Origin of the sequence: Hymenobacter sp. B1770 (genome assembly GCF_049896385.1) — a bacterium.
In the GTDB taxonomy this organism is placed as follows: Bacteria; Bacteroidota; Bacteroidia; order Cytophagales; family Hymenobacteraceae; genus Hymenobacter.
In genome coordinates this window covers 403,079-517,263 of record NZ_JAFCUF010000002.1, presented here as the reverse complement: position 1 = coordinate 517,263, position 114,185 = coordinate 403,079, and the positions used below count along the sequence as shown (strand labels likewise).

The 114,185-nt window shown below is 58.5% G+C and carries 98 protein-coding genes (1 of these 98 cut by a window edge); 44 read left to right on the top strand and 54 right to left on the bottom strand.

All coding sequences use genetic code 11. From position 1 onward, the window contains the following. Positions 1-115: 115 nt before the first annotated feature. From lepA to ACP7AJ_RS06115, 5 genes are all read left to right on the top strand, one after another. Positions 116-1,903, top strand: coding sequence for a translation elongation factor 4 (lepA, locus tag ACP7AJ_RS06135; RefSeq protein ID WP_426059311.1), 1,788 nt, complete (start codon positions 116-118; stop codon positions 1,901-1,903). Between the two features lie 139 nt (positions 1,904-2,042). Beyond that, a complete protein-coding gene (locus tag ACP7AJ_RS06130; RefSeq protein WP_426059310.1) occupies positions 2,043-2,948 on the top strand; it encodes a bifunctional 5,10-methylenetetrahydrofolate dehydrogenase/5,10-methenyltetrahydrofolate cyclohydrolase in 906 nt (301 codons plus the stop codon). Between the two features lie 207 nt (positions 2,949-3,155). Then, on the top strand, positions 3,156-3,737 hold the full coding sequence (locus ACP7AJ_RS06125; protein ID WP_426059458.1) for a 7-carboxy-7-deazaguanine synthase QueE: 582 nt from the start codon (positions 3,156-3,158) through the stop codon (positions 3,735-3,737). 8 nt (positions 3,738-3,745) lie between these two features. Further along, a complete protein-coding gene (locus ACP7AJ_RS06120) occupies positions 3,746-5,722 on the top strand; it encodes an OmpA family protein (protein ID WP_426059309.1) in 1,977 nt (658 codons plus the stop codon). A gap of 743 nt (positions 5,723-6,465) precedes the next feature. Beyond that, positions 6,466-6,843 carry a hypothetical protein gene (locus tag ACP7AJ_RS06115; RefSeq protein WP_426059308.1) on the top strand — a complete coding sequence of 126 codons (378 nt, stop codon included), beginning with the start codon at positions 6,466-6,468 and terminating at the stop codon, positions 6,841-6,843. 135 nt (positions 6,844-6,978) lie between these two features. Here ACP7AJ_RS06115 and ACP7AJ_RS06110 read toward each other — a convergent pair whose 3' ends face one another. The 5 genes from ACP7AJ_RS06110 to ACP7AJ_RS06090 form a co-directional block, all read right to left on the bottom strand. Then, positions 6,979-8,271 carry a citrate synthase gene (locus ACP7AJ_RS06110; RefSeq protein ID WP_426059307.1) on the bottom strand — a complete coding sequence of 431 codons (1,293 nt, stop codon included), beginning with the start codon at positions 8,269-8,271 and terminating at the stop codon, positions 6,979-6,981. Positions 8,272-8,477: 206 nt separating this feature from the next. Continuing rightward, positions 8,478-9,902, bottom strand: coding sequence for a tRNA uridine-5-carboxymethylaminomethyl(34) synthesis GTPase MnmE (gene mnmE, locus ACP7AJ_RS06105; RefSeq protein ID WP_426059306.1), 1,425 nt, complete (start codon positions 9,900-9,902; stop codon positions 8,478-8,480). 57 nt (positions 9,903-9,959) lie between these two features. After that, positions 9,960-10,622, bottom strand: coding sequence for a metal-dependent transcriptional regulator (locus ACP7AJ_RS06100; RefSeq protein ID WP_426059305.1), 663 nt, complete (start codon positions 10,620-10,622; stop codon positions 9,960-9,962). 111 nt (positions 10,623-10,733) lie between these two features. Next, positions 10,734-11,744 (bottom strand): 3-oxoacyl-ACP synthase III family protein, encoded by a 1,011-nt coding sequence (locus ACP7AJ_RS06095; protein WP_426059304.1) that lies wholly within the window; start codon positions 11,742-11,744, stop codon positions 10,734-10,736. A 110-nt stretch (positions 11,745-11,854) separates the two neighbouring features. Beyond that, positions 11,855-13,036, bottom strand: a complete 1,182-nt coding sequence (locus ACP7AJ_RS06090) for a glycosyltransferase (RefSeq protein ID WP_426059303.1) — start codon at positions 13,034-13,036, stop codon at positions 11,855-11,857. Positions 13,037-13,117: 81 nt separating this feature from the next. Between ACP7AJ_RS06090 and ACP7AJ_RS06085 the strand changes: the two genes are divergently transcribed. Continuing rightward, positions 13,118-13,939, top strand: a complete 822-nt coding sequence (locus ACP7AJ_RS06085; RefSeq protein ID WP_426059302.1) for a 2,3,4,5-tetrahydropyridine-2,6-dicarboxylate N-succinyltransferase — start codon at positions 13,118-13,120, stop codon at positions 13,937-13,939. Positions 13,940-14,100: 161 nt separating this feature from the next. Here ACP7AJ_RS06085 and msrA read toward each other — a convergent pair whose 3' ends face one another. Both msrA and ACP7AJ_RS06075 read right to left on the bottom strand, forming a co-directional pair. Then, a complete protein-coding gene (msrA, locus tag ACP7AJ_RS06080; RefSeq protein WP_426059301.1) occupies positions 14,101-14,637 on the bottom strand; it encodes a peptide-methionine (S)-S-oxide reductase MsrA in 537 nt (178 codons plus the stop codon). 139 nt (positions 14,638-14,776) lie between these two features. Next, positions 14,777-15,664: a 3-hydroxybutyryl-CoA dehydrogenase gene (locus tag ACP7AJ_RS06075; RefSeq protein ID WP_426059300.1), complete on the bottom strand. Its 888-nt coding sequence runs from the start codon at positions 15,662-15,664 to the stop codon at positions 14,777-14,779. Positions 15,665-15,862: 198 nt separating this feature from the next. On the opposite strand from ACP7AJ_RS06075, the gene ACP7AJ_RS06070 reads away from it, so the two are divergent. Beyond that, the gene (locus ACP7AJ_RS06070) at positions 15,863-16,021 is read left to right on the top strand and encodes a lmo0937 family membrane protein (protein ID WP_125921607.1); all 159 of its coding nucleotides are present in this window, start codon (positions 15,863-15,865) and stop codon (positions 16,019-16,021) included. Positions 16,022-16,099: 78 nt separating this feature from the next. Here the strand turns inward: ACP7AJ_RS06070 and ACP7AJ_RS06065 are convergent, their stop codons facing one another. Together ACP7AJ_RS06065 and ACP7AJ_RS06060 are read right to left on the bottom strand one after the other, a co-directional pair. Further along, positions 16,100-16,906: a hypothetical protein gene (locus ACP7AJ_RS06065; protein ID WP_426059299.1), complete on the bottom strand. Its 807-nt coding sequence runs from the start codon at positions 16,904-16,906 to the stop codon at positions 16,100-16,102. A gap of 104 nt (positions 16,907-17,010) precedes the next feature. After that, positions 17,011-18,633 carry an ABC-F family ATP-binding cassette domain-containing protein gene (locus ACP7AJ_RS06060; RefSeq protein WP_426059298.1) on the bottom strand — a complete coding sequence of 541 codons (1,623 nt, stop codon included), beginning with the start codon at positions 18,631-18,633 and terminating at the stop codon, positions 17,011-17,013. 280 nt (positions 18,634-18,913) lie between these two features. Here ACP7AJ_RS06060 and ACP7AJ_RS06055 point away from each other — a divergent pair, with 280 nt between their 5' ends. Further along, positions 18,914-19,393 carry a DUF4199 domain-containing protein gene (locus ACP7AJ_RS06055; RefSeq protein WP_426059297.1) on the top strand — a complete coding sequence of 160 codons (480 nt, stop codon included), beginning with the start codon at positions 18,914-18,916 and terminating at the stop codon, positions 19,391-19,393. A gap of 219 nt (positions 19,394-19,612) precedes the next feature. After that, the gene (locus tag ACP7AJ_RS06050) at positions 19,613-19,993 is read left to right on the top strand and encodes a hypothetical protein (protein ID WP_426059296.1); all 381 of its coding nucleotides are present in this window, start codon (positions 19,613-19,615) and stop codon (positions 19,991-19,993) included. Between the two features lie 58 nt (positions 19,994-20,051). Here ACP7AJ_RS06050 and ACP7AJ_RS06045 read toward each other — a convergent pair whose 3' ends face one another. Beyond that, positions 20,052-20,471: a hypothetical protein gene (locus tag ACP7AJ_RS06045; RefSeq protein WP_426059295.1), complete on the bottom strand. Its 420-nt coding sequence runs from the start codon at positions 20,469-20,471 to the stop codon at positions 20,052-20,054. A 119-nt stretch (positions 20,472-20,590) separates the two neighbouring features. On the opposite strand from ACP7AJ_RS06045, the gene ACP7AJ_RS06040 reads away from it, so the two are divergent. Both ACP7AJ_RS06040 and ACP7AJ_RS06035 read left to right on the top strand, forming a co-directional pair. Next, the gene (locus ACP7AJ_RS06040; RefSeq protein ID WP_426059294.1) at positions 20,591-21,376 is read left to right on the top strand and encodes a murein L,D-transpeptidase catalytic domain family protein; all 786 of its coding nucleotides are present in this window, start codon (positions 20,591-20,593) and stop codon (positions 21,374-21,376) included. 120 nt (positions 21,377-21,496) lie between these two features. After that, positions 21,497-22,309 carry a M48 family metalloprotease gene (locus ACP7AJ_RS06035; RefSeq protein WP_426059293.1) on the top strand — a complete coding sequence of 271 codons (813 nt, stop codon included), beginning with the start codon at positions 21,497-21,499 and terminating at the stop codon, positions 22,307-22,309. Positions 22,310-22,495: 186 nt separating this feature from the next. On the opposite strand, the gene ACP7AJ_RS06030 is transcribed toward ACP7AJ_RS06035, so the two are convergent. Further along, positions 22,496-23,131, bottom strand: a complete 636-nt coding sequence (locus tag ACP7AJ_RS06030; protein ID WP_426059292.1) for an LON peptidase substrate-binding domain-containing protein — start codon at positions 23,129-23,131, stop codon at positions 22,496-22,498. Positions 23,132-23,299: 168 nt separating this feature from the next. Here ACP7AJ_RS06030 and mtgA point away from each other — a divergent pair, with 168 nt between their 5' ends. Beyond that, a complete protein-coding gene (mtgA, locus tag ACP7AJ_RS06025; protein WP_426059291.1) occupies positions 23,300-24,064 on the top strand; it encodes a monofunctional biosynthetic peptidoglycan transglycosylase in 765 nt (254 codons plus the stop codon). Positions 24,065-24,066: 2 nt separating this feature from the next. Next, a complete protein-coding gene (locus ACP7AJ_RS06020; RefSeq protein WP_426059290.1) occupies positions 24,067-24,552 on the top strand; it encodes a YybH family protein in 486 nt (161 codons plus the stop codon). Positions 24,553-24,574: 22 nt separating this feature from the next. Here ACP7AJ_RS06020 and ACP7AJ_RS06015 read toward each other — a convergent pair whose 3' ends face one another. Further along, a complete protein-coding gene (locus ACP7AJ_RS06015) occupies positions 24,575-25,735 on the bottom strand; it encodes an App1 family protein (protein ID WP_426059289.1) in 1,161 nt (386 codons plus the stop codon). Positions 25,736-25,840: 105 nt separating this feature from the next. On the opposite strand from ACP7AJ_RS06015, the gene ACP7AJ_RS06010 reads away from it, so the two are divergent. Next, positions 25,841-26,953, top strand: a complete 1,113-nt coding sequence (locus ACP7AJ_RS06010) for a DNA topoisomerase IB (RefSeq protein ID WP_426059288.1) — start codon at positions 25,841-25,843, stop codon at positions 26,951-26,953. Positions 26,954-27,022: 69 nt separating this feature from the next. Here the strand turns inward: ACP7AJ_RS06010 and ACP7AJ_RS06005 are convergent, their stop codons facing one another. Beyond that, complete coding sequence (locus tag ACP7AJ_RS06005) at positions 27,023-28,582, bottom strand: hypothetical protein (protein WP_426059287.1); 1,560 nt, start codon at positions 28,580-28,582, stop codon at positions 27,023-27,025. Between the two features lie 77 nt (positions 28,583-28,659). Further along, complete coding sequence (locus tag ACP7AJ_RS06000; protein WP_426059286.1) at positions 28,660-30,213, bottom strand: hypothetical protein; 1,554 nt, start codon at positions 30,211-30,213, stop codon at positions 28,660-28,662. A gap of 344 nt (positions 30,214-30,557) precedes the next feature. On the opposite strand from ACP7AJ_RS06000, the gene ACP7AJ_RS05995 reads away from it, so the two are divergent. Beyond that, the gene (locus ACP7AJ_RS05995) at positions 30,558-32,057 is read left to right on the top strand and encodes a hypothetical protein (protein ID WP_426059285.1); all 1,500 of its coding nucleotides are present in this window, start codon (positions 30,558-30,560) and stop codon (positions 32,055-32,057) included. Here ACP7AJ_RS05995 and ACP7AJ_RS05990 read toward each other — a convergent pair. Both ACP7AJ_RS05990 and ACP7AJ_RS05985 read right to left on the bottom strand, forming a co-directional pair. Then, positions 32,054-32,773: a spheroidene monooxygenase gene (locus ACP7AJ_RS05990; protein WP_426059284.1), complete on the bottom strand. Its 720-nt coding sequence runs from the start codon at positions 32,771-32,773 to the stop codon at positions 32,054-32,056. The two genes, ACP7AJ_RS05995 and ACP7AJ_RS05990, sit on opposite strands and share 4 nt — an antisense overlap. A gap of 105 nt (positions 32,774-32,878) precedes the next feature. Further along, on the bottom strand, positions 32,879-33,388 hold the full coding sequence (locus ACP7AJ_RS05985; protein ID WP_426059283.1) for a pyridoxamine 5'-phosphate oxidase family protein: 510 nt from the start codon (positions 33,386-33,388) through the stop codon (positions 32,879-32,881). Positions 33,389-33,501: 113 nt separating this feature from the next. Here ACP7AJ_RS05985 and ACP7AJ_RS05980 point away from each other — a divergent pair, with 113 nt between their 5' ends. After that, complete coding sequence (locus ACP7AJ_RS05980) at positions 33,502-34,104, top strand: ACP phosphodiesterase (RefSeq protein WP_426059282.1); 603 nt, start codon at positions 33,502-33,504, stop codon at positions 34,102-34,104. Positions 34,105-34,293: 189 nt separating this feature from the next. Here the strand turns inward: ACP7AJ_RS05980 and ACP7AJ_RS05975 are convergent, their stop codons facing one another. The 4 genes from ACP7AJ_RS05975 to ACP7AJ_RS05960 form a co-directional block, all read right to left on the bottom strand. Continuing rightward, the gene (locus ACP7AJ_RS05975) at positions 34,294-34,809 is read right to left on the bottom strand and encodes an FKBP-type peptidyl-prolyl cis-trans isomerase (protein WP_426059281.1); all 516 of its coding nucleotides are present in this window, start codon (positions 34,807-34,809) and stop codon (positions 34,294-34,296) included. A 203-nt stretch (positions 34,810-35,012) separates the two neighbouring features. Beyond that, complete coding sequence (locus ACP7AJ_RS05970) at positions 35,013-37,001, bottom strand: AAA domain-containing protein (RefSeq protein WP_426059280.1); 1,989 nt, start codon at positions 36,999-37,001, stop codon at positions 35,013-35,015. An 83-nt stretch (positions 37,002-37,084) separates the two neighbouring features. Next, on the bottom strand, positions 37,085-37,444 hold the full coding sequence (locus ACP7AJ_RS05965) for an Imm51 family immunity protein (protein WP_426059279.1): 360 nt from the start codon (positions 37,442-37,444) through the stop codon (positions 37,085-37,087). Positions 37,445-37,459: 15 nt separating this feature from the next. Continuing rightward, positions 37,460-38,014, bottom strand: a complete 555-nt coding sequence (locus ACP7AJ_RS05960; RefSeq protein ID WP_426059278.1) for a hypothetical protein — start codon at positions 38,012-38,014, stop codon at positions 37,460-37,462. A gap of 181 nt (positions 38,015-38,195) precedes the next feature. Between ACP7AJ_RS05960 and ACP7AJ_RS05955 the strand changes: the two genes are divergently transcribed. Then, entirely contained in the window at positions 38,196-38,585 is a 390-nt protein-coding gene (locus ACP7AJ_RS05955) for a hypothetical protein (RefSeq protein WP_426059277.1), read from the top strand. Positions 38,586-38,645: 60 nt separating this feature from the next. Continuing rightward, complete coding sequence (locus tag ACP7AJ_RS05950; RefSeq protein WP_426059276.1) at positions 38,646-42,248, top strand: DEAD/DEAH box helicase; 3,603 nt, start codon at positions 38,646-38,648, stop codon at positions 42,246-42,248. Between the two features lie 174 nt (positions 42,249-42,422). Here the strand turns inward: ACP7AJ_RS05950 and ACP7AJ_RS05945 are convergent, their stop codons facing one another. The 6 genes from ACP7AJ_RS05945 to ACP7AJ_RS05920 form a co-directional block, all read right to left on the bottom strand. Continuing rightward, positions 42,423-43,340, bottom strand: coding sequence for an FKBP-type peptidyl-prolyl cis-trans isomerase (locus tag ACP7AJ_RS05945; RefSeq protein WP_426059275.1), 918 nt, complete (start codon positions 43,338-43,340; stop codon positions 42,423-42,425). A 373-nt stretch (positions 43,341-43,713) separates the two neighbouring features. Continuing rightward, positions 43,714-44,190, bottom strand: a complete 477-nt coding sequence (locus ACP7AJ_RS05940; RefSeq protein WP_426059274.1) for an FKBP-type peptidyl-prolyl cis-trans isomerase — start codon at positions 44,188-44,190, stop codon at positions 43,714-43,716. A 158-nt stretch (positions 44,191-44,348) separates the two neighbouring features. Continuing rightward, a complete protein-coding gene (locus tag ACP7AJ_RS05935; protein ID WP_426059273.1) occupies positions 44,349-45,305 on the bottom strand; it encodes an isoaspartyl peptidase/L-asparaginase family protein in 957 nt (318 codons plus the stop codon). 54 nt (positions 45,306-45,359) lie between these two features. Continuing rightward, on the bottom strand, positions 45,360-46,535 hold the full coding sequence (locus ACP7AJ_RS05930; protein ID WP_426059272.1) for a serine hydrolase domain-containing protein: 1,176 nt from the start codon (positions 46,533-46,535) through the stop codon (positions 45,360-45,362). Positions 46,536-46,655: 120 nt separating this feature from the next. Beyond that, complete coding sequence (locus tag ACP7AJ_RS05925; RefSeq protein ID WP_426059271.1) at positions 46,656-48,077, bottom strand: Glu/Leu/Phe/Val family dehydrogenase; 1,422 nt, start codon at positions 48,075-48,077, stop codon at positions 46,656-46,658. A 164-nt stretch (positions 48,078-48,241) separates the two neighbouring features. After that, positions 48,242-50,551: an efflux RND transporter permease subunit gene (locus ACP7AJ_RS05920; protein ID WP_426059270.1), complete on the bottom strand. Its 2,310-nt coding sequence runs from the start codon at positions 50,549-50,551 to the stop codon at positions 48,242-48,244. A gap of 180 nt (positions 50,552-50,731) precedes the next feature. Here ACP7AJ_RS05920 and ACP7AJ_RS05915 point away from each other — a divergent pair, with 180 nt between their 5' ends. The 3 genes from ACP7AJ_RS05915 to ACP7AJ_RS05905 all read left to right on the top strand — a co-directional run bounded on the left by ACP7AJ_RS05915 (position 50,732) and on the right by ACP7AJ_RS05905 (position 55,840). Continuing rightward, positions 50,732-50,941, top strand: coding sequence for a hypothetical protein (locus ACP7AJ_RS05915; RefSeq protein WP_426059269.1), 210 nt, complete (start codon positions 50,732-50,734; stop codon positions 50,939-50,941). Between the two features lie 677 nt (positions 50,942-51,618). Next, positions 51,619-54,762, top strand: a complete 3,144-nt coding sequence (locus ACP7AJ_RS05910) for a T9SS-dependent M36 family metallopeptidase (protein ID WP_426059268.1) — start codon at positions 51,619-51,621, stop codon at positions 54,760-54,762. A 283-nt stretch (positions 54,763-55,045) separates the two neighbouring features. Further along, the gene (locus tag ACP7AJ_RS05905; RefSeq protein ID WP_426059267.1) at positions 55,046-55,840 is read left to right on the top strand and encodes a thymidylate synthase; all 795 of its coding nucleotides are present in this window, start codon (positions 55,046-55,048) and stop codon (positions 55,838-55,840) included. 157 nt (positions 55,841-55,997) lie between these two features. Here the strand turns inward: ACP7AJ_RS05905 and ACP7AJ_RS05900 are convergent, their stop codons facing one another. The 3 genes from ACP7AJ_RS05900 to ACP7AJ_RS05890 all read right to left on the bottom strand — a co-directional run bounded on the left by ACP7AJ_RS05900 (position 55,998) and on the right by ACP7AJ_RS05890 (position 59,487). Then, on the bottom strand, positions 55,998-56,765 hold the full coding sequence (locus ACP7AJ_RS05900) for an SDR family oxidoreductase (RefSeq protein ID WP_426059266.1): 768 nt from the start codon (positions 56,763-56,765) through the stop codon (positions 55,998-56,000). A 409-nt stretch (positions 56,766-57,174) separates the two neighbouring features. Continuing rightward, the gene (locus ACP7AJ_RS05895) at positions 57,175-57,963 is read right to left on the bottom strand and encodes an MBL fold metallo-hydrolase (protein ID WP_426059265.1); all 789 of its coding nucleotides are present in this window, start codon (positions 57,961-57,963) and stop codon (positions 57,175-57,177) included. Between the two features lie 300 nt (positions 57,964-58,263). Continuing rightward, positions 58,264-59,487 (bottom strand): acetylxylan esterase, encoded by a 1,224-nt coding sequence (locus ACP7AJ_RS05890; RefSeq protein WP_426059264.1) that lies wholly within the window; start codon positions 59,485-59,487, stop codon positions 58,264-58,266. Positions 59,488-60,078: 591 nt separating this feature from the next. Here ACP7AJ_RS05890 and ACP7AJ_RS05885 point away from each other — a divergent pair. The 3 genes from ACP7AJ_RS05885 to ACP7AJ_RS05875 all read left to right on the top strand — a co-directional run bounded on the left by ACP7AJ_RS05885 (position 60,079) and on the right by ACP7AJ_RS05875 (position 63,213). Further along, positions 60,079-60,948, top strand: coding sequence for a chlorophyllase/cutinase-like alpha/beta fold protein (locus ACP7AJ_RS05885; RefSeq protein ID WP_426059263.1), 870 nt, complete (start codon positions 60,079-60,081; stop codon positions 60,946-60,948). Positions 60,949-61,052: 104 nt separating this feature from the next. Further along, positions 61,053-61,817: an alpha/beta hydrolase fold domain-containing protein gene (locus tag ACP7AJ_RS05880; protein ID WP_426059262.1), complete on the top strand. Its 765-nt coding sequence runs from the start codon at positions 61,053-61,055 to the stop codon at positions 61,815-61,817. Between the two features lie 76 nt (positions 61,818-61,893). Then, positions 61,894-63,213 carry a serine hydrolase domain-containing protein gene (locus ACP7AJ_RS05875; protein ID WP_426059261.1) on the top strand — a complete coding sequence of 440 codons (1,320 nt, stop codon included), beginning with the start codon at positions 61,894-61,896 and terminating at the stop codon, positions 63,211-63,213. Between the two features lie 486 nt (positions 63,214-63,699). Here the strand turns inward: ACP7AJ_RS05875 and ACP7AJ_RS05870 are convergent, their stop codons facing one another. The 4 genes from ACP7AJ_RS05870 to ACP7AJ_RS05855 all read right to left on the bottom strand — a co-directional run bounded on the left by ACP7AJ_RS05870 (position 63,700) and on the right by ACP7AJ_RS05855 (position 65,751). After that, entirely contained in the window at positions 63,700-64,014 is a 315-nt protein-coding gene (locus ACP7AJ_RS05870; protein ID WP_426059457.1) for an anthrone oxygenase family protein, read from the bottom strand. A 15-nt stretch (positions 64,015-64,029) separates the two neighbouring features. Further along, complete coding sequence (locus ACP7AJ_RS05865; protein WP_426059260.1) at positions 64,030-64,191, bottom strand: hypothetical protein; 162 nt, start codon at positions 64,189-64,191, stop codon at positions 64,030-64,032. A gap of 46 nt (positions 64,192-64,237) precedes the next feature. Then, complete coding sequence (locus ACP7AJ_RS05860; protein ID WP_426059259.1) at positions 64,238-64,867, bottom strand: NAD(P)-dependent oxidoreductase; 630 nt, start codon at positions 64,865-64,867, stop codon at positions 64,238-64,240. A gap of 65 nt (positions 64,868-64,932) precedes the next feature. After that, on the bottom strand, positions 64,933-65,751 hold the full coding sequence (locus ACP7AJ_RS05855) for a DUF6597 domain-containing transcriptional factor (RefSeq protein WP_426059258.1): 819 nt from the start codon (positions 65,749-65,751) through the stop codon (positions 64,933-64,935). 1,452 nt (positions 65,752-67,203) lie between these two features. Here ACP7AJ_RS05855 and ACP7AJ_RS05850 point away from each other — a divergent pair. Together ACP7AJ_RS05850 and ACP7AJ_RS05845 are read left to right on the top strand one after the other, a co-directional pair. Beyond that, positions 67,204-68,361 (top strand): glycoside hydrolase family 88 protein, encoded by a 1,158-nt coding sequence (locus ACP7AJ_RS05850; protein WP_426059257.1) that lies wholly within the window; start codon positions 67,204-67,206, stop codon positions 68,359-68,361. A 182-nt stretch (positions 68,362-68,543) separates the two neighbouring features. Next, the gene (locus ACP7AJ_RS05845) at positions 68,544-70,049 is read left to right on the top strand and encodes a BNR repeat-containing protein (RefSeq protein WP_426059256.1); all 1,506 of its coding nucleotides are present in this window, start codon (positions 68,544-68,546) and stop codon (positions 70,047-70,049) included. Positions 70,050-70,340: 291 nt separating this feature from the next. On the opposite strand, the gene ACP7AJ_RS05840 is transcribed toward ACP7AJ_RS05845, so the two are convergent. The 3 genes from ACP7AJ_RS05840 to ACP7AJ_RS05830 all read right to left on the bottom strand — a co-directional run bounded on the left by ACP7AJ_RS05840 (position 70,341) and on the right by ACP7AJ_RS05830 (position 72,839). Next, positions 70,341-71,159, bottom strand: coding sequence for an aminotransferase class IV (locus tag ACP7AJ_RS05840; protein WP_426059255.1), 819 nt, complete (start codon positions 71,157-71,159; stop codon positions 70,341-70,343). 52 nt (positions 71,160-71,211) lie between these two features. After that, positions 71,212-72,339 carry a DNA-processing protein DprA gene (dprA, locus tag ACP7AJ_RS05835; RefSeq protein ID WP_426059254.1) on the bottom strand — a complete coding sequence of 376 codons (1,128 nt, stop codon included), beginning with the start codon at positions 72,337-72,339 and terminating at the stop codon, positions 71,212-71,214. A gap of 134 nt (positions 72,340-72,473) precedes the next feature. After that, the gene (locus tag ACP7AJ_RS05830; RefSeq protein ID WP_196283244.1) at positions 72,474-72,839 is read right to left on the bottom strand and encodes a MerR family transcriptional regulator; all 366 of its coding nucleotides are present in this window, start codon (positions 72,837-72,839) and stop codon (positions 72,474-72,476) included. Between the two features lie 82 nt (positions 72,840-72,921). Between ACP7AJ_RS05830 and alaS the strand changes: the two genes are divergently transcribed. The 5 genes from alaS (at position 72,922) to ACP7AJ_RS05805 (ending at position 80,544) form a co-directional block, all read left to right on the top strand. After that, a complete protein-coding gene (gene alaS, locus ACP7AJ_RS05825) occupies positions 72,922-75,603 on the top strand; it encodes an alanine--tRNA ligase (RefSeq protein WP_426059253.1) in 2,682 nt (893 codons plus the stop codon). Positions 75,604-75,733: 130 nt separating this feature from the next. Next, the gene (locus ACP7AJ_RS05820; protein ID WP_426059252.1) at positions 75,734-76,513 is read left to right on the top strand and encodes a TonB family protein; all 780 of its coding nucleotides are present in this window, start codon (positions 75,734-75,736) and stop codon (positions 76,511-76,513) included. Between the two features lie 272 nt (positions 76,514-76,785). Next, a complete protein-coding gene (locus ACP7AJ_RS05815; protein ID WP_426059251.1) occupies positions 76,786-77,637 on the top strand; it encodes a TonB family protein in 852 nt (283 codons plus the stop codon). Positions 77,638-77,801: 164 nt separating this feature from the next. Then, positions 77,802-79,259, top strand: coding sequence for an Asp-tRNA(Asn)/Glu-tRNA(Gln) amidotransferase subunit GatB (gene gatB / locus ACP7AJ_RS05810; RefSeq protein WP_426059250.1), 1,458 nt, complete (start codon positions 77,802-77,804; stop codon positions 79,257-79,259). Positions 79,260-79,428: 169 nt separating this feature from the next. Further along, a complete protein-coding gene (locus tag ACP7AJ_RS05805) occupies positions 79,429-80,544 on the top strand; it encodes a redoxin domain-containing protein (protein WP_426059249.1) in 1,116 nt (371 codons plus the stop codon). A gap of 173 nt (positions 80,545-80,717) precedes the next feature. On the opposite strand, the gene ACP7AJ_RS05800 is transcribed toward ACP7AJ_RS05805, so the two are convergent. The 4 genes from ACP7AJ_RS05800 to ACP7AJ_RS05785 all read right to left on the bottom strand — a co-directional run bounded on the left by ACP7AJ_RS05800 (position 80,718) and on the right by ACP7AJ_RS05785 (position 85,384). After that, complete coding sequence (locus ACP7AJ_RS05800) at positions 80,718-81,470, bottom strand: hypothetical protein (RefSeq protein WP_426059248.1); 753 nt, start codon at positions 81,468-81,470, stop codon at positions 80,718-80,720. Between the two features lie 74 nt (positions 81,471-81,544). After that, positions 81,545-82,060 carry an acyl-CoA thioesterase gene (locus tag ACP7AJ_RS05795; RefSeq protein WP_426059247.1) on the bottom strand — a complete coding sequence of 172 codons (516 nt, stop codon included), beginning with the start codon at positions 82,058-82,060 and terminating at the stop codon, positions 81,545-81,547. Positions 82,061-82,231: 171 nt separating this feature from the next. Then, on the bottom strand, positions 82,232-84,445 hold the full coding sequence (locus ACP7AJ_RS05790) for a M43 family zinc metalloprotease (RefSeq protein ID WP_426059246.1): 2,214 nt from the start codon (positions 84,443-84,445) through the stop codon (positions 82,232-82,234). 279 nt (positions 84,446-84,724) lie between these two features. Then, positions 84,725-85,384 (bottom strand): protein-L-isoaspartate(D-aspartate) O-methyltransferase, encoded by a 660-nt coding sequence (locus ACP7AJ_RS05785; protein WP_426059245.1) that lies wholly within the window; start codon positions 85,382-85,384, stop codon positions 84,725-84,727. A gap of 267 nt (positions 85,385-85,651) precedes the next feature. Here ACP7AJ_RS05785 and ACP7AJ_RS05780 point away from each other — a divergent pair, with 267 nt between their 5' ends. Further along, complete coding sequence (locus tag ACP7AJ_RS05780) at positions 85,652-87,073, top strand: sugar transferase (RefSeq protein ID WP_426059244.1); 1,422 nt, start codon at positions 85,652-85,654, stop codon at positions 87,071-87,073. 222 nt (positions 87,074-87,295) lie between these two features. On the opposite strand, the gene ACP7AJ_RS05775 is transcribed toward ACP7AJ_RS05780, so the two are convergent. After that, positions 87,296-87,715 carry a hypothetical protein gene (locus tag ACP7AJ_RS05775; protein WP_426059243.1) on the bottom strand — a complete coding sequence of 140 codons (420 nt, stop codon included), beginning with the start codon at positions 87,713-87,715 and terminating at the stop codon, positions 87,296-87,298. A 720-nt stretch (positions 87,716-88,435) separates the two neighbouring features. On the opposite strand from ACP7AJ_RS05775, the gene mnmA reads away from it, so the two are divergent. The 6 genes from mnmA to ACP7AJ_RS05745 all read left to right on the top strand — a co-directional run bounded on the left by mnmA (position 88,436) and on the right by ACP7AJ_RS05745 (position 93,749). Beyond that, a complete protein-coding gene (mnmA, locus tag ACP7AJ_RS05770) occupies positions 88,436-89,593 on the top strand; it encodes a tRNA 2-thiouridine(34) synthase MnmA (protein WP_426059242.1) in 1,158 nt (385 codons plus the stop codon). Between the two features lie 30 nt (positions 89,594-89,623). Next, positions 89,624-90,445 carry a hypothetical protein gene (locus ACP7AJ_RS05765; protein ID WP_426059241.1) on the top strand — a complete coding sequence of 274 codons (822 nt, stop codon included), beginning with the start codon at positions 89,624-89,626 and terminating at the stop codon, positions 90,443-90,445. A gap of 175 nt (positions 90,446-90,620) precedes the next feature. Beyond that, positions 90,621-92,315: a S8 family serine peptidase gene (locus ACP7AJ_RS05760; protein ID WP_426059240.1), complete on the top strand. Its 1,695-nt coding sequence runs from the start codon at positions 90,621-90,623 to the stop codon at positions 92,313-92,315. A gap of 134 nt (positions 92,316-92,449) precedes the next feature. Continuing rightward, the gene (locus ACP7AJ_RS05755) at positions 92,450-92,773 is read left to right on the top strand and encodes a hypothetical protein (protein WP_426059239.1); all 324 of its coding nucleotides are present in this window, start codon (positions 92,450-92,452) and stop codon (positions 92,771-92,773) included. 120 nt (positions 92,774-92,893) lie between these two features. Next, on the top strand, positions 92,894-93,484 hold the full coding sequence (locus ACP7AJ_RS05750; protein WP_426059238.1) for a riboflavin synthase: 591 nt from the start codon (positions 92,894-92,896) through the stop codon (positions 93,482-93,484). A gap of 64 nt (positions 93,485-93,548) precedes the next feature. Then, entirely contained in the window at positions 93,549-93,749 is a 201-nt protein-coding gene (locus tag ACP7AJ_RS05745; RefSeq protein WP_426059237.1) for a hypothetical protein, read from the top strand. A gap of 78 nt (positions 93,750-93,827) precedes the next feature. On the opposite strand, the gene ACP7AJ_RS05740 is transcribed toward ACP7AJ_RS05745, so the two are convergent. The 3 genes from ACP7AJ_RS05740 to hemF are packed head-to-tail and all read right to left on the bottom strand — an operon-like array spanning position 93,828 to position 95,925. Next, the gene (locus ACP7AJ_RS05740; RefSeq protein ID WP_426059236.1) at positions 93,828-94,409 is read right to left on the bottom strand and encodes a flavodoxin family protein; all 582 of its coding nucleotides are present in this window, start codon (positions 94,407-94,409) and stop codon (positions 93,828-93,830) included. Positions 94,410-94,421: 12 nt separating this feature from the next. Then, positions 94,422-95,000, bottom strand: a complete 579-nt coding sequence (locus ACP7AJ_RS05735; protein WP_426059235.1) for a phosphatase PAP2 family protein — start codon at positions 94,998-95,000, stop codon at positions 94,422-94,424. Next, positions 94,993-95,925, bottom strand: coding sequence for an oxygen-dependent coproporphyrinogen oxidase (gene hemF, locus ACP7AJ_RS05730; protein ID WP_426059234.1), 933 nt, complete (start codon positions 95,923-95,925; stop codon positions 94,993-94,995). The genes ACP7AJ_RS05735 and hemF overlap by 8 nt, the downstream gene beginning before the upstream one ends. 134 nt (positions 95,926-96,059) lie before the next feature. Here hemF and ACP7AJ_RS05725 point away from each other — a divergent pair, with 134 nt between their 5' ends. Then, complete coding sequence (locus ACP7AJ_RS05725; RefSeq protein WP_426059233.1) at positions 96,060-98,264, top strand: alpha-ketoacid dehydrogenase subunit alpha/beta; 2,205 nt, start codon at positions 96,060-96,062, stop codon at positions 98,262-98,264. A gap of 78 nt (positions 98,265-98,342) precedes the next feature. On the opposite strand, the gene ACP7AJ_RS05720 is transcribed toward ACP7AJ_RS05725, so the two are convergent. Next, the gene (locus tag ACP7AJ_RS05720) at positions 98,343-100,967 is read right to left on the bottom strand and encodes a BamA/TamA family outer membrane protein (protein ID WP_426059232.1); all 2,625 of its coding nucleotides are present in this window, start codon (positions 100,965-100,967) and stop codon (positions 98,343-98,345) included. A 53-nt stretch (positions 100,968-101,020) separates the two neighbouring features. On the opposite strand from ACP7AJ_RS05720, the gene ACP7AJ_RS05715 reads away from it, so the two are divergent. Continuing rightward, a complete protein-coding gene (locus ACP7AJ_RS05715; protein WP_426059231.1) occupies positions 101,021-101,779 on the top strand; it encodes an RNA methyltransferase in 759 nt (252 codons plus the stop codon). A 181-nt stretch (positions 101,780-101,960) separates the two neighbouring features. On the opposite strand, the gene ACP7AJ_RS05710 is transcribed toward ACP7AJ_RS05715, so the two are convergent. From ACP7AJ_RS05710 to ACP7AJ_RS05700, 3 genes are read right to left on the bottom strand one after another with little or no spacing between them, the layout of a single operon-like run. Next, a complete protein-coding gene (locus tag ACP7AJ_RS05710) occupies positions 101,961-103,112 on the bottom strand; it encodes an outer membrane beta-barrel protein (RefSeq protein ID WP_426059230.1) in 1,152 nt (383 codons plus the stop codon). A gap of 19 nt (positions 103,113-103,131) precedes the next feature. Beyond that, positions 103,132-104,226: a hypothetical protein gene (locus ACP7AJ_RS05705; protein ID WP_426059229.1), complete on the bottom strand. Its 1,095-nt coding sequence runs from the start codon at positions 104,224-104,226 to the stop codon at positions 103,132-103,134. A 4-nt stretch (positions 104,227-104,230) separates the two neighbouring features. Next, positions 104,231-104,791, bottom strand: a complete 561-nt coding sequence (locus ACP7AJ_RS05700; RefSeq protein WP_234794956.1) for an RNA polymerase sigma factor — start codon at positions 104,789-104,791, stop codon at positions 104,231-104,233. Positions 104,792-104,983: 192 nt separating this feature from the next. On the opposite strand from ACP7AJ_RS05700, the gene ACP7AJ_RS05695 reads away from it, so the two are divergent. Further along, positions 104,984-105,895, top strand: coding sequence for a bestrophin family protein (locus tag ACP7AJ_RS05695; protein ID WP_426059228.1), 912 nt, complete (start codon positions 104,984-104,986; stop codon positions 105,893-105,895). Here ACP7AJ_RS05695 and ACP7AJ_RS05690 read toward each other — a convergent pair. Together ACP7AJ_RS05690 and ACP7AJ_RS05685 are read right to left on the bottom strand one after the other, a co-directional pair. Next, positions 105,827-106,993, bottom strand: a complete 1,167-nt coding sequence (locus ACP7AJ_RS05690; RefSeq protein ID WP_426059227.1) for an HAD-IC family P-type ATPase — start codon at positions 106,991-106,993, stop codon at positions 105,827-105,829. The genes ACP7AJ_RS05695 and ACP7AJ_RS05690 overlap by 69 nt on opposite strands. 69 nt (positions 106,994-107,062) lie before the next feature. Beyond that, positions 107,063-107,347: a cation transporter gene (locus tag ACP7AJ_RS05685; protein ID WP_426059226.1), complete on the bottom strand. Its 285-nt coding sequence runs from the start codon at positions 107,345-107,347 to the stop codon at positions 107,063-107,065. 393 nt (positions 107,348-107,740) lie between these two features. On the opposite strand from ACP7AJ_RS05685, the gene ACP7AJ_RS05680 reads away from it, so the two are divergent. Then, the gene (locus ACP7AJ_RS05680; protein ID WP_426059225.1) at positions 107,741-108,730 is read left to right on the top strand and encodes an ABC transporter ATP-binding protein; all 990 of its coding nucleotides are present in this window, start codon (positions 107,741-107,743) and stop codon (positions 108,728-108,730) included. Between the two features lie 236 nt (positions 108,731-108,966). Then, the gene (locus tag ACP7AJ_RS05675) at positions 108,967-109,467 is read left to right on the top strand and encodes a hypothetical protein (RefSeq protein WP_426059224.1); all 501 of its coding nucleotides are present in this window, start codon (positions 108,967-108,969) and stop codon (positions 109,465-109,467) included. 238 nt (positions 109,468-109,705) lie between these two features. On the opposite strand, the gene ACP7AJ_RS05670 is transcribed toward ACP7AJ_RS05675, so the two are convergent. Further along, positions 109,706-110,065, bottom strand: coding sequence for a CoA-binding protein (locus ACP7AJ_RS05670; protein ID WP_426059223.1), 360 nt, complete (start codon positions 110,063-110,065; stop codon positions 109,706-109,708). 235 nt (positions 110,066-110,300) lie between these two features. Then, the gene (locus ACP7AJ_RS05665) at positions 110,301-111,875 is read right to left on the bottom strand and encodes an NAD(P)/FAD-dependent oxidoreductase (protein ID WP_426059222.1); all 1,575 of its coding nucleotides are present in this window, start codon (positions 111,873-111,875) and stop codon (positions 110,301-110,303) included. 240 nt (positions 111,876-112,115) lie between these two features. Between ACP7AJ_RS05665 and ACP7AJ_RS05660 the strand changes: the two genes are divergently transcribed. Then, a complete protein-coding gene (locus ACP7AJ_RS05660; RefSeq protein WP_426059221.1) occupies positions 112,116-113,441 on the top strand; it encodes an MFS transporter in 1,326 nt (441 codons plus the stop codon). Between the two features lie 185 nt (positions 113,442-113,626). Here the strand turns inward: ACP7AJ_RS05660 and ACP7AJ_RS05655 are convergent, their stop codons facing one another. Together ACP7AJ_RS05655 and ACP7AJ_RS05650 are read right to left on the bottom strand one after the other, a co-directional pair. Beyond that, the gene (locus tag ACP7AJ_RS05655) at positions 113,627-113,908 is read right to left on the bottom strand and encodes a hypothetical protein (RefSeq protein ID WP_426059220.1); all 282 of its coding nucleotides are present in this window, start codon (positions 113,906-113,908) and stop codon (positions 113,627-113,629) included. Between the two features lie 101 nt (positions 113,909-114,009). Then, on the bottom strand, positions 114,010-114,185 hold the end of the coding sequence (locus ACP7AJ_RS05650; RefSeq protein WP_426059219.1) for a tryptophan 2,3-dioxygenase family protein. The gene runs 817 nt beyond the window's last position; the window shows 176 of its 993 coding nt (coding positions 818-993); the start codon falls outside the window, past its right edge — the gene reads right to left on this strand; the stop codon is at positions 114,010-114,012.

Below are 114,185 nucleotides of genomic sequence, written 5' to 3'. Positions count from 1 at the left end.
AAAACTAAGCACCTTATTCTTATAAAACCAGTTGAGCCATAAGGCAGCCAAATGCTGCCCGGCTGGCTTTTGCGCCCTGCAGTTCGTACCTTCGCGGACTGAAAAACTGCCCTCTGTGAAGAATATTCGTAACTTTTGCATCATTGCCCACATCGACCACGGTAAGAGCACCTTGGCCGACCGTCTGTTGGAGTTTACCAGCACCGTGGCCAAGCGCGACATGCAGGCCCAGCTGCTCGACAACATGGACTTGGAGCGCGAGCGCGGCATCACCATTAAGAGCCATGCCATTCAGATGCAGTATCCCTACAAAGGGGAGATATACACGCTCAATCTGATTGACACGCCCGGCCACGTCGACTTCAGCTACGAAGTAAGCCGCAGCATCGCGGCCTGCGAAGGCGCCCTGCTCATCGTGGACGCTTCACAGGGCATCGAAGCCCAAACGATTTCCAACCTCTACCTCGCCATCGGGGCCGACCTGGAAATTATTCCGGTCCTGAACAAAATCGACCTCCCACACGCCATGCCGGAGGAGGTGACCGACGAAATCGTGGACCTGATAGGCTGCAAGCCCGATGATATTCTGCACGCCTCGGGTAAAACCGGCATCGGAATCGAAGCCATACTCAACGCCATCTGCGACCGGATTCCGGCTCCTAAAGGCGACCCGGAAGCTCCGCTTCAGGCCCTGATTTTTGACTCCGTCTTCAATTCCTACCGCGGTATTGAAGTCCTGTTCCGCATCAAGAACGGTACCATGCGCAAAGGCGACAAGGTAAAGTTCATGGCGACGGGCAAGGAGTACGGCGCCGACGAAATCGGTATCCTTGGCCTCAACCAGGAGCCCCGTACCGAAATGCAAGCCGGCAATGTAGGCTACCTAATCTCGGGCATCAAGGAAGCGCGCGAGGTGAAAGTAGGCGACACCATCACCCACGTGAGCCGCCCCACACCGGAAGCCATTCAGGGCTTTGCCGATGTGAAACCGATGGTATTTGCCGGCATTTACCCCGTCGAGACCACTGAATACGAAGAGCTGCGCTCCAGCATGGAAAAGCTGCAGCTCAACGACGCCTCCTTGGTGTGGGAGCCCGAAACGTCGGTAGCCCTGGGCTTCGGCTTCCGTTGCGGTTTTCTAGGCATGCTGCACATGGAAATCGTGCAGGAGCGCCTGGAGCGTGAGTTCAACATGACGGTTATCACGACGGTGCCCAGCGTGCAGTTCCACGCCATTGGCACCAAGGACCAGATGCTGACCATTAACGCGCCATCTGAGATGCCCGAGCCGAACCTCATCAAACTGATTGAGGAGCCGTTTATCAAAGCACAGATTATTACGGCTTCGGAGTACGTGGGCCCTATTATTACGCTGTGCATGGACAAGCGCGGCATCATTAAAGGCCAATCCTACCTCACTTCGGAGCGGGTAGAAATGACCTTTGAGTTGCCGCTGTCCGAGATTGTATTTGACTTTTTCGATAAGCTCAAAACCATCAGCCGCGGCTACGCTTCGCTGGACTACGAACTAATTGGCTTCCGCGAGGCCGACATGGTGAAGCTGGACGTGATGCTGAATGGTGAGAAGGTGGATGCCCTCTCTGCCATCGTGCACCGTTCCAAGAGCTACGAGTGGGGCAAGCGCCTCTGCGAAAAGCTGCGCGAGCTGCTGCCCCGGCAGATGTTCGATATTGCCATTCAGGCCTCGATTGGTCAGAAAATTATTGCCCGCGAAACGGTTAAGGCACTGCGCAAAAACGTAATTGCCAAGTGCTACGGCGGCGACATCAGCCGAAAGCGCAAGCTGCTTGAAAAGCAGAAAGAAGGCAAGAAACGGATGCGTTCCGTGGGCTCAGTCGAAATCCCGCAAGAAGCCTTCCTGGCAGTTTTGAAAATCGATTAAATAAAAGACGCGGCTCCTCAAGGGCCGCGTTTTTTTTGTCTAATATGTCATCCAAGCCCCACCTCTTGGCCGTCGCAGCGTAGCCTTTACAAAGCCCTGTGCTGACTTAAAAATAAAGCAGTCAACATTAATTACTCCTATGAGCCCAACCACCACCCCTAACCTCATCGACGGTAAGCAAACCGCCGAAGACATCAAAGCCGAAATTGCCATTTCCGTAGCCGAAATCAAGGCAGCCGGTGAAAAGTTGCCGCACCTGGCGGCCATCCTTGTCGGGCACGACGGTGGCTCCGAAACCTATGTGCGCAACAAAGTGCTGGCTTGTGAGCGGGTGGGGTTCAATTCCACATTATTGCGTTACGAAGACGACATTACCGAAGCCGATCTGCTGGCCAAGGTTGATGAGCTCAACCGTGACCCGGATATAGACGGCTTCATTGTGCAGCTGCCCCTGCCAGCGCACATCAACCCGGAGAAGGTCATTGAAGCCATTCGGCCGGAGAAGGACGTCGATGGCTTCCACCCCATGAACATCGGGCGGATGGTGGCCGGCCTGCCGGCATTGCTGCCTGCTACGCCCTCGGGCATTGTCGAGCTGCTGAGCCGCCAAGGCATCAAGACCAGCGGCAAGCACTGCGTAGTCATCGGGCGTTCTAATATTGTTGGTACTCCTGTTAGTATATTATTAGCGAAGAACTTAGATACGGCTAATTGTACTGTTACTTTATGTCATTCGCGCACTCAGAACCTGGCCGAAATCTGCCGGACAGCCGACATTGTAGTAGCTGCCATTGGGCGCCCTGAGTTTGTGACTGCTGATATGGTTAGGCCCGGTGCCGTAGTCATTGACGTAGGTACCACCCGCGTAGCTGATGCCACCAAGAAGAGCGGCTATACGCTCAAAGGCGATGTGAACTTTGCTGAGGTAGCCCCACTTGCCTCCGCGATTACGCCCGTGCCCGGCGGTGTGGGGCCCATGACCATTGCCATGCTTTTGCTCAATACCCTACGCGCTGCGAAGGGTGAAATATACCCTAAAGCATAAGGTTGATTTTATAAATATTTGGTTAACCTATACCAAAGCCGTACTTTTAAAGTTCGGCATAGGGAACGGTGTGTTCCTGTCCCAACGTTCAGAAAGCCTAGCTTTCGGACGCATTACGTTATGATTCCAGTGACTTTACTTTCTTCAGAATTAGTTGTACCAAACGGTGCCGTCTTGGCCCCAGCTACCGGCACTATGCTCCCCGTGATGGAGCAGTTCTATACCATTCAGGGCGAAGGGTACAACACCGGCCGCGCGGCTTACTTTATCCGGTTGGGCGGCTGCGATGTAGGCTGCGTGTGGTGCGACGTAAAGGAGTCGTGGGATGCGGATGCACACCCTCGGCAGTCCATTAAGCAGCTAGTAGACGCCGTGCTTGCTTATCCTGGCCGCGACGTGGTTATTACCGGGGGCGAGCCCCTCATGCACAATTGCGGCCCGCTCACTGCGGCCCTGCAAGCCGCAGGCTGCCGCACCTGGCTCGAAACGTCGGGCGCGCATCCCCTGTCGGGGACCTGGGACTGGATTTGTCTGTCTCCCAAAAAATTCAAGGCTCCCTTGCCCGAAGTGCTGGCTGCTGCCCACGAGTTGAAGGTGGTGGTGTTTAATGGCCACGATTTTGCATGGGCAGAGGAGCATGCGGCGCAGGTTCCGGCCACTACGCGGCTGTATCTGCAGCCGGAATGGAGCCGGGCTGCGCGCATGACGCCCGAGTTGGTGGAGTACGTGAAGCAGCACCCGCGCTGGCAGGTGTCGCTGCAGACTCACAAATATCTTGACATCCCGTAGCTTATCCTATGCGTGGTATTTCAGTGTTGGGGGCCCTGCGCCTCGGAACGATGTTTCTGTTGTGGCTGGCCACGGCGGGCCCGGCTTGGTGCCAGCTTCCCGTGAAGGTTCAGACACCTACCAACACCAAAGCCCGCAACCTGCTCGAAAAAGCACAGCAGCAAACCAAAGACCGGGACTTTATCAAGGCCATTGAAACGCTGAACCAGCTCACGGAGAAGTTTCCCTCGTTTGGGGAGGCTTTCCTGATGAAAGGCTCGTTGCTTAAGGCTATTGGCAACAATCGCGGCGCCCTGGCTGCCTACCGCGACGGCTTGAGTAAGGTGCCCGCCGACGCTTCTCACGCCTCAGAATATCAGCTGCTTGGTGACTTGGCCCTGAGCTATGGTGAATACCAAACGGCACTGGATGCTTACAAGCAGCTCATGAAGGTGGCGCCCAGAGCGCAGAAAAACCTAGCCAAATCGGAGCGACAGCTGCGCACCTGTGAGTTTGCCCTGGAGGCCATCAAAAACCCCGTGGGCGAGGCGCCGGTGCCCTTGCCGTCGCCATTGAACAGCTTTAAATTTCAGTATTTTCCGGCCCTAACCGCTGACAACCGCTTCCTGTTGTTTACCGGGCGGCCAGCGGCCAGTAGCGGCGAAGACCTGTTTGTGAGTCGCCAGAACAAGGACGGCTCCTTCGGAGCGCCCGTACCCATTTCGCCGGCCATCAACACTAGCTACAACGAGGGCGCGGGCACCATTTCCGGCGATGGCAAAACCCTGGTGTTTGCTTCCTGCGACCGCCCCAAAGCCATTGGCAACTGCGACCTGTACATCTCGCGCCGCACCGGCAACAATTGGAGCGCCCCCGTAAACCTGGGCACCAACGTCAACTCCACGGAGTGGGACTCGCAGCCTTCGCTTTCGGCCGATGGCCGCACCTTGTACTTCACCTCCACCCGCCGCGGTGGCCAAGGCCAGGAAGACATTTACATTACTACGCTACAGCCCGATGGGAGCTGGAGCGCCGCCCAGAACCTGGGCACACCCGTGAACACCGCGGGCAAAGACATGGCACCATTCATTCATGCCAGCGGTACCACGCTGTACTATGTTACCGACGGCCTGGTGGGCATGGGGGGGCTAGACGTGTTTCGGTGCGAGCGAACTCCGGCTGGCAAATGGAGTGCCCCCAGCAATCTAGGGTATCCGCTTAATACCTTCGAAAACGAAGCATCGCTGTTCATTACTTCTGATAATCTGAAGGGTTTTTGCTCCCGTAGCCGGGTCACGGATGAGCCCGCCGCGGGTTCGCGCCTAATCCGCGAACGGCCGGTGGAGCTGTTCAGCTTCGTGGTGCCGCCCGCGGTTAAAGCCCGCGAAACCAGCACCTACACCCAGGGACGGGTGTTCGACGCCACCACCAAGAAGCCTCTCAAAGCGGAACTTAAGCTCTACGACATCGATACCGATGTGCTGACTCAGTTCGTGACGTCGGACCCTGAGTACGGCGACTACACTGTGGTGCTGAACGAAGGCCATCATTACGCCATGTACGCCTCGGCCGATAAGTACTTGCTCAAAAGCCTCAACTTCGACTATTCCGACCGCCATACGTTCGACCCGCTCACCCTCGATATTTACCTGGAGCCAGTGCGCTCGGGGCGCAGCGTAGTGCTAAACAACCTTTTTTTTGACACCAATAAGTACGACCTCAAGCCAAACTCCCGCACGGAGCTCAACCGTCTGATTGAGTTTTTGCGCCAGTACAAAGACGTCCAGATTCAGGTGTCGGGCTACACCGACAACGTGGGCACGCCAGAAGCCAATCTGCAGCTTTCCGAAAAGCGTGCCGAGGCGGTGGTGTCCTACCTCTCGAGCCATGGCATTCCGCCCGCCCGCCTTCGGTCCAAGGGCTATGGTGACCGCAACCCACTGGCGGCAAACGACACCGAAGCACATCGCCAGCTGAACCGCCGCATCGAGCTTCGCATTCTTTAAGCACGGCACCAGCTCCAGCCACAACCCCTTGAGGTATCACATCCTCTTGGCCCGTGCACATATTACCCGGAGCACCGGTTTCGAACCACGTCCTATCTTTTCAGCGCACTTTTCAAGCTTATGCAGCTACTGAGTAGTAGCGCAAGCTTGGGTAGCACATGTCGGTCGCTCTATAATAAGGATGAAAGACGTCCCACCTGAACAACCAAGCTCGCGCTAGTATCAGCCGAAAAGGGAACCGCTGATGGCGCTTCGTCAGCACCTCTTATTTGAAATAGCCGGTGCCAGCAAACTCCAACTGCTTAAAGAGGGCCCACTCTGATGCGATGAGCAGATTCGGCTGTCCTTCTGAGGCACCTTCTTCTTAGTTCAGCCAAATAAAGTGAGTCTTTTAAGGGGTTACACAGAAAAACCGCAAAAGTGATACAGAGAAAAAATCGGGGTCTGAGGCGATTTTACTTAAAGTACTACTTTAGGTAAGTGAAAATTTAGTAGGACTTTGCCTGTAAATAAATATGGCTCACCCATTGGTGGGCTTTTTTTTTGCCTATTAAGTTGGTTTTTTTAATCCACCTAAATAGGTAATAATGAAAACTTTGTGAGTTACAGGACAAATTGCTTGATTAAAAAAATGATAAAAAAAGTATTTTTCGTTCAAAACAAAATTGTGCTTACGTTTGGTCCAGTCAATCATAAACCACTTCACACTTTCACTCATCTTTTCACAAACAAACCCCATACCCATGAAAAATTTGTTCTTGGCCACTTGTATTGCTGCAGGCGTTAGCATCTCCCCAGTCGCCAACGCAGCAGGTCCTGGCGATGGCTCTTATTCACAAGCGATGATGAGCCGCGCCACTACGCTTACCCGGGCACTGGCCGACCGCATCCACTTCAATGAGGCGCAATACCTCGCGGTAAAGCAACTCCACCTCAACATGCTCACCGAGCGCCGCGACCTAGAGATTCTTCTTAATGGTGCAAGCGCTGAAGAGCGTGACACTCAACTGGCCTGGGCACAGCAGCGCTACGAAAGCGACCTGATGTACCTGCTCAAGCCTGAGCAGCTGGTGGCTTACCAATCCTTACGTACCAACTTTACCGCGCACCGCCTGAAGTAGTAGTAGTAGGGGAGGGAGCCTTTCCCACTTACCCAGCCGGACACGAAAAAGCCCGCTCCATAGAGCGGGCTTTTTGTTTATTGTTGGTTTCTAGTTGTTAGTTGTCCGTTCAGTGAAAAAACTAACAACGAAAACCTAGGCGCGCTCGGCGATGGGCGTGTAGTCGCGCTCCAACTCGCCGGTGTAAATCTGGCGGGGACGGCCGATGGGCTCTTTGTTTTCGCGCATTTCCTTCCACTGGGCAATCCAGCCGGGCAGGCGGCCTAGGGCAAACATCACCGTGAACATCTCGGTGGGGATGCCCAAGGCTTTGTATATGATGCCGGAGTAGAAGTCCACGTTCGGGTACAGCTTACGGTCGATGAAGTACTGGTCGGTGAGAGCCGCTTGCTCCAGTTCCTGCGCTATTTTCAACAGGGGGCTGTCCTGCAGGCCTAGGGCTTGCAGCACTTCGTCGGCTGCCTTCTTGATGATGGTAGCGCGGGGGTCGAAGTTCTTGTATACGCGGTGGCCAAAACCCATGAGGCGGAACGAGTCGTTCTTGTCTTTGGCCTTATCAATCCACTTGCTGGTGTCGCCGCCGTCGGCCTCAATGGCTTCCAGCATCTCAACCACCTCCTGGTTGGCACCGCCGTGCAGGGGGCCCCACAGGGCATTGATGCCGGCCGATACCGAGCCGTAGAGGCTGGCGTTGGCCGAGCCCACCAGGCGCACCGTGCTGGTCGAGCAGTTTTGCTCGTGGTCAGCGTGCAGGATGAGGAGCTTGTTGAGGGCGCTTACTACGATGGGGTTGATTTCATACTTCTCGGTGGGGAAGCTGAACATCATGTAGAGGAAGTTGGCGCAATAGTCGAGGTCGTTGCGTGGGTAGATGAGCGGGTGGCCCACCGAGTTTTTGTAGCTCCAGGCAGCAATGGTCGAAATCTTAGCCATCAGACGCACGATGTTCAGGTCGAGCTCTTCTTTGCTGATTTCAGGCGCGATGCTTTTGGGATAGAAGGCCGTGAGCGAACAAATCAGCGATGACAAGATGCCCATGGGGTGAGCCGATGACGGGAAACCATCAAGAATCTTGCGGATGTCCTCATGTATGAGGGTGTGCTGGGTGATGCGATGCTGGAAGTTGTCAAACTCCTCTTTCGTGGGCAGGGCACCGTAAATCAGCAGGAAAGCCACTTCGAGAAAGCTCGACTTTTCAGCCAACTGCTCAATGGGGTAGCCACGGTAGCGAAGGATGCCTTCTTCGCCATCGAGGAAGGTGATGGCGCTTTTGGTAGCACCGGTGTTCTTGTAGCCCGAGTCGAGGGTGACGTAGCCGGTTTGGTCGCGGAGCTTGCCGATATCAAACGCTTTTTCGTGTTCGGTGCCTTCAATGACGGGCAAGCTAATAGATTTGCCGTCGAGGATAAGTTCAGCAGTTTCTGCCATGGGCGGGAGGAGTATGAGAGGGAATGGAATGCGAAACTAAGGCATAAGCCCTAAGCCGGGAAATATTTACGCCCTTCGGCGTGCAATCATTACAAAAGTATTTGTCTGTAGGTTTTGTAAAAAAGCGCTAAAACTGCCACCGGACCCATTGGCATCGTTTGCGTCGATTTTGTGGTGTTAGGTTTTAGAATAAGTATTGGCCGTGGTTATTTGCCGATGCAGAACTCGGTGAAGATGCTTGTGAGAAGGTCTTCGGAGGAGATGTCGCCGGTGATTTCACCCAGCGCCGCGAGAGCGTGGCGGAGGTCGGCGGCCAGCAGCTCGGTGCCGCGGCCGCTGTCGAGCCCTACTTGTACGGCCCCTAGGTGCGCGGCGGCGGTTTCAAGGGCGCGAGCATGGCGCACGTTCGTTACGATGGTAGCGGAAGCTGTGTTTTCGAGCGCAGTCCCGCGCACCTGCGTGAGCAAGGCCGACTGCAGGGCTTCCAGCCCCAGGTTTTGGCCGGCCGCCAGCATAACCAATGGGACGGCTGCCTGCGAAATAGAAGCGGCCGCATTGAACTCCGCGGCAAACGCGTTCTGAGCCTCGGGCGAGGCCAGGTCGGTTTTGTTGCCAACGGCCAGCACTGGTAAATCCAGCCCGGTGGTAAGCTCCTGAATTTCGGCCTGCACTTCAGCGGGCGTCAGCTCGGTCAGGTCAAACAAGTATAGTAGCAGCGCTGCCTGGCGCACGCGCTGCCGGGTGCGTCTTACCCCAATGGCTTCTACTTCATCGGCGGGATTGTCGCGCAGCCCGGCAGTGTCTACGAAGCGGAACCGTAAGCCATCGATGCTCACCTCATCCTCAATGAAGTCGCGGGTAGTGCCCGGGATGGCCGAAACGATGGCGCGCTCCTCGCGCAGCAAGGCGTTGAGCAGCGTGGACTTACCGGCGTTGGGCCGGCCGGCAATCACAGCGGTGATGCCGTTTTTGATGACGTTGCCTAATTCAAAGGAGCGGAGCAGGCCCGCTACCACCCCCCGCACTTCGGCTAGCAGGCGGGCCAGCCCGGTGCGGTCGGCAAATTCCACGTCTTCTTCTCCAAAATCCAGTTCGAGCTCCAGCAGGGCAGCAAACTTGATGAGGCGGGCCCGCAGGTCGCGCAGCTCCTGCGAGAAGCCCCCGCGCAGCTGGTTCAGGGCCACGCGGTGGCTCAAGGCTGAGTCGGAGGCAATGAGGTCGGCCACGGCTTCGGCCTGGGCCAGGTCGAGGGCGCCGTTGAGGAAAGCGCGCTTGGTGAATTCGCCGGCCTCGGCCAGGCGGGCTCCTTGCCGGAGAAGCAGGGCCAGCACCTGACGCACCACGTAGTCGGAGCCGTGGCAGCTGATTTCAACCACGTCTTCACGCGTGAAGGAGCGAGGGGAGCGGTAGAGGGCTGCCACCACCTCATCGAGGATGGCACCGCCGTCGGGGTCGCGAATCGTGCCGTAGTGCAGCGTGTGTCCACCCGCTTCGGCCAGGCTTTTCTTGGAGAAAACCGAAGCAGTAATGGTGATAGCGGCCGAGCCTGAAAGGCGAATGACAGCCAGCGCGCCCGCGCCCGGTGGCGTGGACAATGCGACAATGGTGTCGGAAAAAATTGTCTGGACCACGGGTGTTTTTCGGGTTAGGCAGGTTGCACAGTTTCTGTAAAAGAATGCGCGGGAGGGCTATTCAGTTACAAACAAATTGCAGGTTACTTCGGCTGAAATCAAAGTGGTCCGCTCGCGATTTACCTTAATTTCAAACGAATTATCAAATGGAACCTTATCCAGTACTTCAACCAAGGAGCCGAGTTGCAGGCCCACTTTGTCGAGGTATTGCAAGAAGGGCGCGGTGGTGTTTTTGACCGCTGCCAGCGTGCCGCGCTCGCCCACGGCCATGTCGGCCAGGAGGCGGTGGGTGGGGCGACGCATGGCCCCGTCTTCGGCAGGAATGGGGTCGCCGTGCGGGTCGAGCGCGGGGTGGCCCAAAAAGGCGTCGAGGCGGCGCATAAGCAAAGGCGACTGCACGTGCTCCAGTTCTTCGGCCACTTCGTGTACCTCGTCCCAGTTGAAACCCAATTGCTGCACCAGGAATACCTCCCACAGCCGGTGCTTGCGAATGGTGAGCAACGCCAGCCGCTGGCCTTCGGGGGTCAGTTGCACCCCGCGGTAGCGCTCGTAGGCTAGCAGCCCTTTGTCGGCGAGGCGGCGCAGCATGTCCGTGACGGAGGCCGCGCGGGTATCCAGGGCACCGGCGATGCGATTGGTACTCACGCCGGCATTATCAGGCTCAGCTTCGGCCAGCTTGTATATAGCTTTAAGGTAATTTTCTTCGGTGTGGCTGGGCATCTATTTTAATTAAAAATTAAAAATGAGGAATTAAAAATTGAGTCGCTTAGCAAGCCGTGCAGGCTCCGGGGTAACTTCAAGGTTTAATTCCTCATTTTTAATCGACTGGCCCTAGAACTTCAGCAGGGCCGATGCCCAAGTGAAGCCGCTGCCAAAGGCGGCCAGGCACACCAGGTCGCCGCGCTTAATTTTGCCTTCCTGCACGGCTTCGCTAAGGGCGATGGGCACGGAAGCGGCCGTGGTGTTGCCGTAGCGCTGTATGTTGCTGAACACCTTATCATCGGACAGGCCCATTTTCTGCTGCACGTACTGGGTGATGCGCAGGTTGGCCTGGTGGGGAATGAGCATGTCAATGTCGGTGGGCTGGAAGCCGTTCTGGTCCAGGGCCTCTTTGATGACCTGCGGGAAGCGGACCACGGCGTGCTTGAACACGTTTTGGCCGTTCATGAAGGGGTAGAGGTCCTGGGGGTTGTCCAGCACGTACTGCAGGCGGTTTTCGCGGTTGGAGCCGGGCTCCTTCACAATTAGCTCTTCGGCGTGCTCGCCCTGCGAATGCAGGTGCGTGCTGAGGATGCCACGGCCTTCCTCGGTACTGGGCCGTAGCACTACCGCGCCGGCGCCATCGCCAAAGATGACGGAAACGCCCCGGCCCTCGGGCGACTTATCGAGGCCGGAAGAGTGGATTTCAGAGCCTACCACCAACACCGTGTCGTACATGCCGGTGCGCACAAACTGGTCGGCTACCGAGAGGGCGTAGATGAAGCCCGAGCACTGGTTGCGCACGTCGAGCGCGGGGGCGTTGTTGTACATGCCGAGCTCGCGCTGCAACAGCACGCCAGAGCCCGGGAAGAAGTAATCGGGCGAGAGCGTGGCAAAGACAATCAATTGCACGTCATTGGCCTCGACACCGGCCATCTCGAGGGCTTTGCGGGCGGCGTTGGCGCCCATGTTGGCGGTCGTGTCCTTGCCCTCCTCAAACCAGCGCCGCTCCTGAATGCCGGTCCGCTCCTGAATCCAGGCATCGGAGGTATTCATTAAGGGTTCAAGCTCGGCGTTTTTTACAACCCTACTGGGCACGTAGTGGCCGACACCGGCAATATAAGACTGACGTAAAGTTGCCATGGATGACGGAGAATGGTGTAGGAATTCTGAATTAGAAATGCTGCGTGTAGCGCGCCTTGTTTACTTACAAGCTCCGCGGTTGACACAAAACGGGGGGCAAAGGTGGCAGTTTAAACGAAAGAATCTAGCAAAAGCCACAACTTTTTGCCTTCTGCAGCCCATAGTACGTCAGTGGGCAGGCCAAAAGGATAAAAATTATCCTTTTTCAGCAAGTAAGCCAGCGTGGTGGCATCTAGTGGCTGGGTAAAGTCGGTAGAGACACCGGCTTGGTGCTGGTGCAGCAGTTCCTGCCACAGCGCATTGGGGGATGAAATTACTGGCAGCCCATGCGCAAGGTATTCAAATAGTTTGGTGGGCCGGCAGCGTTCCGTACTGGGGTGAGGCCGGTAGGGCAGCAGCCCAAGGTGGTTGCGGTTAATTTCCGCCACGATTCGCGCATGCGGCACCAATTCGGCCCCACCAACCAGCGTGAGCCAGGCTGCATCCTGCGCTACCTTTTCCTGTATCTGCCGAAGTAAAGCCGGCTGCTGGCAAAAACCCACAATGGTGAGATGGGCGCCGCCGGGCCAGGCGGAGTGCAACTGTTGGGCAAAGGCAATGGCTTCCCACACCCCATTGAGCTCCGAAATAGTGCCCGAATAAAGCAAGCGCATGGTTTCAGTGGCCGCAGGGATTCTGGTGGGCCTGTCTGGCATGGTTTCGCCTAGTGCCGGCTGGTACTTGTTTTCCAACACCAGCACGCGGCAGGGCGGCAGGGCGGGCACAAAGGGAAGCTCGTCGGCATAGCTCGCCTCAGCCAGAATAATGGCAGCCGCTTGGTGGGCCGCCTGGCCCTCGACCCAGCGCAGCCCCGCGGCCAGCCAACGGCGTGTGAGTCCCCGATATACCTGCTGGGTAAAGATGTTGAGCGCGTAGTTTTCGCGGATGTCGTAGATGAACCTGCGGCCCGGGCCCAGCTTTTGCCAGAGCATCGTGAGAGGAAGCAGCTCCGGGGCATGCACTATCACCAGCCCGGGTGCCAGGCGCTGCAATAGCCGCCAGTAGCGCCACTGAGCCGCCAGCCGCCCCAGACTCAGCCGTGCTCCTCTAAAAATGCTGTGCTGATAAATGCGTTGACCGCCCCGGTCGGGGTAGGTTTCATAGCCTTTGGCGCCCTGGCCCGCCACATGAATCTGCGTATGGGGCCGGCTGACAAGGGTTTCAGCAAACTTTCCCCGCATGCGGGTATCGTCGACCGGTTTGAGAACGGAAGCCAGCAGCACCACTAATTGAGGAGGACCAGAGCCAAGCACGGCCCAAAGATGGTAGTTTTGCCGCTTCTAAGGGGCACTGGCATTTTTCAGCGGCCTCGCCAGATGATTATTTTTCCTTCAATGTCAGAATTTCAAACCCTCATCGAGCAAGCCTGGTCCGACCGGGCCCTGCTCCAAAATCCCGAAACCCAAGCCGCCATTGCCCATGTCATCGAGGAGCTGGACAAAGGCCGCCTGCGCGTAGCCCAGCCCACCACCGACGGCGAAGACTGGCAGGTCAACGACTGGGTTAAAAAAGCAGTCATCCTGTATTTCCCGTTGCAGCAGATGCAGACCGAGTCGGTAGGTCCTTTTGAGTACCACGACAAAATGCGCCTCAAAACCGACTACGCTGGCCAGCAGGTGCGTGTGGTGCCTCCCGCCACGGCGCGCTACGGTGCTTTCCTGGCTCCTGGCGTCATTCTGATGCCCAGCTACGTGAACATCGGCGCCTACGTGGGCGAAGGCACCATGGTCGACACTTGGGCTACCGTGGGCTCGTGTGCCCAAGTGGGCAAGGGCGTGCACCTGAGCGGCGGCGTAGGTCTGGGCGGCGTGCTCGAGCCCGTGCAGGCAGCTCCCGTAATTATTGAGGACGGTGCCTTCATCGGGTCGCGTAGCATTTTGGTAGAGGGCTGCCGCATTGGCAAGGAGGCCGTTATCGGAGCAGGTGTTACCATCACGGGCAGCACCAAGATTATCGACGTAACGGGCAGCGAGCCCAAGGAATACCGCGGGTATGTGCCGCCGCGCTCGGTGGTTATCCCTGGCTCGATTCCCAAGCAGTTTCCGGCCGGCGAATACCAGGTGCCTTGCGCACTGATTATCGGCCAGCGCAAGCCCAGCACCGACTTGAAAACGTCGTTAAATGATGCCCTGCGCGATTTCGGCGTTTCTGTCTAAACCACGGATGCGGCAAATTTCACGGATTCGTAGACGATTACCGTGCGCTGCCAAAACAAAGAAGACCACTCATATGAGTGGTCTTCTTTGTTTTTTTAATTCCTGTAGTAGAGGTCATTAGTGCCAACTACAAAATCCGTGAAATTTGCCGCATCCGTGGTTTAGACACCCGCTTTCAGTTTTTCGCCAAACAGGGCCTTCACCTTGTCAACTTTGGGTTTAGCTACAAACTGGCAATAAGGCTCGTGACCGTGCTGGTTGTAGTAGTTCTGGTGGTAGTTTTCGGCGGGGTAGAAGGTGGGTGCGGGCAGAATTTCGGTCACCACGGGATTCGGGAAAGCATGGCCGTCGTTCAGCTTCTGCTTGTATTCCTCGGCAAGCTGCTTTTGCTCGTCGTTGTGGTAATAGATGCCTGAGCGGTACTGGGTGCCCACGTCGTTGCCCTGGCGGTTGAGGGTGGTCGGGTCGTGGGTTTTCCAGAATATTTCCAGCAGCTCTTTGAAGCTAATAATCGACGGGTCGAAAGTGATATCGATAACTTCGTTGTGGCCCGTGAGGCCGCTGCATACTTCTTTGTAGGTCGGGTTGGCGATGCGGCCTCCGGTGTAGCCGGACACGACTTTCTCCACACCTTTTAGATTTTGAAATACGGCCTCGACGCACCAAAAGCAGCCGGCACCGAACGTTGCATGTTCCATATTGTTGGGATTGATTCTTCGTTTCAACAACAACGCGCTGGATATCGTGCAGGTTATTGTATTGTCGATACAGACCAAAAAAAACGTCATGCTGCGCGCTGCAGCATGACGTTATAATATTAGAGCCTAGCCAGACGCCCTACCGGCGAAACCGTTCCGCTACCACCAGGTCTTTGGAGCCGGCCGTGTATTGGTAGAAGCCTTCGCCGGACTTGGCGCCTAGGCGGCCGGCCATCACCATGTTCACGAGCAGCGGGCAGGGAGCGTATTTAGGGTTGCCGAGGCCTTCGTGGAGCACACGCAGGATGGCCAGGCAGACATCCAGGCCAATGAAGTCGGCCAGCTGCAGGGGGCCCATGGGGTGGGCCATGCCCAGCTTCATCACGGTGTCGATTTCCTCTACACCGGCAACGCCTTCAAACAAGGTGATGATGGCCTCGTTTATCATGGGCATCAGAATGCGGTTAGCCACAAAGCCGGAGTAGTCATTGACTTCCGTGGGCGTTTTGCCCAGCTGGCGCGACAAGTCCATGACCTGATTCGTAACGGCATCGGAAGTAGCGTAGCCACGGATAACCTCCACCAGCTTCATGACCGGCACGGGGTTCATGAAGTGCATGCCAATCACCTGCTGGGGGCGCTTGGTGACGGCCGCAATTTTGGTGATGGAGATAGACGAAGTGTTCGACGCCAGAATGGCATCGGCGGGCGCGTATTGGTCTAGGTCGCGGAAGATTTGGAGCTTCAAGTCCACGTTTTCGGTGGCGGCTTCTACCACCAGCCCGGCGCCGGCCACGCCCGCTTCCAGCGAGGTGAAGGTGCTGAGCCGGCCCAGAGTTGCCGCTTTGTCGTCTTCGCTCAACGTTGCTTTGGCCACCTGACGGTCCAGGTTTTTGGTGATGGTGCCCAGTGCACGGTCCAGCGCGGGCTGGCTGATGTCGATAAGCGCAACGGTGAAACCGTGCTGTGCAAAAACGTGGGCAATGCCATTGCCCATGGTACCGGAACCAATAACGGCTACGTTCATAACTAGCGGGAAAAGTAGGGAAGGGTAGGAAAAAGCGGCCAGATGGCACGCTGCTGCAAAGCTACGGTGCCATACTCAACTGCTCTTTTTGTTTGCATTGTTGAAAATAATTTTTTGATTTATTATATCCTTTCCAGAGCATGGTGCGTACAATGCCGCAGAGACACTTCTCTTTCACCTCCTTCACTTTCTTCAGTCATGGGCAACCTCCTGTATATCATCGCCGTCATCCTAGTAATCATTTGGGCAATCAGCTACTTTGGTGGCTTCTTTACGGGCGGCATCATTCACACCTTGCTCGTAATTGCAATTATTGCCATCCTCCTGCGTGTAATCAGCGGACGAAGCGCGGTGTAGCGATACATTGGAAATAAATAAAAGCTAAAAAGCCGCCCTGATTGCTCAGGGCGGCTTTTTAGCTTTTGGCAGGTTTGCTTATTTGCCTATGTTGTATAGGAAACTGAAGCGAATAACCAAGCCGGGGTACAGCGAATAAATGGTGTTGTCGAAATTGTAGAGACCCACAATGTCGAGTGCCGCTTTGTCGCCTACGTACTGGCGGTAGCCTACGCCGGCCAGAGGTGTCGTCACCGTGCGGTTTACCTTGTTGAAATAACCAGACCCGTCATCGGCAATCAATTGGGCATTGGTTACCTCGTACTCGGCATGGAGAAAGAACTCTTTGTACACGATGTACTGTGCAAACGCTTTCAGGCCCAGGCTGCTCGTGGAAATGCTTCGGGCACCTGAAGCCGTGATGGCGTAGCCATCGGGCACCGAATAGCTGCTGTAGGCGTAGGAAAGGCCAGGGCCTACAGCAAACTTATCAGTGATGCGAAAGCCCAAAGCAGGGGCTATGCTGCCGTTGAACTGCGTGAGGCCGTTGAAGGACGAGAAGCCAAGGCCAAAATTCGAGTAAATGAATTTTTTGGTGAGCGTTGGGCCATACTCACCACTTTTTACCACGCCCCGGTTGGGGAAATCCAAGCCCGAAGGAGCGTCCCGAGTAGGCTGTGGAAACCGAGGAACAGGTTCATCCTCGGGCTGTGGCTGCGGCTCGGGCTGGGTAACTGGTTCCTGGGTTGGAGCGGGCACAGGCGTAGTTTCGGCCGGGCGAGGCTGAACAGGGGGCACAGCGGGAGGAGCCGAGTTGAGCACCGGCTTTTCCTGCGCTTGAGCGCGGTGGGCAGGCAAGCAAGCCACGCCGGCAAGAAGCAGCAGGGGAAGCAGATGGCGTTTCATAGGAGGAAGAAGGATGAAAAATGAGGAATGAAAATGAGGAATGACCGAAGAAAAGGATGAGCAAGCGTCAATTCTTCCTTTGTCATTCCTCATCAATCGCAGCATTAAGCCATTTTATACATTTTCTGGCGTTGCGACTTTAGTGTCTCGTCAGCCAGATATTCTTCGTAGTTCATGCGGCGGTCCAGAATGCCATCGGGCGTGAGCTCGATGATGCGGTTGGCAACGGTTTCGATGAACTGCAAGTCGTGCGAGGCAAACAGGAGGGAGCCCGGGTAGTCGCGCAGGGCATTATTCAAAGCAGTGATGCTTTCCAGGTCCAAATGGTTGGTTGGGTCATCCAGCACCAGCACGTTGCCGCTTTGCAACATCATTTTGGAAAGCATGCAGCGCACTTTTTCGCCCCCGCTCAGCACGTTGCTTTTCTTCTGCGATTCCTCGCCCGAGAACAGCATCCGGCCCAGGAAGCCTCGGATAAAGCTTTCGTCTTTTTCCTCGGAGTACTGCCGCAGCCAGTCCACCAGGTTCAATTCGCCGGAGCTGAAAAACGCGTTGTTTTCCTTGGGGAAATAACTGGGCGTGATGGTGGTGCCCCACTTGTACTCGCCGGTGGCGGGCTTGGCTTCGCCAAAGAGAATGTCGAACAGGAGGGAAGCGGCGCGGTCGTCGCGGCCCACGATTGCTACTTTGTCTTTCTTGTCGAGCGTGAAGCTGACGTTTTTAAACACGGTCTGGCCATCGACCAGCGCGCTCAGGTTATCCACGCTCAGGAGTTGGTTGCCCGGCTCACGCTCCGACTTGAAGGCAATGTACGGGTATCGGCGCGAGCTGGGCTTGATGTCTTCCAGGGTCAGCTTTTGCAGCAGCTTCTGACGGCTGGTGGCCTGCTTCGACTTGGAGGCGTTGGCCGAGAAGCGGCGCACAAATTCCTCGAGCTCCTTGCGGCGGTCTTCGGTTTTCTTGTTGGCGTCCTGGCGCTGGCGCAGCACCAGCTGGCTGCTTTCGTACCAGAACGAGTAGTTGCCGGGGTACATCGTGATTTTGCCGAAGTCCAGGTCAGCCATGTAGTTGCACACCGCGTCGAGGAAGTGGCGGTCGTGGCTCACCACAATTACTGTGTTCTGAAAGCTGTCCAGGAAGTTTTCGAGCCAGAGCACACTCTCAGCGTCGAGGTTGTTAGTAGGCTCGTCCAGCAGCAGCACGTCGGGGTTGCCAAACAGGGCCTGAGCGAGCAGCACGCGCACCTTTTCGCTGGCGCCAAGGTCAGCCATCAGCGAATGGTGCTTGTCTTCCACAATACCGAGGCCGGAGAGCAGCTCGGCCGCTTCGTATTCGGCGTTCCATCCTTCCAAGTCGGCAAACTCGCCTTCGAGCTCGGCGGCGCGCTCGCCGTCAGCGTCGCTGAAATCAGCCTTAGCGTAGAGGGCGTCCTTCTCGGTCATCACCGCATACAGGCGCTGGTGGCCCTGAATCACGGTTTGGAGCACCGGCTGATCGTCGTAGGCAAACTGGTTCTGCTTGAGCACGGCCAGGCGCTGGCCGGCAGGCATGTCGACGGAACCCGTGTTGGGCTCGAGCTCGCCGGAGAGAATCTTCAGAAAGGTGGATTTGCCTGCCCCGTTGGCGCCAATAAGGCCATAGCAGTTGCCGGGCAAGAACTTAGCGGTAACATCTTCAAACAGGATGCGCTTGCCGTAGCGCAGGCTCACATTGGTGGTCGAAATCATTCAGTCAGAAAATAGTAGCAAACAAAAAAGCGCGTAGATAGGCGCAGGGCCGCAAAATTACGCAATAGCGCGCTGGCTAATATCCGGACTGCAGAAAGTAAGTCCGGTTCGGATGAAAATAACTGACTAACTGGCGAATTAGTGCCATGACCATATGTTAAAAAGTCGAGATATCAAGTAAAAAACACGTTTTGTATAACTTCTGGACGGGAGAGCAAGTATAAAAAGCTAAACGGCCGCTGGGCCGGCTATTTCTCACTTACTTAATTGACCTTCGGGTATGGCTGACCACTCAATCACCCCAGAAAACAACGGCATGCGGATAGGTATTTTCACAGCCGTAGCATTGATGGCGTACACGGGGATTGCTGCACTAGCAGGTTTCCTTGATAAAATTGAGGCTGGCACGCTCGATATTTTAATATTGATTGTGGGCGTTGTGATGGCCATTAAGCGCTTCAAGAAATCGCGCGGCAACAAAATGACCTATCTGCAGGGATATGGCACCGGCGTGGTCACGGCTATTGTAGCCTCTGTATTGCTGGCGGGCTTCTTCTGGTTGATAGGAGGGCTTAGCGAAGGCGTGATGGGCTCGGTAGAGCGCATTCAGGCACGTGACCTGTTCGGAGCCGACCTTGGTATTCTTATTGGCGGGCTAGGCATTATCTTGCTGGGGTCCATGACGGGTGTAATTACCTCGCTGGTGGCCATGCAGTATTTCAAAAGCCCTGACCACCAGCCCGTAGCCAGCATGGACTAGCCCCAAATAACTAACCCGTGCTGATAAGCAAGAGAAGCAGCAGGCTCAACCGAGCTTGCTGCTTCTTTTTGAAATATATAAAAAAGTAAATTTTTATAATAAAAGTTAGAGAAAACAGAACCAAACCAGTACCTTTCGGACAATTAGCACCTCAACTGCAAAAACCTTCACTTCACACTCTTGATTTTTATGTATAAAATCATATTTACTCTTTTAGGTTTGTTTCTCACTTTGGGCTCTTTTTCGGCCCATGCCCAAATGGCCGACCGCATGGCCGAGCATCCTACGTTTAGCATGGCTTCGATAAGCAAAGCTGCGAGCGATGATGCCATTATCATGACTCGGGAAATGACCAACCGGCTGCACTTAAACGAAGGGCAGTTCTTATACCTGTTGCCTTTGAACCGGACCCGGCTTGTTGGCCTAAAGCAAATCAACCGCGAATACCGCAGCGACAATGCCACCCGTGCAGCCAAAATTGCCGAGCTCGAAGCTCAGTATGAGCAGGCCTGCGGCCGCATTCTCACCCCGTCGCAGCTCAGCCAGTTGCAGCACGACATTGACCGCTCGACTACAGCCCCCGGCAACGGCCTGGGCTAGTGCCCGCCCAGTAAAACCATCAAAAAAAGGCCCGCCAAATGATTGGCGGGCCTTTTTGTTATCTGCCGGAAGTGGTAAGCGGGTCAGTTAGTACTTCGGTAACAGTGCCAATGGGGCCAAAGCGGATGCTCAGGCAAGGAGCCCCGGAACGGACATGGCGGCCCTCGCAGTGGGTGCCGGGCTCCAAGTAGTAATAGTAAACCTTTTCGGTGCCGGCCCGGAGCTCTTCTTCGTCGGGGGGGCCTAGCAAGGCCGTAACGTCGTTTGCACGGGCCTCGTAGAGCTGTTCTTTGGCGCTAATCAGAGCTGGCACGGCGCTGCTCCGCAGGTTTCGGCAGGCGTAGGGGTCGCTGCGCCAGGTGGCAGCATCAAAGCCGGGGAGCTCGGGTAAGGCGTGGCCGCAGCCCATCACAAGGCTGCCTAGCGCAAGCACTACAAGAAAGCGGGCGCATGGGGCAGGCAAAAAAGAAATGGGCATCAGAAAAAATAAGTTAACCGAAGCGGCGTTTTAGGTGAAGAAGCGAAGCTAAGCACTAAATTTGGCCTAGTTGTGTATAGGGTAGACCCTAGAAATGTTCAAAACCTTATAAATAGTTGATGTCATCAATGTTTGGGAAGTTTTTCACTATTGGATTACTCCTCGGAGCCCTGACTCCTACCAAGCACTTGGCGGCGCAAACTGTTCCTGTTGCCGCAATCAATTCCCTGCCCCCGTCGGCCCGGCGGGCTTACTACCAAACCGCCTTTGAGCAGAAGGCGGCCCAACTGTACATAAAGCTTGGCCTAAGTGCACAGGGCTTGCCCCTGACTGTGTTTCGGCAAGGCCTGGTGGGTTACTACAATCTCCGGCCCGCGGGTAGGAAAACCAAAACCCCGCCTGTGCTTACGCTCATCGATTTTAGCCGCCCCAGCAAGCAGAAACGGTTGTGGGTGATTAATGTGGAGGAAGGCAAGGTGCTGTTTCACACTTTGGTAGCCCATGGCAAAGCCAGCGGGGCCGATGTGCCCATGGCTTTCTCGAACAAAAATGGGTCAGAGATGAGCAGCCTGGGATTCTATCGCACCGCCACTACTACCTACACCGGCAAGCACGGCCTCTCGTTGCGGCTCATTGGCCTCGACCCAGGCTTTAATACCAATGCCGAAAGCCGGGCCGTAGTGGTGCACGGTGCCGAGTATGTGTGCCAGGATTTTGTGAACTCGCACGGCCGCCTGGGCCGAAGCCAAGGCTGCCCGGCCTTGCCAGTAGCCGAAACCACGGCCATTGTGAAGACAATTAAGGGCGGAAGCGTGATGTACCTGCACGGGCCGGAAGAAGCGCGTTTCAAGTCGCGCTGGCTGAACGTGGACACGGCAGTGACCGCCTTTGCCGGGATGCAATAGCCCACAGGTGGTATTGGGATAACCAGAAAGAAAAGGGCGCGTTAAAAGGCCGTTGGGTGAACCCCGACGGCTCTGGCCATCGGCGGCGCCTTTTCATTTCCACTATTCCCCATTCTGTTCATGCAACTTAATCTCCGCTTCATCATTGCCATTATCGTGGCGGCGGTGTCTCTCTTTGGCTATTACTTTAACACCTCAAAAAACGAGATTACTGGCGAAACGCAGCATGTGAGCATGAGCGCCGACCAGGAAATAGCCCTCGGGTTGCAGGCTGCTCCCTCCATGGCCGCGCAGTACGGTGGCGTCAGCACCAATGCCCAAGCCCGGGCCGCTGTGCAGCAGGTAGGGCAGAAACTTGTAGCCAGCACCAAAGCCGGCCAAACGCCCTACAAATTCCAGTTTCACCTGTTGGCCGACGACAAGACCATCAATGCCTTTGCATTGCCTGGCGGCCAGATATTTATTACTGAAGGCCTCCTAAAAAACCTCAAGACCGAGGCGCAGCTAGCAGGCGTGCTGGCGCATGAAATTGGGCACGTGGTGGGCCGCCACTCGGCGGCGCAGGTGGCCAAGTCCAACTTGACGCAGGGCCTGGCGGGTGCCGCCACCATCGCTTCCTACGACCCGAATAGCCCTGGCAGCTCCATTGCCAAGGCAGCCATTGCGGCTGCTATTGCCAAGGTGGTCAGCATGCGCTTTAGCCGCAACGATGAGCTGGAGGCCGACAAGCTTGCTGTGGACTTCACGCCCCAGGCCGGCTACGACCCCCGCGCCATGATAGAGGTAATGAATATTCTGGCACAGGCGGGCGGTCGCAGCTCCACGCCGGAGTTTATGAGTACCCACCCCGACCCTGGCAACCGCATTGCTTTGCTGGAGCAGGAAATTGCCGCCGACTTCCCGCAAGGCGTGCCCGCGGGGCTGAAGGAGTAATCTGAACCAGGGATTCCGGCGGAGTTTTCGGATGTCACGAGTTTTGTGAACGGCTTGACAAATTTTTAAATAGCAAAAGGCCACTCGATAGAGTGGCCTTTTTTCATGGTGAAGCTGGGGTGCAGTTCAGATGTGAACCGTTTGGGGAAGCCGTTAAATCTAAAAAAATCCGCCGGAAACCCTGGTTCAGAAATTAGGCGGGGTCAGGTTTTTGAAGTGTCCATTCAGGCGTACTCGTTCCTTAAGGCGTTCGGTTTCGAGGACCACAGGAAGGATGGTATCGAGGTGTTCGCGTACCATTTCCTGGCGTTCAAGCTCGCTGGTGGTGGCCAGCAGCTGATATTCCTGCTCGGTGCTGAAGCCAATGTGGTGGGCGACATCGAAAATGCAGTAGTCGGGGGCCAGCTCCAGCAGCAGCTTGCGCAGGCCGAGGGCTTCGTAGAGCTGCCGCACCTGCTTGGAGATGATTTCGCGCAGCACCGGGTCGGGTACTTCGTCCTGCACAACGTCTTCGACCTGGCCGCCGGCGTAGAGCTTGCCGGGTGCCTGGCGGTAGAATTTGTTGATGCGGAACACGCCCACGGCTTTGGTGCGGATGTCGAGCTCGCCGCTCGCATACGTTTGCTCTACGCTGAGCAGGCGCATCTCGGTGCCCAGCTCGCTAAGGGAGTCATCCAGATAGGGCGGGATGCCAAAGGTGATATTTTGCTCGATGCACTCGCGTACCAGCTGGCGGTAGCGGGGCTCAAAAATGTGCAGGTTGAGTTTTTCGCCCGGAAAAACCACCAGGTTGAGCGGAAACAGCGGTAACATGCGCGGCATGGCAGGCGAAACTGAAAAAGGTAGCTAAGGCCTCAACAAACAAGACCGTTAAATGGGTTTAGCTGAGCTTGCCGGAATGGATAGAAACGTGTGGCTAAACAGCAGCGGCCGCGGACGAAAGGTAGGAGTGAATAGCGAAACACCGCCCATCGCCCTACTTTTGCCCCAATGTCCGCTACCCCGCTACTTCCTGATGCTTCGGTTCTGCTCAAAAAAACCGTCCGGCTCCTGTTGCAGGTAGGCGCGGCGCTTTTTTTGGCGTCGGTGGCCTGGGTATTGATATACCGATGGGTGGCGCCGCCTGCTACCTGGCTGATGCTGGAGCGGCGGGCTCACGCGCCCATTGGCAAGGGCTATTACGGCATTCGGGAAGACTCCCGGCAAATCAGCTACCGGTTCCGGACCCTGGACGAGGTGGCACCAGCCGTGCCGCTGGCCTTGGTAGCCGCCGAAGACCAGCGGTTCCTCATCCATCGGGGGTTCGACTTTGACGCCATGGCCAAGGCGGCCAAGCGCAACTGGAACAGCGACGGCACCCACATTGTGGGCGGTAGCACCATATCGCAGCAAGTGGCCAAAAACGTGTTTTTGTGGCACGGGCGCAGCTACGTGCGCAAAGTGGCCGAAGCGTATTTCACTGTTCTAATCGAGTTTTTGTGGAACAAGCGGCGCATCATGGAAATGTACCTCAGCGTGGCCGAAATGGGCGACTGCACCTTCGGGGTGGAGGCGGCCAGCCAGCGATACTTCGGCAAGTCGGCCAGTCAGGTCACACCCGCCGAGGCAGCCCTGCTAGCTGGCGTGCTGCCCAACCCGCTGCGGTTTCGGGCTTCCAACCCCGGGCCGGTGGCGCGCGCCAAGCAGCAGCGCGTATTGCGCAACATGCGCCGCTTGGGGGGCACTTCCTACGTTAACACCCTGCTCAACCATTAATCATGACCAGACTCCAGCCTTTATTTGAAAAAATCTTGCTGAGTGGGCTTTCGCTGGGCTTAGCAGGCTGTGCTACTGCCTTTCAGTCGGCCCGGGCGGCGCAAGCTTCAGATGCGGCCGCTACAGCGGCTATTCGCCAAGTGCTCACTACCCAAACGGCTGCCTGGAACCGGGGCGACATTCCTGGCTTTATGGAAGGATACTGGAAGTCTGACTCGCTGGTTTTTCTGGGCCGTAAAGGACCGACTTATGGCTGGCAGCAAACCCTGGACAACTACAAAAAAAGCTATCCGGATGCGGCAGCCATGGGCCAGCTCGATTTCAGCGGTCTGCGCGTGACGGTGCTCAACCCCGATGCGGCGCAGGTAATTGGCCGGTGGCACCTGGCCCGGCCCGTAGCCGGCGATGTACAGGGCCATTTCCTGCTGGTAATGCGGCGCGTTGACGGGAAGTGGGTGGTAGCAGCCGACCATACCAATAGCCAATGAGCAACTCTATAGCTGCCTAGGCTTACTCGCTGGCTTTCTCAATAATGATGGTTTCGGCCGGCTTGTCCGGAATGGGCTCATTCACAATAAGCCCGATACTAGCGGCGTGGGCGGCGGCGGTAGCATAGTCGGGAACCAGTAGCATGGGCACCCCTTCGGTGTGCAGCTCCTGGGTGATGGGGCCTACCAGTAGCGCGCGCGCCGGCACTTGCACATCGCGGATGTATATGGCCAGGATGCGGCCGGGATGCTGCCGCACCACCTCCCGATAGATGCGGGCATCTTCCTGGCCGCTGTCGCCGAGGAGCACGAAAGGCAGGTTGGGATAAGTATTAAGCAGGTCGTTGATTTCGTGCAGCTTGTGCGCAAAGTGAACGGCCGCCGAGCCCACCACCCCGGGGGGAGGAGTGCTTTTGGGCCGGGCAATGCCTAAGTCGCGAAGCAAGAGGGGGCCAGGGGGCATCTCGTGGATGCCCATGAACTCATCGAGCATGTCGTAGAGGTTCCAGGGGCTGCTGCTCACGTAGAAAAACGGGTTGTCGGGCTGTTTGGTGCGGCCACGCTGCAGGCGGCGGTAAAAATCGGCCACGCCCACGTAGGGGAGGCGGGAGTGGGCATTGCTGAAAAGGGTGCGGGCGAGCATCTTCAGCACGTTGGTGGCGCTGGTTTCGAAAACGGTGTCGTCCAGGTCGCTGATAATGCCAAACTCGGCCGTGGGCGGCGGTACCATCACTAGAGCCGAGGCCTCTACCACCTGCGCCGGGGAGCGAAAATGCCGGGGCAGCCGCGAAACCTTCACCGGAACCGGATACCAGAGGTAGGCCACCGGCTCGGGCAGTGCCTGGGGCTCGATGATAAGGGTGAAATAACCTTCGTCGTCGGTCGTGACCAGGTGCTGGGTGCCATCGGGCAGTTCGGCCACGAGGTCGGCGCCGGCTACTTCGCGGCTATTGAAGCGCCGCACCATGCTTCGGAAATTGCGCCAGCGCGAATCAGCCGCGGTTTGAGCCGTGAGGCCGCGGTCGGCCAACAGGCGCCCTTTGATGTAGAAACGGGTGGCCGTGCCGTAGCTGCGGTACGCATCAAGCTGCAGTGGGCGCAGCAAGCCCGCACGCGCCGTCGAGCGCGTGAGGAGGTGGTCGGTCCATTCGGTGAAGGAGGAAAGGGCGTCAAGCAGCTTCATGCGGCAAACCTACGGCATGCATCCCGCAACCGCTCGGGTTGGCCACCAACGCCGTGCTTGCGTAGAATGGCCATGCCTGAAAATTTGGGCTGCTTTACTCCGCCTATGCCCACTGCCACCGCACCCCGCCCAAAAACCCGCAAAAAGGCTCTTCTGCCGCAAGAGGAGGCCCATATTGTGTATAAAGACCCCGCCCGCCAGGCCCAAATGGCGGGTTTGCGTTATGCCACCGACCAAGGCCCGGGCATTACCCGCAAGGCTACCCGCACCGGCAAATTTACCTTCCATGATGCCCAGGGGCAGAAAATAACGGATGCTGAAACGCTAGAGCGCATAAGCAGCTTTGTGATTCCGCCCGCTTGGACCGATGTATGGATTTCGGCCTCGCCCACGGCCCACCTGCAAGTAACGGGGCGCGACAGTCTGGGCCGCAAGCAGTACCGTTACCATCCGGCCTGGGACGAAATGCGCAGCCTGACCAAGTTCTCGCGCCTGCGCTCCTTTGGCGAAAAGCTCGCCGACCTGCGGGCGCAGCTCAATAAAGACCTGAGCCGCCCGGCGCTGGACCGCGAAAAAGTGGTAGCACTGGTGCTCACGCTCATGGACCAATCCTTCATTCGGGTTGGCAATAAGGAATACGCCAAGAAAAACAAAAGCTACGGCCTGACCACCCTGCGCGACAAGCATGTGGCCATCGAAGGGGCTGATGTCAATTTTAGCTTCCTGGGCAAAAAAGGAGTGCCGCACGACGTGACCCTGCACGATTCCCGCCTGGCTCGGCTGGTGCGCAAGTGCAAAGAGATACCGGGCCAGCACCTGTTTCAGTATTATTCAGCCGACGGGCAGCGCCATGCCTTGGAATCGGGCGACGTGAACGAGTACCTGCAGCGCCACACGGGCATGGCGCTCTCGGCGAAAGATTTCCGCACTTGGGGCGGCACGGTGAAGATGGTGAAATGCCTAGAGGCTGTGCTGGACGTGGAGCCCGATTTGGAGCCCGAAAAGGTGGTGAAAAAGGCCGTGAAAGAAGTGGCTACCGGCTTGGGAAATACCCCGACCGTGTGCTCGAAATACTACATTCATCCGCAGGTAGTGGAGCTGTTCAAATCGGGGCAACTGATTGAATACCTCCGTAAGCACGATGCCGAAGCTGCCCCCGGGGATTTGCTAACACCGGTGGAGCGGCTGGTGCTGAAAATGCTGGAAGAAGTTCAGTAGCAATCGCAACCAGCTAGTGCCGTGGAGAGACGCCAGGCGCATTTATTCCCCTCGGCTCCAGGCAGTTTCCTACTCGGTAGGCGGTTTGTCGAAGGCGTGCTTGGCGCGGGCGTTGCCTTGGCTGAAACGCACACCCCGGCCATAGTGGGAGCCCTGTAGCTCATCTGCATCTGGACCGCCATAGATGCGGAGCGCGGGCCGGCTCACGGTGCTGCGGCCGTGTTGTTCGATGGTGAATACGTCGTTGCCACCCAAGCCTTCGAGTTGGATTTGTTGGGTTTCAGTCGAGAAAAAGGTGCGGTGGAAAAAGGCGGTCTGCCTGGTAGCAGGCCCTTGCGCTGGGTACACTGCCACCACTGTAGAGTCGGGGTAGCGGTGCACGACGAACCGCTCAGGTTGGGCAGTGCCTGCCACCATGGGACGGCGGGCCAGGTGCTGGTAAAAGACGTCGGCAAAGCCCGGGAGATTGTCGCGACGGGTCTGCAAAGCGGCAATGATACCCGGCCCTTCCAGCGCGAAAGCCGGGGGCGGAATGCGATGCACGGCCGTGCTGATAAGGGCATCGGGCAAAAGCTGCTGCATGGCTAGCGCCTCGGCTCTATACTCGGAACGGCTAAGCTGATTGAGGCCTCGAGTGTCGAGGTAATGGCCGTTCGACATGAGGTGAGAGAGCCTGGGGTACTCGGCCCGAAACGTGGTCCAGTGAGGAATGGCCAAGTGCCCGACCAGCCAGCCCAGTACGCCATCGTCGATGCGATAAAAAACCATGTCCCGGTCTTTGGGTAGAGGAGAAATGCGGGCCCCGGACTCGGGCTGGGGGCGCACAGTCCAGTTCCATTGGCCGGGGTGTCGGTCCCAGTCGCCTAGCCATGCATCGAGCAGCCGGGCCCGGAGCAGCGCGCGCTGGTCTAGCTGCTGTTCAGGGCTGGCAACTACTGCGGCGAAGGCCGGTTTGCTGCCCACCACTTTCGATGCACCAATGCGGGAAGCTGATGGGGCAACCGCGAATCTTTCCTCTAGGTATGCCAGCTGGCCCCGAAAAAGGCGAAGCGAATCCGCCTGAAAAGCGGGGTCGTCGGGGCGTACGTAAAAAAGCCGCGGCGCGGCGCGGGGCACGCCCACGGCCTGGGCTAGTGGCTGCACCACCAGCGGGCCATAGGGCTGCGTGGCCGAAATATTATCGCGAAGGGTATTTACCAAAAATGTGCCGCGCAGCAGCTGCGGCGTGGCCCGAATGGGGTCTTTGTCCACTGTGCGCAGCACATAGGCGGAGCCATCTGGAGTGCTCAAACTAAGGCTGGTGCTGTTAAACCCGCCGCCCACCTTGCCCGGGTTCAGGCCCCCGGGCCGGACACTGGGCAGGCGCAGCACGGACACCGTGATGGGAACTGCCCACGAGCTCCGGTAGTGCCGGCCCACCAGCGCTTGGTAGAGGCGGCCGTGGCGGGCATAATGACGCCCGGCCGTGACGTCGCGCACACTGTCTGCAGCCGCGGGCAGGGGTTGGGTCAGCACTGCATCGGGCCGGGCATCGGGCTGGAAAAACTGCTTGCGCACGCAGCCCGACCCAATGCCCAGCCCAGCTAGTGCAGCTAAAAAAAGAAAATAGAACGGTGAACGCGACTGCATTAATTAATAGAAAGACGGCACTGACGGGACTACAACGGCAGGGAGCCAAAAAAGGCCGACTGTTGAGTTCTTTCCTTTTAGCGGCCCTTGGTTCCGACGGTCTGGTCGTAGCCCAACCGGTTCTTGCGGGGCTCCTGCGGGCGCGGGCCGTTGGCCGTGGCCATGTCTGAGGCCTCGTCGTAAGTTTTGAGGCTGCTGCTGCTGCCGGTTAAGCGCAGCTGGTCCTGGCCCGCGCCCCCGTAGAGCTGCAGCGGCATGAATTTGCCCGAGCCAGTTGTTTCTACCTCAAAAACATCGTTGCCGCCCAGGGCTTCCAGGGTCAGCCCGCGGGTTTCGGCAGCATAGTAGGTGCGCCGAAACAACAGCGAATCGGTGCGCGTGAGCTGCTGTAGGGCCCGCGAAAAAATCTGCACTGTGGTGGAGTCGGCGTAGCGGTGCACCACAAAGCGCTCGGGCTCCTCGGTGCCGCCCAGCACGGGCTCGCGTGCCAGTGTCAGGTAGAACTTGTCGGCGGCCTGGGGCAGTGTTTCGCGGCGCACCTTGAGGATGCTGCCAGTAGCGGGGCCCTCCAACGCATATACGGCAGGTGGCATGCGGCGCATGGCCCGCTCAATGACCGAGTCGGGGAGTCGACGTTGCAAGTCCAGGGCCATGCGGCGGAAATCGGTGCGGGTCATTTGCGCCAGGCCACGCTGGTCGATAAAGCGGCCTTGCTTCACCAGGCCCGCTACGTTGCCATAGTGGGGCTTGAAAGTCTGGAAGCGGGGCATGACGAACGGGAGGCTGACGAGCCAAGGCACCAAGCCGTCGTTGAAGCGGAAATAGACCTGGTCCCGGTCTTTGGGAATGGCGCGGTAGCGCACGCGTCCGTCGGGGGCCTTAAACTCGGCCCAATCCCACTGGCCCTCGTGGCGGTCCCAGTCGCCGAGCCACACGTCCAGGAGGCGGGCCCGCAAGAAGGAACGCTCATCTATGGTGTGGGAGGCTTGGGCGTAAACCCTTTTCAGCATGCCCTCGCCGCCCACAAAGTTGGTAACCCCAGACAAGTCGGGAGTCTGCGAAGCCAGGGCCTCATACTTCTCTTCAATCATGGCCATCTTGCCTTGAAACCGCTCTGACATGGTGCCAAGGTTCGTTTCATCGGTGCGCACATACACCAAGCGGGGCCGCGTATGGGGCACCCCCGCCGCCTGGGCCAGGGGCGGCACCGTGAGGGCGCCGTAAGGGTTGGCAGCTGAGGTAGCATCGCGCACGGCATTCAGCAAAAAGCTACCCTGCAAAAATTTAGGGAGGACTTTCTTGGGGTCTTTGTCGAGGGCACGCAGGGCGTATTCGCGTTCCTTTGGCCCTTCCAGCGTCATGCTAATGCTTTGAAAGCCTCCGCCGGGCTTGCCGGCTTTCAGGCCGCCAGGGGCGGCGGTGCGTAGGTCCAACACCGGCACTTTGACGGGGGCCGCCCACACGGCGCGGTAGTGCCGGCCCCAGAAAACGTCGTGCAGCTTAGAGTGGCGGTTGTATTGCCGGCCGGCCACGGCCAGAACGCTGTCGGCGCCTGGTGGAAGGGCCTGGGCGCTGCCGGGGCCAATGCGGGCATCGGGCTGGAAGAAATTACGGCGGGCACAGCCACTCATAGCCAGCCCCAGGCTTAATATCAACAGAGGAAAACGCGCAGAGGGCAGGAAAGTAAATGAATAAGGCATCCAGGGAAAGGCAGGAGGGCAAGAATAAGCCTTTAACGCAAACCCGCCGCAAAGGTCGGGTCGAACCAGGGCGAGGATTTACAACCGTTGCCCCGCCGTTTGCAGTATACGCACCGCACTGTCCGAGTTCGTGGCCTGCCGTGGGGCGTTGTGGCCCTGAAGACTTTTCGTTTATGCCTCGCTTAGCTGCTTTCTCCCCGTACCTCTTTCGTTGCCTGTATTGTGGCCTGGCTACAGTGCCAGCCAGCTGTACGGGTCAGTCAGCCTCTTCGCCAGTGCCCACCCAGTGGGCGTCCGATTCAGCCTCCGTGGTGCGGCCGGCTGGCCCGGAATATGACCGCAGTGCGGCGTGGGAGTTTTTCTGGGGCAAGCACTACCGCGACATTTGGGCCACGCCAATTACCGCGCCCGTGCTTCGATTGGCCACGGCGGTGCCCGGGGGGCTGCACCCATTGCAGGCCGGCGGCAGCTACCAAACACGCACCTTGCGCCTGCGGGCCGCCAGCGGCAAAGAGTTTGTGCTGCGCTCCGTAGATAAAGACGCTAGTGTGGCCCTGCCGCCCGGGTGGAAACGCAGGTTGCTGGGCGACCTGATGAAAGACCAAACCAGCGTAGCCCAGCCGTACGGCGCTTATGTGGCCGCGCAGCTAGCCGAAGCGGCGGGGGTGTACCACACCAATCCCCGGCTGGTATTTGTGGGCGATGACCCGGGCTTGGGTAAGTTCCGCGCAGCATATGCCAACGACCTGTACTTGCTGGAAGAGCGGCCCGATGGCAACCAAACCGACATCGCCAGCTTTGGCCACTCGCCGCAGGTGGTGAACACGGGCCGTATGCTGGCCGACATTCACCAGCGGCCCAGCGCCCGGGTGGAAGCCCGTTCCTACCTGCGCGCCCGGCTACTGGACATGTGGCTGGGCGACTGGAGCCGGCGCGAAGACCAGTGGCGCTGGGCTAGTTTCGGGCAGTCGGGCCAAGTACGCTACCGCCCCATTCCCCGCGACCGCGACCAAGCCTTTTTCCTGTTCAACGACGGCGTGATTACCCGCGTTGTATCGTGGTTTGTGCCCAAATACCAGAGCTTTCACGCGTCCTTAAGTGCCCGGGCTATCAACGGCCTCACCCTTACTGCCCGTGAACTCGACCGCACGCTGCTGGGCTCCCTCCAAGCCGAAGACTTTCGCGAGGTTGCCGACGCGCTGCGCCTGCAACTCACCGACGCGGCTATTGCGCAGGCCCTGACAGCCGGCCCGCCCGAAACCAGGGCCACCATTGCCCAGCGGTTGGCGCCGTTGCTGCGTAGCCGTCGCGACCAGCTGCCCCAGGTGGCCTGGTGGTATTACGAGCTTCTGGCCAAGAAAGCCCTGCTGGTGGGCACCGATAAAGCCGAGCGGTTTGTGCTCAGCGAAGTAGGACCGGGCCTACTGCGGGTAAAAATATTTGCACAAAGGGTTAATCAAGCCGATAGCCTGGTAATGGAGCGCACCTACAACCGCCGGCATACCTCCAGCCTGGCTATTTATGGCTTGGCCGGCAACGATGTATTTGAGTTGCGAGGCTCCTTGAACAACCGTATTAAGGTACACTTCTACGGAGGCGCGGGCCAAAACCAGCTGGTGCCGCCCGCTGCGAACGCGGCCCTCACTGGCATTACCTGGCACAGTAACACGGCCGATGCACTTAGCCAAAAGCGGCGGGGTATCACCGTCAGGCCCAATCCTGATGCGGCTGCCACCGCCAACGCTCGGAGCTGGATGACACGCTACCGGCTTTAGGTGGAAGGGGGCAACAATAGCCCCGCCAACGGGTCCTCGCCGTCGAGTGTGCCGCTGCTGCCCACCACCTGAAACCGGGCAAACAGCTCCTCGCCGTACCATTTTTCGCTGCGCGTGAGCTTGATTACCTCCCGGTGGCGCACGTCGTGGTAGGCGTAGGTCTGCATAGCCTGCGCCGATTCCCACACGCTGAAAGTAGCCTGCCGCACCAAGGGCAGCTCGCCCAGGCCAATGGCAGCGCGCACGCCCACTGCTTCGGCTAGGGCCGCACTGGTGGGCTCCACAAATTGCCAGAACCGGGGCGTTTTCCGCAGGCGAATGCTTGCGCGGGTGAGCACGGCCACGGGACCATTGTCGACTGGCATTTGGGTCGGGGAGTAGTCAAATGGCGTTTTTCCATCCCACAGGCCATGGGCTTTTAACGGAGCTAGCTGCACCGACCACATTTCGGCGCTGCGCCGCTGGTAGATGGCCCAGAGCGGGTGCAGGTCAAAGAATGCCGTGGCCGCCTCGGCATCTTCCCACACGCCCATGAAGCCGTAGCGCTCCAGATTGGGCCAGACCCCGAAACCGTTGTTGGCGCCGCTGCCCATCAACTTAAAAAAACGGAGACCCGGCACGCGCTGCAGGGTGGGGGGCGAAGTGCCCATTTGAGCCAAGCCCCAGCGCCTGTTGCCAGGCTTTAGCGTGAAGACAATAAGGGAGGTGTGGGGCATACCAGAACATATGCCAGCGCCATGATGCGGCCAGCGGGTTTCAATCAACAAAAAAAGGCCGGAATTGCTTCCGGCCTTTTTTATTCTAACAACTATTGGTGCGAATTACTTCGGAATAACCACCGATTGGCGGTCGGCGCTCGGTTGGTCGCGCTCGCCAGTTATCACGGCCTTCAGGTAAGTGTAGGCGCGCAGCAAGGTAGCATTCGGCGAATCCCAGTACTCACCCTTGGTGATGGTAACTTTCAGCAGGGCAATGTTCGGGTCGTCGGAACCGTCAGGAAACCAGCCGCGGATGGCCTCGCTCCACAGTTCTTTAATTTTTGCGCGGTCAGTCACGACTTGTGCCGTGCCGGTGATGGCCACGTATAGATTATCTTCCGGCTTAGCATAGCCCAGGTTGATATGACGGTCGTGCTGTACTTCGTCTACTTTCTGCGAGTCCATCTCTGTAAAAAACCAGAGCGTTCCGTCGGGTTCGGGCAGGGTAGTGTACATGGGGCGCGAGTGCAGCTCGTGGCCGTTCTCGATGGTGGTCATCATGGCAATTTTGATGTCCTTAATTTTGTCGACGAGCTTCGATACGTCGTGGCTTACGGCAACTTGGTCGGCCATGGGAATAGGGTGTTAAGGGAAATGAGGAAATGGATAGCATTGGGTTTACGGCCCCCGCGAGTACTTGTTTCTTACTGTTGTGATTTCCGGCGGCCCTGCCTACTATCGTATCCATGAATTTTCTTGCTCACCTGTTCCTTTCCGGCCCCCCCAATTCTCCTGCCTACGCCGAAGTGCTGTTGGGTAATTTTATTGCTGATTCGGTGCCGGGCAAGCAGCTTGAAAACTACCCTCTGGCTGTGCAAACCGGCATTCGGCTGCACCGCGCCATCGATACCTTCACCGACCAGCACCCCGTGGTGCGCCGCGCCACCCAGCGCCTGCGCGCCGCAGGCTACGGCAAATACGCCGGGGTGATATCCGACATGTTTCTCGACCATTTTCTGGCTCGGCATTTTCCAGAATTCACGTCCGAACGCCTGGCCGATTTTGCCCAGCGCATCTACGCCCTGCTCAACGCCCGCCACGTCGACATGCCGCCCCGCGTGCAGCACTTTCTGCCCCACATGGCCCAGCACAACTGGCTGCTGAGCTACGCTGACCTCGAAAGCATCACCCGCGCCCTCAATGGCTTGAGCCGGCGGGCCTCCCCGGGCTCCGGCATGGAAACCGCCGTGGCAGAACTCCGGCTGAACTACGCGGCTTACGAAGCAGATTTTCGGGAGTTTTTCCCGCAGCTGCAGGCGCACGTAGCGGGCTTACTAGGGGTGATTTGACTGAAGACTTAATAAGAGTGGTTTGAAAAAAGAAAGAACGTCATGCTGAGCGGAGCCGAAGCATCTCTACCGCGTAACTAAACCTTAACGATTGGTTTACTACTACGATAGAGATGCTTCGGCTCCGCTCAGCATGACGTTCTCACGGCGTGGTCTTACTACAGGATTTGCCCTGAAGACCCGCAAAACCTAGTGCTGGTGGCCGCCTTCGCCGTGCACGTGGCCGTGGGCCAACTCTTCGGCAGAGGCGTCGCGCACGTCCTGCACTTTGCCGGCAAAATGCATCACCATGCCAGCCAGCGGGTGGTTGAAATCCATTTTTACAACCGATTCGCCGATGCTGACCACCTTGGCCTGCATGTGGTTGCCTTCGTTGTCGGCCATGGGCAGGAAATTGCCTTCCTGCAGCATTTCATCGTCCAACTTGCCGTCGATGAGAAAAACTTCCTTGGGAATTTCCACTAGGGCTTGCTCATCGTAGTCGCCGTAGGCCTGGTCGGGGGTGAGACTGAACTGGAAGTTGTCGCCGACATTTTTGCCGTTGAGCTGTGCTTCAAATTCCTCGGGCAGGCCGCTGTGGCCAAAGAGAAACACCATGGGCGCGTCGGCTTCGGCCGATTCAACCAGCACTTTTTCCTGGTTTTCGTCGGTCACGCTGAGGTCGTAGGTGATGGTGACAACTTTGTTCTCGCTGATTGCAGCCATATGGAAGGGGCAGCCGGCGGGGCCGGCTGATGGGTTGGGTGAAGAAGTAAATTTCAGGCAAGATAAGTACGCAAAAAGTAGAGCCGGGGCCAAATAGCGTTCCGATTTCTTGCGCTTCAATATGCTCAGAAGTGTTGCATAAACGCATTTCCCTCTTTTTTGGAAAGGGGCCAGAGGATGAGGTTTCGCCGACGAGCAGCTTCTTAATCCTGCATTTCCCAGGCTGTGCGATACCCACCAATGCGCTCTACATAAGCCAGCAGGTCCTTAAAAAACGGATTGGAGCTCAACGTCGAAGAGTCGCCCACGAGCAATAGCTTGCGCCGGGCCCGGGTCATGCCCACGTTCATGCGGCGGATGTCGGAGAGGAAGCCGATTTCGCCGTGGTTGTTGCTGCGGGTGAGGGAAATGGCGATGATGTCGCGCTCCTGGCCTTGAAACGAATCCACGGTGCCCACGCTCAACATGCGGTGGGCCATAAGGCCGTTGAGCTCGTCGTTTTCCTCGATGGCGTCCTTCAAATAGTTGATTTGAGCACGGTAGGGGGCAATTACGCCGATGGTGAGCAAGTCTTCTTCGTGGTCGGCCTGGTCGTAGGGCTCGAGGAGCTGAGCGAGGCGCTTAATGAGCAGGTCGCCTTCCTCGGGGTTGGCGGTGGAGCGGCTTTCGGGAATAGTGATTTCCTGGAAGCCAAAGCCGGCCGTGTCGAGAAATTCCACGGGAAGGTCGGGGGCAAAGCGTAGGTCATAATCGGCCAGGTCGGCGTGGCGCACGGTGTGGTGCGCTTCCAGCTTGCCTTCGTAAAACTGCTCCGAGCTGAACTCCATAATCTGCTCGTGCATGCGGTACTGCACCGTGAGCATGCGGGCCGTGGCCGGCTGCCGCTTGATGCACTTCTCAAACAGCGTTTCGCGCAGGCCGTCGCGGGCCGCTTTTTCGCTCTTCACGGTGGGCGGCAGCTGGTGGTGGTCGCCGGCCAGCACTACGCGCTTGGCTTTGGAAATCGGAATCCAGCAGCCCGGCTCCAGGGCCTGGGCAGCCTCGTCGATGAACACCGTTTCGTAGGTCAGGTGGCGAATATTGCGGTTCGAAGCCCCCACCAGCGTGCAGGTAATAACCTGCACCTGCTCCAGCAGGTCCTCCGTAATGTAGCGCTCTAAGTCGTCGGCCTGCTGAAACAGCATGCGGGCTTCCTCCTTTAGCATCTTGCGTTGCTGTTGCTCTTCGTAGCCGAAATTGCGGACGTACTTGCTGGCCGTTTCGCGGTATTGGTCGGCCGTCTGGCGCATCGAGCGCATCTCGTTGTAGTTCTTGTGGGCCATCACCTGCGCATCGAGGGTGTGCTCCAAAAGCAGGTCGGATACCCGGCTGGGGTTGCCCATGCGAATGACATTGACGCCACGCTCGGCCAGCTTTTCGGTCAGCAAATCCACCGCTGTGTTGCTGGGGGCGCACACCAGCACGCGCCGCTCGCGCCGGATGGTTTCCATAATGGCCTGCACCAGCGTAGTGGTTTTGCCGGTGCCGGGCGGGCCGTGGATAATGGCCACGTCCTGCGCGGCCATCACGTGGCGCACGGCGGCCAGCTGTGACTCGTTCAGCGGACTAGGGTAAAACAGGTCATCTGGCTTTTCCTCACGGAACCGGGCTTCCTTGGCGCCCAGCACGATGTCGCGTAGCTCGGCCAGACGGTCGCCGTAGGCGCCCATCACCTTGCCAAGGGCATAGTCCATCTCGCGGTAGCTCACCTCGTCGAAGGTCAAGTCGATGCCCAGCTTGCCGCCGTCGAGCACCCAATCGGGCAGGTCTTCTTTGGTAGTGGCGAGCAGCAGCTTGTTGCGCCGCACGCTGGTGATAACCCCGCTCAGCGTGGGCCGGTCGGTGGCCGAACGGCCAGGAATGTTGCCGAAAAGCGAAGCGTTTTTGCCTACCTGAAACAGGTGCAGGCCCTGCTGGCCGGCCGGGCGCTCGAGCTCGAGCACCACCTTGCCGCCAAAACCGATGTCTTCCTTGGTGATGGTAACGGGGTACCAGGTCAGGCCGCGTTGCTGACGCTCGGCAATGCTGGCCTTGGCATTTTTAATCTTGAATTGCTCCAGGTCTTCCTTTTGCTCCAGCTGCATGAGGGCCTGGGTGTGGCGCAGCTCTTTTTCGAGGGCGTAAGGGTCGGTGGGGATGAATACTTCTGACAAAAGAATGCGGATTGATTTCGTTGACGTGGTAACAACGAAAACGGGAAATGAGTGGCCGAAGGTGGCAGAAAAAAGAAGTGATTCTAAGCGAAAAAGTCCCCCGGGTCCGCTTGGCTTAGGTATTTCTGCAGCTGGGGCAAGGTGCCAAAGAACGGCAGTACGCACGCCAAAAAACGGTCTGCCACGCCCTGGTTAGGCGCGTACGCCACAAACGTGTGGCCGCCTTCCTCAAACTCCAGTTCCTCCAGCAGCTGGGGCTGGTGCTCTTCAATAATGGTTTCAATGTGCTCAACCCACGACTCGGCCGTGCCCCCGAAGCCATAGTTTTGAAACAGAACGTAGTACTCCTCCAGCCCGCCCACATCGGCGAAAATGGCCAGTTGGCGCTCGGGAGGAGTGGGAGGCGGCAGCGGAGCTACCTGAAAGGGAAAGGTCGTAGACATAAGGTCAAAGGTCGGCTATTTCCGTGCTCGCGGGACCGGTTTCCGGCGGCTCAGGGCCACAATAAGCCCCACGCTGAGGACGCACAGCCCGGCAATTAGGGCATCACGCACAAACTGGCCTTCTTTCACCTCCTTTATATCGGCTTCGAGGTCGCGCTGGCGGGCGATGTTAGCTTTCTCGCGCTGCCGCAGGTTCTCTGTCTCATTTTGAAGCTCGGAGAGGCGTTGGGCGGTGAGGTTGCGGTCGTCGCGGCCGGTGCTTTCCAGGTGAGTAGTAGTAGCGGCCAGACGCACCGAGGTGGTTTGGGCCCTGCGAGCGGTTTCGTTGAGGATGTCTACAATTTGCTGGTCTTTGTCAACAATTCCTTGCAACGCGTCGACAACTTCCTGCAGGTCCTTTTTGGACGGTTTGTTGCCGAACAGGCTGTGCCGCTGGGCGCTGGCCTCGGCGTAGCGCCGGGTGAGCACCGCCCGTTCGCGGAGCAGGCCGGGAAGCCGGCTGTCGGGCGCAGCAGTGTCGGTTTGGGCAAAAGCGGAGCTCAGCGGCGAACTGCAGAGGGCTCCAATCAAGGCCAGGAGAAGAAAAAAGCGCCGTTTAACGTGCGCCTGCGTTCTTTGTGGCATCGAAAGGATAGGGTGCAGAGAGGCAGTCATCATCAATTTAGTGGTTATGAACAATAATACGTGGCTCCTTTTAGGAGTTCTTGGGCTAGTCGCGGGCGGCTGTGTCAACAGTGGTAAAACGCCCACTATGTACGGTACGTCTACTAGTACTGCGGTAACTAATGCAAACACGAATACGGCAGTGCTGCCCTTTGTGGTAAACGAAGTCAGCGACGACGAAACGTATGGCTACACCGCCGAGAACCCGGTGCGGGTGGGTGGTGGCCGCACGGCTGGCGCCCGCAACCAGCTGCGCTACTTAAATGCTTTGAAAGGTCCGCAAGGCCAGCCCATCACCTACGAGCGCCAAGCCAGCTGCTGCGCCTTCAGAACCCGCCGCGCCGAAGTCGACAACGTTGGTCTGCTGGACGTGTACAAAGTTAGCTGGGCTGGCAAGCCCACGCCGGTCACCATCTACATAAATATGTACCGCGGGGGCAAATTAATGGCTCCCCAAGGCTTCACAGCCGCCAACTAGCCGATAAGCTGGGTCGGAATCTGTTACTTTTATAGGTTCTTCTGCTGATTTCTGCCCCCGATGCCCACTCGTTACTATCCTCGGCTCGCTGCCCTGGCTTCCGACCCGACCGCCGTGCCCGCCGACCAGCTGCCCAAGCTGCGCAAGCTGCTCGAAACGGTACTGCGTGACGAATGCAAGCGGCTGGAAATGCCTTTTGTCAATCTCAACCAAGCCATTGGTCTGGTGGTCTATGAGCGGGGCCTGCCCGCGGCTTTGCGTCGCCAGCTGCAGGCCCTGCGCTTGGCCGCTAACTTGGTGGTGCACGAGAGCTACGCCGGGACGGCCGCCGAGGTGGCAAGCGGCTTTGCGGCGCTGGCAGCCCTGGTGCTGCACCTCACCGGAACCCAATATGAGGGGCCGGCACCTAGCCAAGCAACCGCCGCAGCGCAACCGGCTCACAACACCGATGCGCCAGCGGCTTCAGCCAGTGTGCCAGCGGCTGGCTTGGCCTGGCGCGTAAATGTGCTGCACGCAAACGAAGCCACTGGCGAGCTAACCGTAGAGATGGCTACTCCCGCCGACGGCCGCCCCAGCGCTCCATTCCGCCTGATACTGCCGCCCGCCTACGAAAACATACTGTCTTTGGCCGCGGCGCTGCACCCCACGCTGCACCTAGTGGGCCCGATGCTGCTGCCCGATGGCAGCGTGCGCCCCCGCCGCGTAGTGCTCGAGCCCGACTACTTGGTGAGCGTAACCACCGTGGCCGAATGCGCCCAACGCGACGGCACCATTCCCGAATGGGCACTGCTAAACGCTTTTCTGCCCGATGAATCCTCGCGCCCCCTGGTGCTGGGAAACCTGGTGAACCTACTGCTCGATGAAGAAGTGAGCCACGCCGCCAGGAATGCTGAGGGAAAAACCAAAAGCGAAGCCCTCAGGATTCGGCTTGAAAAGCAGCAGGTAGCTGCTGGAGAAAACAGTAGGGCAGGCGGAGGCTTTCAACCTGCTGCCGTTCTTGAGGCACCGCAAAACGAGTCCTCCGGGAGTGGAACCGAACAGGAGTTTAACCTGGAGGATTTTCTACGCAAACGCCTTTTCCGCACTTCGCCATTGGCGCTGAGCACTCTGCCTGAGTTCCAAACCCGCACCGGTGTGCCCGAGCTGCTCAACGACTTGCGCCGCCACCACCGCACCCTGCGCGAAACCCGCGAGCAAGGTTTTATCGCCCAAAGCCGTACCGGCTACCAACAGGAACCCTTGCACCTGGCCGATTGCTTCCTGGAACCCACTTTTTTGTCGGCCACCTACGGCCTGCAGGGCCGCCTCGACCTGCTGCACGAAAGCAGCACCGGCTACGACCTGGTAGAATTAAAAAGCTCGACCAAAGTGCCCTTCGGCGAGCCGTGGAGCAACCACGCCGCTCAGGCTCAGCTGTACCGCCTGCTGCTGGAATCGGTGTTTGGGGCCGATGGCGAAACTGCTGGCCGGGGCCGCACCAGCATCCTGTACTCCAACGCCGCCATGGGCCAGCCTGCCGTACGACGCGTCGACCAGGACCAGGAGCTGATTGACCGCTTGCTTTCGACCCGCAACCAGCTGGTGGGCACCGAGCTACAGCTGGCCCGCGCAACCGGCCCGCGCCAAACGGCCCACCTACTGGCCCCGGTGCTGCAGCCCAATCTCACGGCCTTGCCTTCCTTCGGCAAAAGCAAAGCCGAAAAAGTGGCCAACGCCTGGGCTGCCGCCGACCCTGTGGAGCGCGCCTACTGCCTGGAGCTGGCCCGCTTCACCGCCCGTGAAATGCGCCTGACCTTGCTGGGCGACGAAGCTCGGCCTGGCGACGCCGGCGGGCAGGCGGGCCTTTGGTTGCTGCCCCAGGCCCGCAAGCATCAGAATTTCAGTTTGCTTGATGACTTGGTGCTGCTCGAAGACCACAGCAATGCCCCCGACGACGCCCGCGACGGCCTGGGCCCGCACCTCATCTTTCAGCGCCCGGCTGGTGGGCGCGAGGTGAACTTCCGGGCCGGCGACACCCTCATTCTCTACCCACGCCGCCGTGCCACGAAAGAGGCTGAAGCGGCTGCAGCAGCCCATCAGCCTGCCTCCCAGGTCCTCACCGTGCTGGATGCGCAGGTGGTGAAAGTAGTGCTGGCCGAAGACCTCGGGGCCGACGGCCAGGTGGTGCTCAGCGTGCGCAACCGGCGCATGGCTCCGCGCTACCTGCTGGGGCACTCGCACTGGGCCCTGGAGCCGGATACCTACGATACGTTTCGGCGGGAGTGGGCTGGTTTGTCGTCGTTTCTGTGCTTGGCGCCGGAGCGGCGGCGGCGCCTGCTGGCCCGTACCGGACCGCGGGAGCCGGAAGGCTGGTCGGCCACGGTGGGCCCGGCTACTACCGCTTCCGAAGTAGTGGCTCGTGCCCTGGCTGCGCCCGATTGGTTTGTGCTCTGCGGTCCTCCTGGCACCGGCAAAACCCGGGCCGTGCTGCGGGAACTGGCCGTGAACTTATACCGGCAAGACAAGCAGGTGCTGCTGGCGGCCTACACTAACCGCGCCGTCGACGAAATCTGCGAACAGCTGGTCGATGCCGGCTTGCCATTTATTCGGGTGGGGTCGCGGCTGGGCACGGCCCCTATGTACCGACCCTACCTGCTTGATAACATGCTGCGCGACTGCACCAACCGCCAGGCGGTGCGCGACCGGCTGGGTACCTGCCCATTCTACGTGGGCACGGTGGCCAGCCTGCTCGGCAAGCCCGAGCTATTTATGCTGAAGCAGTTCGACCTGGCGGTGGTCGACGAAGCCAGCCAGGTACTGGAATCGCCCATGCTGGCGCTGCTCTCCAAAGTGCGAAAGTTTATCCTCATCGGTGACCACCGCCAACTGCCCGCCGTGGTGGCGCAAGAGTCAGAAACCAGCGCCGTGGCCGCCGAATGCGCCGATTTGCTGCGCGACGAGCTGGGCCTTACCAACCTGCGCAACTCCTATTTTGAACGCCTGTTTCGGCGCGCCGAAGCCCGGTGGTCCCACGCCCACGGCACCCTCGCCGACCAGTACCGCATGCACCAGGACCTGGCCGAATTGGTTAATCAGGATTTCTACGAAAACCAGCTCCGCTGTCCGCAACCATGGCAGGCCGCCCCACTGGACCGGGCCGCCTGGCCCGCCCCAGCCGATGCCTATGCCAGCTCATTGCGTTCGCAGCGGGTAGTGTTTGTGCCCACCCGGCGCATGGCCGAAGATTTGTCGATGAAAGAATCGGCCCAGGAAGCCGAGCTGGCGGCGAGCGCAGCTGCCTACATTGCCCAGGGTTACGGCCGGCTTTTCAATCCCGAAACCACATTGGGCATTATTGCCAGCTACCGAAATCAGGCGGCTCGCATTCGCGCGCGCCTGGCCCAGCTCGCAGTGCAGCTAGAGCTACCCGCCCTGGCCCAGATAAGCGTCGACACCGTGGAGCGGTACCAAGGCAGCCAGCGCGAGGTCATCATAGTGAGTTTCTGCTGCCACCACGAGCATCAGTTGGAGCTCATGGTGTCGCCCGACGAAACCGGCCAGGTCGACCGCAAGCTCAACGTGGCCCTTACGCGGGCCCGGCAGCAGCTGGTGCTGCTCGGCAACGAGGAGATATTGAACCGGGCGCCGCACCACGCGGCACTGCTTGCGCGCATCCGGCAATAGCGCGAACCTTGTAGTTCGCGTCCTCATACCGTGTGGGTGTGGTGCAGGGACGCGAGCTTCGGGGTTCGCGCTGCAGTGCGACAATGCTTCTGCCTTACTGCCTTACTAGTGGCGTAGGTACAAAAAAAGACAGCCGCTGTTAAGCGGCTGTCTTTCGGTATCAGAAGCAAAGTTCTATTTCACGTCAACCAATTCCACATCAAAGCGCAGCACTGCGTTGGAAGGGATGGCTCCGTTGCCGGCTCCCCGTGGCCCGTAACCCAATGCCGAGGGTATTAGCAGTATGCCTTTTTCACCTGTCCGCATCAGGGCAATGCCTTCGTCCCAGCCGCGAATCACCTGTCCGCTACCGAGGACAAAATTGAAAGGAGTGTTGTTGCGTTGCGATGTTGCATCAAATACAGTTCCGTTAAGCAGCTTGCCAGTGTATAAAACCGAAGCAGTCTTGCCCGCTGTGGCTAAAATCCCACTGGGATTCGTGGTTAAGGGAGCATAATAGAGGCCCGATGGCTGCCGAACAGCATTGGTTATGTTGTTATCGGCCAAATATTTCGCAATCAGGGCTTCGTCTACTACGGTAAAGTCAACCACTTCCACTTCAAATCGCAGCACCGCATTGGCAGGAACTGCTCCTTTGCTCGACGGGCCATAGGCCAAGGCTGAAGGAATAAGTAGTTCGGCCTTATCGCCGATATGCATGAGCGCAACGCCTGCTTCAAAACCAGGAATCAGTTGCCCGCCACCTACCACAAAAGTGAGGGGCGTGTTATTCCGACTGGACGTGGCGTCGAAAACAGTGCCAGCCGCATCAAGCAGACGACCAGTATAAAGTACTGAAACGATAGAGCCCGCCGCAATTTTTACACCAGTTGGATTCGTTGTTATCGGGATAAAGTATAGCCCGGAGGGCTGCTTTTGTGCGGTCGTGATGTTGTTATCAGCCAAGTATTTGGTGATAATATCGTTGTCAATGCCACTATAGTCTTTGAGCTCAGGAGCGTCCTTCTGACAGGCGGTAGTAAATAAACTGCTTGCGACTATGAAAGTCAGTAAAAACAAGCGATTCAGATTGGAGAAAAAGGTATGCTTCATAAGTGTTGATTTTTTCCAAAATTACAGACTAATGGCCAAGGCAGTTCGGGAGAAAAACGTTTCCTCCGGTACCTTAACTTGTCGATTGGCGGGTTTTGCTATTGTTGCAAAGGATACAAAACTATAGCCGCCGGCGTGTCAGGCTTATACACTGCGTCGTATTGATGCTGCAATAGGCGTTAAATGCTCGTGCAAAATCATTCATACCATAAAGGCGCTCAGCATGACCGCCTTTATTTTGCTCCAGCACTTAAATACCTCGAAGCAGCCTGTACAACGTTGTAGCACGCTGCCTTCCTGCCTCAGTCATGGCCTAAGCCAAAAAAAGACAGCCGCTGTAAGGCGGCTGTCTTTCGGTATCAGGAGCAGGTTGCTACCTCACGTCTACTAATTCAACATCGAAGCGCAGCACGGCGTTGGCTGGAATGGTGGGGGGGGCGCCCCGCTCGCCATAGCCCAGCGCCGATGGAATGAGCAGAATGGCCTTTTCGCCTTTGCGCATCATTCCAATGCCCTGGTCCCAGCCGGAAATTACCTCGCCGCGGCCGAGCACAAATTCAAACGGAGTATTTCCCCTCGACGACGTAGAATCGAACACCTTGCCGTTGAGCAGCATGCCCGTGTAAAGCACCGAAACAGTCTTGCCCACCGTGGCCCGCGTGCCGGTCGGCACGGGAGAAACCGGCACGTAATACAAGCCGGAACCTATGCGCTGGGCGTCATTAATCTTCTGGTCGCTGATGTAATTGGTGATGAGCTTCTCATCAATCTTGACGTAGTCTTTGCTACAGGAAGATGCAAACAGGCTTGCGGTTGCCAGAATGAAGAGTAAAATGAAACGGTTTGCCACAGGGGGAAATGAAATTTCTGTTAGATATTTTTTATAAAAATAGCGCATTGCGCCCAGACCGAGCCCCGCATTGTTGTTTCGCAAGACTGTTACTTCTATTATGTAGTTAAATGGTTTGCTGGCCCCGGATTCACCTCTAGCGGTGATTACCTGCTGCGTCATTCGATAACCATGTTGCATACATTGATTTCCTGACGACCATCGGCACTGGCCAGGGCCCAGAAAAGGCCCTCCGTACTATGGGGTTTTGCTACGTTTCCCCGGGAGTCGAGCGCAATGACGCCGCCCTTGCCGCCCGCGGCAGCTACTTTTTGGTGAATAACAAGGTCGGCCGCCTCCTGTACAGTCAGGCCCTTGTACTCCATTAGCGCGGCGATGTCGTGGGCTACGGCGTGGCGGATGAAAAACTCGCCGTGGCCGGTGCCCGATACCGCGCAAACGTGATTGGCATAGGTGCCAGCTCCAATAAGTGGAGAATCGCCCACCCGGCCAAACCGCTTGTTCAGCATGCCACCGGTAGATGTTCCAGCCGCAAGCCGCCCCGCTTGGTCAAGCGCCACAGCGCCCACGGTTCCATATTTAGAACTTTGGGGCAGGGTTTGAGCGTGAGACAGGTGGCGCAGCTCGGCTTCCTTCAGCACTTGTAGTTGTTGCCAACGCTCATCGGTGTGAAACCAGGAGGCGGGTGCCGTTTCCAGCCCGGAGGTGGCCGAAAACTCGTCGGCACCCACGCCCGTGAGCAGCACGTGCGGAGAAGTCTCCATCACGGCCCGGGCGGCGGAGATGGGGTTTTTTACGGTCCGAACTCCCGCCACTGCGCCAGCCATCAGGGTGAAGCCGTTCATAATGGCAGCGTCCATCTCGTTTGCCCCGGCATGCGAAAAAACGGAGCCCCGGCCTGCGTTGAACAACGGCGAATCTTCCAAGACTTTCAGGCTCGTTTCAACCGCGGCAACGCTGCTTCCGCCTTTAGCCAACACGGCAAAGCCAGCGCGTGAGGCCGCGGCAAGCGCTTCTTTATAATCTTCCTCTTTCAAGAAGGGGGCGCCAGCAGGGTACAGCCGGCCAGAGCCGCCATGAAGGAGGAGGGTGAAGGGGAAAGGAGGGGAGCCCATGAAATAAGAGAGCAAGAAAATCCTGGCTGACGCTAGAGTCAGGCTACGTTAGGGTTAGGGTTTGAGCGCCGTTAGGACCCGCTTTATTAAGTCGTTCGGGCTGCCGTTGTGCCAGCGCCACACTATTACGAGGTCGTGCTCAGGGTCAATCCAAATGGTGTTCTGGCCGGCTCCCAGGGCGGCGTAGCTAGTAGCAGGGGCGTCGGGCCAGGCTTTTTGCTCGGTGTTGAGCCACCAAAGATAGCCGTAGTCGGGGCCAACGGGTCCGCGGGTCGTGGCCTGCTTTATCCAGTTAGGCGACACCAGTTGCCGGCGCCCCCAGCGGCCTTGGCGCAGCAGCAAGTAGCCGAACCGCGCTTCGTCGCGGGCGTTGATTACCAAGCCGCCACCCCAGCGAGTACCGCCGCTCACGGAGGGCATGGACTTGCCCTTTACCGTGGCCACGGCGTTGGGATAGGGCACCCACTGCCAGGTATTGGAGGCGCCAATGGGGTCCATAACTTCCTGTTTTAGCACATTGGGCAGGGGGCGCTGCCAGAGCCGCAGCAGCGACAGGGCCAGGCGGTTGATGCGCACATCGTTGTACTCGTAGTACGTGCCGGGAACTTGCAGGGCGCGCGGCTTGCGTTCGCCTTTGCCGAAGGCCTCCCGGCCAATGAAGTTGGCATTTTTGCCCCACAGCTCGCCTTCCCACTCACTGGTTTGCCGGGCGTGGTGCTCCCAGGTGATGGAGCGGTTTTGCTCAGAATCGTAGCCACCATCCTTGACATAGGCCGCCACGGGGTCCTTGATGTCCTTGATTAATCCCCGCTCCAGGGTAATGCCCAGGATGGTGGAGAGGAAGCTTTTGGCCACGCTATAAGTGGGGTCGGGGCGCTGCGTATCGCCCCATTCGGCCACAATGTAGCCGTGGCGAAGCACGAGGCCGTTGGTGGCTGCCCGGCTGCTGGGCATGGGCCCCAGCAGTTTGCCAAATATCTCTTCCTGGGTCGAGAAATCCGGCCTCATCTGGGTAGTCCCCTGCGTTTGGGCAAAGGCTATTGCTTCGGCCAGCCGCACAGAATCGAACCCAGCCGCTGCCGCCGACTGGCGTTGCCAGGCAGCGCCAGGGGCGGGAAAATAAGCAGCTGCCGGGGTGGCAGTGGCCCCTGTGGGGCTAGCCGGCCGGGTGCAGGTGGCCAGTGCCGGAAGCAGCAGCAGTGCAAAACTTTTACGAAGCGAAGAAACCACGGAGCAGCGGTGAAAGTGAACGAGCATCAAGGAAGCAGGCCCGACGGCCGCCAAGGCCTCCAAGTTATACTCTATTCATTAATGCGGCTCAACCATCTGCCTCGCTGCACCGCTTGGTCCCTACGGGAAAATACCCAGCGACTGGTAGCTGACGCCCACTTTCTCGATGGCGCTATAGAAGGCCGCCGTGCGCAGGTCCTGGATGCCTTTCACGTCGTTCATTACCGCCCTGATTTCGTGGTAAGCCACAATCATGGTGTCTTCCAGGCCGGAGCGCACGAGGTCAATTTCGTCGGTGCCGTGCACGATGAGCGCCCGTTCCTGGGCGCTGATGCTTTTGCCGGTGTTCTGCTCAATGGCCGATACCAAGCGCTGCAGCGAGGCTTCTTCGGCCCGCTTGCCCATGCGACCAAAGCGAACATTGGACAGGTTTTTCAGCCATTCGAAATAGGAAACCGTCACGCCACCGGCGTTCAGGTACAAGTCAGGCAGCACGACAATGCCGCGCTCGAGCAAAATTTTCTCGGCGTCCCGGGTCACGGGGCCGTTGGCTCCTTCGGCAATGATTTTGGCTTTGATGCGAGCGGCGTTGCCGTCGTGAATCTGGTTTTCCAGCGCGGCCGGCAGCAGCACATCGCATTCGTATTCCAGCAGGTCGGCCGAGTTGGCCACATTCTTTGCGCCCGGAAAGTCGAGAATTGAACCGCTGTTGGTGCGGTGCGTCACTACCTCATCCACGTCGAAGCCATCAGCGTTGAAAATACCGCCTTCGCGCTCAGCAATACCAATAATCAATGCGCCGGCCTTCTGGCAGAAATGGGCGGCGTGATAACCCACGTTGCCCAGGCCCTGCACAATTATGCGCTTGCCGCTCATGCCACTGCTCAAGTCTATTTGCTTGAGCATTTCGGTATCGTTAAATAGCTCGCGCAGTCCAAAGAACACGCCGAGGCCGGTAGCTTCGGTCCGGCCGCGGATGCCGCCCTGGCCCACGGGCTTGCCCGTAACGCTGCCCAGAGCGCTGGTGTCGCCGTATTTGAAGGCTTGGTAGGTGTCGGCAATCCAGGCCATTTCGCGGCTGCCGGTGCCGTAGTCCGGGGCCGGCACGTCGACGCCCGGCCCAATTAGGTTTTTCTTAATCAGCTCGCTGGCGTAGCGCCGCGTTACGCGCTCCAGGGTTTCTACCGAGCTGGTGCGGGGGTTGATTTTTACGCCGCCCTTGGCCCCGCCAAACGGCACGTCGACCAAGGCGCACTTAAAGGTCATGAGCGTGGCCAGCGCTTTCACCTCGTCTTCATCTACGTGAACACTGTAGCGGATGCCTCCTTTGCTGGGCAGCTTGTGGTGGCTGTGCTGCACCCGAATGCCTTCGAACACCTGTATTTTGCCTTCAACTTCAACCGGGAAGTTTACCTTGTAAATGCTGTTGCAGGCCTTTATTTGCTCCAATATGCCGGGGTCCAGTTTAGAGAAGCTAGCCGCTTGGTCGTAGAACTGCAGCACACTGTTGTAAAAGTCTATTCCCTGAATTGGCTGGCTCATACATGAAAGTTTAGGTGGAAAGTTTTATCGTAACGGCAAATAGAATTGAACCGTTGTGTCAAACGCAGGCCGAACGTACTCCCCATGGCGTTTAAGAAGCCCACCTCGAGTAACCTCGGCAGGTCTAAACTCAGCTAATGGCCAAGAGGACCGGGGCAACATTGTCAGAGCCTGCTTTCTACCACCAAATCATCGGGTTGGGGCTGGCTGGCTTTTGGTCTTTTGTAGAAATAAAGAATCAGCAGCGGCAGCAAGGTCAGCTCGGCCACCACGCCGAACAGCAAAGTCAGGCCAATGAGCAGGCCCACGTAAAACGTCCCATCAAACTTCGAAAACAGCAGTGTAGAAAAGCCGCCTACCAGAATGAGGGAAGTGGTGATAACGGCTTTGCCGGCGAGCAAATACGTGCGCCGCACGGCCCTGAATATGTCAGGCTCTTTCGCAAGCGTGAGCCGCAGCTTGGAGATGAAGTGAATGGTGTCGTCGACAGCAATGCCGAAGGCGATGGTGAAAATGATACTGGTGCTCACTTTCATGCTCACGCCGGCTAGCCCCATCACGCCCGCCACAATGATGATGGGCAGTAGGTTGGGAATGAGCACCACAATGGTCATGCGCAGGGATTTGAACAGCGCCAGCACAATCAGCATGACCATCAGCACGTCGATGACCATGCCTTGAATCATGTTCAGGGTAAGGTTTTCGTTGTTCTTGTCGATGAGGTTGGAGGAGCCGGTGAGGCGCGTGGTGAGGACGGTGGAGTCGACGCTGGCGCGCAAGTGTTTGCGCAACGCGTCGTTGAGGGCACCGGCGCGCACGCTGCCCACGTCGGCCATGCGGCCGGTAAGGCGGCCGGCCGAGCCATCGGGGAGGGCCAGGGCGCTGAACTCTGGCTTTTTGCGAAATAGCTTGAGCTTGCTGCGCAGGCGCTGCAGCTCCAGGGTGTCGGTGGGCAGGCGGTATTCGGCCAACCCTCCGCCATTCAGGGCTTTGCGGACCGATTTTACCAGCGTAACCGGCGAGGCCGCGAAGCGCAGCCCGTAGGTGTGTTGCAGGTAGTCTTCAATCTTTTCGGTTTCCTGCAGCACCGCCAGGTCGTAGATGTCGCGGCCGGGCGCTGGCCTCAGCTCCATCTCAAAGGGCCGCAGGCCGGCAAACTGGCGCTCGAAAAAGAAGAAGTCCTGCCGCACCGGGTCGCTTTTCGACAGGTCGTCGAGCAGGGAAGAATTGATGCGGACGCGCGTCGAGAACCCAATGGCCGTGGCCAGCACCAGCCCACTCACCACAAAAATGAGCCGCCGGCGCACCAGCACCAGGCGAAACAGCCGGCCCAGCACCCCGTCCCAGCTGTGGCCTTGGCGGCGGGGCTCCCGCAGCTGCGGCTTGCCCAGCAGCACCAGCATGGCCGGCAGCAGCGTGAAGCTGAGAATGAACGCCAGGATGATGGCCACGCCCGTGAACAACCCGAAGTTGTGAATGGGCCGAATGGTCGACGTCATCAGCGTGAAGAAGCCCAGGCTGGTGGTGAGCGCCGACAGGCCCGACCCAAACCCCGACTCCTTTATAGTAGTCCACAGCGCTTCCTTCTTGCCAGCGCCGTAGCCCAGCTCGCTCACGTAGCGGCTGATGATGTGAATGGTGTCGGACATGCCCACCACAAAGAGCATGAGCGGGAGCAGGGCCGTCATCAAGTCAATGCTCACGCCAAAGGCCGACATCACGCCCAGGCCCCATAGAATGGCCCCCAGCACCACTATCAGCGGCAGCACCACGCCCCACCACGTGCGGAAGGTGAGCCAGAGCAGGCCCGTTACCAGTATAACGGAGAGCGACATGAACACGACCAGCTCCCACTGCAGGCGGTCGACGAATACCGACTGTGCCACCAGCTTTCCGGCAAAGTGGACCCGCTCGTCGGGCAGGCCCGCCCGTGCCAGACCCGCCCGCAACGCCGCAAAGAGGGAATCGCCGGGCGGCTTTTCCAGGTCGGGGGTGATTTGCAGGACCAGGGCCACGGCGCGGGCATCGGGGCTGAAGATGTTGCCGACCAGGCCGGGGGTGCGGTAGATAAGGGTGGAATCGTCGGCGCGGCGGGCAGGCTCGTTGGGGTGAAGGTAGGGCAGGCTGAACAGGCCCAAGCCCTCCACCACCGGATTGGACAGGGTGGTGGGCGAGGTGATACTGAGCACATGCCGCTGCCGCCGGGCCAGCCGGGTCAGCGTATCGACTTGGGCGAGGAAGGCAGGGTCAAACACCGTTTTGCCGGCTGGGGCTTCCAGGCCCAGCAGCACGTAGTCGTTGTCATTGCCGAAGCGCTGGGTATAGCCCTGATAGTAATCCAGGTCGGGGTCGCCGGCTGGGTAAAAATCGTTGAAGTTGTAGTTGAACCGCAGCTGAGCGGTGGAATACACGCTCAGGACCGTGATGAGGCCCAGCAGGAACAGGGTGAGGTGGGCGAGGCGGCGAAGAGGCATAAGCGGGCCGCCCGCGCCGCCACCGGCCGGGGCAGGTGCCGGGCCGACGGCAAAAGGTGGGCAACAACAGAAAAACAACCACTGCTCCGACTCACAATTAATGCAGCACAGCGGCGTATATTAGAGCCTGAAAACCGCGCATTTTCCCCTTTTGTTTCCCTCCACTCAACTTCGTTTCACATGAAAAATACCCTGCTCGCCCTTGCTTTGTTTGCCTTCGCTGGCAGCGCTGCTTTTGCCCACGATGGCCACGACAAGGACGGTAAAAAAGGCAAGAAGGAATCCTGCTCTAAAACCATGGCCGCTGGTAGCTCCTGCTGCATGAAAAAGGAAGGCAAGACCGCTAGCGTAAAGCCCGCTGTGAAGGCGCCCGCTACCGTAAAGCTCTAGTTGGCGTAAGCACCGTTTCGTAGGTAAGCCGGCACACAACGGCCCCGCCCCATGAAGGGGCGGGGCCGTTGTGTGCCGGCTTTTTCTGTGCCATCGTTCTTCCAAAATAGAAAGGACTGTTCCGATTCAGGGCGCGGCGTGCTGCTGGCTAGGACAGGGCAGTAGTATCAGCAACAAGCAGTTGAGGGCTATAAGGTTCTTCTATCTATATGTAACAGAGAGTATTTACCTAAATTTTTTGTACTTTATTAAGAGTTATGAAATTTCATATTTTATAATTATTACAAGAAAAATTGTTAGCATTTTAAAGACAACATTGTAAACTAATCTAAAATAAACCGCAAAAATGAATTCTAGTAGACAAGAAACCTGGCGTCATCGCCACTTTTCGCAGGCAAACTAAGCTGAGCCTTAGGCCGATGCCGTTGGGTCAGTTGGAAGTTAAAATGTCCTGCATTCGGCTATATGGGCGTACCCTTTTATGGAATGCCATAATTTTATACAGTTAAATTTTCATTAGGCAAAATCTGGTCTCAGGATGAATAGAGACCGATAAGTTAGCTAATATATAAAGAGTGCAATAATATGTTGATGTTATGAAAACTATATTTTTGGAGTCCACTTATAACTAACCCCTTAGTTTTAGGATACTTCCAGTACACATTCATTCTATTTTAATGAGAAAACAACTACCTCGGGTCGCTCGTCTTATGCTGACGGCAGCCCTAATCTCATCGGGAAACGCGGCATTTAGCCAGGGCTCACCCGCTGCCAACAAAGCAGCCGTGCCTCGTGCCGCACTCGAACACCTTAAAAGCAAAAAGCAGGCGCTGCAACTCTCCGATGAGGACATTGCCGACTTGGTACTGAGCAGCGAAAGCAGCTCCAAAAAAAGCGGCCTCCGGCACCTGTACCTGCAGCAGCGGTACCAGGGCATCGAGATTCACAACGCCGTTACCAACATCAGCCTGACCAAAAACGACGAAGTCGTGCAGGTGGGCAACCGTTTCGAAAAGCAGGCGGGTAAAAAAGTAAAAGCCAAGGGCTCGAAAATGTCGGCTCAGGCCGCCGTGGCTGCTGCCGCCAAGCACCTTAACATTTCTCTAAAGCAACCACTAGCGGTTGAGAAGCGCGCAGAAAGCACTGGTGATGCAGTAGTGTTCTCCAAAGGCGGTATTTCGCTGGAGCCCATCACAAGCAAGCTCGTGTACCAGCCCATGCCCGACGGCAGCTTGCGCCTGGCCTGGGAAGTGTCTATCTACGAACTGGACGCCCAGAACTGGTGGAACATCCGCGTAGATGCCGCCACGGGCGAGTTCCTGGAGAAAGACAACCTGGTAACGCACTGCCAGTTTGACAACAACGGCCCCAATGGTGTGGCCATGCACGAAGGCCATGCTCACGCCGCTAAGGCAGAAGTTAAAGCGTTTGACTTCTCGCGCGTCATTGCCAGCATCACGGCTGGCAATTCCTATAGCGTGTTTGCCATGCCATTAGAAAGTCCCAGCCATGGTGACCGCTCGGTGGTCTCTACTTCCAAAGCCGACGCCACGGCCTCGCCCAGGGGCTGGCACTACACGCCATTTGGCGATGAAACCCGGACTCGCGGCAACAACGTCTTCGCTTACGAAGACCCCAACAACAACAACAACTTTAACCTGAACTACAGCCCCGATGGTGGTGCTGACCTGAATTTCAACTTCCCGCTTGACCTAACCAAGCAGCCCGTTGTTAACCGCAACGCGGCCACGGCGAACCTATTCTACTGGAACAACATCATTCACGATGTGTGGTACCAGTATGGCTTTGACGAGGCCAGCGGCAACTTCCAATACGGCAACTTTGGCAAAGGCGGCGCGCAGAGCGACCCCGTGCTGGCTGAAGCGCAGGATAGCCGCAACATCCCTACAACCCGCAACAACGCCAACTTCGCGACTCCTGCCGATGGCGGCGCCCCCCGCATGCAGATGTACCTGTGGAGCAGCCCGGCCGACCCGGACATGTTCCGCGTGGTAACGCCCGCGGTAATTGCCGGCTTCTATCCGGCCACGCAGGCTGGCTGGGGCAAGCAGCTGACCTCGGCTTCGCTTACGGGTAAGCTCGTAATTGCCCAAGGCACGGGTACTGTGCCCGAACAGGGTTGTGGCGCCGTTACCAACGTGACTGAAATAGCCGGCAACATTGCGGTAGTGTACCGCGGCACTTGCCCGTTCACGGAGAAGGCGGAGGCAGCCCAGAAGGCAGGCGCTAGTGCCGTTGTTATCATCAACAATGCTCCTGGCGCTCCCATCGCCCTGGGCGGCACTCCTACCGTTCCCGTAACGATTCCGGTCGTGATGGTTAGCGACGTGACGGGTTTGGCCATCCGTAATCAGATGAATGCTGGCGAAGAGGTTACCATTGCGCTTAAAGACGATGGCAAGCCCGAACTGGACGGCGACTTTGACAACGGCATCATTGCCCACGAATACGGTCATGGTGTATCTAACCGCCTCACCGGTGGCCGCCTGCTAGCCACTTGCTTAAACAACGAAGAGCAAATGGGCGAAGGCTGGAGCGACTGGTTGGGCTTGGTGATGACCATGAAGCCCGGCGACACCGCTGGCAAAAAGCGCGGCATCGGCACCTACGTGCAGGGCCAGGCCACCGACGGCAACGGCATTCGCCCTGCGCCCTACAGCACCGATTTCGGAATCAACAGCTTTACCTACGCAGCCACCAACAACCCTGCTATCAGCCGGCCCCACGGCATTGGCTTTGTGTGGTCGACCATGCTCTGGGACATGACTTGGGACTTGATTAGCAAGTACGGTTTCGACGAAGACCTCTACTCGGGCACAGGCGGTAATAACCTGGCCATGCAACTAGTCATCGACGGCATGAAGCTGCAGCCTTGCCGCCCTGGTTTCGTGGATGGCCGCGATGCCATTCTCTTAGCCGACCGTACCAACAACGGCGGCGCTAACCAAGAGCTTATCTGGCGTGCATTTGCCAAGCGTGGCTTGGGCTTTAGTGCCAAGCAGGGACTGAGCACCAGTCGCTCTGACCAAGTAGAGGCTTTCGATGTTCCCCCCATGTACGCTTGCTCGGCGCCCACCATCACCGTGTCGCCGGCCACTGCAGGCTTCACCGGTGCTGCCGCTAAAACCATCTACCTGGGCTACGGCACGCAGACGGTGACCCTGACGGCTAGCAACATCTCGGCTGACCCCGCCTTCACGTCCTTCACCTGGGCTCCGGCCGCAGGCCTGAGCAATGCTTCGATTGCAAACCCCGTGTTCACGCCTACCACGGCTGGCTCGTACACCTTCACCGTGACCGTGAAGAACGACAACGAGTGCACCCGGTCTGCCAACGTTACCATTGAGGTAATCGATGTACGCTGTGGCCCCGTTAATGCGAAGAAAGTGGAGGTATGCTTCAAAGGCAAACCCATGTGTGTAGATGTTAAGGAGGCGGGCCAGCTGCTCTCCACTGGCAAAGCCACCATCGGCAAGTGCACTACGCCCCAGGCCAAAGCCACAGAGTCTAGCTTGGTGGTTGCCGACAGCGGCACCAACGAGCTGCAGCTGATGGCCTCGCCCAACCCCACCGCTTCGACTACCAACCTGTCGTTCACGCTCACCAAAGCCGGTTCGTACCGCCTGGAAGTATTGAACATGCAAGGCGCCCTGGTATCGGTAGTGGCCGAAGGCACCGGCGATGCCGGCGAACGCCGCGACTACAGCTTCAGCAAAGGCCGCTTGGCCACGGGCATGTACGTGGTTCGTTTGGTAACCGGCACCCAGAGCCAGTTTGCCCGCATCCTGTTGATGGACTAGTCTAGTCCTTAACACGAGTCCCACTTGAAGGGAGGCCGCAGCAATGCGCGGCCTCCCTTCTTGTTTTTAGAGCGGTTTCGGATTCGGTGTACACCTGCCGGTATACTCAAGGCTAAACTGCGCTGGTCAGACTTTGTAACCGAGTCCACTTCATATTCACCGGTCACTTGGGCAGCGCAGTCAACTGCCGGCAGCATTGGCTACTTTTGCCAATTGACTTGGCGTGCTGCTGAGTTGAATGATTCCAGCCGTTTTCTGCCCTAAAGGGCTACTCCGCCTTGCCATGCGCCAATACCTCGACTTGCTTCGCCAGATTCTTGACCAGGGTACCGTGAAAACCGACCGCACTGGCACCGGCACTATTTCCATCTTCGGACCGCAGATGCGGTTCAACCTGGCCGAAGGGTTCCCGCTGGTGACCACCAAGAAGGTGCACCTGAAGAGCATCATCCACGAACTGCTGTGGTTCCTGAAGGGCGACACCAATATAGCCTACCTCAAAGAGCACGGCGTAAAAATCTGGGATGAGTGGGCCGACGCCAACGGCGAGCTCGGCCCCGTGTACGGTCACCAGTGGCGCTCCTGGCCCGATGGCCACGGCGGCCACATCGACCAAATCAGCCAGGTTATCGAGCAGCTCAAAACCCAGCCCGACTCGCGCCGCATCCTCGTCTCGGCGTGGAATGTAGCCGAACTGCCCGAAATGAAGCTGCAGCCCTGCCACGCCCTTTTTCAGTTTTACGTAGCCGATGGCAAGCTCTCCTGCCAACTCTACCAGCGCTCGGCCGACGTCTTCCTGGGCGTCCCCTTCAACATTGCCAGCTACGCGCTACTCACCCTCATGGTGGCCCAGGTAACCGGCCTGCAGCCTGGCGAATTCATTTGGACCGGCGGCGATACCCACCTCTACAGCAACCACCTCGAGCAAGCCCGCCTGCAGCTGGAGCGCGACCCCAAACCGCTGCCCCTAATGCATGTGAACCCCACAGTGACGGACATTTTCGGGTTCAAATACGAAGATTTTGAGTTGAAGAACTACGAGCCTTGGCCTGCGATAAAAGCGCCGGTAGCCGTGTAGTCTCTAGTTCCACTGCTATTGACGCTCGGTTGATTCCGAACTATAGCGCCTTGCTGGCATGAAATAAAGCTAAATACCCCGAGTAGCTTAAACAGCTTTTTAGGGAGGAGGCGCGGAGTCTACGGTCGTACTGGCATCCGCGCCTCCCGGCGGCGCCTTACAAGCCTTTCGCGCTCAGGCCGCCGTCCACAAGCAGGCATTGGCCGGTGATGTAGGACGCAGCGGGCAAACACAAAAATGCTACTGCCGCCGCTACTTCGGCTGGCTCGCCTACGCGGGCCAAAGGCGTGCCAGCCACTACTTTGGCTAGCATCTCGGGGCGAGCCAGCAAGGTCTTGGTCAGGGGCGTATGAATAAACCAGGGCGATACGGTGTTGACCCGTATGCCAACGGGGGCCCACTCCACGGCCAGGTGGCGGGCCAGCTGCTCTTCAGCCGCCTTGGTCATGCCGTAGGGCGCGCCGGTCCCTACGTCGAACCGGCCTGCCACCGAGCCTACGTTCACAACCGCAGCCTGGTCGGAGGCCGCTAACAGGGGGTAGGCCGCCCGGCACATTTCAATGGCGCTGAACAGGTTCACCTGAAACAACTGCTCGTATTCGGCCGTGGTGTAGTCGTTAAACGACTTGCGAATGTTGGTGCCTACGTTGTTGATTAGCAAATCCAGGCCTTGCCACTGGGTATGCACCTGCTCAAAGATGGCGGCTCGGCCTGCCTCGGTGCTCACATCTGCCGCGATGCCGGTTGCAGGGAGGCCCCGTTGAACCCAGTCTTCCACCACCTGCGCGACTTCGGCGGCGTCGCGGGCCACGACGAGCACCTGGGCGCCAAACGTTAGCAGTTCTTCCGCCACCGCCCAGCCAATGCCTTTAGTGGCCCCAGTCACCAGGGCCCGGCGGCCCGTTAGATTCCATTGATTCGTCATAGCTGCTAAGACGAGGCAGGTAGTGGAAGGGTTGAGCGTAGCGCCTTAAAACGCGCAGTGTTTGTGTCGACAGCTAGTCAAAGAAGGCGCCGCCGGGAGATGAGAGTTTTCATGAGGAGCCCACACGGTCAATTAGGGCGCTCCTCGTAATCCGGTTACTCGGGTGAGCTGATTGGTGCCGATTCGGCCCAGCGGCAGGCGCCAAGATTTCTGGAATTCTCGCCTGCGGCCCAGAGCATGGACGTAGGCTCAGTACGCTGCGGCCACTGGTCCAGCAATTGCTCCAGCGCCAGGTGGGCCGATTCAACTGCGACTTCTGCCAATTAATGCGTCGGCAGGGCTTTGCTGTCCAGCGCGACCGACGAGGCCCATTGCCCGGCCGGACGTGCTTCGTAAGTCTCGTTTGCTTCTACTGTCCCGCCGGGTACCAGTTGCGCAGCCGAACGTCGATTTTCTGGTTGGCTGAGTTCACGGTTTTCTTAAAGGCGCCCACGTCGCTCAGGCCACTCGAACCCCGGTAGTGGTATGGGTAGACAATGCCCGGTTTAAAGGCTAGTACGCCCTGCGCGGCCTGTTGCAAATCCATGGTGTAGGGCAGGTTCATGCACACGAATGCCACGTCGATGCCCTTGAGGGCGCGCATTTCGGCAATGTCTTCGGTGTCGCCGGACAGGTACACGTTTTTGCCGCCCAGGGTCAGCACGTAGCCGTTGCCCCGGCCTTTGGGGTGCCGCGCGTCGGGCGCTTCGGGCAGGTTGTACATCGGAATGGCCGTCACCCGCAGGCCCAGCGTGTCGAGCCGCTGGCCGTTGCGCAGGACCCGGGCCTGCGCTTGGTACGCCGCCGGCAGCAGCTCCGCCACCGCTGGGGGCACCACCAGCAAGGTCTTGCTCAGGGAGAGGCCCGCCAGCGTCTTCAGGTCCAGGTGGTCGCCGTGAATGTCGGTAATAAGAATAACATCAGGCGCAGCCAGCCCAGCGTAGGCCGCCGACCCGCCGTAGGGGTCCACGTACATAGTCTTGCCATTCCACGTCAACACCACACTGCCGTGCGTGATGGGCTGCACCGTGAGAGGACCTTTTTTAGTCGCAATCCGGTCAGCGCCCACCCGCGACACAGCCACGGTGGGGGCGGTTTGGGCCGGCGCTGGCACGGCAAAAGCTGCCAGAGCGGCCGTGAGAAGGATGGTCGATTTCATTAGATTGTTGGCTGTTGAGTAAGAAGTATGACCGGCTTCATACAGCCGCTTGGCTTGTAGCAGTAATCGCCCCCGAAACCGGTATCATAACCGGGGCGCCCTGCACAAGTTCAGGCCATGTAGCACCAAGGCCCATAGCGGCATTGCGTCAATAATACCCACAAAATCAAACGCCTCGGCGCAATTGGCAGCCCTTATTGGCAGGAACGTCAAAGCAAGTATGTCCAAGGGGGCAAGCACCACACCGGAAAATGCCGCTAGCAGCGGCTCCAATAGAAGATATGGGGTCTGGTGACGGGGTTACGGTTTCTTGATGGGAAATAGACTGCTTCCGACTTGTTGCCTCAGCCACTCCATGGATTCTTGGTTGGTTTCCTCAAAGCGCCAGTGGCCGGTAATGGGTTCAATCACCACGGTCTTAGGGGCCTTCACGGCGTTTACGGCCGCATAAACCGAGGTGGGCGGGCACGTATTGTCATTGTAGCCCCACGAGTAAAAGCCGGGGACCGTGAGTTGCCGGGCGAAATTAACGACGTCGTAGTAGCCGATTGTGCGGAGTTTGGCTGGGGTATTGTTCGTGCCAGCCGCGCGCGCGTTCAGCAAGTGCGGCCAGCCCCCGGCCCGGCCGTGCAGGTAACCGGTTACGTCACATAGAGCCGGGTAAAAGGCAGCCACGGCCTTTACCCGCTGGTCCAGCGCCGCCGTTACCATGGCGAGGGCCCCACCCTGGCTGCCGCCGGTCACGACCACGTTTTGGCCGTCAAATTCGGGCAAGCTGCTCAAATAATCAATCGCGCGGATACCGCTCAGGTACACGCTTTTGTAATAGTAATTATCCCGGTCATCGAGCCGGACCGACATGTAATCACCAAAGGCATTGCTGAGGTTTTTGTAGGTGCCCGCGTCTAGCAGCGGCGAAATGCCATGGATTTCCGTGCTCAGGCTAATAAAGCCCTGGTCGGCAAAAAAGGTGTTTGGCGCTGCCGGTTTTACCCCCGCGCCCGGCGGTGAAAACAGCACCGGGTACTTGCCGGGAGCCTTTGGTTTGCACAAGAATCCGTACAAGCGCTGGCCATGTTTGTAATGCTGCAGGTTTACCAGGTAGACATCAACGGTGGAAGTGGAATGTTCCGGCAGGAAGGTTAGGTGGGCGTCCATCGGCACTTTGGCGGCCTCAGCTTTGGCCGCCTCCCAAAACGCAGAAAAATCAGCAGGCAGGGCCACGGTGGGGGCAATCCGCTCCGGTGAAAAACCTACTTTCACCAAGTTGCGGTAGGTCTTGCCCCGGTATTCCGTCTCGACCAGCAATTGCCGAAAACCCGGCTCCCGGCTCGTGCCGATGTCAATTTTTCCCCGGCCCTGCTTTAGCTTCAGGGTTCCCTTTTTCTCGGCCGCCAGCATTTCCGGACCAAACTCGTAGCGGATGGTTACCTCTTCCAGCGGCACATCATTTTTCAATACGGTCACCTGCACCGAGGCCGGTTGATTCACCTCATATTTCCAATCAGCAGCGCCAGGCGTCATTAGTAAGCTAATGAGCTTTACAGGCGCTGCCGCGTTCTGCGCACGTGCTGCTGGTAAAAGCAGCAGGTAGAGGCACAAAGTCACTAAAATGCAGGTGTATCTCATGCTAACTTAAATCGGTAATAAAGTCTGGGATTAACCGCTATAGCTGGTGCTTCAGCAGTAGAGATTTGCTGAATTAAGCGGCCGCTGTTGCTTGGAAGGTATTGCTTTAAATCCCTTATCCAGCAGCAATTCTCCGGCGTTTATGGGGTTTGTTTAAGCGGAGGGCCGAATTTACACGATATGCAAACAACCGCTTGAAAACGCACTTTTTACCGCCGTTTTACGGCTGCCCTTTTTGAATGAATGCTGCTTGAAGGCTACGCGTGAAAGTCTACCCTGTAGCAAAAAGTGTCCTTTAGCCCACGCGGCACTGGCCGCCAACCAATACCACAACCCCAAGGCATGGGCAACCCGGCGGCTCCTCCCCATCTGATAACGTACCCGACCGGTGGCGGCCAAGCTTAAAATCCTCTGGTCGCGAGCCGGGTTGGGTCATCTGCGGCTAGCTTAGCGTAAGATTACGCCCTTTACGAACAGTGCCCCTCCATGAGAAAATTCATTGCAACTACCTGGCTGCTTTGCTTATTCACCATTGCGACCTATGCTCAGGTGATAGATTCCAAGGTAATTGATGATGGCAGCAGTGGGCCGCATAAAGCCATGGCCGCGAAAGAAGCCGCTTTTCCCGACTATGTGGTCTACCGTCCAAAAGATATCAAGGCTGCCTCAAGGGCGGAAGGCCGGCTGCCGGTCATTGTGTTTGGTAACGGTGGCTGTGCTAATACCTCCATCACCCACGAGCGGGTACTGTCGGAAATTGCCTCGCATGGCTACCTTATTATTGCCATCGGGGCCCTGGCAAAGGAACCGTTAAAAACTCCCGCTTCCACGCCATCCTCTATGCTATTAGCAGCGATTGATTGGATAGTTGCTCAAAGCATGGATAAAAAAAGCGAGTATTATAAGCGCATAGACATTAGTAAGATAGCAGCCATGGGACAGTCCTGCGGCGGTGCTCAGGCGCTATATGCAGCAGCCGATGCCCGAATCAAAACATCGGTCATTTTCAACGCCGGTATGGGCAACATGTCGATGGCCGGCGCCGACCAAGCCTCCTTGAAAAAGCTACATGGTCCGATTGTATATATCATTGGCGGACCTTCTGATATTGCTTATGCCAATGCGCAAATGGATTACGAACGAATCGACCAGGTTCCGGTGGCCTTTGCCGACCTGGGCAACGGGGGCCACATGGGCACTTTTGGTGATAAGTTCGGGGGTTCTTTTGCCCGCATAGCACTTGATTGGCTGGACTGGCAGTTGAAAGGCCAAACGAACAAGGCCACTGTATTTCTTCAGAATGAGCTGGCTGCGTATCCGGGCTGGACGGTGAAGGCCAAAAATCTTAAACAGTAAACGCTATGAAAAGAAAGCTGCTATCTGTTGTAATGCTATCGATGGCGGTAGCGGCGGCTTCTTGCAGCCGCCCGGTCAACCAAGGAAATAGCTCAAAGAGTACGGTGCGTGACCCTGGCTCTAAAACCATAACCTTAGCCAAAGACATTCGGTACCGAGAAGGCAGCAGCCCCGCCTGGGTGCTGGACCTAGCCATGCCGGCAGATGGGGGCCGTCAGCTGCGGCCGGCCCTCGTGATTGTGCACGGGGGCGGGTGGAGCGGGGGCTCAAAGTCAGACGCCGTTTATCAGAAAATGATGATGGACTACGCGCTCAAAGGCTACGTTACCATCAATGTCAACTACCGGCTGACCGGCGAAGCCCCATTTCCGGCGTGTATCGAGGACGTAAAGACTGCGGTACGCTGGCTGCGGGCGCACGCAGCCAAATACCAAGTCGACCCAGCCCGCATTGGGAGCTACGGTCATTCGGCCGGCGCCCACCTGGCCCTGATGCTAGCTATGGTACCAAAGTCGGCCGGCCTGGAAGGTGACGGCGGCTGGAACGACTATTCCAGCCAGCTGAATGTGGTGGTGGCCGGTGCGCCACCCACCGAGCTCGGCCGGGATGTTCCCATGGCCAAAACCGTCTGGTGGCCGATAGGCTATATCGCGGCCAACCACCCGCCGATGCTCCTCATCCAGGGGGCCGATGACCCAGTTGTTCGCGCCGCGCGGACCGATGATTTTGTGCAGAAGATGCGCCAAGCCGGTGCCCCCATCGAATACCTGAGAATAGACGGGGTGGGCCACGGGGTGGCGTATGCCGACAAGTTGGATACAACCGACCCGGCGATAGAGAATTTTCTTGCTAAGTATTTGAAGCCGTAGGATAAACCGTAAATCCACGCAGGCTGAATCATTGCATGATTATGCTAATCAGAGTTGTTAATAAGCACCAGCGGTTATGAAGAAAACTTGCTTACCTACGGTTTCGATTGCCGTCGTCGTATCACTCGTCGGCTGCACTGCGCAACGAAGTACAACTGCCGTCCCGCAACGATTCAAGCAGGAAGCAAGGGGAGGAGCGGATGCTGCCCGGGTGAAGAAAGTAGCCAGCATGGATTCGCTGCTGCAGTCATTTATTGACCAGAAGAAAGCGAGCAGCGTCGTCGGTTTCGTGGCCAAAGGGGGGACCATCGTCTACAAGAAAGCATTTGGCTGGAAGGACATCGAGAACAAAACCCCGGCCACTGCTGAGGATTATTACATCCTGTTCTCCCAAACAAAAGCCGTGACGACGGTTGCTTTTATGACGCTGGTTGAGAAGGGGTTGGTAGGGGTCAACGACCCGGTTGCCAAGTATTTTTCCGGCATTCCGGATAAAGTAGTGACGGCCGTCCACGACGATGGAACCTACGAAACCCGCCCGGTGGCTTCCCCCATGACGTTTGCCCACCTGCTGTCTCATTCGTCAGGACTTAATGCCGGACTGGTCGGAGATATTCGCCGGGCTGAAATCAAGAAAAAGGGCAGCAGCGCCGAAGCTGCCGCCCCCACCGCGCTCAAAGGCCAGCGCACAGGCGGCCGAGGCACTGCCAAATACCTGGAAGAAGAGATGCTGGCTTTGGCCAGTTACCCGCTCGGCTTTGACCCCGGCACGCAGTGGAACTACCACATCAGCACGAACATGCTGGCGTATCTGATTGAACGCATATCAGGCAAGCCATTGCAGCAATACGTCAAAGAGACCATACTGGAACCGCTTGGCATGCAGGAAACCGCCTGGTATTACGAGCCTACCAGGCTGAGCCGCTTCGTGAAAGCTTATAATTACGCGGACGGAAAGCTGGAGCCCGCCTCAAATATGTACAGCGAAGCAACCGTTAGTGCCGAGCAAACCTATGCCGAAGGCGCTATTGGGCTGAACGGCCCAATTGAGGATTATGCGAAATTCTGTCAGATGCTGCTCAACAAAGGAGAGTTCAACGGGCACCGCATCCTGAAACCGGAGACCATTGCTTTGATGACGAAAACAAATCGTCTGCCGGAGGTGAATGCCGGTGGCAAAGGGTTCCAGTTCGGCCTGGGCTTCGAACTGTATAACGCAAGTAAGAAACCGGCACCGGAAGTATCAAACACCGCTTTTGCCTGGGGCGGGTTGTACGGAACGGAGTACATCATTGACCCGGAGAATAATCTGATAGCCTTGTTCTACCTGAATATGCCCCGGCGCGAGCCATTGTATCCGACATTCCTGAGTAAAGCCTACAAGCTTTTCAAATGAGCCTATTTTATCACTTACTATTCATTGGGATAGGCATTCAATCTGAATACGGTGTGGTAGTCTAGGAGAGCCGGACAGAAGTAGGGCGTATATTTCTTCTGTTGTGACAGCCAAGCGCTTGGTCAGCGAGAGCCGCAATACCCGAGCCGCAGCGCAGCAACTGAGCATCAGTTTCAAGTTGTGCTACCGTACAACGCGTGAGCCGGCTGGGCAATTGTTACGACAATCCCCACGCCAAATTATTGTCGAGCCGTGTCAACGCCGATTTGCTCAGCGGCGGCCGCTTTCCGGAACTGAAAGAAGCCCAGCTCACAATCAGGCACCACTCGGCCCGCGGTTACCTCGTCCAATCACTTCGAAACCTGCCTTCCAACCACTTCCCAATTGTGTCCGGCTTAGCTAGACTTTCTACATGAAAAAACGGGGTCAGGTATAGAAGCACAGCCGGTGGCGTTCCCCGTAATCGGAGAATAAAACCAGTGTCATCTATTTAGGTACAATCACCCCGCTGTCTGTATCTCTGGCCAAGCAGGCGCCTGCTAGCAGCGCCAAGGCCACAATGCTGGCCACCGTCCGTACATCGTGCCAGGTGTTCCAGGTTGTGGAGAAGTGCGTACGGGCGGCGGCGGTTTGGGCAGCAGTAGCACTGGTCAGTTGGAAAGACGCCAACGTTTCGTTCAGTGGAATGTTGACCGCCACTGTTACGCCGAGACTTCCCGCCCAGAAGATGCCGGTAGCTGCTACCAACAAGCGAAATCGCCAGGAATACGGGTGGCGGGCACACCGCGCGGTGGCTAGCAGCTGCAGCAGCGGCCCTCAAAAAAAGCTGGCCGCAAACACAGGATTTTGAATGACGTCGTTGATGGCCTGCATAGCCGCGATGTATGCCGGCGCTGGCAAGCGGGCCAGCCCGGGGTTGACTGCGACCGAGAAGCCATAGTAAACACCCGCAACCAGCCCCGTTGAGACGGTAGCCATGGTCAGAATAATGGGTTTGCCTCGCATGCAATAAAAAAGAGCAGCATCAATAGGAGAGGCTGGCCGCCCGCCGCAAGTAGGTAGCATCGTGAAGCTGTTGAAGCATAAAGTCTGCTACGTCTGCCCGCGAAATCTTAATTTTAAGGTTTTTCTCGGTGGCAGGAAAGCCGTGCCGGTAAGTGCCGGTGCGCGGGCCGTTGGTGAGAGTGCCGGGGCGGGCAATGGTCCACTCGACCGGGCTCTGCCGGATGAGGGCTTCCTGCAGCTCCGAGTCGGCGAAGGCGCTGCGTAGAAACAGTGGCACAATCAAGTACTTGTAGGAGAAGGGCAGCGCCGCTTGGCTATCACCCATGCCCAGAGTAGTCAGGCACACCAGGCGGCGCACGCCGGCGTGCTGCATGCCGGCCAGGATGTGGCGGGTGCCTTCCGAACGCACGGGCACTTTGTGCCCGGCCGGGGCCCCAAGGGCCGACAACACCGCCTCCTGTCCGGCCATGGCTGCCTGAACCGAGGCTGCGTTTAGTACGTCGCCCGGAAAAACGCGCAACCTGGCATGTTGCAGGTCCAGCTTCCTGGGGGAGCGGGCGAATGCGGTTACGGTATGGCCTTGGTCGAGGGCTTGTTCGACGAGTTGGCGGCCCGTGCCGCCCGTGGCTCTGAAAATGAGTAGGTTCATGGTCTTTGTTTTTTTACAAAGGACACCAGCCCGCTACCCGAGGGAATAGAATAAATCCGCCAATGCTAGCGCAGCAGCTCTGGGAAATCATCTGCTAGTGGTTGGGCTTGGTGCTGCACCTGCTGCGGGGAAGCGCCGGCAAATTCGCGGAAGGCGCGAATGTGGTGCGACTGGTCGGCGTACTCTTGTTCGAAGGCCAGGTCGGAGAGTTTCTCGTACTGTCGGGCGTGCAGTTGAGCCAGCGACGCCTGAAACCGGCAAATGCGTGCAAACAGCTGCGGCGAAATGCCGACGCAGTGCTTGAACTTGCGCTGCATGCTGCGCTCGGACAGCCCCAGCTCGCGCTGCAAGGCCAGCAGGGGAATGCGCCCACCCGAGCCCGTTAATTGCGCGAGCGACTGTCGGATACGGTCATCTACCCGCGCGTGGTGCTGCACGGCGTTGCTTCGCAGAAAGGCCGCTAACTGGTCAACCCGGTCACGCACAGAAGAGATGGTGGTTAACTGCTCGGCCAAGCTCTTCGCCTGGGAGCCACCCAATAAGGTCAGGTCGAGGCAGGTATTGGTTAGGTCCGCGGCATCGAGCCCGAACACCGCCGTTAGCGCACTGGGCTCGAAGCAGATGCCTAGGGTTTGAAAAGGGCCCTCCGTAGCGATTACACTGGCGCGGGTGGTTTGACCGTAAAGGAAGCTTCGCGGCCACGGCTTGTTGGCACAGTCTCGGAAAGGCGCATCGGTGGCTCGCTGCACAATGAGGCCTGGGCAGCCATCGGCTATCGTGGTAAAGGTGTTGGCGGCTAGGGTAGGGCCGGCGTTTTCCAGCGTCCAGAAGTAGCGCACGTAGCCACTCAGGTCGTTGGGAGGAGCTAGTTTGCGAAAATACATGAGCGAAAGATATGAGGTTGCGCTACCCAATGAGTGGTCAACACTTTTGCGTACACGCCAAGCTTCTAAACGTGCGCGTAAAGCAAGGGCTTCGGCTAGGGCGGTTGGCCGCCAGCGCGCAGCCAGTGGGGGAGGGCACTGCTTTCCAATTCCCGTCGGCGCAGGTGCCTCCGGTTTAGTTTGGGGAGCGTAGGGTGCAAGTCCTAACGGCGGGGACCGAACAAGTCAGGCGGGCCCGGCGCCGATGTTGGAGCGCAGGGGCTCCGCATCGGCGTTCCCCGTGAGCACCCCTGGGAGGGGCCAGCCATGCTGCCCCAGAGCCGCACCGGGTATACATGGACGGACGAGTGCTGATTGTAAGCTTGGGTTTAGACATGAACGAAGCCAAGTGGTGTTCAGTCAAAGATACAATCGCCTTGTTTCCAATGAGTTAAATTATGGTTATATTCTGTGGAGTTAACCCGCCCCAGCCTCAACAATCTACTTATCAGCGGCCGTGCTTTCTAGCGCCTGCTCACGTGTGACGAGCCGGTTATCATTGGGTTACTGTTGCCCAAATTCCTTTCCGGCAGCGGGTGGAGGCCATAATTTTGAGCCGAGGAAGCAGCTAAGTCCCGCTTGGTGAATGCATAAACCAGGCGGGCACTACTCCTTCAATTATTGGAATGCTCGTGCAGTATGCTTAGGTGAAGTATTGCTATAATTATGAAACAGCCTCGAACTGCAAGTTGAGGCTGTTTTCGTTTTAGCACCGCCCGTGGTGGTTTCTCGGCGATGACGTGCCAGCGAAGCGCGACCGTTTTTTGCGCCGGAAACGTCGTCCCAACAAAAAAGGTTGGCCATTCAATCCAAGGCAGATGGCGAGCACATGGGGCACAGCTCCGACGTTATGGATTCCGGTTTGGCAGGTGTCTGAAGGAAGCAAACGATGACATAACCCGCGGCACATGCTATGGCTTGAGGCTGGGGCGGGGCGCTACAGCCCCCTTAACCAATTCAGCCGCTTCCTGCGGGCGGTACCCGCATTTGCATGCTCAGCGGCGCCGCGGGCGCGCCTTAGCTTAAAGCAAGGCGCGCCCGCGGCGCCCGTATAAAACGAAACGTTTGGAGCGAGTGTCACCGGGCACCGGGGTGACGCCAAGATATATGGGGCGACCTACCCCGCTGCCGGAACAGCAACTGGTGCGGTCCGGCGGGTGGCGGGCTTACTACGGCCTGTCGAGGTTGATTTAGCCGGGGTAGGTGCAGTGGAAGCGGCGCCTGAGGCCACCGCCACCTTTTTGGCTGGCTTGCGGGAGGGGAGTAGTTGGGAAATAAAAAAGTCTGCCCGGCAGAGAAGCAGTAGGTTTGAAGTATCTGACCCCCTCAATCCTGCCCTGACCATGCGGAACAGACCGTTACAATGTACTGCTTTCTCGACTACTTGCTGACCCGTACCTAATTCCATCTCTCATGATTCGACTGTCCATGTATCTGCTTGGTGTGGCCCTGCTCTTGGAACTGCCTACGGCTTGCACCTCCTCGAAAACAGTGGTCGCGACGCAGGTTTCACTGCCGAAGCAACAGGACGTGCTGGCCCTCATCACCCAAGTAAATGACCACTGGCAGGCAAGCCACCCGGCCCAGGTGCGCTCGTTTTGGGACGAGGCCGCCTACCAGACCGGCAACATGGCGGCTTATGAAGTAACCAAAAACGAGAAGTACCGCCAGTATGCGGAGGACTGGGCCGTGCATAACCAGTGGAAGGGGGCCACCTCAGACGACAAAGCCGCATGGAAATACAAGTACGGTGAAACACCTGACTACGTGCTGTTTGGCGACTGGCAAATATGCTTTCAAACCTACATCGACCTCTATAAGCTCAAGCCGGAGCCCCAGCGCATTGCCCGCGCCCGCGAGGTGATGGAGTATGAGATGAGCACCGATAGAAACGACTACTGGTGGTGGGCCGACGGCCTCTACATGGTAATGCCGGTGATGACCAAACTCTACGGCGTGACTAAAAACCCGCAGTACCTGACCAAGCTGCACGACTACTTCGCCTACGCCAATAGCATTATGCACGACCCCGAAACGGGCCTCTATTACCGCGATTCCAAGTACGTATACCCCCAGCATAAATCGGTGAACGGACAAAAGGACTTCTGGGCCCGCGGCGACGGCTGGGTGCTGGCGGGCTTGGCCAAAGTGCTCCACGACCTTCCGGCTGACGCGCCGCACCGGGGCGAATACCTAAGCAAGTACCAGCGTCTGGCCGCCGCCATCAAAAAAGCACAGCAGCCCGAGGGCTACTGGACACGCAGCCTCCTCGACCCGCAACACGCCCCCGGACCAGAAACCAGCGGCACCGCGTTTTATACCTTCGGCCTGCTTTGGGGCATCAACCACGGTGTACTTGATAAAAAAGAATACTGGCCAACGGTCCAAAAGTCCTGGCAGTATCTCACTACAACTGCTTTGCAGCCGGATGGCACCGTCGGCTACGTGCAGCCCATCGGCGAAAAGGCCATTCCCGGCCAGGTAGTCGGCAAAAATTCGACGGCCAATTTTGGGGTTGGGGCTTTCCTGTTGGCTGCTAGTGAGATGTATCGCTACTTAGCCGACCATTAGTCTTCTGCGTGCGAGGCCCTACAGTTGCGCGGCGTGGGTGGCGACAACAGCTAAGGCCTTACCGCACGCCCAGCACCACGTGCTTGCCAGGCAATATACCCACAGCTACACTCCTCAGCTGGTAGATGCAAGCGCGTCCCAGCCGTAAGGCAAACTCTATAATGACTATTCAGCCCACTCATATGGCTACGCAGCCGAATTTTTCCTCGCGACACCGCCTCTTGCCCGGGCTGCTGCTTTTCTGCAGTCTGTTTTTGCAGGCGTATTTCGGGGCTGCGCAAACGCCCATTGGGTGGGGATGGGCCAAAAACAACGTGAATGGCGCGGTGTTTCGCAAAAACTCGGTAGTGAGTCATGGCCAAGACCAGTACACTGCCTACTACGATTCCACGGGACATGTCACGCTGGCCAAGCGCCGCCTGCCCGCCGGACCGTGGCAGGTGCAGCGCACGCCCTACCAAGGCAACGTAAAAGATGCGCATAACGTCATCAGCTTGATGGTGGATGGTGCGGGCTTCGTTCACCTCTCGTTCGACCATCACAACAACCCGCTACGTTACTGCCGCAGCAAAGCCCCCCGCTCGCTGGAGCTGACCGAACTGCTGCCCATGACCGGCAACCAAGAGCAGAAAGTAAGCTACCCGGAGTTTCACCGCTTTCCCAACGGCGACTTGCTGTTTATGTACCGCGACGGCGGCTCGGGCAACGGCAACCTAGTACTGAACCGCTACCGTTCCCAAACCCAGCAGTGGACGCGCCTGCACGATGTGCTCATCGATGGGGAAGGCCAGCACAACGCTTACTGGCAGGCCTGCATCGACCTCAAGGGTAATATTCACCTGTCGTGGGTGTGGCGCGAGTCCCCCAACGTGGCTTCCAACCACGATATGGCCTACGCCCGCTCAACGGATGGCGGCCAAACCTGGCAAAAAAGCACCGGCGCCGCTTACCGCCTTCCCATCACCGAAGCCACGGCCGAATATGCCGCTCGCATTCCCCAAAACAGCGAGTTGATAAATCAAACGGCCATCACAACTGATGCAGCCGGAGCCCCTTACATTGCCACCTACTGGCGGCCCGCCGGTACGCAGGTTCCTCATTACCAGCTGATATACTTGGCTGGCAAGCAGTGGAAAACCGCTCAGGTGGGCCAGCGCACCACGCCTTTCAGCCTGAGCGGGGTGGGCACCAAGAAAATCCCGATTTCGCGCCCCCAATTGCTGGTTGCCACCCAGCAGGGAAAGACGGCGGCTTACCTGCTCTTTCGTGACGCCGAGCGGCAAGACCGTGCCTCCGTGCTGCAGTGCGCCGACCTACGCAAAAACCATTGGGCCGCCGCCGACCTCACCACTAACTCGGTAGGCAATTGGGAGCCCAGCTACGACACCGAGCGCTGGAAAAACGCGGGCGTGTTGAATCTATTTGTGCAGCGCACCGGTCAGGGCGACGGTGAAACCTTGGAAGACCTGCGCGCCCAACCTGTGTACATCTTGGAATGGAAGCCTGGCCAGCCGGTTCGCCCCGTCGTCATTGGCGCTGCTGGCGTTCCAGGTCGCCTTCGTGGACGGCAGCTGCGGCCGCCGCTTCCAGGTGCACCTGACCCGCCGGGGCATGCAGGCCTAGGTGCACACCGACGTGGTAACCGACCAGGGCCGCTTTGTAATCTACGCCAAGCGCTGGGTCTTTGAACGCAGCAGGTTAGGCCGGGGGCAATCGCCGCCTGGCCCAAGTCAACGAGCGCAAAACAACCCATGCCAACGCGGGGCTCTACTTGACTAATATCCGACGACTGGCCTAGCTAACTTAAGCAGCTGCTTAAGGCTTCTGAAAAAGAACTGTCACGCAGAGCGTAGTGAACCGGAGGAAAGCGGAGCCCGGCATCTTGCGTGGAGTAGTGAATTAATCTTTTGTCGTACTGAGCAGATTATCCAAACAGACGAGATGCTACGCTCTGCATGGCGGCCTATTTTAATAAGCTCTTAGTCAGCCAGAGGTTGTTCTAAAAAAGATGGAAGTTTGGCTTGTTGAAAACAAGTAAGCCTCATCTGGAGAATGGGGCGAATTGCTGCCACATTTGCGGTAAATGCTGTATCAGCCTCTATCAACGCTGAAGTAGTGAAAAGCCCTTCTTGACATGCTATGTCGGCCTGCCGCGCAGCACGGAGCACCTGAGCCCGACGCACCCCGGCAACGCAGCCACTAGCCAGCGAAGGAGTAAACAGTACTCCGTCCTTCGTCCAAAATATGGCAGCCGCACCTGCTTCCGCCACATGTCCGGCCGCGTCGCACAGGATGATTTCATCTAACCCGCGTTGTTGCCGCTCGTGGGCAGCGCGTACGTAGAGCCACGCCTGCGGCCCCTTGCAAAAGCTCAGCGGCGAATAAATGGAGTGAGTTTCCCGTGCGAAGTCAGCCGTGGCTACCGCTGTGTCATCGGCGGCAAAAGGCTCGGCGGTGGCCAGCCATTCGGCGGTATTTGTGGGGGGCGTGTAGCGGCCGCCACCAGCGCGCCAGAACTGCAGGCGCAGGCGAGCAGCGGGTAATTCATTCGCCCTTGCCAGTGCAGCCAAGGTGGTTTCCAGCGCTTGGGGCGTTGCCAGGGCTTCGGGCAGCGCGAGATAAAGGGCCGTTGCCGCCTGCTGCATCCGTTGGTGGTGGTCGGCAGCGAGACGCAGGTGGTTTTCAATGAAAATCAGCGTTTCGAAAAAGCCATCGCCAAAAGCGAGCCCCCGGTTGGGCAAGCCTAATTGGAAGGTGTCTGCCGACAACAGCTTGCCATTATAAAGTAATCGTTTCATGGTGCTGCCTACAAAATCCGTGAAATCCGAAGAAGCCGCTTGAATCTGTGGTTCAGACCAGGAGAAACTTCTTACCCGGCAGCGCCCGCACCACCCCCCGGAACTCTAGCGCCAGCAGGAGGGAAGCCACTGCGTGAATGGGCAGCTGCGCTTTCCAGGCCAGGTCATCCATTTGTGCTTCACGGCCCGGAGCAACTGCCAGCACCGTAATGATTGCATACTCATCCGCCGTAAAATCATCGGCCGAGTAAGAGGGCGCAGGCTTAAACTTGCCCGACTGATGCAGTGCTTCGTCCCAGTTTAGCAGCTGCTCCAGGTCTTTGGGTTCAGCATAAAGGGCAGCCTTGTTGCTTTTGATAAGCGCGTTGCAGCCCTCGGATGCCGCCGAGCCCAGGTTGCCGGGCACGGCCAACACGTCGCGGTCGTAGCTCAGGGCCAGCTCGGCGGTGATGAGGGCGCCGCCTTTTATAGCTGCCTCCACCACCACCGTGCCATCGCACAGGCCTGCGATAATGCGGTTGCGGGCTGGGAAGTTGTAGCGGTCGGGCTGGGTGCCAAAGGCGAATTCGGTGAGCAAGCCGCCTTGCTCGCGCATCTTCTCGGCGGTTTTGCGGTGCGTGGGCGGGTAGATGATGTCCAGCCCGGTAGCCATGACGCCTACCGTTTCCAGGCCTTCCTGCAAGGCAGCGCGATGGGCCATGATGTCGATGCCATAGGCTAGGCCACTGACAACCAAGGGCCGGTGCGGCAACAGTCCCGTAATGATGCGCTCGGTTTGCTCGCGGCCGTATTCGGTGGCTTTGCGCGTGCCAACCAGCGCGATGGTTTTGGGAGCGTTCAGGTCAGCCGTGCCCTGATAGTAGAGAATGGCCGGCGCATCGGGAATGAGCTTAAGGCGGCTGGGAAAGCGCTTGCTGGTATAGAAGAGAATTTCTACGCCGTCTTTCTCGGCTTTTTTGATGCCGGATTCGGCTTTGCGTAGCGCGCTTTCACGTTCCGGACCGGTGAGAATTTTAACGGTGGCATCGCCCACACCGGGAATGCGGCGGAGTTTGCCAGGCGGCATGGTGAGCACCGTTTTGGCGGCGCCGCCGTAGCTCATGAGCTGCCGTGTGAGCTGCGGGCCAATCCCGGGCAGGAGGGTAAGCGCGAGTTCGTGAAAGAGGGCTTCGTCGGCCATGTGGCGTAAGCTTCAGCTTGCGCCGAGCGCAGCGAAATCTGCTTGGTAGAAAATCTTGATTGAGCTGTAGATTTGCGGTAAGCTACAGGTAAATGCCCTCCCTGTCAAATGGGGCGTCCTGCGCAATCCAAAGGTTACGCCTCTGGCTCGGCCTTGCCGGCTGCTTCCACTTCCTTGCGGAGCATCAGCAAAAACGACCTGACCTTCTCCAGGCTCTGCACCACGTCAATCTTCTCCTTCAGCTGCGGGCCTTTTTGCTTGAGCATGTCGCGGGCGCCGGGGATGGTGTAGCCGCGCTCCTTCACCAAATGGTAGATGGTGCGGAACACCTCAATGTCCTGCGGGGTGTAGAGGCGGTTGCCTTTTTTGCTGCGGCGGGGGCGCAATTCGTCGAATTCAGTCTCCCAGAAGCGCACCAGCGACTCGGCCACCTTGAACTGGGCGGCCACTTCGCCTATGGTGAAGTACTGTTTCTCAATGCTGCGCTCTTTATAGGGCATATGGCTACCTTTGCTTTTCAGCCGAAAAGTACCTAAAAAAACTGCATTCGCCGCTATTTTGGCTGCGTAGCCCCTCTTGTTTATGTCGCTTCCTACTGCTTCCGCTGTCCGTCAGCAATTCCTTGATTTCTTCGCCTCTAAGGGCCACCACATTGTGCCCTCGGCTCCCATTGTGGTAAAAGATGACCCCACGCTGCTGTTCATCAACAGCGGCATGGCCCCGTTTAAGGACTATTTTCTGGGCAACAAGCCGGCGCCTTATAAGCGTATTGCCGACACCCAAAAGTGCCTGCGCGTGAGTGGCAAGCACAACGACCTCGAGGAAGTAGGCTACGACACCTACCACCACACCATGTTCGAGATGCTCGGCAACTGGTCGTTTGGTGATTATTTCAAAAAAGACGCCATTGCCTGGGCCTGGGAGTTGCTCACCGAGGTGTATAAGCTCGACAAGGACCGCCTCTACGTTACCTATTTCGAAGGCGACAAGGGCGATAAGCTGGATGCCGACTCCGAAACGCAGAACCTGTGGCGTCAGTACACCACCGACGACCGGATTCTGCCCGGCAACAAGAAGGACAACTTCTGGGAAATGGGCGACACGGGCCCCTGCGGACCATGCACCGAAATCCACATCGACCTGCGCTCCGATGAAGAGCGCGCCGCCAAGTCCGGCCGCGAGCTGGTGAACGCCGACCATCCGCAGGTGGTGGAGGTTTGGAACAATGTATTCATGGAGTTTCAGCGCCTGGCCGACAAAAGTCTCGTGAAGCTGCCCGCCCAACACGTTGACACCGGCATGGGCTTCGAGCGCCTGATGATGGCCGTATCGGGCGTGAAGTCGAACTACGACACCGACGTCTTCCAGCCTCTCATTCAGTTTATCGCCAAAGAAGTAGGAGTGGAGTACCACGGCACAGCCCCGGCCACCGTGACCGACCAGCCGACCACCGAAAACGAGAAAACCGACATCGCCATTCGGGTCATTGCCGACCACATTCGCACCATTGCCTTCACCATTGCCGACGGGCAACTGCCCAGCAACGTGAAGGCCGGCTACGTTATCCGCCGCATTTTGCGGCGGGCGGTGCGCTATGCCTTCTCGTCGCTGAACCAGAAGCAGCCCTTCCTCTTCAAGCTGGTGCCGGTGCTGGCCGACCAGATGCGCAACATTTTCCCGGAGCTGAAAGCCCAGACGGCTTTTGTGCAGCGCGTGATTGAGGAAGAGGAAATTGCCTTCCTCAAAACCCTTGAAACCGGCCTGCGCCGCCTCGATGCCCTCGAAGAAACCGCCCGCGCCAATGGCAACCGCATCGACGGAAAAACCGCCTTTGAGCTGTCTGATACCTTCGGCTTTCCGCTAGACCTCACTGCCCTCATCGCCCGCGAAAAAGGCCTGACCGTAGACGAGGAAGGCTTCCAGAAAGAGTTGGCGCAACAGAAAAACCGCAGCCGCAACGCCCAGGAAACCGAGCAGTCGGACTGGACCATTGTGGCAGATTCCGAGGAGCAGCCCGCCTTTGTGGGCTACGACCTCGACATGGCTCCGGCGCGCATTCTGCGCTACCGCAAAACAACCGCCAAGGGCAAAACCGAATACCAGGTGGTGCTCGACCAAACTGCGTTCTACGCCGAAAGCGGCGGGCAGGTAGGCGACACCGGTTACTTGGAGTCGCCACTTTCCAAAGTGCGCGTCATTGACACCAAGCGGGAAAACGACCTCATCGTGCACACCGTGCTTGAGTTGCCCCAGGACCTGGAGGCCGAATTTCTGGCTCAGCCCGACGTAGCGCGCCGCACCCAGATTCGGCAGAACCACTCGGCCACCCACCTGGTGCAGGCGGCCCTGCGCGAAGTGCTGGGCAGCCACGTGCAGCAGAAAGGCTCGCTCGTGAACGAGAAGCTGCTGCGCTTCGACTTCTCGCACTTTACCAAGGTGACCGACGACCAGCTGCGCCAGATTGAGCGCATCGTGAACGAGCGGATTCGCCAGCAAATTGCGCTCGACGAGCGTCGCAACGTGCCCATTGCCGAGGCCAAAGAGCTGGGCGCCATGGCGCTGTTCGGCGAGAAATACGGCGAGTTTGTGCGCGTCATCACCTTCGATAAAGACTTCTCAGTGGAGCTGTGCGGTGGCCTGCACGTGCCCAACACGGGCCGCATTGGCTACCTCAAAATCACGGCGGAAAGTGCCGTGGGTGCCGGCGTGCGTCGCATCGAAGCCACCACAGGTGTCGGGGCCGAAGCCTACATCGACCAGCAGCTCGACTTGCTGGCCCAAGTACGCGAAACCCTGGGCAATCCCCAGCACCTCATCACCAGCATCGAAAAGCAGAGCGAGGAAATTGCGGCCCTGCGCAAGCAGCTCGAGCAGTTTGAGCAGCAAAGCCTGAACCAACAGAAAGACCAGTTGGCTGCCCAGGTGAGAGAAGTAGGCGGCGTCAACTTCCTGGCGGCTCAGGTGCAGGCCAGCAGCGCCGAAGGCTTAAAGAAACTGGCCTACGACCTACGCCAGGTGGTGCCGAACCTGGTGGCCGTGCTCGGTGCCGAAATCGACGGCAAGCCGCAGCTAGCCGTGATGCTAGACGATGAGATTGCCAAAGCCGGCAAGCTGAACGCCACCACCATGGTGCGCGAGCTGGCCAAAGAAATCCAGGGCGGCGGCGGCGGGCAGCCGTTTTTTGCCACGGCAGGAGGCAAGAATGTAGCCGGGCTGGGTGCAGCCATTGCCAAGGCAGAAGAAGTCGTTGCCAGAACGCTCTAATTCGACTTAAAGCTCGATTTTGCGGCCGGATTGGTGCAGGTTAATATTCCAATATTAGCTTCGCCAAACCGGGCGCTTGCTTTTGTAAACGGAGCCGGCATTCGCTATCGTTATTTCTATCACTTTCTTAATGCGCACACTTTTATTTGTCGGAGCAGCCTCACTGGTGCTTTACGCAGAACCAGTAGCTGCCCAGAATAACCCAGCCGCTGCCGTTGCAACCCCGGCCACCCAAACGCTCTATTTTGATGCAATGGGAAAAGAGCTGAAATCAGCAGAGGGAGCCGACCACCGCGAGGAAAAGATTTATCGAGACAGCATCGGGGGCACTGTTCGTATTTACTATCCTTCGGGCAAGCTGCGTCGGGTGGTGCCTTATCTGCATTTTCAGTACGGCATTAAGTACGGGGCCGAAATGAGCTTTTACGAAAGCGGCGAAATAAAAAGTCGGTGCGTGTATAACACGAAAGGCCCTTTGGGGTATCACGAGCAGTTTTACCGAAATGGAAAGGTGAGTGCGCGGTATCCCCTGGGCCTGGACTTGCCTTTAAATGCGAAAGGCGAAATGTTTGGGCCTGATGGTCAGCCAAGAGCTCAGGGCGTGGCCCTGGAAAAGATGCCTACGCTGGCCGGCGCGGGTAATAGGGCGATTGTGGCCACGGTGCAACGCGCCGTTCGTTACCCAGTAGAAGCCTTGCGCGCCCAAATACAAGGGAAGGTTTTGGTGAGCTTTATGGTCGACGACGCAGGATTTGTGCGCAATGTGCACGTTGACTCGACACCTTCACCAGTATTCAATCAAACCGTGCTAGCGGCCGTGGCCTCGTTGGGACGGCTCACTCCGGGAGAACTGGATGGTGAAACGGTGGATGTTTTTTACACGGTGCCCATCACGTTCGCCATTCAATAGCAGAAGCCAGGGCAAGTTTTAAAGCTCGTTGCCAAACGAGCTGAAGCGGTGGTACGGATTGCCGAGCTCGTAATTCAAAAGTCGCCTTCATCAAAATGAAGGCTCAAACAATTGATTCGCGCATCCGCTAATACAGATTCGGAGTTGTATAGGTAGCAACGTGTATATTCGAACGACTTCCGTATTCTATTCCCTGCTCGCCAGTTATGAATGCCTGAAGTCCTGGCCATGTTTATGCTACCCCATAACTAACGGCAACTGCCCGTCTCCGAATGAGAAAGCTATTCTGTTCCCTGTGCCTGGCTTGGCCGCTGGCCAGCCAGGCACAGGCCCCGCAGGTGCCTGCCCCGGTTTCCACCTTTTTTACCAAGAACTACAAGCTGACTACAGCTGAAGATTCCACAGCCTACTGTGTCGAAACCACTTTTCGCGACAGTGTGGCCGGAGTAAGCCGGGTTTATTATCCCTCGGGCCAGCTGAAGCAGTATGTGCCCTACAGCAACGTGGCTCGGGGCACGGTGTTCGGCACGCTCACCACTTGGTACGAAGACGGCACCATGCGCTCCAAGGAAGACTATGTAGGCGGCCAACGCCACGGCGACCTGCTTACCTATTACCCCGACGGCTCCCTCAAGCGCCGCGAGCAGTACGAGAGCGGCCGCGGCGGCGTGGGAGTTTGCTATGCTCCTAATGGCTCGCTGGTGCCTTATTTTGTGTACGAGCAGCTCCCATTATATCCGGGTGGCCAGGAAAGGTTAATTCATGAGCTTTCGACGGGCATTCTTCTCAATGCCAACGAGACCCTTGCCATGCGGCGGGAGAGTGCCAAGGCAATGCAGATGGCAACCCGAAGCTGGAAGCTCGAAGTGCTGGTAGAGCTGCAGGTGGGCGAGGACGGCCGGGTAACTGGTGCGGAGGTTGTAAAGTCCAGCTCCCATTTTTTGAACAATGCCGCTTTGCGCGCTGCGGCAAAGCTCAAGCGGCAGTTTGTGCCGGCCCGGCTTGATGGCCAAGTGGTAAAAAGCAACTTAGTGGTGCCCATTTTCTACACCTTGCACCTGCCCGCCGGCCGTTCTGCTGACCGGTCAATGATGATGCGCCCAATACCGTTCCTGAACCGCTAGAGCCGGAAACCTGAAAAAAGGAGCAACAAGGCCGTAGGTGAAGGTGACGCGCACTAGCCTTGGGGCTACCCTACGGTGGTTGCTGGCGGCCTACGTTCGTGCCCACCTTCCCCGCAGGCGTTATCTTTAGGGACAAATAGCCCTTAGTACCCCGCTTTTTTGATATGGACGAAGCCACTCTAGCCAAATACCAGCCCGTAATTGGCCTCGAAGTACACGCTCAGCTGCTGACTCACAGCAAAATGTATTCGTCGGACGAAAACGAGTACGGCGTAGCACCTAACACCAACCTGTCGGTGATTACCCTTGGCCACCCCGGCACGCTGCCCAAGGTGAACCGCACGGCCGTAGAGTTTGCCATGAAAATGGGCCTGGCCACCAAATGCCAGATTCGGCGCGACAACCTGTTTGCCCGCAAAAACTACTTTTATCCCGACTTGCCCAAGGGCTACCAGATTACTCAGGACAAAACTCCGATTTGCCACGATGGCCACGTCGACGTGCGTCTCGGCGACGGCACGGTCAAGAAAATCGGCGTTACCCGCATTCACATGGAGGAGGACGCGGGCAAGAGCATGCACCTAGCTGGCGAAACCGAAACCCTCGTCGACCTGAACCGCGCCGGCGTGCCCCTCATCGAAATTGTGAGCGAGCCCGACATCCGCACTGGCGAGGAAGCCTACGCCTACCTCATCGAAATTAAGAAGCTGGTGGAGTACCTCGGCATCTGCGACGGCAACATGGAAGAAGGCTCGCTGCGCTGCGACGCCAACATCTCGGTGATGCTGAAAGGGGCCGATAAATTCGGCATGAAGGTGGAAGTGAAAAACATGAATTCCTTCCGCAATGTGCAGCGGGCCATTGCCTACGAAATTGAGCGGCAGATTGCCATCATTGAAGCCGGCGGGGAAGTGGACAGCGAAACCCGCGGCTTCGACGCGACCAGCGGCACCACCAACGGCCAGCGTAGCAAGGAAACCCTCAACGACTACCGCTACTTCCCCGAGCCGGATTTGCCCCCGCTGGTTATCTCCGACGAGTGGCTGCACCGCGTGGCTGCCGAACTGCCGGCCCTGCCACAGCAGCTCTACGCGCGCTTCACCGGCGAGCTGGGCCTGAACGACTACGACGCCTCGGTGCTGGTCGACCAGAAGGAGGTGGCCTTGTTCTTTGACGAGCTTTCGCGCCTGACCTCCAACGCCAAGGCTGCGGCTAACTGGGTGATGGGCCCCGTGAAGTCCTACCTCAACGAGCGGGCCCTCACCATGGCTGACTTCCCCCTCGACCCCGCCCAGCTTGCCGGCATCATTGACCTCATTGATGCGGGCAAGCTGAACTACTCGGTGGCTTCCAAGCAGCTGTTTCCGCACCTGCTCGAGCACCCGCAGGCCAATGCCACTGGCGCCGCCGAGAGCCTGGGCTTGCTCACTCAGGCCGACACCGGGGAGCTGGCCGGCTTGGTGCAGCAGGTGTTGGCTGGCAATCCGGCTAAAGTAGCGGAATACCGCGCCGGCAAAAAGTCGCTCACGGGCATGTTCATGGGCGAACTCATGAAACTGACCGGCGGCAAGGCCGACCCCAAACTGGCGAACCAGTTGCTGCGTACAGCGTTGGACGGATAAGCCTGTGAAGGGCTTTTAGAACTGTGTAGCAATGCCGCCCTTCGGGTGCATTGCTACACGGTTCTGCTTTCACAAGGCTGCGGGTTTTGTGCCATGGAACAATATTCTTTCCGGCCCGCGTTGGCTATTTTTACGCACAAGCTTTTAGCGTATGCTTCATCCTTCGACTATGATTAAATCTGTTTTCCTGGCTGCCACCGTGCTGACCATGGCTAACTCCTGCCAAAATGCCGACGCGGCCGATGGGTACGAGGTTTCGGGTCAACTCAAGAATGCTCCTGCTGGCACCGTGGTGCGCCTGTCGGAGCTGGTGTCAAATCAGTTTGTAGAGAAAGGCCAGGCCCAGACCGATGCTTCGGGTAGCTTCACCCTCAAGGGCAGCAGCGCCACCCCGGGCATTTTTCAGCTGAAAGTTGACGACGCCAACCAGGTGCTGCTGCTGCTCGACAATAAAACCAAGGTGCAGGTCAGTGGCGACGCCAAAAGCCTACCCGTGACGTATACCGTAAAAGGCAGCAAGGATGCCGAAGTGCTTCGCCAGCTCACGCAGGTGTTGCAGAGCACCAAGAGCGAGATTGAAGGCTTAGGCCAGCGCTATAATGCCGCCGGCCAGGCCGGAAAAACCGAAGAGATGAAGGACATTGAAAAGCAGTTTTACGTGATACAGGGCCGCAACAACAACAAGATTAAGTCTCTGATTCGGCGCAACGCCACCACGGTGGTGGGAGGTTTCGCGGTCGGGGCCTTCCTCAACCCCGAAGAAGAGTTTCAGTTTGTTGACTCCGTGGCTACCGTACAGCGCAAAGCCAACCCCAACTCGCCCTTCACCAAGGAGCTGACGGCTCGCCTGGAGCCCATGCGCGCTACGGCTGCCGGGGCCCTGGCCCCCGAAATCAACCTTCCCAAGCCCGAGGGCGGCACGCTGGCCCTAAGCAGCCTGCGCGGCAAGTACGTGCTGCTCGACTTCTGGGCCAGCTGGTGCGGCCCCTGCCGCCAGGAAAACCCGAACGTGGTGAAGGCTTATAACCAATTTAAAAACAAAGGCTTCACCATCTACTCCGTGTCGCTGGACCAGGACAAAGGCAAGTGGGAGAAAGCCATTGCCGCCGACGGCCTGACTTGGCACCACGTTTCGGACCTGGCGGGCTGGAACAGCGTGGGCGGGGCTGCCTACGGCGTGAAGTCCATTCCGGCCTCTTACTTGATTGACCCCGCGGGCAAGATTATAGCTAAAAATCTGCGCGGCGAGGCCTTGGCCGCCAAGCTGGCCGAAGTGCTCAAATAATTGTTTAACGTTGTCAAAGCAAAGGGCCAGTCTTCACGAAGACTGGCCCTTTGCTTTTTGGTCAGGACTGAGGGTAGGATTTGAACCTACGAATGAACTGCTGAAAGCTTCCATCGGGGTACCGGGGCACGACGGCATTCTCCACGCCGTCACCTTCGTCAGGTAGCCGGTTCTTAGTTCAAGAACATGGCCTTTAGACCTGGCCATAGCCGTTTCTTAAGGCTCACGTCGTACTCCACCAAGTCGACGGTGGCCGATGAGAGATAGGAAAGGCCGAGCGTAGGGAATTGAACGGGCTCGTAAATCTGGGTATTGCGAATGGTGGCGTCGAGCAGGTTTTTGCCGAAGGCCACGATGTGCGTGGCCGCCAGTTCCCGGCGCAGGTTGACCAGCGCTACCGGCAACTCCGATTCCACGTTCACAAGCACCACGTCGGCCATCACCATACCCAAGGCTTGCAGCATCTTGTTCAGGAACACGTTGCGGTGCAGCTTTAGGAATTGCTCTTTGGGCAGCCTGAATAACAAGATGATTCCTTGAGCATTATCGCCCAGCGTGGTAAACTGGGTGAGCATGACGGGGGGCACGGCCGGAGCAGTCGCAGGGGCCGCTTCTACCGCCGGTTTGGTGGGAGGCACCGTGCGGGCTACTGGTGCCGTGGGCAGCTCGGAGGCGGCCGCTGGTTGGTTGAAGCCAGCCGCAAGCCGTTCCAGGCCCGCGGAAGGATGGCTGTAGCCTTTTGAAGGCTGCGGAATGGCGACAGGGGCGGGCTTGGGCAAGGGCGCTGCCGGGGGCGCTGGGGCAGGAGCTTTGGTGGAAGTAGGTGCTTCAGCTACTGCATCTGCGGCGGGCACAGGCTCTGCCGGGACGTAGAGCGTGACGTCGGTGTAGAAGTTTTGCAGGAAAGCAAGCTTTTCGGCAGACATGGCTGGAAGGAATTGATGAAGAGCAGGGAGTTACGCAATTGCAAGTAGCTAAAAGTAGCTCCAACTGCCTGCTATTACAATGCAAACAAGGCTTTTAGCTCCTCGGCTTCGGCCGGCTTCATGCGGCCGGCCAGCACGAGGCGCAGCTGACGGCGGCGCAGGGCACCGTCGTAGAGCCGGACTTCCTCGTCCGTCTCCGGAATTGCCTCGGGCACGTCGATGGGCCGGCCGGCCTGGTCGACGGCCACAAAGGTGAAGAACGCCTCGTTGGTTTTCATTTTGGTGCCGCTGGGTATGTCTTCGGCCCACACGTCGATGTGCACCTCCATGCTCGAGCTGAAAGCCCGGGTAACCTGCGCCTGCAGCGTGACCACGTTGCCCAGACGAATGCTGTCGCGAAAGGAAACGTTGTCGACCGAAGCCGTGACCACGATGCGGTTGGAGTGCTTTTGGGCCGAGATGGCCGCAGCGATGTCCATGAGGTGCATCATGCGGCCGCCCATGAGGTTGTTCAGGGTATTAGTATCGTTGGGGAGCACCAGCTCGGTCATGATGACGAACGAATTGGCGACGGGTTTTTGCTTGCGCATCAGCGAAGAAGGGGGTGAGCAGTAAAGAAAATTTGCTTGCAGAAAAGTGCGTGCAGTGCCCGTGCAAAGGTACGGACCGGCCCTTCGGGAAATTTCTGAGGCCTTAAAAAAGCCCTGAACGGGAGGCAGGGCTTTTTTTAGTAGCGTATTCACGCCGCCACTGGCCAAGACTTACTCAACCGTGAGCTTGCTGGTGAATACTTTACCGTTGAGCGTGATGCGCACCACGTAGATACCGGCCCGTATGGTCTTGCCGGCCGTTTGCAGGGGCAGGGTTTGCTGGCCGGCACCGTAGGCTTTAGCCGGCAGGGTCAGCACATCGCGCCCCAGCACATCGGTCAGGCGCACCTGTACTTGCGTGGCAGCGGTCAGGAGGAGGTGCACCGCCGTTTCCTGGGTGTGGGGGTTAGGGTAAATGCTGATGCCGTGGTTGGCTAGGGCGTGGGTGTTGCTAGTGGCTACCTGGCTGAAGATGCGCAGATTGTCAAGAAAGAAATTGTTGCCCGCGGTGCTGCCGTTCACCATCTGCAAGCGTACCTTAAATAACTCGCTGCCTTGGAACTGGGCCGGAATAGGCACGGTGAGGGTCTGCCAGTCGGTGCGGGCAGCCGGCACGTACCCGTCAACCGGGTTGAGGCCCTGGGTTGTGAGCTCGGCTACTTCGAACACTTCGGGCATCGACCAGTTTACGCCGCAGTTGCTGCTGAACGACACCCGGAGCTGGTCGTTGCTGCTGGCCGAGCGCAACGCAAAGGCCCGCGCAAAGCTCAGCACCGCCGTGCCCGGCACGCCCCTAAGATTAATATTGGGCGTCACGAGCGTGGTGATGGCCCCGGCCGCGTTGAGGCGGTTGTTTACCACCAAGTAGGCCGTGCCATCGGCGGCTGGCACGTTGGTTTGCCGTATCCAGCGGTAGTTGAAAGGGGCCCCAGCGCTGTTCGAACCGCTCAGGTCGTAGTTGCGCAGTGTGGGGGCTTGGTAGAGGTTGGGGAAATTGGGGTTCTCAAACGACTCAGCAAATGGCGCTGTTTCGCCGCCCGTGGGGCCCTCCACCCGAATCAGGTTGGTGATAGTGCGCGTGCTGCTGCCCACGTTGTTGGTCACGGTTTCGGTCACGGTATAGAAGCCGGCCGTGGGGTAGCTCACGCTCACCGTCTGGCCCACAGCGGTGGAGGGGTTGCCGCCTGGAAAAGACCAATTATAGGTCAGGTTGCCGCCACTCACCGTGAAGTTTGAAGAATAGTCGCGCAGGGTCACCGGAGTATTCACGCATATGCTGGCACTCGAGCCCGGAGCTACCGCAAACGCCGCAATGGGGGCACAGTCGGGGGCCAAGTAACCATCATTTGTGCCCGTGGCCACAAGGTTGGCGGGGGTCGCAAGGCCGGTTCGTACGGTGTTGAGCACGCCGCGCATCAAGTCCTTCTGACCTTGGGTGAACATAGTGGGGCAAGACGCATAGTCCATGAAATTCTGCACATTGGCCAGAATGGGCTGGTTGGTAGTGGGGTCCGTGCAGGGCATGTAGTTCAGATTGCAGCTGTAGGTGCCGTTGGTGGGCGGCGTATCGGCTACAAAGTCAGTGTCGGTGCAGTTGCCTGGAATCTCGGGGTTGTTGCCATTGCCCCAGGGGTGGCGCAGGCCAAAATAATGACCAATCTCGTGGGTGCCAACGCGGCTCAGGGCGCGCGCAGGGTTGCTGGTGCCTTGGTCACCGAAGTAGTCGTTGCGCACCACAAAGCCGTCGCGCGTGGCGGAGGAGTTTTGCGGGAGGTTCGAGTAGCCCAGCACAATGCCACCCCCCGCTGTGGAGGTGCCAATGCTGCCCACCACCCAAATGTTGAGATAACGGGTCCGGTCCCAGATGACCACCGACTGCACCGCCCCGCTCTGGTTGTCGTTGATGAGCTCGGGCGCATAATGGCGGGTGATGCCGGTGGTGCAGTTGCCCGAGGGGTCTTTTTTAGCCAGCCGAAACTGAAAGCCCACCGAGGCGGCAATCGGGCGGAAGGCGGCGATGGTAGTAATGGTGTCGGCGTTGCGCTTCTGAAAATCGACGTTGAGGGCCTCAATGGCGCTGTTAATCTGCCGGTCGGTGATGTTGTCGGCCCCGCCGGCATGAATCACGTGCACCACCACCGGGATGGTTACGTCGGGTGCCGCCGCCGTGCCCCGCTGCTGCATGCGCATCTGGGCTTCCAACTGCTGATAAAAGGCCCTATCGGCTTCGCGGGCGCCCGGATGTTCGGCGTAGTAGCGCTCCTGCTCGGCATCGGCACCGCACCAGTTTCGGCTGCGTCCGCCGGGGATGCTTTGGGCACTGGCCCCAAGGCCGGACAGGACGAGGACAGCAGTCAGCACCGAGGGTAAAAGTCTTTTAAGCATGAGCCGAAAAAGTGATGTAATGTGGTGGGAGAGGGCGAAGGGGGCACTATGGCCCCTACGGGCAGCCGTTTGAGCGCACGTTTCCAAATTTACCGAAAAGTTGCAATAAGCAATTTAACCCAATGACATGGCTTCTGCTCAGGCTATCACCATGTTGGTGTCGCAACGCACCGTGCGGGCCCGCAGTTCAACCAGCATTCAGCCGCGCCGACTGACACCGTGCGCCAAGCTACGGCCGGGTAGTTACCGCCACCATTTCCTGGCTTACAGTAGCGGGGGCTACTGCCGCCAGCCGCTGGCCCCAAGAAGGGGCACAAAACGAAACACCTCGAACTCTTCCCGCACAAAGGACTCGGGGCCTTCGCGCGTCACCCGCACCATGCGCTGGGTCTGGTTGTCGCCCACCGGAATCACCAGGCGCCCGCCCACCCGCAGCTGGCGCAGCAAAGCGGGTGGCAGGCCCGGTGCGCCGGCCGTAACCAGAATGCCATCGAAGGGGGCATGTTCGGGCAAGCCCAGCGAGCCATCGCCGCAATGCAGCGCCGCCCCATGGGCACCCAGCGCGGCCAAAAACTGCCGGGTGCGGGCAAATAGAATCTCGTTAAATTCTATGCTGTCGACGTGTGGCGTGAGCTGCAGCAGCACCGCGCACTGGTAGCCCGAGCCAGTGCCCACTTCCAGCACGTGGTCGGTGGGCTGGACGTTCAGCAGCTGGGTTTGGTAGGCTACTGTGTAGGGCTGCGATATTGTTTGACCTTCGCCAATGGGGAAGGCCTTGTCCTGGTAGGCATGGGCCTCAAAGGCCGGCTCAAAAAATAGATGCCGCGGCACAGCCGCCAGGGCTGCCAGCACCCGCTCGTCGTGAATGCCGCGCTGGCGCAGCTCGCGCACCAGCGCCCTGCGCTGCCCTTGGTGGCGATATGTGTCGGTGTAAGTCAATTCAGCTAATAATTACCATGTATCGATGAGCAACAAGCAGCTAGGGGGTGTGTGGCTGCCCTCTTAGTGCGGGGCGCACAGGCCCTGCGGTAAGCCGCAAGGCGAACAACACGAGAAATGCAAGGACTAAACCAGTTCATTACTAACCAGTAACTGCTCTCCGGCAGCGAGTAGCTATATGTCAATAACAGCACACTGCCCTTCGTTCCTACCTTTGCCCGGCGCGGTTTTTCTACCGGCCGCTAAAATACTACCCAACCCGTCGCTTTGCTGCTGATTCGCCGCTTTCAATATGCCAAGCTTGTAGCTGCCGATTTTGGGGCGGCCTTGTTGGCCTGGATGTGTTTCTTCCTGTTGCGCAAGTACTTGCTCAACGAAATGACCGGCTACCGCTTCAACGAGGCCGCCCTGTTCGACTTAATTTCATCGGCCTTGGTAATTGCCATTTTCTGGACGGTCCTGTACATTCTCATTGGCGAGTACCGCGACATCTACCGCAAGTCCCGCTTGGCCGAAATCATTCGGCTGGCCCGCGTATCGGCGCTGGGGGCCGTGGTAATTTTCTTTGCCTTGCTCCTCGACGACGAAGGGGTTGATAATTATCGGCTTTACTACAAGACGATTACGGCTTACTTCCTGTTGCACTTCTTTATCACGGCCGTGCTCCGTACCTGGGCCGTCAGCAGTGTGCAGCGTCAGATAAGGAATGGGCGGATTTCTTTTCCGACGCTCCTGGTTGGGTCGAATGCCTTGGCCCTTAATACATTTCACGAGCTGGCCCGAACGAGCCGCCATTTGGGCCTGAATCTGGTGGGCTTCACGCGCGTGGGCGACACCATCGACCCCGACTTAGCGGCCCAACTGCCGGCCCGGGGGTCGTTTAAGCGGCTGCCGGCCTTGGTACGGTCCCTAAAAATCGAGCAAATCGTCATCGCCATCGAGCCCCGCGAGCACCAGCTCATCCAGGAGCTACTGACATTGCTCGAGGGCACGACTGCCCGCGTGAGCATCCTGCCCGACCTCTACCAGATGCTGCTGGGCTCGGTGAAAGTGCACCACTTGTTTGGCACGCCGCTCATCGAAATCAAGCAGGACTTGCTGCCCGTGTGGCAAGCGGTGCTCAAGCGGGTGGTCGACGTGGTAGGCTCGGCCTTATTTATACTGCTGGCCAGCTGGGTGTATGCGCTAACGGCGCTGATGGTGAAGTTGTCATCGCCTGGCCCGGTGTTCTACCGGCAGGAGCGGATTGGCAAAAACGGCCAGCCGTTCCGCATCATCAAGTTCCGCTCCATGTACCTCGATGCGGAAAAAACCGGACCGGCCCTGAGCTCCGACCACGACCCGCGCATCACCAAATGGGGCCGCTTCATGCGCAAAGTGCGCCTCGATGAGTTGCCCCAGTTCTGGAATGTGCTCAAGGGCGACATGAGCATAGTGGGGCCCCGGCCCGAGCGGCAGTTTTTTATCGACCAAATCGTGAAAATTGCTCCTCACTACCGGCATTTGCACCGCGTGCGCCCGGGCCTTACCTCCCTGGGCCAGGTGAAATATGGCTACGCCGAAACCGTGGAACAGATGGTCGAACGCCTCAAGTTTGACATTCTCTACATTGAGAACATGAGCTTGGCGATGGATTTTCGAGTGCTGCTCTACACCCTGAAGATTATTGTGGAGGGCCGCGGCAAGTAATGCATGAAGACGCCCCTTTAAACCAACTGGAGCGCTGCCGCACTTATGTCTTCGTGCAGCGGGTTTACAATGCAGATTATTCCTTCCTGCTACGAGGCGTGGTAGGCCAAAGCAGCCGGCGTGTTGGGCGGGCCGGGTAGTGCAGGCTCAACTCGGGGAGCGAGCCTACAAAAAAAGCACCAGCCAGGAGGTCGGGGCAATGGGGACAGGCATTTTGGCTGTTTAAGACAATTCTCTTAGCCAGGCCATGGCATTTTCTTCCTTGTCGAAATGGCGATAGGTAAGGGCGGCGGCTTTTGCATCGTGCATTACCTGAGCATTGGAAAGGCGGGCAAATACGTCGTTGGCCAGCAATACTGCCCCAAAAATCCCGCCTGGGGCTTGTCGGGAGCTGTCGAGCCAGTAGTTCACTATCCAGGCGCTTTCTTCTTCGGTGTAGGGAGTCATCAGCCGCTGGTCGCCGAGCAGGCGGTTACAATGGTTGCGCTGCAATAAGTTTCCGGTATGGGTGAGAAGGGCCTTAAGTTCGGTGAACTGGCGTTTGCCAGCTTTATACTGAAGAATAACGAAGCCATCGGGATGCTCGAAGAGTCGACCGGTGGCATTTTCAAAATAAAGTCTTGGTGTAGAGTGTAATAGCATAGGCGACGGATGTAACTAACGGGGCATGAATGTTTAAAAGTAGAGAATGTTGTAAGAAACTTTATGCTGCAGGCAAATAGAAGTATGACGGGCTGAAGCGCCGCCGCCAATCTACAAATATTGCTTGGAAACAGTTGAGAGAAAGTCGCTTTTTCTCGCAGCCTTGCTTTCGCAACCAGGGTACTTGTTGCGGAAAAACGACAGGTTTTGCCGATGGTATGAGCAGAAATATTGGCCAGCCGGTATCGAATGAGTTGAACAAACCACAATCACATTGCTATGTTTAAAGACAGCTAAAAACAGGGCCGCTATGCCTACGCTAGTCTTGTAAAGAAATTGACTTTTCCACCGCCAACTGAAATTTTGTTGGCGCCCTTGTTGCCGACTGAGCGTTTTTTTCTTCTGATAATCAGCGCATCGGGCCGGCCCAGGGGCACCGGCGTTTGGGGCTTTACCCAGAACGAAACGCTGCCGTCCGTAGTTTTGTAGCGCAAGTACCCCGCGCAGCTGGGCCGTGTTTGGAACCAGCCACGCAATTGGCTGTTCAGCAAAGCTTCCTATGCATCGCTGCGTAGCAGCCTGCTACCATGGCGCGGAGAACTTACACTGCCGCGCAACGTGCGGAAAAAGCCTCAGGAAAGCCCTTTCAGGGCCTAGTGCGGCAAGGGCAGTACCTTATTTAGCCTGGACCATTCAAGTCCCGGGTGAATTACATTACCTATGAATACCGAAGTAAAAGGAAGAGTACTCGTTGCCATGAGCGGCGGAATCGACTCTAGCGTAGCCGCCGTGCTGCTGCACGAACAAGGCTACGAAGTGGTTGGCATGACCATGAAAACCTGGGACTACGCCAGCGCGGGCGGGTCAAAAAAAGAAACCGGCTGCTGCTCGCTCGATAGCATCAACGATGCCCGTGACATTGCCGTGCAGCTCGGCTTTCCGCACTACATCATCGACATTCGTGATGAGTTCGGCGACTTCGTTATCGACAACTTCACCGACGAGTACCTCGCCGGCCGCACGCCCAACCCCTGCGTGCTCTGCAACACCCACATCAAGTGGGACGCCCTGCTACGCCGCGCCGACCAACTCGGCTGCCAGTTTATTGCCACCGGCCACTACGCCAATATTCGCAAGGATGCGGAGTCGGGCCGGTTTGTGGTGAGCAAAGGCCTCGACGAGAACAAGGACCAGAGCTATGCCCTGTGGGGCGTGAGCCAGGAGAGCCTGAGCCGCACGCTGTTTCCGCTGGGCGGCATGCGCAAAACCGAAATATATGACGAAGCCCGCCGGCGCGGCTTCAATGAGCTGGTGAACAAGCCCGAGAGCTACGAAATATGCTTCATCCCCGACAACGACTACCGGGGATTTCTGCGGCGGCGGGTGCCCGGCCTGGAGGCACGCGTTGCCGGCGGCAACTTCGTAACCAAAAACGGGCGCGTACTTGGCAAGCACGAGGGCTATCCGTTCTACACCATTGGCCAGCGCAAAGGTTTGGGCGTGGCCCTGGGCTACCCTGCTTTCGTGCTCGAAATCCGGCCCGATACCAACGAAGTGGTGCTCGGCAACTACGACGAGCTGGCCAGCACGGCCACGGTGGTGGGCAAGCTGAACATGGGCAAGCAGGCTAGCCTGGCGGGCCAGGGCCTGGTGCCCGCCGTGGTGAAGGTGCGCTACAACCATGACGGCGCGCCGGCTTTTCTGGAAGAAATAGACGGAAAAATCCGCGTTTATTTTGAGGAGCCCGTGCACGCCATCACGCCCGGGCAGGCCGCTGTATTCTACGACGGCAACGACGTGCTGGGCGGCGGTTGGATAGAGCGCCACGTTATCGGCGAATTCCCCTTACCTTTTGCCGCCGTCGAGGCCGGTAGCTAAGCTTATCCTTTTTTTTCTTCTACCTCTTTTATGCATTTCATTCCGGTCGCCCTCCTGGTTAAAAACAAAGTCCGCCGCACCAGTGTAGCCCTTTTGGCGGGCGGGCTGGCCGTGGCAACGGTGGGGTGTAAAAACGAGTCGCTACCTGCGCCCGAAACCGGTGTCGACTATTATCCCATTGCGGTGGGCAACTACTGGACCTACGCCGTGGTGGACACCACCTGGAGCCGGGCTTCGGGCGGGGCGGGAGGAGCACAGCTGATAAATAGCGTGCCACGCGACAGCACCTACCAGCTTAAGGAAACCATCACGGAGATTTTCACCGACGCGGCGGGCAAAAAAGTCTACCGGATGGTACGCTCCAAACGGGTGGGCGCCACTGCTGCTTTCCGCGACGACAGCGTGTTTGTGCTGAGCGCCAACGAGCAGTTTGTGACCCTGAACCGCAACAACGCGCGCACGGTGGAATTGATATTTCCGGTGCGGGAAGGCCGCTCCTGGAATTTCAACGCCTTCAACAACAATTTCAACGACACCATCACTGCTGAAACCCGCCAGTACAGCGCCATTGGCCAGCCCTTTAGCTTGGCGGCGTCGGGCAGTGTGCCGGCGCGGTCTTACCCCGTCGCGCTGACCACTGCCAATACCGGTGCGGCTGCCGAAAACAGTCTGGTGAAGCAGGCCAGCTACCGCCAGGTGTTTGCAAAAGGTGTGGGCCCTGTGTTTAGGCGGCGGGTTTATTTTCAGCCTTATACCTACGTAGCGCCGAACGGCAACCAAGTGTACCCGCCCCGTGCGTATGTGTCGGGTTTCACGCGCCGCGAAACGCTGATTGACCACGGTCCCCGCTAGGAGGGCAGCTCTTTGAACAGAAGCAGGTCAATTGGCGGTTGATGGCTAGTAGCAATAAGCTGCCGGGCTTCTTCAACTGCATGCTGCCAAGCCTGGGTCCAAATTGCTTGAGGCTGAGCGTCATCGGCAACGAATTTGCAATCCACAATCTATTAGTTTCAGGTTTCTCTTTGCAATGGTGCCTACTTCAATAAAGAGCTTGGTTTTGGTGGCTCTGGCTGGCCTAGTCAACTTGCTGGCCGCTGCGCCAGCCTCCGCGCAGGGCACGGTGCGTCGCCACCTTGTGTACTTCCGCGACAAAGCCGGCTCGCCCTTTTCGGTGGCTCAGCCCCAAGCGTTTTTGTCGGCCCGCTCGGTGGCGCGCCGCGCCCGGCAGGGCATTGCGGTGCTGCCCCGCGACCTGCCCGTGAACCCTGCCTATGTGGCGCAGGTGCGCGGCGTGGCTGGCACACAGGTTCACTATACCTCGCGCTGGTTTAATGCAGCCGTTGTGTCCTGCGATTCGGCCACTTTGGTCCGGGTTATGGCCCTTGCTCCGGTGCTCAGCGCCGCTACGCTTAACCGCAGCTTCCGGGGCGTGGCCCCCACGCCGGCGCCTACGCAGCTGCCATCCGTGGCGGCTCGCGGCGCCCTGGCCACGCGTGTGCAGTACGGGCCGGCTTACCGCCAAAACGAGCAAATCGGCGCCCTAGCCATGCACGATGCCGGCTTCCGCGGCGAAGGCATGCAGATTGCCGTTTTCGACGCCGGCTTTCCCGGCGTCGACCAGATTCCGGCCCTGCAGCCCCTCTTCCAGGAGCAGCGCTTGGCGGGTACCCGCAACTTTGTTGATGGAGGCACCAGCGTGTTTCTGCGCAACGGCCACGGCACTAATTGCTTGTCGGCTATAGCTGCCAACCAGCCTGGGTTCTACATCGGCAGTGCTCCCAAAGCCACGTTTCACCTATACATTACCGAAGACGTGAGCTCCGAGCACCCCATCGAAGAAGCCAACTGGCTGGCTGCTGCCGAGTACGCCGATTCCGTAGGGGTCGACATCATCAGTTCATCGCTGGGCTACACCTCGTTCGACGCGCCCTCGGTTTCCTATACCTACGCCGACATGAACGGCCGCACGGCCATTAGCTCGCGGGCCGCTACCATTGCTGCCCACGTGGGCATACTGGTGGTTAATGCTGCTGGGAACGAGGGCAACAGCCCATGGCGCTACATTTCGGCGCCCGCCGATGCCGATTCCATTATCTCGGTAGGCGCCATCGATTCGTTGGGCAACCACGCCAGCTTCAGCTCCTACGGGCCCACGTCCGATGGACGGGTCAAGCCCACGCTGTCGGCCATGGGCCGAGCGGCGGCCGTGTTGTCCCCCAACGGAGGGGCCTTCCGAGGCAGCGGCACCTCCTTCGCTTGTCCCATCCTGGCCGGCATGGCCGCGGGTTTCTGGCAAGCCAACCCCACACTTACCGCGCAGCAGGTGATTGCCGCTTTGCGCAACACGGCTTCGCAGGCCACCACGCCAACTCCCACCCTGGGCTATGGCATTCCCAACTTTGTGACCGCTTATAACGCCTTGCACCCCAACGGGCCGCTAAGCTCAAAAGACAAAAGCGACCCAGAGGCTGAGGCCTTGGTGCTGTACCCTAACCCCACCGGCGACGGCGCCGTCACGCTGGCATTGCCCACAGCGCTCCGCGGCAAGCCCCTGCGCGTGCGGGTGTTCGATGCCCGCGGGGCAGTGGTTGCTACCCAGCAGGTTGCGGCCTCGGCCACCGTCACCGCGGCCCTGCGCCTGGGCCGCCTAGCAAAGGGTACCTACACCTGCGAAGTGAGCACCGGAGACACCCGCCGCACGGTGAAATTTACACAGCAGTAACCCCATACTCAAGGCTTGAAAAAGGCGCCGTGTAGCGCCTTTTTTTGTGTCCGTAGCGCTGGATATCAGCTTGTTTTTGAGGGCTATATTTTGTAATTTTAAAGCATCAATTCACTCCCATTTTCTTGCAGTACATGTTGCAAATGATGATTTCCAAGCGCATCGGGCGCCGCCAGTTTCACTTCACCGTGCAGGGCAGTAATTTTCACGAAACTGTGGCTGAGTATGACCGGCTTAGCTTTCCCGACGTGCCCAACTGCGGCCTTTGCGGCTCGGATAATCTGGACCTGACCAGCCGTGTGGCGCAGGATAAATTTAAGTATACTTCGGTGAAGTGCATCGACTGCCGCGCCGACCTTACTTTTGGCAAAACCCAAAAAGACGACCAAACCGTGTTTCTCCGCCGCCGCGAAGGAGGGGAGTTCGACTGGAAAGCTCTGGACAAGAGCGAGCGTTAATCTTTTCTGCCCGCAGCGCGGTTATAGCGCTGCCAAGCTCAAGAACGGCACCCTGGTCTAGGGTGCCGTTCTTTGCATAAAATCCGTGGCATCTGCCAAATCTGACTAAATCTGCCTTTCATGTTTACTGGAATAATTGAAGCCTTAGGCACCATCGTAGCCGTCGACACCCAAGGCAGCAACCGCCACTTCACAGTGGCCTCGCCCTTCGCCGCCGAGTTGAAAATCGACCAAAGCGTGGCGCACGACGGCGTATGCCTAACCGTGGTGGCCGTGGACCCCGCCGCCGGCACGCACGTGGTGACGGCCATCGACGAAACCATGCGCGTGACCAACCTGAGCCAGTGGCAGCCCGGCCGCCACGTAAACCTGGAACGGTGCCTGGCCGCCAACGGTCGCTTCGATGGCCACATCGTGCAGGGGCACGTCGACGCCACTGCCACCTGCCTGAGCGTGACCGACCAGCAGGGCTCCTGGCTGTTTCGGTTCGGCCACGCGCCCGGCCCCGGCCGCCTCACGGTAGAGAAAGGCTCCATCTGCGTGAACGGCACCAGCCTCACCTGCTTCGAGAGCACCGATGAGGGCTTTACGGTGGCCATCATTCCTTATACCTACGAGCACACCAGCTTTCAGCAGCTGCGCGCCGGCGAAACCGTGAACCTGGAGTTTGACATTGTAGGGAAGTATGTGGCCAAGCTGCTGGGTAAGTAGCTCGTGAACTCGAGGACAGTGGCTGCGTAAAAGGGGGGAGTCCTCACGTAACGCATTTACAGCTATGTCGAAACGAGAATTAATAGAGCCCAACGAGGGCGATAAACGATATATCCGCCGCGATGATAAAGGGCGAATTACCACTTCGGTCGATTTAAACAAGTCCCTGTCGCAGGACGACAGGCACAATTCCAAAAAGACCAGCAAGCCCGGCCAAGGCGACAAAGGTGATGGCCACACCGGCGGCCGCAAACCGGCTAAGTAAGTAAAGAAAAGAGCCCCATTGAGTTGTCAACGGGGCTCTTTTAGTAGGTGGCGGTAACCGGCGCTGCCCTCATGCGTCTTAGTTGCTCGGCGGGTCGAGAAAGAAAGTCCGCGCTCCTTGCAAGGCCTTAACGTCGTGTTGGATGTCGTTTGGGCGCGAGCCCGTGCCGTAAAGCATGCCTCCCCAGCGCATGCCCATGGCCTGTGCCGTGAGCTTAAGCGTAGCCTCCAGGGGGGCGGCATCGAGCAGACTGTCGCTGCTCACAATAATGGCCCATAAGGTCTTGCCGTGCATTTTTTCCTTGAACTGCAGGTTTGGTGTGCGCAGCCAGACGTACCAGTAGTCGAGGTAGTGCTTAGCTGCGGCGGGCAGGCTGTACCAAAGCAGCGGAGCCGCGAGCACTAGGTCGGTGGCTTCGAGGGTGGCATCTAGCAACTTCTGCACATTGCCAGTGGGCACCGGGAAAGAGCCGTGGTGCCGCATGTCGATAAACTCCGGCAGGGGGCAGTCGCGCAGTTGCAGCCACTGTTGCTTGGTTTGGGGAGGCAGCGGATGCGCCGCACAATAAGCTAGTTGCTCGCTATTGCCGAGGCGGCGGGTGCTGCAAAGCAAAAAGAAGAATCGGCGCGCTGCGTCATTCATAGGAGCTGCGTCATTCATAGGAAAGGCTGTCTACGCGTGGGAGGGCCACCAGCGCGGGGCCCACTGCCGGTAGGCCGCGGCGGCCGCCCAACCCAGCAAGCTGCCCAGAGCGGCACCCCCCAGAACATCGGTGGGGTAGTGTGCCCCAAGGTACATGCGACTATAGGATAACAACAAGGCCCATATAAATACTATTCCTTTTAAAACCTTGTATCGGCCTGCAGGCAGTACGATAATGAGAAAAACAGCCAAGGCGAAAGAGTTGGCCGCGTGCGACGACAAAAATCCGAATTGACCGCCGCAGCCATCGGGCAAATGTAGGAAGGCCGTCAGCCGGGAGTCGTGGCAGGGGCGGGGGCGGGCAAAATAAGGCTTGAACAACCGGCTGGTGATGCTGTCGGCCAAGCCCACGGCCGCTACCACCAGCGGCAGCAGCAACAGGGCCCGGCGCCGAAACAGGTAGATAAGCGTTGCAATGAGGAGCACATAGGCCGGAATCCAAACGTTGCGGTCGGAGGCAAACGTCATTACCTTATCCAGGAGCGGCGTGTGGGCGCGGTTGACGGCCAGCAGCAGTCGGTGGTCGAGGGCTTGTATGGCTTCAAGCATCGGCGAGCCAGTCTACACCTTTGCGGAGCCAGGCCAGGGTGTTGGCTTCGGGCGAGCCGGGGGCTGGGGCAGCGGGGTTGTACGCCCACCCGGTGCGCGGAGGCAGGCTCATGAGGATGGACTCGGTGCGGCCGCCGGTTTCGAGGCCAAAGCGGGTGCCCCGGTCAAAGGCCAGGTTGAATTCGGCGTAGCGGGCGCGGCGCAGGCTCTGCCAGGCTTCTTCGCGCTCGGCGAAGGGCAGGGCGTGGTTTTCGGCCATGAGCTCGGTGTAGAAAGGGCCAAACAGCTCGGCTACGTCTTGCACAAAGCGGAACAGCTCCTGAGCCGAGCCGTCTTTTCCAACCGTGAGGCGGTCGAAGAAGATGCCGCCCACGCCGCGGGTTTCCTGGCGGTGAGGCAGGAAAAAATAATCGTCGGCCCAGTGAGTAAACTTGGGGTAGTACGCCGGATTGTGTTGGTCGCACACCGCCCGCAGTCGCTCGTGGAAGCGGCGGGCCTGCGCTTCGTCCACGTAAATAGGCGTCAAATCAATGCCTCCCCCAAACCAGGCCTCGCCGTTGCCGGCTTCGAAATAGCGCACGTTCATGTGGATGATGGGCACGCGCGGGCTGCGCGGGTGCAGCACCACGCTCACGCCCGTGGCGTAGAAAGCCGGGTCGGGCATGTGCAGCTGCCGGGCCGCGGCCTCGCTCATCTGCCCCCATACGGCCGAGAAGCCGACGCCGCCTTTTTCGAGTATGCGGCCGTGTTCCAGGACCTTGGAACGGCCGCCGCCGCCGCCTTCGCGCTGCCACGCATCGGTGAGGAAGTGGGCCGGGCCGGCATCGGCAGTTTCTAGCTGCTGGCATAAGCGCAATTGAAAATCGGCCAGCCAGGCTTGGATTTCGGGGCGCGTGGTGGGGGAGGAAGAAAGGGACGTTAGCATTTCACCGCAGAAGACGCAGAATAATTCGCAGAGGGGTGGCAGCGAGCTGCGCCCGAAGCACAGGCACCGTTGCCGGCCCAAAGATAGGGTGGCGGGTGGAGCGTACTTTTGTAGCCTAACTTCCCACGCCAACGATGTCCGAATTCGCTGTTTCCGATACTGCCAACCTGGCTTCTACCCGTGTGACGGCTGCTGCGGCCGCCGCGGCCGCGGCTTTCACGGCCCCGGCCGCCACGCCCGCGCCACGCCTTGATGCCGAGCTTCTTCGCCGCGCCTTCCGCCTGATGCACACCGCCGCCGCCATGGCCACGCTCTACGAAGAGGAGAAGGCCACGGCCTCGCGCTACGTGCACGCCACCGCCCGCGGGCACGAGGCTGTGCAGCTTGCCGCGGCTTTCTTGCTCACCGAAAACGACTACGCCGCCCCTTACTATCGCGACGACGCCATGCTGCTGGGCCTGGGCTTGCGGCCCTACGAGCTGATGCTGCAGCTGCTGGCCAAGGCCGACGACCCGTTTAGTGGGGGCCGCACCTATTACTCGCACCCCTCGCTGCGGCGGGCGGGCATCCCGGTTATTCCGCACCAAAGCTCGGCTACCGGCATGCAGGCCATTCCGGCCACGGGCATGGCGCACGCCATCAAATACCTCGAATCGGTGGGCGGCGAGCAACTGGAAGCGAGCAGCGACGCCTTCAAGGCTAAGTGTGCGTCGCTGGCGGCCAATGGCTCGCTGGCCTTGTGTTCGATAGGCGACGGGGCCATGACAGAAGGCGAAGTAGCCGAGGCCCTGCAAATGGCCGTGCTGCACCAGCTCCCCATTGTGTACCTGGTGCAGGATAACGATTGGGGCATCTCGGCCACCGGACGTGAGATGCGGGCCATGAATGCTTATGAGTTTGCGGCGGGCTTTCCGGGGCTGCTACGTTTGCAGGTCGACGGGGCCGATTTCCGGTCGTCGCACCACGGGTTGGTGGAGGCGTTTGCACACGTGCGGGCCCGCCGCGGGCCAGTGCTGGTGCACGCCAAATGCCCGCTGCTGGGCCACCACACCAGCGGCGTACGCCGCGAGTGGTATCGCAACGACCTGGCCACCCAACAGGAGCAGGACCCGCTGCCGCGCCTGCATCAGCTGTTGCTGCAAAGCGGCTTCGAGGAAGCCGAGCTGGCTGCCCTGGTCGCCGAAGCCCGGGCCACCGTGCGCGCCGATTGGAAGGAAGCCCTGGCTGCACCTAACCCCGACCCTGCCACATTTGCCGACCACGAGTTTGCCCCCCCGGCCGTGACCGAGGAAAGCGGCGAGCGCAGCCCCGCCGGTGCCGACAAAACCCTGATGGTGGACGCGGCCCTGCACGCCGTCGACGAAATTTTGCGGGAGTTTCCTGAGGCCTTGTTTTACGGGCAGGACGTGGGTGGCGAGCTGGGCGGTGTGTTTCGCGAAGCCGCGCTGCTGGCCAAAAAGTATGGCGACGCGCGGGTGTTCAACACGCCCATTCAGGAGGCCTACATTGTAGGCAGCACGGCGGGAATGGCAGCGGTGGGCGCGCGCCCAATCGTCGAAATTCAGTTTGCCGACTACATCTGGCCGGCGCTGAACCAGCTGGTGGAGGAGCTTTCCAAATCCTGCTACCTAACCATGGGCAAGTTCCCTATTCCGGCCCTGATTCGGGTGCCCATTGGGGCCTACGGCGGCGGCGGGCCCTATCATTCGGGTTCCATCGAGAGCACGCTGCTCACCATTCGGGGCATCAAGGTGGTGTATCCCAGCAACGCGGCCGACATGAAGGGCCTGATGCGGGCAGCGTTTCTCGACCCTAACCCGGTGATTATGCTGGAGCACAAAGGTCTGTATTGGAGCAAGGTGCCGGGCACCGAAGAAGCCAAAACCTTGGAGCCAGCCGCAGGCTATGTGATTCCGCTGGGCAAAGCCGCCGTGGCCCAGGCGGCCGACCCTGAAAAGCTGCAGCAGGGTGACACGGCCGTGGTGGTTACCTACGGCATGGGCGTGCACTGGGCCAAAGCCGCCAGCCGGGACTACCCCGGTCAGGTTGAAATTCTTGATTTGCGCACGCTCAACCCCCTCGACTTTGATGCCGTAACCGCCGCTACCCGTCGTCACGGCAAGGTGCTAGTTCTTACCGAAGAGCCCCTGATGAACAGCTTCGCCGAAAGCCTTGCGGGCCGCATTCAGCGCCACTGTTTCCAGGAACTCGACGCCCCCGTCTTCACCCTTGGGGCCGCAAACCTGCCGGCCATTGCCCTGAACGTGGAGCTGGAAAAGCAGATGCTGCCTAGCGCTGCCAAGGTGGCTGTAGCGCTTGAAGAGCTGCTCGGATACTAAGAAAGGAGTTACCTAAGCAAAAGGGCCCGCCCGCTGTTCGTGTAACAGCGGGCGGGCCCTTTTGCTTGGCGGCGGGTGTTAGAAAGGATAGCCGATGCCTAGGTTGAAGGCAATGGGATTGGCGCTGGTGTCGAAGTTGCGCAGCGCCCATTTCTGGCCATCGGGAGCCGTGGGGTCGTAGACCTTAGTGGCGACGTCGAGGCGCAGAATCAGGAAGGTGAAGTCGAAGCGGACGCCCATGCCCGAGCCCACAGCAATTTGCTTGTAAAAAGAATTTGCCTGAAACTGAGCGCCGGGGCGCAGGTATTGGCCCTGCTCGTTTTTGACTTCCTGTAAGCCCCACACGTTGCCGAAATCGGTGAAGAAAGCCCCTTTCACAAAGCTATAGATAGGAAAGCGGTACTCGGCACTCCCTTCCAGCAGCAGCTCGCCGGGCTGCTCGGTGAGGAAATCCCGCACCACCTGGCCCTGCTGCGTGGTGCGTAGCGAGGTGTAGCCGCCCGGGCCCAGGCGGCGGGGCTGCCAGGCGCGCAAGCTGGTGGAGCCGCCCGCAAAAAATGATTTGTCGTAGGGAATGATGTATTGAGAATTGCTTCCGTCAGGCTCCGCGGTGCGCGTGAGCGCGTGCACCACGCCCCCATTGAGGCGCCACACAAAGAAGGTTTTGGGAGTGAGGTGGTGGTAGCGGCGGTAGTCGACACTTAGACGAGCGAAGTCGTACACGTTGAGTTGAGTTTTCCGAAATAATGCCTCCCTGTAAAGGTCGCGTGTGAGGCCCCCGATTTCGGTAAAAAGCCGCAGGTAATGAGCGTCGCGGGTTTGGTTGAAGTCGTTGGAGTTATAGAGCGAAGTGAAGCTGAAGCTGGGCTCTAACAGCTTAACGAACGAACGGTAGAGCGGCGAACCCTGATTGTCGCGCAGCGAATTGAGTCGTTCGCGAAACAGGTCGCTGGTTTTGAGCGTGTTGACAAATGTGACGACAACGGGCGAGAATACATACTGATGGAAGGCCGATTTCTGCCAGATATAGTCATAGGCAAACTCAAAATTGGAGCGGGTGTATTCAGGGCGGCTAACGAAGGTTTCGGAAAGCGTGAAGCGGGTTTTGGGGTTGTAGCGCGACAGGAAGCGGCTGCTGTTGAAAGGAAGCAGAAAACGGGGCAGCACCAGCGAAGCTGTGGCGCCCAGCTGGGTAGTGTACACCGCCTCGGTGTTGTCGCTGGTGCCACCGGCCACCCGGCTCAGCTGGCCTTCGAAACCCGCACGTACGCCTATCTCCAGCACCTCGGCGCCGCCGAAGGGGTTGCGCGTTTTCAGGCGGAGGTTGACAAAAGGGCCAGGCAAATAAGCTACGTATGTGCCACCTACCTCGCTGGTTTCGGTGTACTTGGGTGCTGGCGAGGCGTTGATAACGGCGATGAGCTCGCCCTTGGAGGGATTGATGCCCACGCTGTCGGCCGAGGGCGGGTCGGATACCTTGCGGTAGTTCAAGTTGTTGAACCGGAACATGTCCAGGTCGGCCAGCAGGCGCTGGGTTTGCATGGTGCGGTCTAGGTTGTAGCGCTGGCCGGGCCGCACCAGCACTTTGCGGGCCAGCAGGCGGGTGCTGTACTTCTGCTCGTAAGCCGCAAAGCGCACCGAGTCTGTTACGGTAGTGTCGGTACGAATGCCGATTTCGGGCCGGATGCGCCGCGTGCCGGGTGCGCCGGCCCGGCGCAGGGTGTCGAGCGTGGAGGCGCGCAGGGTGCGGTTCACGCCGGCATCGGTCACAAAGCGCACCTGCCGCAGGGTATACACCCTGTGCCCCTGGCCGGGGGCCGGGTTGGCGATGAGCGTGCGCAGCCGCACCGTGAAGTTCTCGAAGCTGGTGTCAGCCTCGAAGGTGATGTATTGCTGACGGAAATCGAAGTAGCCCGCATTTTTGAGCAGGGTTTCTAAGCGGGCGCGTTCCTGCCCAATCAGTTCTTCGTTGTAGCGCTCGTTTTCGCGAAGCACAGAGCTTTTCTGGGCGGCGCTGACCACGGCGGCCACCCCCGAATCGGCAATACTGGGGGGCTGAAGTCGGTTCAGAAAGGGTTTGTTCTCGTTGACGTTGTAGGTTACCGTCACGCGTCGGTAACGCTTGGCCAAGTCTGCCGAGTCGGGAGTACTCGGGAAAATGGAGCCGACTCCTTGCAAAAGCCGCTTTACCAGGCCCCGGCGGTAGCGCGCCGTATCGGCGGCCGTTACAGTGGCCCGGAAAAACCCTTGCGAGTGCAGGTAGGTGGTCATTTGCTCCACAGAGCGCCGCGTGAGCAGGGTGTCGTAGATAGCCGGGGCCTCGCCCAGGCGCATGATGGCGTTGCCCTTATCCAGGGTCAGCTGCTTGCGGTTGAGCTTGCGCTCGCGCCGGACCAGCAGCTTGCCCAACTGAGCCGAGTCGGTACTGGCCGCTTGAATGCGGGTTTCGTAGTGAGTCTGTATTTCGCGCAGCTTTTCTTTAATGCGCACGGAATCGTAGAAATTATAGCCCAGCTGGTAGATGGCCAGCTTCGGCAGCGGAAACTGGGTATTGGGCCTTTGCTGGGCAAGGGCGGTGAGCCGTTCTTTGTCGGCCAGTTCCACCCCCTTAATTTCGACGCGGCTGAGCAGGCGCTGGCCGGGGCGCAAGAGCTTAAACGGCGAGCACGCCGCCAACATCAGCAGCGCCAGCACCGGGGGCATGGGCCAGCGTAGTCGGCTACCAGGCCGTAGCTTCGATAAATTCTTAAACGACAATGGTTTCAAAAGCACTTAGCAAATACGTGCAGTCGCTGCACCAAAAGAAGTATCGGCAACGCCACGGGGCGTTCCTGGTGGAAGGCGGCAAAAGCGTGTTGGAGCTGCTAAGTTCCGACCTGGAAGCTGAACATGTGCTGGTCACGGCCGAGTTTGCCGCCCAAAATCGTGCGCAGCTTCCCGAGCGCCTCGCCCTGGTGATTGCCACCGAGTATGAATTGACACAATTGGGTACGCTGGCCACCAACAACACCGCGCTGGCGGTGGCCCGCCTCCCCTTGGAGAAAACGTTGTCTCCAACGCTGCCGCAATCGGGTTTGTTGCTTGCCCTCGACGAAGTTCGCGACCCCGGCAACCTCGGCACCCTACTGCGGCTGGCCGACTGGTACGGGTTGCCCGGCGTGGTGCTCAGCCCCGGCTGCGCCGACCCGTACTCGCCCAAAACCGTTTCGGCCACCATGGGCGCCTTTGCCCGGGTGCAGCTTTGGGAGCGCGACCTAACCGTCTGGCTGCCCACGCTGGCCCCGGGCACCGGCATCTTCGGGGCCGATTTGGAAGGCGACAACGTGCACCGCCTCACGCTGCGCCCCAGCGGCGTGCTGGTGATGGGCAGCGAGTCGCACGGGCTGACCCCGGCGGTGGAGGCCTGCCTCACCCGGCGCCTGCACATTCCGCGGGGCGCCAGCGGCGGGGCCGAAAGCCTGAACGTGGCTATATCGGCCGCCATTCTGCTGGATAACTTTTTTCGAAACCAATAGGAAATTGCGGCAGCGCCGTTGTTCTATCCCTGCGGCACGCTCTATGAAAGCGCCTGTGCTGAGTAGTAAAAAGTCCCGACTCTGAGCAGAATCGGGACTTTTTGCGTTAGAGGATTCGCTGTAGCCAGTAGCGTGGGCTGGCGGACTTTCGCGCGGTTCTGTTTGTCGTGAGCAGGTCGCTTTAGTCCCCAAACAGACGGAGGCCGAAACTCAAAACCTGGGTGTCAGGGCCGGCATTGGCTCTGAACAGGCTGTTCATGTTGTACTTGGCAAAGAGCTCCAGGCTGCCGTAGCCGATGGTGCCCTGTACACCGTAGAGGAAGTTCTCCATGTTGTAGCTGCCGTCTTCCTTGTCCTTAAGGGTGTTGCCGTCGGTGGTGTACTTCAGCTTGGTCCAGGACTTGATGCGGTAGCCTACGAAACCGCCGGCTCCCAGGGCAAAGGTGGATTTGTAGTGCTTGTCGCGCAGCTGCAGGCGCAGCATCACGGGGAGGTTGACGGAGGAGGTGCCGAGCTTGCTCTTTTGGTACTGGCGGCCATCAGTTTCGCGCACCACGCTGGTGATGCCGTTGTCGTTCACCCACTTGGTGTTGCCGTTCAGCATGTAGTTGTTGAAGGCAAAGTGAGGGCCGAAGGTGAGGCTCATGGGGCTGCGCTTACCGCCCAGGCGGGTGTTCCAGTCAAGGCCGATGTTGACGTAGCGCGAGCCTTCGGTGCGTAAGTCAGGCGCTTCCGACTGGCCCGGGGTAGTGTCGAGGGCCTTCTGGTTTATCAAAGCGTTTACTCCCAGGTCTACAACGAGTTCAGCCGAAGTGCGCTTGTTTTTAATTTTCTTCAAGCGGGCGGAGTCACGCTGAGCAATACGCTCCTCTTTGCTTTTGCCTTCGGAGGTGTTGTAAGATTTAGAGCCTTTGTCGTCGGTAGTCACGGTCACGCCGAAGGTTTTGTTCAGCATCACGTCGACGCGGTTGGTGCTGGGTTTCTTTTTGCGCGTGGTGATGCGGATTTGCTCGGGCAGGTTTTTGCCGGGCTGGTCCTTGTCGGGGTAAAACTGCAGGGTCACCTGGTCGGTGGTAGCCGTCTTGGCCGCTGTCTCGGCCTGCACAATGTAGCCGGCTAGGCGCGATGTGAGCGAGTCGAGCTGGTAATTCTTCATCTGGCGCAGCTGGGCTGCATCGCGAACCACCAGCGTGATGGTGGCCTGGTTGGGCAGCCTGATTACGATGGTGTCTTTCACCAAGGGGCGGCTGTTAAGCTCAGTGGCATGGGCCTTGGTGAGGCCGCAGCCCAACACCAGGAGCAACAGAAATAAGGAGAGAAAAGCGCGTTGCATGATTTCTAGAAAGTAAGAATTAGAGTTGAATGGATTTGGTGAGGGTGCGGCCGCCCACGGTGGCGCGCACGGTCACGTTTTCGGGAAGGCCGGCTACCTCGGCCAGGCTCACCCGCTCGCCGCGCACCAGGTGGCCAGCCTGCTGCAGGAGCCGGCCACCCAACCGCCGCCGCTCTTCGGGAGCATCGCTTGCGGCCGCCACCGTGGCAGCCAAGCTCGCCATTTTGGAAGGCTGAGTTGCCGATTCGTTGCCGTTGCGCACGTCTACGGTAATGAGCTCGCCGGTGCTGGCCAAGCTGGGGGCGGGCGCTGCCGGGGTGGGGACGTTTTCCGCCGCCGAGGCAGGTTTGGAAAGGCTGGCTACTACGGGTGGGGTAGTGGGCCGCGGCTCGTCAGCAGCGGCATGCCGGGGCCGGGCCGGCAGGGTGGCAGGGCGAGCAGACGTGCGGGCCACGAGGGGAGCTTTTTCGGCGGCCGCGTCCGGCTGCCGGTTGATTCCTAGCAAGTGGCGAGGCGACTGCCCGGGGGCTGACATCCTGGCATTTGGTGCGGTAGATGCGAGGTTGGAGGGACGGGTTGCCTGCGAGGTTGTATTTTTTTGAATAAAAGCGTCGGGCGCCGTAGTTGGGGCTGGAGGCGAAGTAGCGGCCACTGCTGCAGGCTGCTCCGAAGCACTTGCCGGGGCTGGTGTTTCAGCGGTGGGGGCTGCCTGTGGCTTTGGTGTGGCTTGGCCAGGCATAGCCCGGTTTTGCTGAGTGGCCAGGTTGCCGCTGGGCGAGTTGCTCGAAGGGAAACCCAGCCACAGGCCTGCGCCGCCCGCCACCAGCAGCAAAGCCAACGCGGCGGCCAGGGCCATGGGCCACCAGGCAGCGGCCCGGCGCTTGCGCGGGCGCAGGTGCTCATCTTCGAGGCGCTCCCACAGCTCGCGGCTGGGGGGCGTGGCGTGGGCGTTCAGGCCGCGCTGAAACAGATGGTCGAGCCGCTCGTCGGTGGCCGCCGGGGCGGGCTCGGCAGGCGGACCGGCCTGGAGCCGGGCCCACAGCGCATCGCCGGGCGGCGTAGGATGGCCGTCCAGTTTATCGCGAAATAAGTCGTCTATATTTTCGAGGGACATGATACTAATTGCTAGCAATGGCGGAAAACTGTATCCGGCGCTGGAGCATGGCGCGAGCCTTGCTCAGCTGCGACTTGCTGGTGCCTTCCGATATGCCCAGCAGCTCGGCTATTTCCTGGTGGCCGTAGCCTTCCAGAGCATAGAGGTTGAACACCGTGCGGTAGCCGGCGGGCAGTCCAGCCAACAGGCCCATCAGGTCTTCGGCCTGGAGCTGGGTGTCGGCGGTGGCAGCGGTGGTGGCCAAGTTCTCGGGCTGCGGAAAATCCTCAAACGAAACCGTCATCATTTCGCGCTGGCGCAGCTGCATCAGGGCTTCGTTGACCATGATGCGGCGCACCCAGCCTTCGAAACTGCCTTCGAACCGGTAGTTGGGCAGGGCCCGAAACATCTTGGCAAAACCCAGCAGCAGGGCTTCTTCGGCATCTTCGCGGCGCTTGAGGTAGCGGCGGCACACGGTAAGCATCAGCCCGGCCAATTGGTCGTAGAGCTGGCGCTGGGCCCGGTGCTCGCCCCGCACACAAGCAGCGATGAGGTCGGCTTCGGTCGTCACGGTAAGGGTAGGCAAAGAGCAGAAACAATAGTGAGTTAGCGCGGCAGATGCGAAAGTAGGGACGATGGTTGCCTGGAAGGTGAAAATAAATTAACCAGTCAGGCGTACTTGGTGAATGCAAAGCCTTAACTCATTCAGCCACATTTTTTCTAACGAGCAGGCCTAGGTTGCGTATGCAGGACTAATTCTTTCTAGTCCAGTGCCATTATGCTCCTCGATACCAAACTGCCCTTCCGGTACATCATAAAGGATATTTTACCCGATACAATCCGGGTGTTACTTATATCCATCGTATTCCAGCTGCTTAAGCAATTCTACTCTAATTCGCTGCCGCAAATACCTCTGCAACTGCCTACGGTACTGGGGGGCTCAATTTCCTTGTTGTTGGCGTTTAAAATCAGCCAGTCGTATGACCGGTGGTGGGAGGCCCGCAAGGTTTGGGGAGCCATCGTGAACGACTCTCGCTCGCTGGTGGTGCAGGTCGCAACCTTCGTTCCGGATGAAGACGCGGATGGCTTAGGTTCCGAAGGCGCCCTCAAGCCATTGACATACCGCCAGATAGCATGGTGTTATAGCCTGGGTCAGACGCTGCGGGGACAGGATGGGGCCGCCAATCTCGCCCAGTATTTGTCGGAGTCGGAACTGGATTACATCATGCGCCACAGCAACAAGCCCTTGGCTTTGATAGCGTTGCACGCCCGCCAAATCAAGGAGCTTTTTCAGTTAAAAGCAATTAACGCATTCCAGCAAGTGCAGCTGGATTCCACCCTGGTGCGCCTGGTCGATGCCCAGGGCCGGGCCGAACGCATCAACAGCACGGTTTTCCCTTCGAGCTACCGCCTGCTAATTTACCTCTTTATCTATCTATTTTTGGGCACGCTCTCCCTAGGGCTGGTCGAAACCATGGGGTTGTGGGAGATTCCCCTGCTGCTGGCCATTGCCACGACCTATTTCCTGCTTGAGCGTACGGCCCGCTACCTGCAGGACCCCTTCAGTAACCGGCCCACCGACACGCCCGTCACGGCCATTGCCCGCACCGTGGAAATTAACCTAAAACAGCTGTTGGAGGAACAAGATGTGCCTGCTCCCGCCAAGGCCGACTCCTATTATTTGATGTAGGCCGCGGGCTTGAATGCCCGCAGCTGCAACGAGTTGGTGAGCACCGAATACCGAACTCAATGCCACGGCTTCGGCCGCGAGCATAGGTGATAGCAACACGCCGAAGAAGGGGTAGAGCACGCCAGCCGCAAAGGGAATGCGCAGCGTATTATATAGGAAGGCGAAAAAGAGGTTTTGCCGAATGGTGCGCATGGTTTGGCGCGATAAGTCGATAGCCGTAACCACGCCGTGCAGGTCGGAGCGCATGAGGGTGATGCCGGCGGCTTCCATGGCCACATCGGTGCCCGAGCCAATAGCCAGGCTGATGTCGGCCTGGGCCGGCGCTAAGGCAAACCACACCGCAAAAGTGAGCAGGGCCATGACCACCACGGTGGGCACAAAAATGGCACTAGCTTTATCCGCCAGACGCTGAATGGGCGCCCGGCTGCCTTGGGCGTCTTCCACCAGCCGCACAATCTGGGCGAGCATGGTATCGGCGCCCACCTTGGTCACGCGGAAGCGGAAAGCGCCGGTTTTGTTGAGGGTGGCGCCGTATACCGGGTCGCCGGTTTTTTTGTCGACGGGCAGGCTTTCGCCCGTCAGTATGGCCTCGTCGACGGCCGACTGGCCTTCGACAATGTGCCCATCGGTGGCTACTTTCTCGCCGGGCCGCACCAGTACAATGTCGCCCAACTGCACCTGCTCGATGGGCAGGTCAACTTCCTCGCCGTTAGGGCGCACCACGCGGGCCGTTATGCTTTGCAGCCCCATCAGCGCGCGTATGGCCGCCGAGGTCCGGGTTTTGGCGCGCAGCTCCAGCACTTTGCCCAGCAGAATCAGGGCGATAATGGTGGAGGTGGTGTCGTAGTATACCTCGGGCATGAGGCCGCGGCTGGTGAAGAATTCCGGCGCCAGGTTTGCCGCTAGGCTATATAAAAAGGAGGCGCCGGTACCAATGGCAATAAGCGTGTCCATGTTGGCGGTGCGGTGCCGGAAGCTGTTCCAGGCCGAAACGTAGAATTCCCGGCCGCTGAACAACAGCACGGGCAGGGTGAGCAGGAGCAGGCCATAGTTCAGCCACTGCATATTGACCCGGGCCATGAGGGCGGGCCAAAGCATGAGCATGCTCAGGGGCATGATGACTGCCGCCAGCCCCGCGGCCACCCAAAAGCGGCGCTTAATGCTTTGCTAGGCCAACGCTTTTTGGCGGTCTATCTCCTCACTGCGCTCGGTAGTGCTGGTGTCCGGCGCCTGCTCAACTACGCCGTAGCCGGCCTGTACCACGGCTTCTTTGAGCGCGGCGGGGGTGGCCAGGTCGGGCAGGTACTCGATGGTCGCCTTTTCGGTGGCATAATTAACCACGGCACTTTGCACACCGGGCGTGCGGGCCAGCGACTTTTGTACGAAGGATGCGCGCGAGGCGTAGGTCATGCCTTCAATGTCGAGGGTGGTCGTTTCGGAAGAGAGTGACATAATTAATGGACGTAATTCAACTTTCAGGGAGCAAACAAGCCGGCTTTTCGCCAGCTAACCCAAGCAACCCAAAGGAACCTTCCCCGCCAACGGGAGTCGGTACAGAATCACAAACAATACATGCATAATTAGAATGCCCGGCCCCAGTGCGCAGCGCCTGCAAAATTCCGTTTGCAACGTGCATGATTGTGTTGGCCTTCCTGCCATAGCCGGCGGCGAAGGCCAGCCTGGCGGGTGTAAGAAAAGACGTGCCCCGAGAATGAGCATCCCGCAACTGGCTCCCAGTTCCAACCGCAAGCACCTGGCATGCGTAGCTTGCGCCCGGGCCGGGCACACCAACCTTTCCACCAAGCGGGCGCCACGCCTTGCCGTCCGCTTCTCAATTAGCCCCGCATGGATTTGCTTACGGTTTCAGGTATCAGCTTAACGGAACGGGAAACTGTGGTGCTGCAAAACGTGAGTTTTACCCAGCAGGCCGGCCAGAAGCTGGCGCTGGCCGGCGAGTCGGGCACCGGCAAAAGCACCTTGCTGCAAGTAATAGCCGGCCTCATTCAGCCCAGCGCCGGCGAGGTGCACGCCAACGGCAGCCGCGTGCGCGGCCCAGCCGAAATACTCGTGCCCGGTCACCCCGGCGTGGCCTACCTCACCCAAAATTCGGCCCTGCCGCATTCGTTGCGGGTTGAGCAGGTGCTGCGCTACGCCAACAAGCGGCCAGTGGCCGAAGCCCAAGCACTGTACGAACTGTGCCACATCAGCCACTTGTCCGAGCGCCGCACCGACCAGCTTTCCGGCGGTGAGCAGCAGCGGGTGGCCCTGGCGCGCCTGCTGCTGGGGTCGCCCCGGCTTTTGCTGCTCGACGAGCCGTTCTCCAACCTGGACCGGGTGCACAAACGCATCCTGCAGGGCATTATTGAGGAGCTGGGCCACCGCCTGGGCATTACCTGCCTGCTCGTATCGCACGACCCGGCCGACACCTTGTCGTGGGCCGATGAAATATTGGTGATGCGCCAAGGCCTGATTGTGCAGCAGGGCCCGCCCGCGCGGGTGTATCAACAACCCGTAGATGAATACACTGCGGCTTTGTTTGGCGATTATTCTATCGTGCGTGGAGCCGAACGTCAGATGCTAGCTCCGGTCAGCAAGCGCAAGGCGGCCGAAACGGTGCTGCTGGTTCGGCCCGAGCAATTTGTGCTCGGGCCAAAATCCCCCAACCACTTGATTGGTACCGTCAAGGCCAGCCGATTTTTTGGGAGCTACTTCGAGGTGGAGATTGCACTGCCCGTAAACACCATACGAGTCCGAACAGCCAGCCACGAATGGAAGCCCGGAAGCTTGGTGCCGGTTTCTGTAGCGCCTGGCTCAGCCTGGAACATGAAGCGCTGAGAAAATGCTGGGCTAAGCGGAAAAAGGGAGATTCGCGGATTGTTTATGTATGCTGGTATGAAAATCCTTATCTGATAATAGGAGGCCTGCTAACGCCGTATTTGAGGTTACAGAATGGGTGCGGGCTTAAGAAAAGGAGGTATAAGATTTTAGCTTATTGTGAATTTTATGTGATATAAAAAAGAAATAGTGTTTCTTTGGCGAGTTGTTCATCAATTTAATCTCATCCTTGTCCTATGATGGATGCTCCCCTGCCAACCCTCACATTCTTCCCGGTCACGTGCAGGGATGGTTCTTCCTTGCTGCGCGGTCGCACGCGCCGGGCCTTAACGGCCGAAGAGATAACCAAAACCTGCGAAGTGCTGCTCGCGGCAGCTTTGCGGCGGCGCTGCCGGTACTGGTTGCTCGACGGTAGAGTGAGCCCGCAGGAGCAGCCAGTGGAATTACACGAGTGGCTGGAGGAAGACTATTTCCCGCGGGTACGGGCACAGTTGGGGCAAACCCCGTGTATTGCGTTGCTTGTTGCGCCGTCCATGTGGCAGGGCTTACAACAACCAGGCTATGACCCGCTTGGGGCCTGGCCAGCCTGGGGCGCCCGGGTTGGCTGGTTCAAGGATGAAGAACCCGCCCTGGCTTGGCTCCGGCAGCAAGGAGCGCAGGAGAGCGGGCACAAGTCAGTGCTGACGCCGGGCACGGGCCACAAAAGTCGGGTCGAGCAATTGCAGTTTAACTTTTAGGGTGTTTTGCACCTCCTGCTTACTAGTCGCTACGGACACGCCGCGTAATGCCAGGGGCTGCCCACGCCAGCCTCACTGCCCGTTACACTAAAGCATACCGCATTACCTTGTTTAAAAGCAAGATTTCGCTGGCAATAAACTGACAATAAAGTAAAAAAGGCCCGCACACCGTGCGGGCCTTTTTTACTTTATTGTCAGTTTAGGATGAAGGCTGTTTGCTACGAGCAAACCGTGTTGCTTAGTACTGCCCAATCGAGAGCAATACCAGGGTGCAGGCTTCTTCGGTTTGGATGCCGCGCTCATGGGCCAGGCGCTCTAGTTCCGGATTCTCGGTGCCTGGATTGAATAAGATGCGCTTGGGTTTTAAGTCCAGAATATAATCGTACCAGACTGGCTGGTTGCGGGTGCCCACATAGAGCGTGATGGTATCAATGTCAGTAGCTTGGGGGCGGTCGGTGTGAATGTCCAGGCCCGCTACTTGCCCTTTGCGAAGGCCAACAGGCACGACTTCGTGGCCATAGTTTTTGAGCATGTTCGCTGCGCGGAACGAGTAGCGGTCCGGATTGTCGGAAGCGCCAAGAACGAGGGTCTTTTTCATTGTGTGAACTGTTAGTCTGTAGCTGATGACTTCTAAAGCTTCAGCTGATAGCCGTTAGTTAGTACCTATTATATGGAAGGGGATTCATTTATAATACGCATAAACAAAAGCCAACGGCTAACAGCTGTCAGCTAGGGTGTGAGGACAGTAGGCGAGAGGGTGGTTGTGTTGTCCCTTGAACGGTCTTGCTACGCTGCGCGCTGCATGACCGCCTTTTCCATCAAGTAGCTATCAGCTAATGTTTAACGGTCAAAGCATATGCCGCCTCCGCGCAGCGTTCGCCATCCATCGCCGCCGATACGATGCCGCCGGCGTAGCCCGCGCCTTCGCCACAAGGAAAAAGCCCCTGTATCACCGGGTGCTGCAGCGTGTCTTTGTCGCGGGGGATGCGCACGGGGGCCGAGGTCCGGCTTTCGACGCCCACAATCTGGGCGGCGTTGGTGGCGTAGCCGGGAATTTTGCGGCCGAAGTCGCGGAAGCCTTGGCGCAGGCGCTCGGCCAGCACGGGGCCTAGCACCTCGTCCATGCGGGTAGCTACCAAGCCAGGTTGGTAAGAGTTTTCGAGTAGCTCGGTTGAATGCTTGTTCTTTAAAAAATCGCCCAGCAGCTGAGCCGGGGCGCGCTGGGTGCCGCCCGCCGCCCGGCAGGCCAGCTGCTCTATTTCCTGCTGGAAGTGCAGACCGGCCAAGGGGCCATATTCCTTCACATTCATATCGGTCAGCTCCACGGCCGCCACAATGCCAGAGTTGGCAAAGCGAGAGTCGCGCCGACTCGGCGACATGCCGTTCACCACCACCTCGCCCGGCGCCGTAGCAGCCGGCACAATGAAGCCGCCTGGGCACATGCAAAACGAAAACACGCCGCGCTGCTCGCCGTGCACTTCCGTTTGGTGCACCAGCGCGTAGGATGCGGCCGGTAGCAAGCCGCGCTCGGCTCGGCGGTACTGAGCTTGGTCGATGAGTGCCTGCGGGTGCTCAACCCGAACGCCCAGCGCGAAGGGCTTGGCCTCGATAAGGACCCCGCGCCGGTGCAGCAGCTCGTAGATGTCGCGGGCCGAGTGGCCGGTGGCCAGAATGGTGGCCTCGGCTTCCAGCGCCTCGCCCTTGGCCGTCACTACGCCGCGCAGTCGGTCGCGCTCCAAAATCAGGTCGGTTACGCGTGTATCGAAGCGCACTTCCCCGCCGGCTTCGATGATGGCTTCGCGCAGGGCCTGCACCACGGCCGGGAGTTTGTTGGTGCCAATGTGCGGGTGGGCATCAACCAGAATGTCGGGGGTGGCACCGTGCTGCACTAGGCGGCGTAGCACGCGGCCCACGTCGCCACGCTTAGTAGCGCGGGTATAAAGCTTGCCGTCGGAATATGTACCCGCTCCGCCTTCGCCAAAGCAGTAATTAGAATCGGGGTTTACCACCTGCTCTTTGTTGATGGCGGCCAGGTCCCGGCGGCGGGCGCGCACATCCAAGCCCCGCTCTAGCACGATTGGTTTTAAACCAAGCTCTATGCAGCGGAGGGCAGCAAACAGCCCTGCTGGACCTGCCCCAACAACCAGTACCCGTGGAGAATTTTGTTTCACATTTGGATAAACGAACCAAGGCCCGAATAGGTCACTGGGCGGAGGCGAAGTATAGACGTCGGCCCGCAGTCTCACGAGCGGTTGACGGCCGCGGGCATCAATGGAACGACGGCGCAGGTGCACAAAATCAGCTTGCCCAGGCCTTATTCCGGCGTGCTGTAAGATGGCTTCGTAGCGTGATAATTCATCAAAAGCGACTTCTGGAGTTAATAATACCTCCAACTCTTGTTTTAACATTTGTGTAATATGAAAGGTGTCTATCCTTTAGTTTGAATGCCAGGCAGGCGCACTGAATTCACAAAGTTAAGCTCCTTGCCTTGGGCTTAGTTCCCCGGATAATCTCGCGAGCACTCGTGCTAAAGTGACAGTACATCGTAAGGCACTGACTGGGGTATACTGAGAGCTACAGGATGATTGGCCGGGTACCCCACTTGATTAAAAGCCTATTATTCGACCTCTTTCCATTCTATTTGCCGCATGATATCTCCTGCTTCTGCGTATCCCATTTCGCGTCTGCGCTCCATCATCAGCGGCTCCATCGGGAACTTGGTGGAATGGTACGACTGGTATGCCTACTCCGCATTTGCCTTGTACTTCGCGCCGGTCTTTTTTCCGCAGGGTAGCCCCACGGCTCAACTCTTGAATACAGCGGCCATTTTCGCCGTTGGCTTCCTGATGCGCCCCCTCGGGGCCTGGATGCTGGGGGCCTACGCCGACCGCCACGGGCGTAAGGCAGCGCTGCTGCTGTCGGTGCGCCTCATGGCGGGTGGTTCGCTGCTGATTGCGGCCACGCCGGGCTTTGCCCGCATTGGGGTGGCCGCGCCGGCACTGCTTTTAATAGCTCGCCTGATTCAGGGCATTAGCGTGGGTGGCGAGTACGGTACCTCGGCTACTTACCTCAGCGAGATGGCGGGGGCCCGGCACCGGGGTTTCTGGTCCAGCTTTCAGTACCTCACGCTCATGGGCGGACAACTGCTGGCCCTGGTGGTGCAGCTGGGCCTGCAACGGGTGCTCACGCCCGAAGAGCTGGGTGAGTGGGGGTGGCGGGTTCCCTTTGTGATTGGGGCGGTTGCTGCTATTGGGGCCCTGTATCTGCGCACGCACATGGGCGAAACCGCGGCTTTTGAGGAGCAGCAGCACGGCATGGCTGCTGCTCGGGCCGCGGGCTTCAAGCAGGCGCCCGCGCCTCCCGGCCAGATGCGCCGCCTCCTGCAGCACCCGCGAGCAGTACTGACGGTGGTGGGGCTTACGCTGGGGGGCACGCTCGCTTTTTACACCTTCACTACCTATGCTCAGAAGTTCCTGGTCAATACCTCGGGCTTTACCAAGGAAATGGCCACCCTGATATCCTTTGAGGTGATGGCCGTGGCACTGCTGTTCCAGCCTTTACTGGGCGCGCTCTCGGACCGGGTAGGCCGGCGGCCGGTGCTGCTGATGTTCGGCATCGGCGCCACCCTGGGCACTGTGCCGCTGCTGCGCCTGTTGGCCGCTACCCAGGATGCCTGGGTAGCGGCGGGTTTACTGGTGGCAGCACTGTTTGTGGTAAGCGGCTACACGTCCATCAGCGCCGTTGTAAAAGCCGAGCTGTTCCCCACCGAAATTCGTGCCCTTGGGGTGGGGTTGCCCTTTGCCCTCACCGTCGCTATATTCGGAGGCACAGCCGAGTACGTTGCCCTTTTTGCGAAGAATCAAGGCGTGGAGGAGTGGTTTTACTGGTACGTTACGGCCTGCGCGTTTCTGTCGCTGCTGGTGTATTGGCGCATGAGCGAAACCCAGAAAAACTCCCGCATGGCGCCAGAATAGGGGTCAATATGAGCTTGAATTGATTCTTTTCCACCATCGTACCGGTGTCGAGACGCCACACTTGGCGTCTCGTCGTCCGCGCCGTGTGAGTAGCATTTTACCCACCATTCAACAAAGTGATGCCAAGTGTGGCGTCTCGACACCATTCTGAAGTTTCTTGCGCTAGCTCAAACAAGTCCTTAATCTCACGTCCCGGAGCTGGGCCCTTGGTTGTCTTTGCCAAAGTTCAGGCCAGTGGTCAAACGGCCCAGGTCGACGTGCGACTTGGCCGTGTTCTCGTAGACTTCGGCAAGCATATCGAGTAGTGGCCGGCTAACTTCGGGCCCGTTGCGGGCAATGGTTCCGGTGAGCACACTGTAGTAGAAGGCCGCAATGGCGTCGGCGTCCCACATGTTGCTGATGTTGGTGTGGAGCGTACGCACGTGCTCGAGGGAAGAATTAATGAATTTTTGGTCGGCTTCGGTCATAGCTTGGTGCACGATAAAAGAGAAGGAGGCAGGCTTCCAATACGGAAACCTGCCTCCTTCGTGTTGGCTAATGTGCGCATTTCTGGAAACTTTATTGGATTTTAGGCCTTCACGCCCTCGTCCAGCACCTGTTCAACCCAGCCTTTGCCCCAGTCTTCGAGCTCCTGCGCACTCCAGAGCTGCGGGTAAAAAATGCGCCGCTGAAACTTGGGCGGCAGGTAGCTGCGCCAGTTGGTGCCGCCGGTAGCCGGTACGTCGGTGGGGTTGCGCTGCAGGT

Bases quoted from the DNA above. Each gene is read 5' to 3' on its own strand.
- ACP7AJ_RS05990 (WP_426059284.1), bottom strand. From the start codon at position 32,773: ATGCCCCACACCTCCCTTATTGTCTTCACGCTAAAGCCTGGCAACAGG.
- ACP7AJ_RS06005 (WP_426059287.1), bottom strand. From the start codon at position 28,582: ATGCAGTCGCGTTCACCGTTCTATTTTCTTTTTTTAGCTGCACTAGCT.
- ACP7AJ_RS05920 (WP_426059270.1), bottom strand. From the start codon at position 50,551: ATGCCTCTTCGCCGCCTCGCCCACCTCACCCTGTTCCTGCTGGGCCTC.
- ACP7AJ_RS05850 (WP_426059257.1), top strand. From the start codon at position 67,204: ATGATTCGACTGTCCATGTATCTGCTTGGTGTGGCCCTGCTCTTGGAA.
- ACP7AJ_RS05885 (WP_426059263.1), top strand. From the start codon at position 60,079: ATGAGAAAATTCATTGCAACTACCTGGCTGCTTTGCTTATTCACCATT.
- ACP7AJ_RS06100 (WP_426059305.1), bottom strand. From the start codon at position 10,622: ATGCCCAGCCACACCGAAGAAAATTACCTTAAAGCTATATACAAGCTG.
- ACP7AJ_RS05925 (WP_426059271.1), bottom strand. From the start codon at position 48,077: ATGAGCCAGCCAATTCAGGGAATAGACTTTTACAACAGTGTGCTGCAG.
- ACP7AJ_RS05915 (WP_426059269.1), top strand. From the start codon at position 50,732: ATGAAAAATACCCTGCTCGCCCTTGCTTTGTTTGCCTTCGCTGGCAGC.
- ACP7AJ_RS06040 (WP_426059294.1), top strand. From the start codon at position 20,591: ATGTCATCAATGTTTGGGAAGTTTTTCACTATTGGATTACTCCTCGGA.
- ACP7AJ_RS06110 (WP_426059307.1), bottom strand. From the start codon at position 8,271: ATGGCAGAAACTGCTGAACTTATCCTCGACGGCAAATCTATTAGCTTG.
- ACP7AJ_RS05760 (WP_426059240.1), top strand. From the start codon at position 90,621: ATGGTGCCTACTTCAATAAAGAGCTTGGTTTTGGTGGCTCTGGCTGGC.
- ACP7AJ_RS05735 (WP_426059235.1), bottom strand. From the start codon at position 95,000: ATGCTTGAAGCCATACAAGCCCTCGACCACCGACTGCTGCTGGCCGTC.
- ACP7AJ_RS06065 (WP_426059299.1), bottom strand. From the start codon at position 16,906: ATGAAACGCCATCTGCTTCCCCTGCTGCTTCTTGCCGGCGTGGCTTGC.
- ACP7AJ_RS05975 (WP_426059281.1), bottom strand. From the start codon at position 34,809: ATGGCTGCAATCAGCGAGAACAAAGTTGTCACCATCACCTACGACCTC.
- mnmA (WP_426059242.1), top strand. From the start codon at position 88,436: ATGAATACCGAAGTAAAAGGAAGAGTACTCGTTGCCATGAGCGGCGGA.
- ACP7AJ_RS05795 (WP_426059247.1), bottom strand. From the start codon at position 82,060: ATGCGCAAGCAAAAACCCGTCGCCAATTCGTTCGTCATCATGACCGAG.
- ACP7AJ_RS05720 (WP_426059232.1), bottom strand. From the start codon at position 100,967: ATGCCCCCGGTGCTGGCGCTGCTGATGTTGGCGGCGTGCTCGCCGTTT.
- ACP7AJ_RS05820 (WP_426059252.1), top strand. From the start codon at position 75,734: ATGCGCACACTTTTATTTGTCGGAGCAGCCTCACTGGTGCTTTACGCA.
- ACP7AJ_RS05900 (WP_426059266.1), bottom strand. From the start codon at position 56,765: ATGACGAATCAATGGAATCTAACGGGCCGCCGGGCCCTGGTGACTGGG.
- msrA (WP_426059301.1), bottom strand. From the start codon at position 14,637: ATGGAACATGCAACGTTCGGTGCCGGCTGCTTTTGGTGCGTCGAGGCC.
- ACP7AJ_RS06115 (WP_426059308.1), top strand. From the start codon at position 6,466: ATGAAAAATTTGTTCTTGGCCACTTGTATTGCTGCAGGCGTTAGCATC.
- ACP7AJ_RS05670 (WP_426059223.1), bottom strand. From the start codon at position 110,065: ATGAAAAAGACCCTCGTTCTTGGCGCTTCCGACAATCCGGACCGCTAC.
- gatB (WP_426059250.1), top strand. From the start codon at position 77,802: ATGGACGAAGCCACTCTAGCCAAATACCAGCCCGTAATTGGCCTCGAA.
- ACP7AJ_RS05965 (WP_426059279.1), bottom strand. From the start codon at position 37,444: ATGTCTACGACCTTTCCCTTTCAGGTAGCTCCGCTGCCGCCTCCCACT.
- ACP7AJ_RS06085 (WP_426059302.1), top strand. From the start codon at position 13,118: ATGTCAGAATTTCAAACCCTCATCGAGCAAGCCTGGTCCGACCGGGCC.
- ACP7AJ_RS05805 (WP_426059249.1), top strand. From the start codon at position 79,429: ATGATTAAATCTGTTTTCCTGGCTGCCACCGTGCTGACCATGGCTAAC.
- ACP7AJ_RS06070 (WP_125921607.1), top strand. From the start codon at position 15,863: ATGGGCAACCTCCTGTATATCATCGCCGTCATCCTAGTAATCATTTGG.
- ACP7AJ_RS05765 (WP_426059241.1), top strand. From the start codon at position 89,624: ATGCATTTCATTCCGGTCGCCCTCCTGGTTAAAAACAAAGTCCGCCGC.
- ACP7AJ_RS05950 (WP_426059276.1), top strand. From the start codon at position 38,646: ATGCCCACTCGTTACTATCCTCGGCTCGCTGCCCTGGCTTCCGACCCG.
- mtgA (WP_426059291.1), top strand. From the start codon at position 23,300: ATGTCCGCTACCCCGCTACTTCCTGATGCTTCGGTTCTGCTCAAAAAA.
- ACP7AJ_RS05775 (WP_426059243.1), bottom strand. From the start codon at position 87,715: ATGCTATTACACTCTACACCAAGACTTTATTTTGAAAATGCCACCGGT.
- ACP7AJ_RS05945 (WP_426059275.1), bottom strand. From the start codon at position 43,340: ATGAAGCATACCTTTTTCTCCAATCTGAATCGCTTGTTTTTACTGACT.
- ACP7AJ_RS05845 (WP_426059256.1), top strand. From the start codon at position 68,544: ATGGCTACGCAGCCGAATTTTTCCTCGCGACACCGCCTCTTGCCCGGG.
- hemF (WP_426059234.1), bottom strand. From the start codon at position 95,925: ATGCTAACGTCCCTTTCTTCCTCCCCCACCACGCGCCCCGAAATCCAA.
- ACP7AJ_RS06010 (WP_426059288.1), top strand. From the start codon at position 25,841: ATGCCCACTGCCACCGCACCCCGCCCAAAAACCCGCAAAAAGGCTCTT.
- ACP7AJ_RS05875 (WP_426059261.1), top strand. From the start codon at position 61,894: ATGAAGAAAACTTGCTTACCTACGGTTTCGATTGCCGTCGTCGTATCA.
- ACP7AJ_RS06130 (WP_426059310.1), top strand. From the start codon at position 2,043: ATGAGCCCAACCACCACCCCTAACCTCATCGACGGTAAGCAAACCGCC.
- ACP7AJ_RS06015 (WP_426059289.1), bottom strand. From the start codon at position 25,735: ATGAAGCTGCTTGACGCCCTTTCCTCCTTCACCGAATGGACCGACCAC.
- ACP7AJ_RS05855 (WP_426059258.1), bottom strand. From the start codon at position 65,751: ATGTATTTTCGCAAACTAGCTCCTCCCAACGACCTGAGTGGCTACGTG.
- ACP7AJ_RS05690 (WP_426059227.1), bottom strand. From the start codon at position 106,993: ATGCTTTGGCCCGCCCTCATGGCCCGGGTCAATATGCAGTGGCTGAAC.
- ACP7AJ_RS05865 (WP_426059260.1), bottom strand. From the start codon at position 64,191: ATGGCTACCGTCTCAACGGGGCTGGTTGCGGGTGTTTACTATGGCTTC.
- ACP7AJ_RS05955 (WP_426059277.1), top strand. From the start codon at position 38,196: ATGTACGGTACGTCTACTAGTACTGCGGTAACTAATGCAAACACGAAT.
- ACP7AJ_RS05860 (WP_426059259.1), bottom strand. From the start codon at position 64,867: ATGAACCTACTCATTTTCAGAGCCACGGGCGGCACGGGCCGCCAACTC.
- ACP7AJ_RS05660 (WP_426059221.1), top strand. From the start codon at position 112,116: ATGATATCTCCTGCTTCTGCGTATCCCATTTCGCGTCTGCGCTCCATC.
- ACP7AJ_RS05755 (WP_426059239.1), top strand. From the start codon at position 92,450: ATGTTGCAAATGATGATTTCCAAGCGCATCGGGCGCCGCCAGTTTCAC.
- dprA (WP_426059254.1), bottom strand. From the start codon at position 72,339: ATGGCCGACGAAGCCCTCTTTCACGAACTCGCGCTTACCCTCCTGCCC.
- ACP7AJ_RS06060 (WP_426059298.1), bottom strand. From the start codon at position 18,633: ATGATTTCGACCACCAATGTGAGCCTGCGCTACGGCAAGCGCATCCTG.
- ACP7AJ_RS05905 (WP_426059267.1), top strand. From the start codon at position 55,046: ATGCGCCAATACCTCGACTTGCTTCGCCAGATTCTTGACCAGGGTACC.
- ACP7AJ_RS05725 (WP_426059233.1), top strand. From the start codon at position 96,060: ATGTCCGAATTCGCTGTTTCCGATACTGCCAACCTGGCTTCTACCCGT.
- ACP7AJ_RS05655 (WP_426059220.1), bottom strand. From the start codon at position 113,908: ATGACCGAAGCCGACCAAAAATTCATTAATTCTTCCCTCGAGCACGTG.
- ACP7AJ_RS06095 (WP_426059304.1), bottom strand. From the start codon at position 11,744: ATGGCAACTTTACGTCAGTCTTATATTGCCGGTGTCGGCCACTACGTG.
- ACP7AJ_RS05980 (WP_426059282.1), top strand. From the start codon at position 33,502: ATGAATTTTCTTGCTCACCTGTTCCTTTCCGGCCCCCCCAATTCTCCT.
- ACP7AJ_RS05750 (WP_426059238.1), top strand. From the start codon at position 92,894: ATGTTTACTGGAATAATTGAAGCCTTAGGCACCATCGTAGCCGTCGAC.
- ACP7AJ_RS06000 (WP_426059286.1), bottom strand. From the start codon at position 30,213: ATGAGTGGCTGTGCCCGCCGTAATTTCTTCCAGCCCGATGCCCGCATT.
- ACP7AJ_RS06120 (WP_426059309.1), top strand. From the start codon at position 3,746: ATGCGTGGTATTTCAGTGTTGGGGGCCCTGCGCCTCGGAACGATGTTT.
- ACP7AJ_RS05710 (WP_426059230.1), bottom strand. From the start codon at position 103,112: ATGCAACGCGCTTTTCTCTCCTTATTTCTGTTGCTCCTGGTGTTGGGC.
- ACP7AJ_RS05740 (WP_426059236.1), bottom strand. From the start codon at position 94,409: ATGAATGACGCAGCTCCTATGAATGACGCAGCGCGCCGATTCTTCTTT.
- ACP7AJ_RS06075 (WP_426059300.1), bottom strand. From the start codon at position 15,664: ATGAACGTAGCCGTTATTGGTTCCGGTACCATGGGCAATGGCATTGCC.
- ACP7AJ_RS05800 (WP_426059248.1), bottom strand. From the start codon at position 81,470: ATGTCTGCCGAAAAGCTTGCTTTCCTGCAAAACTTCTACACCGACGTC.
- ACP7AJ_RS06030 (WP_426059292.1), bottom strand. From the start codon at position 23,131: ATGCCGCGCATGTTACCGCTGTTTCCGCTCAACCTGGTGGTTTTTCCG.
- ACP7AJ_RS05890 (WP_426059264.1), bottom strand. From the start codon at position 59,487: ATGACGCCTGGCGCTGCTGATTGGAAATATGAGGTGAATCAACCGGCC.
- ACP7AJ_RS05935 (WP_426059273.1), bottom strand. From the start codon at position 45,305: ATGGGCTCCCCTCCTTTCCCCTTCACCCTCCTCCTTCATGGCGGCTCT.
- ACP7AJ_RS05695 (WP_426059228.1), top strand. From the start codon at position 104,984: ATGCTCCTCGATACCAAACTGCCCTTCCGGTACATCATAAAGGATATT.
- alaS (WP_426059253.1), top strand. From the start codon at position 72,922: ATGTCGCTTCCTACTGCTTCCGCTGTCCGTCAGCAATTCCTTGATTTC.
- ACP7AJ_RS05705 (WP_426059229.1), bottom strand. From the start codon at position 104,226: ATGTCCCTCGAAAATATAGACGACTTATTTCGCGATAAACTGGACGGC.
- ACP7AJ_RS05715 (WP_426059231.1), top strand. From the start codon at position 101,021: ATGGTTTCAAAAGCACTTAGCAAATACGTGCAGTCGCTGCACCAAAAG.
- ACP7AJ_RS05680 (WP_426059225.1), top strand. From the start codon at position 107,741: ATGGATTTGCTTACGGTTTCAGGTATCAGCTTAACGGAACGGGAAACT.
- ACP7AJ_RS05985 (WP_426059283.1), bottom strand. From the start codon at position 33,388: ATGGCCGACCAAGTTGCCGTAAGCCACGACGTATCGAAGCTCGTCGAC.
- ACP7AJ_RS05815 (WP_426059251.1), top strand. From the start codon at position 76,786: ATGAGAAAGCTATTCTGTTCCCTGTGCCTGGCTTGGCCGCTGGCCAGC.
- ACP7AJ_RS06055 (WP_426059297.1), top strand. From the start codon at position 18,914: ATGGCTGACCACTCAATCACCCCAGAAAACAACGGCATGCGGATAGGT.
- ACP7AJ_RS05675 (WP_426059224.1), top strand. From the start codon at position 108,967: ATGATGGATGCTCCCCTGCCAACCCTCACATTCTTCCCGGTCACGTGC.
- ACP7AJ_RS05745 (WP_426059237.1), top strand. From the start codon at position 93,549: ATGTCGAAACGAGAATTAATAGAGCCCAACGAGGGCGATAAACGATAT.
- ACP7AJ_RS05840 (WP_426059255.1), bottom strand. From the start codon at position 71,159: ATGAAACGATTACTTTATAATGGCAAGCTGTTGTCGGCAGACACCTTC.
- ACP7AJ_RS05910 (WP_426059268.1), top strand. From the start codon at position 51,619: ATGAGAAAACAACTACCTCGGGTCGCTCGTCTTATGCTGACGGCAGCC.
- ACP7AJ_RS06020 (WP_426059290.1), top strand. From the start codon at position 24,067: ATGACCAGACTCCAGCCTTTATTTGAAAAAATCTTGCTGAGTGGGCTT.
- ACP7AJ_RS06045 (WP_426059295.1), bottom strand. From the start codon at position 20,471: ATGCCCATTTCTTTTTTGCCTGCCCCATGCGCCCGCTTTCTTGTAGTG.
- ACP7AJ_RS05790 (WP_426059246.1), bottom strand. From the start codon at position 84,445: ATGCTTAAAAGACTTTTACCCTCGGTGCTGACTGCTGTCCTCGTCCTG.
- ACP7AJ_RS05665 (WP_426059222.1), bottom strand. From the start codon at position 111,875: ATGTTAAAACAAGAGTTGGAGGTATTATTAACTCCAGAAGTCGCTTTT.
- ACP7AJ_RS05830 (WP_196283244.1), bottom strand. From the start codon at position 72,839: ATGCCCTATAAAGAGCGCAGCATTGAGAAACAGTACTTCACCATAGGC.
- ACP7AJ_RS05685 (WP_426059226.1), bottom strand. From the start codon at position 107,347: ATGTCACTCTCTTCCGAAACGACCACCCTCGACATTGAAGGCATGACC.
- ACP7AJ_RS06035 (WP_426059293.1), top strand. From the start codon at position 21,497: ATGCAACTTAATCTCCGCTTCATCATTGCCATTATCGTGGCGGCGGTG.
- ACP7AJ_RS06125 (WP_426059458.1), top strand. From the start codon at position 3,156: ATGGAGCAGTTCTATACCATTCAGGGCGAAGGGTACAACACCGGCCGC.
- ACP7AJ_RS05895 (WP_426059265.1), bottom strand. From the start codon at position 57,963: ATGAAATCGACCATCCTTCTCACGGCCGCTCTGGCAGCTTTTGCCGTG.